Raw genomic sequence first — 112,317 nt, forward strand, 5'->3', positions numbered from 1 at the left:
GACCGCAGGTGTGGTATTCCGTCCGACCTTCGTGCCGGGCCTGACGATCACTGCCGACTGGTATAGCATCCGTCTGAAGCAGGCGATCAACTACTCGACGGCTCAGGACGTCGTTGACCTGTGCTACGATCAGCCGGATCTCGACAACATCTATTGTGACGTGATCGCCCGCAGGGCGTCCGGCGCGGGCCAGGGCTATATCAGCACCTTCACAGTCATCCCGGAGAACGTCGCGTCTTATGAGACGTCCGGTCTGGACTTCGTTGTGGACTATCGGTTCGTTCCTGAAGGTGACGTTGGCACTTTCAACTTCCGTGTTACGGGCAATGTTCTGAACAAGCTTCAGTTCGTGCCCAGCGCGGGCGCGGACCTGGAGAACGAGCTGCATAATTGGGAATATCCTGCTCCCAAGTATACCGCGAACTTCGATCTGACCTGGCAAAAGGGCCCGTTCACGCTGAACTATGGTCTTGAGTGGTGGTCGAAGACGCGCCGGGTGACGCTCAAGCAAGAGCAGGCCAATCCCGATTACGCACCTGCCGAGTACATCTGGTACAACCGCAAGTGGGAGCACAACATCTACGCCAGCTACAATGTAGACGATCGGTTCGACATTTATGGTGGCATCAACAATCTTGGCGATCGCAAGCCGGATGATGGTGGTGTTGCGTACCCGATCAGCGCCGTTGGCCGGTCGTTCTATGTCGGTGTGAAGGCGAAGCTTTTCTAAGCGACGTCGGAACCCAGAAAAAGGCCGGGAGGAGTGATCCTCCCGGCCTTTTCTTTTGCCTTTCAAGTTCGGCCTTGCCTCACCCCACCGTCAACACCAGCGCGCCATCGCCCTCATCGACGCGCACTGTCGCGCCGTCGGGCACTTCGCCGCGCAGGATGAGGTCGGCGAGCGGGTCTTGCAGATATTTCTGTACCGCGCGCTTCAAGGGGCGGGCGCCGTAGACCGGATCGTAGCCCACCCGGCCGAGCCAGGCGCGGGCGCCGTCGGTGAGGTCGAGCGTCACCTTGCGGTCCTTGAGCAGCTTGCCGACGCGGGCGACCTGGATGTCGACGATCGGCCCCATATGCTCCGCGCCCAGTCGGTGGAACAGGATGATCTCGTCCAGCCGGTTGAGGAACTCGGGGCGGAAGTGCGCACGCACCACGTCCATCACCTGATCCTCGACCTTCTCCACCGGCTCATCATCGCCAAGGCTGGTGAGGAACTGGCTGCCGAGGTTGCTGGTCAGCACGATGATCGTGTTGGTGAAGTCCACGGTGCGGCCCTGACCATCGGTCAGGCGGCCATCGTCGAGCACCTGGAGGAGCACGTTGAACACGTCGCCATGCGCCTTCTCCACCTCGTCAAACAGCACGACCTGATAGGGCCGGCGGCGGACGGCTTCGGTCAGCACGCCGCCTTCTTCATAGCCGACATAGCCCGGCGGCGCGCCGATCAGCCGGGCGACGCTGTGCTTCTCCATGAACTCGCTCATGTCGATGCGCACCATCGCATTGCTGTCGTCGAACAGGAATTCGGCGAGCGCCTTGGTCAGCTCCGTCTTGCCGACGCCCGTCGGGCCGAGGAACAGGAAGCTGCCGAGCGGCCGGTTGGGGTCCTGCAGACCGGCGCGTGAGCGGCGCACGGCGGTGGAGACGGCCTTCACCGCGTCGGCCTGGCCGATCACCCGGCGACCCAGCTCCTCCTCCATGGCCAGCAGCTTCTCGCGCTCGCCTTCCAGCATCTTGTCGACCGGAATGCCGGTCCAGCGCGAGACGACGCTGGCGATGTCCTCGCTGGTCACTTCCTCGCGCAGCATCGCGCCCTTGGAGGCGGACTGCGCCTCTTCGAGCTGCTTCTCCAGCGTGGGGATGGTGCCATATTGCAGCTCGCCGGCCTTGGCATATTCGCCGGTGCGCTGCGCCTGCTCCAGCTGGATGCGCGCGGCATCGAGCTGCTCTTTGAGCTTGGCCTCGCCCGCGATCTTGTCCTTCTCGGCCTGCCAGCGGCCCGTGAGTTCGGCCGACTGCTGCTCCAGATTGGCGAGGTCGCCTTCCAGTGCTGCCAGCCGGTCCTTGCTGGCCTGATCACTCTCCTTCTTCAGCGCCTCGCGCTCGATCTGGAGTTGCATAATCCGCCGGTCGAGATTCTCGATCTCCTCGGGCTTGGATTCCACTTCCATGCGGATGCGGCTCGCGGCCTCGTCCATCAGGTCGATGGCCTTGTCCGGCAGGAAGCGGTCCGTGATGTAGCGGTTGGAGAGCGTCGCGGCGGAGACGATGGCCCCGTCCGCGATCCGCACGCCATGGTGCGTCTCGTACTTGTCCTTGATGCCGCGCAGGATGGAGATGGTGTCCTCCACTGTCGGCTCGCCAACGAACACGGGCTGGAACCGCCGCTGGAGAGCGGGGTCCTTCTCGACATATTTGCGATACTCATCGAGCGTGGTCGCGCCGATGCAGTGCAACTCGCCGCGCGCCAGAGCCGGCTTCAAGAGGTTGGAAGCATCCATCGCGCCTTCGGATTTGCCCGCGCCGATCAGTGTGTGCATTTCATCGACGAAGAGGATGATCTGGCCGTCCGCGCCCTTCACTTCGTCGAGCACGCCCTTGAGGCGCTCCTCGAACTCGCCGCGATACTTCGCGCCGGCGATGAGGCTGCCCATGTCGAGCGCCATCAGCGTGCGGTCCTTGAGGGTGTCGGGCACGTCGCCATTGGCGATGCGCAGGGCCAGGCCCTCCGCGATGGCGGTCTTGCCGACGCCGGGCTCACCGATCAGCACCGGGTTGTTCTTGGTGCGCCGGGCGAGGATCTGGATGGTGCGGCGGATTTCCTCGTCGCGGCCGATCACCGGATCGAGCTTGCCGTCGCGGGCGGCCTCGGTGAGATCGCGGGCGAATTTCTTGAGCGCGTCGTAGCGGTCCTCGGCAGAGGCCGTGTCCGCTGTCCGCCCGCCGCGCAAGGCATTGATCGCGCCATTGAGCGCCTCGGCCTTCACGCCGGCGGTGGCCAGCGCCTTGCCGGCGGCGGTCGTCGTGGCCAGTGCCAGGGCAAGCAGCAGCCGCTCGACGGTGACATAGCTGTCGCCGGCTTTCTGCGCGACCTGCTCGGCAGAATCGAGCACGCGCACCGCGTCATTGTCGAGGCCCGGGGTCTGCTGCGCGCCCGATCCGCTGACGGCAGGCACCTTGGCGAGCGCCGTGTCGGTCTCGCGCAGCGCCGTTGCGGCATCACCGCCCGCCGCCTTGATGAGGCCGCTGGCCATGCCCTGCTCATCCTCGAGCAGCGCTTTGAGCAGATGCTCCGGGCTGATGCGCTGGTGGTTCATGCGGATCGCGACGGTCTGTGCGCTCTGCAGGAAGCCCTTGGCCCGGTCTGTGAACTTTTCGAGATTCATACTATCTCCCTTCGCCTGCCACAGATGGTGTTGCCATTTCGCAACACAAGAGGGCCAGTGCGTTTTTCTCCGACGCGATCCGGGCAGCATGATCGACCGCTGCCAATATGCCATGCCGGCTTCGTTGGGATCAACGCTCAAGCTCGCTGGCGGGTCCTCAATCCGGGGCCGGTTCGATCCGGCGCTAGGCTTGGCCGCCGCCTGCCGCTATGGTCTGGCCATGGTTTCAGGCCGTCGCTGCTACGGGTGGCGACCTGTTGATATTCGTCGGAGATTCTATGCGTCTGACTGTTCGTCGTTCGACTGCCCTCATGTATCTGGGCGTTTGCAGCCTTGCCCTTACGGCATCCGTGCCGGCCTGGTCGCAAGCGCAGCCTGCCCCCCGTCCGGCAGCCGCCGCGACGGCCAGCGCAGCCGTCAAGCCCGCGCCGCTCGCCGATCTCATCAAGCGAGTCGACATTCCCTATGAGACGTTCACGCTGCCCAATGGCCTGCGCGTAATCGTGCATACCGATCGCAAGGCGCCGGTCGTCGGCGTCACCGTCTACTACCGTATCGGCTCCAAGCATGAGCCGGAAGGCAAGACCGGCTTTGCGCATCTCTTCGAACATTTGATGTTCGGCGGGTCGGAGAATGTGCCCAATTTCGATGAGCCTTTGGTTTCGGCCGGTTCCACACCCACCAATGGATCGACCTGGTTCGACCGCACCAATTATGTCGAGACGGTGCCGACGGGCACGCTCGATCGTGCGCTGTTCATGGAGGCGGATCGCATGGGACGCCTGCTCGGCGCGGTGACGCAAGGCAAGCTCGATGCCCAGCGCGCCGTGGTACAGAACGAGAAGCGGCAGGGCGACAATCAGCCCTATGGCCTGGTGGAATATGTGCAGCTTGAGACGCTGCTGCCCAAGGGCCATCCCTATGGCCACTCGACCATCGGCTCGATGGCGGATCTCGACTCTGCCTCGCTGGAGGATGTGAAGGGTTGGTTCCGCGATCACTACGGGCCAAACAACGCGATCCTTGTGCTCGCCGGTGATATCGACGCCGCCACGGCCAAGGCGAAGGTCGAGAAATATTTCGGCGGCATCGCGGCGGGGCCGGCAGTCAAGCCGGTTGCCGCGCCCATCCCGACGCTGCCCGCGCGGATCGACAAGGTGATGAAGGATCGCGTGGCGACCACGCGCATCTACCGCATGTGGGTGACGCCGGGCCGCAATGACAAGGATGCGCCGTTGCTCTCGGTAGGCGGCGCGGTGCTCGGCGGCCTCGCCAGCTCGCGGCTGGACAATATCCTCGTCCGCGACGAACAGATCGCGGTGAGCGTGACGGCGGGCGTGCAGCAGTTCGAGCAGCTCGGTTTCTTCATGGCGACGGCGGATGTGAAGCCCGGCACCGATCCGGCGCTGGTCTCCCGCCGGCTCGATGAGATCATGGGCGATTTCATCAAGACTGGCCCGACCGCTGATGAAGTCACCCGCGTGGCCACGCGGCAGGTCGCCGGCGAGATTGCCGCGCTTGAAGTGGTCGGCGGATTCAGCGGCAAGGCGTCCACCCTCGCTGAGGGACTGTTATATTCGGGCGATCCTGCCCAGTACAAGAAGGACCTGGCGGCCATCGCCGCCGCGACGCCCACGGCCGTGACGGCGGCGATGCAGCGCTGGCTCACCCGCCCCGTGTTTGCACTGACGGTCGAGCCCGGTGAGCGGGAGGCCTATGAGGATGCTGCGGTGGCGGCGCCGGGCGAGAATGCGGCGGCGGACGTCGCGGCGCCCAAGCCGACGCTGGCGATTCCGGACGTGACGCAGAACCCGGACCTCGATTTTCCCACGGTAGAGACGGCGACGCTCGGCAATGGCATCAAGCTGCACGTCGCGACGCGCTCGACCGTGCCGACGGTCAGCATCGCGGTCAATTTCGACGCTGGGCTTGCCAGTGACCGGCGGGACCGGATGGGGCTGGGCACGCTGATGCTTGACCTACTGGAGGCCGGCACCACCAGTCGTTCGACCATCCAGATCGCCGAGGAGCAGGAGCGGCTCGGCGCCAGCATCTCGACCGGGCAGAGCATGGACCGCACGTCCATCTCCCTGTTCGCGCTCAAGCCCAATCTGGCGCCTTCGCTCGACCTGCTGCAGGATGTGATCCGCAACCCCGCCTTCGCGCCGAGCGAGATCGAGCGGCTGCGGACCATCCAGCTTGCCGGCATCGCGGCGGAAAAGACGCAGCCCAGCGGCCTTGCCAACCGGGCAATCTCGCCGCTGCTCTATGGCCCGCAGCATCCTTATGGCGTGGTCAGCGCGCGGGGTGAGGAGACCACGGTGAAGGCGATCACGCGCGACGACCTCATGCATTACCATGGCGGCTGGATCGTCCCCAGCAAGGCAGAGATCTTCGTCGCCGGCGACATCACCATGGCCGAGATCAAGCCCCTGCTGGAGGCGCGTTTCGGCAATTGGCCGCAGAACCGCATGGCCTCGCCCGTCAAGGATTTCTCGGTGGCGGTGCCGACGCCCAAGCCGGGTATCTACCTGATCGACCGGCCGCAGTCGCCGCAGTCCGTCATTCTGGGCGGGGTGGTCACCAAGGCGACCGGGCGCGATGACCTGGTCGCGTTCAACATGGCGAACACCGTGCTGGGCGATGATTTCCTCTCGCGGCTGAACGCGGACATTCGGGAGGCCAAGGGCTGGTCCTATGGCGTGCGCGGTGCGCTCAGCCGGCGGCTGGAGCGCAGCCCCTATCTGGTCAGCGCGCCGGTACAGGCGGACAAGACGGGCCCCGCCATCGCGGCGATGCGGGACCAGATCGTCAGCTTCCTTGGGCAAAAGGGCGTGACGCCGCAGGAATTCGCGCGCGTCGTCAATGGCGAGATCGCCGGCTTGCCGGGGCAGTTCGAGACGACCGGCGCGGTGCTCGGGCAGATGCAGGCGGATGCGCTGTTCGGCCGGCCGTTCGATTATGTCGAAACGCTGCGGGCGCGCTATCAGGCGCTCACCCCGGCCCAGCTCGACGCGGCGGCGAAGCAGCTGATCGATCCCGCACAGCTGAGCTGGGTGGTGGTTGGCGACAAGAGCCAGATTGCGGACCAGCTCAAGCCGCTGGGGTTGCCCGTGACGGAGATCACCCCCGGCGCAGCCCCCGCTCGCTGAAGAACGTTCATTCCGGAAGGAGAGATGAAATGGCCAAAGTTGACGGCGCTTATGATTGCACCACCAAAACCCCGATGGGGGATCAGGCGAGCGTATTTACCGTCGTGACGGACGGAGACACGTTCAACGGTACCAATGCGGGGCCGCTCGGCTCGCTCGATGTGAAGAACGGCAAGGTGGATGGCAACCGGCTGACCTGGACCATGGAGATGACCATGCCCATGCCGATGACGCTCACCTGCGAGGCGATCGTGACCGACGGCAAGATCAGCGGCACCATCGATGCCGGCGCGTTTGGCACCATGGCGATGACGGGTACGCGCCGCGGCTGACGGCCCGTCCGCCAGCAGGGCAGATCGTAGAAAAGGGCAGCCTCCCGCTTGGAAGGCTGCCCTTTCTTTTTGGCGTGTGGCGCGTGTCAGTCGACCGTGACGGTGACTGCGCGACGGTTCTGGGCCCAGCTGGCTTCATCCGAACCGAGCGCGACCGGGCGCTCCTTGCCGTAGCTGATCGTGTTGATGCGGCCGGCATCGATGCCGAGCGACGCCAGATAGTTCTTGGCGGCATTGGCACGGCGCTCACCCAGCGCGAGGTTATATTCGCGGGTGCCGCGCTCGTCGGCATGGCCTTCGACGGTCACGCGCTTCTGCGGGTAGCGCATCAGCCACTCGGCCTGGCTGCGCAGCACGTTGCGATCCTCATCGTCGATGTCGCTCTCATCCGTATTGAAGAAGATACGGTCCGAGGTCACGCTTGCGACGAAGTCTGCCTGGCTGCCCGGGGTCGGGCCGCTCGGCGTGGGCGTCGGCGTGGTGGCCGGCGGCGGAGCCGTGTCAGCCGGTGCGGGGGGGAGGGTCTCCGGCGCCTTTTTGGCACAGGCCGAAAGGGCGAGCGCGGCACTGGAAACCAGCAGCAACAGGGGTGTGGTACGCATGGGGGCTTCTCCTACTGTCCTGAACACAAACCGGTTCGTCGTATGGTTGGGGCGTTTTGCCGACAAGTCAACCTGAAGATATGAAAACAAAGATGAATTTTTGGTTCCCCGTCACTGAAGCAGCGGTCCCCAGGCGGGGTCGGAGCCGTCCACCGGCGTGACGATCTTGCGTTCGTTCACGCCCGTCAGGTCCACTTGCCAGATCGAGGAATTGCCCGATCGGCCGGCTGCGGTGCGGAAGAATTGCAACACACGGCCATTGGGCGACCAGGTCGGCGCTTCATCCTGCCAGCCATTGGTCAGCAGACGCTCGTTGCTGCCGTTCACATCCATCACGCCGACGCGGAAGTTTCCGGCGATCTTGGTGAAGGCGATGAGGTCGCCGCGTGGGCTCCACTCCGGCGTGGCATAGCGCCCGCCACCGAAGCTGATGCGGCGCTGGCCCGAGCCATCCGCATTCATCACATAGATCTGCTGCCCGCCCGAGCGATCGCTCTCGAACACGACGCGCGTGCCATCCGGCGAGAAGGAGCCGCCGACATTGATGCCCGGCGTGTTGGTCAGCCGTGTCGGGCGACCACCTGCGACGGGGATCTTGTAGATGTCCGTATTGGCGCCGCTCGCCATCGAATAGAGCAGCGTGCGCCCATCGGGCGACCAGCGCGGGGCGAAGATGGCGCCGCTGCCTTCCAGCAGCACGCGTTGGCGGCCCTGATCGACATCATAGATGTAGATACGCACATTGCGGCCGACATAGCTCACATAGGCGATGGAGCGATAATCCGGCGACCAGCGCGGGGTGAGTGCCAGGCTCTGGCCGTTGGTGATGAAGCGATGGTTGGCGCCGTCGCTATCCATGATGGCGAGGCGCTTGACGCGATTGTCCTTGGGGCCGGTCTCGGCGATGTAGGCAATGCGGCTGTCGAAGAACGGGCTTTCGCCAGTCAGGCGTGAGTAGACAAGGTCGGCGCAGCGGTGGGCGGCGCGGCGCCAGTCGCGGGGCGCGACGACATAGCCCTGTCGGGCGAGCTCGGTGCCGAGCGACACGTCATAGAGATAGCAGCCGACCGTGATCTGCGAATCGCCGCCCGCCGAGCGGACGAAGCCCTGCACCAGCGCCTCGGCATTCATCGCGGACCAGCGCGCGAAGACGGGGCTGGTGACTTCCGCCATGGAGGGTGCCTGCACGCCATTGGGGCCGAGCGGCGTGAACAGCCCGGAGCCGCGCAGATCGTTGGCGATCACCTCGGCGATACGCTGGCCAAGCGACTGGGTGGAGCCAGCCGGCGTTTCGACATTTTGCTGGGTCGGCATAGCCGGAACGGCGATCCGCAGATCGCTCTCGACCGGATTGGTGACGTCCACGCTGAGCTGCGCCGTGGCGGGCATCGCGATGAGCAGGGCCAGCAGGGCGCTGGCACCGCGCAGGGTTTTGCGTCGAAGGCTGAGCATCATCATGGTCACAGACTCGCATAGATGCGGAGCGGCCGGAGCCACTTCCACTGTTCATAAAATTCGGCGGGCAGATTCTTGAACGGTGCGGCGCGCATCACGGCCTGCACGGCCCGCTCGGCATGGAGATCGGCCTGGGCGCGGTTGCTGGCGGTCACGCCCTCCTGCCCGACGACCTCGACCCGGCCATCGATGCGCCCGTCCGGTGTCAGGTGGACACTGAGCAGCGTCACCAGCTTTTCGGCATCGGCGCCCGAGGGTGGGCGCCAGTGCGGCTTGATCTGGCGGGTGATCTCCGCATTGAGCGCACGGGCCGCGACCGGGCTGAGCTTGGCGTTGGAGCCGCTGGTGTTGGGCGTCGCGCGGCTGGAGGCCGTCTCGGCGTCGATGCCCTTGAGGAAATCGTCACCCAGTCGCGAGGCGCGCTGACGCGGCGCTTCCTGGCGTGCGGGGCGGGAGGGCGCGGGCTTGGCGGCCGGCGTCTCGCGCGTGCTGGCCCGCTGTTCGCGCGGCTTGGGCGCGGGCGGCGGGGGTGGCGCCGGCTTGGGCGTCGGTGCCTGCGCGCGGGGCGGGGGGGGCGGTGCAACCGGATCGGGCTGCGCTGGCGTGGGCGCTGCGGCGGCGGGCGGCGGCGGCGCGGCATCCGGCTCGACCTCACCGATTTCCGGCGCGGTGGCGGTCTGCGGCACGTCCGGCGCATGTTCGCGGGTGAGGCTTTCGAGCGCGACAGCATCCGCAAAGGTCACGTCGATCGTCGACGGCGGTTTTAAATCGGCGCTCTTCTGGAACAGGCCGAGCGACAGCGCGCCGAGCAGAAGCACATGGCCCGCCGTGGAAATTCCCAGTCCTAGACGCTCGCGCTGGTCCATTCCCCGCCCTTATTCGCCCGTCACTGAACGCACGGTGGACGGATCCGATCCGCCCATGCCGATCCCGGTGGTGACGAGCGCCACCCGGTCCAGCCCGGCGCGATTGAGCTCGCCCATCACGCGCATGACACGGCCATAATCGAGTGCGGCGTCTGCGCGCAGGAACACCTGCTCGTCCGGGCCAAGGCCGGCGCGCAGGGCATTGAGCCGGTCCGGCAGCGCATCATCGCTCACCGGATCGTCATTGATGAAGACCGCGCCCTCCGGATCGACCGAGACGATGGCGGGCTTCTTGTCCTGGTCCAGCGCGCTCGCGCGGCTCTCCGGCAGGCGCACGGGCACACCGGTCACCAGCAAGGGGGCGGTCACCATGAAGATGATGAGCAGCACCAGCATCACGTCGACCAGCGGCGTGACGTTGATGTCCGCCATGGGCGCGCGTCGCCCGCCCCGCCGGTTGGAAGGCAGGTTCATGCCCATCAGGATTCAAGCTCGCGGCTGAAAGTGGTATAGAGTCCGTCCGAAAAGCGCTGGACCCGCGCTTCCAGCCGGTTCACCCCGTGGCTCAGGCGATTGTAGCCGATCACCGCCGGAATAGCCGCGAACAGGCCGATCGCGGTCGCGAACAGCGCCTCGGCAATGCCGGGCGCCACGACCGCGAGGCTGGTGTTCTGCTCGCCGGCAATGGCGATGAAGGCGCGCATGATGCCCCACACGGTGCCGAACAGGCCGACGAACGGCGCCACCGATCCCACGGTCGCGAGGATGTTCAGCCGGTCGGAAATCTTGTCGATGGTGCCGGCAAGAGCAGAGCCCATGGCCGTGGCGAGCCGGTCGCGCGTGCCATCCGGGTTCATGCCGCGCTGGGCGGTGGAGCGGCGCCATTCGGCGATGCCGGCATTGAGCACCTGCGCGCTCGGCAGGTCTTCACGGCCGCGCTCCTTGGCGAAGGCGTCCATGTCCTTGGCCTGCCAGAAGGCGCGCTCGAACTCGTCGCATCCCTTGCGCATCCGCCGGAGCCGTCCGGCGAAGCTGAAGATGATGCCCCAGGTCCAGACGCTGGCCAGCAGCAGGCCGACCATCACCGCCTTCACGACGAGATCCGCCTGGAGGAACATGTCCACCGGCGACAAAGTGAGCGCATTGTCCGGCGCTGCGGCAGCAAGCATGAGGGTGAGAGTCATGGGCGGGGGTGTTTCTCCGGTCAGGAAGGAAGCGGCGCGAGCCGGCTGAAGCGATCGATCCAGTCAGCCGGCTGACGGCGCGGGCGACCGGTGCTGTCGAGGAAGGCCACGCTGACGCTGCCTCGGGTCAGTTCCGTGTCCTCGCGCCAGACCGACTGGGTTATAACGCAGCGCGCCGCGCCGAGTTGCGTCAGCTGGCTGCGCACAGTGAGATCATCGTCCAGACGGGCTGGCGCGCGGTAGCGCAGCGCAATGTCCGTCACCGCATACACGCCCTCGCCGGCTTCCTGCGCCGCGCGCTGATCGATGCCGAGCTGGCGCAGCATATCCGAGCGGGCGCGCTCCATATAGCGCAGATAATTGGCGTGGTAGACGACGCCGGAAAGGTCCGTGTCCTCGAAATAGACGCGCACGGGGAAGCGATGTTCTCCGTTCTCAAACTGTCCCGAAGCGGGATGAAGGGCGCGTTGCGAAGGCATGGGCGACCAGTCCTAACCGACGCGACTCGCGGCGGGAAGCCTTTTCAAGCGTCAGAACGCAGCAGATCTTCGTTCTATCGCATGGGACCGGGAAGGATCGCTTGCCGCTCGTCGCGTCAGTCGAACAAACCGTCCTGGCTGCCCTCTGGCGGATTGAGGCCGAGATGCTTCCAGCCCGGCGCATTCAGGATGCGGCCACGGGCGGTCCGCGCGATGATGCCGAGCTGGAGCAGATACGGCTCGATGACATCCTCGATGGTGTCGCGCGGCTCGGAGAGGCCGGCAGCCAGCGTCTCGGCGCCGACCGGGCCGCCTTTATAGATGTCGGCGATCATCCGCAGGTAGCGGCGATCCATCAGGTCGAGGCCGAGCTGGTCGACCTCCAGCCGGGTCAGCGCGGCATCGGCGGCGGCGGCATCGACGACATCATGGCCGGCGGCATGGGCGAAATCCCGCACCCGCCGCAGCAGCCGCCCGGCGATGCGCGGTGTGCCACGGGCGCGGCGCGCGATTTCGCTCGCGCCATCGGGGGCGATCGGCAGGTCGAGCAGCCGCGCGGCGCGGGTGATGACATGCTCCAGCTCATCCACGGTATAGAAGTTGAGCCGCACGGGGATGCCGAACCGGTCACGCAACGGCGTGGCCAGCATGCCCTGCCGCGTCGTCGCGCCGACCAGCGTGAAAGAGGGCAGATCGATCCGCACCGAGCGGGCCGAGGGGCCTTCCCCGATCATGATGTCGAGCGCGCGGTCCTCCATGGCGGGGTAGAGGATTTCCTCCACCGCCGGATTGAGCCGGTGAATCTCGTCGATGAACAGCACGTCGCCTTCATCGAGATTGGTAAGCAGCGCGGCGAGATCGCCCGCCTTGGCGATGACCGGACCGGATGTGGCGCGGAATCCCACGCCCATCTCCCGCGCGACGATCTGCGCCAGCGTCGTCTTGCCCAGGCCCGGCGGGCCGAAGAACAGCACATGATCGAGCGCTTCGCCGCGTGCGCGGGCGGCATTGATGAAGATCCGCAGATTTTCACGTGCGCCCTTCTGTCCGACGAAATCGTCCAGCGTCTTGGGCCGCAGCGCAGCATCCATATCTTCAGGCGTGCGGCCGGCGGTGAGGAGGGGGGAGCTTGCCATCAGCCCGGCACCCTAGCGCGCGTTGACCGGCCCGTCACTTGGCAGCCTTTCGCAGCGCGAGGCGGACCAGAGCATCCAGAGAGGCGCTGTCGCCCAGCTCGTCCAGCGCGGCGCTGACGGCGATGCTCGCTTCGCCCGGCTTGAAGCCCAGCGAGGCGAGGGCGGAGAGAGCATCGGCCTGCACGCCCGTCGCGGCGGGGATCGCCGCGCCGCTCGCATCCAGCCCGATGGCGAAGGATCCGGTGGCGATGGCGCCCACCTTGTCTTTCAGTTCGCGCACGATCCGTTCGGCGAGCTTGGGGCCGACGCCATTGGCGCGGGCGACCATCGCCTTGTCCTGCGCGGCGATGGCGCGGTGCAGGTCGCTCGGCTCCAGCGCGGAGAGAATGGCCAGCGCCACGCGGGCGCCCACGCCCTGCACGCCGGTGAGCAGGCGGAACCAGTCGCGCTCCGCCTCGCTCGCGAAGCCGACCAGCCGGATGAACTCCTCGCCCACCAGCATCTCGGTATGCACGGTGACCGCTCCGCCGACGCTGCCGAGCGCGGAAAGGCTGCGTGAGGACATGCCGACGAGATAGCCCACGCCACCGACATCAATGACGGCACTATCCAGTCCGGTGGAGACGAGCAGGCCTTTCAAATGCGCGATCATGAGGCGGGTGTAGCGATGTTCCCGCTTCGTTTCCACCGTTTCTGAATGAGGCGCGCGTGGCTATTCATTCCCTTGCAGGTAGCCGCGCGGCCCGCCTAAGAGAGCAGCGCAGGGCGGCGTCCTTTTCCGTGCCGCTGATTGACAAATAAGCCCGCTTTGCCTATCCGCGCGCCTTCGGACAGACGGCCGCTCCTCCCGGATCGGGGCGAGGCGGCCATTTTTGTCGAGTCTGCAGAACCTGATTCGATTTTGAGGAATGAACGATGAAGCGCACCTTTCAGCCGAGCAACCTTGTTCGCAAGCGCCGCCACGGTTTCCGCCTGCGCATGGCGACGGCAGCCGGCCGCAAGCTGCTGAACGCGCGCCGCGCCCGCGGCCGCAAGAAGCTGACCGCCTGATCGAGCCCGGCGCGGACGGCGCGCTGCGGCGCGTCGTGGGTCGCATGACCCGCCGCGCCGACTATCTGGCCGCCAATCGCGGCCAGCGCGCACCGATGCCAGGCTTCGTGCTGCTGGTGCGCGATCGGGCCGATGGCGATCCCACGGCCCGCCTCGGCATTACCGTCACCAAGAAGATCGGCGGCGCTGTCATCCGGAACCGGATGAAGCGCCGTTTTCGTGCGCTTGCGCGCGAGATCCTCCCCGTTCACGCCATTGCCGGCGCCGATCATGTGCTGATCGGCCGCGAGGGCGGTGTCGAGCGCGATTATGCCTTGCTCGCGGCAGAGCTTGAGAAGGCGCTGCGGCGCGTCGCCAGCGGCAAGGGTGCCCCGCCGCGCGAAGGCGGACGGGGTCGGGGTGGTCGCGGGTCCGGTGGGAGCAAGAGGGTGACGCCCCCGGCGCCTCACAATGGCCCTGCGCCGCGCAATGAGCCGCCCGCATGATGTCGATCAGGGATTGTCGCTCTTGCCCCGCACAACCCGTGCTCCTGCGAAGGCAGGAGTCCAGGGCAGCAAGGGCAGTCGGTTGGGCCCTGGGCTCCTGCCTTCGCAGGAGCACGGTGGTCCAGTCTGGAAGACCATGGCGTCGCCGCATACTCGACCACTCCGCCCCATGATCGCGCGCCTTCTCATCCTCGTGGCGCGCTTCTGGCAGATCGGGCCGAGCCGGATTCTGCCGCCCTCCTGCCGCTATTCGCCGAGCTGCTCCCAATATGCCATCGAGGCCCTGCGGAAATATGGGGCGATAAGGGGTGGCTGGCTGGCGTTGAAGCGGCTATTGCGCTGCCACCCATGGGGCGGCTGCGGCCATGATCCGGTGCCCTGACGCCGAATCCCCTGACATGAGCTGACAAAGAGACGGAAGCCAAAGAGACGTGGACGACAAGCGCAACATCCTTCTCGCCGTGGTGCTGACCATTGCTATTCTCTTTGGCTGGCCGGTCATCAGCAATTATTTCTTCCCGCCATCGGCCCAGCCGATCGAGCGGGCCGAGCAGCAGGCGAAGCAGCAGGGCGCAGCGCCCAATGTGCGCGGCGGACCGCTGGCCGAAGGCGCGCAGGCGATTCGCCCGATCGAGGCCGTGCTGGGCGAAAGCCAGCGCGTCGCCATCGAGACGCCCAAGCTGCGCGGCTCCATCAACCTGCGCGGCGCCCGCATCGATGATGTCGTGCTGCCGACGCATCGGCAGACCGTGGATGAAAAATCGCCGCCGGTCCGCCTGCTCGCGCCGAGCGGCACGGCGGACGCCTATTTCGCGAGCTTCGGCTGGAGCGGCGAAGGCGTGCGCGTGCCGGATGCCAACACGGTGTGGACGGCGGACGGCACCAAGCTGACCCCGCAGACGCCGGTGACGCTGCGCTGGAGCAACGGCGCGGGCCAGACCTTCCTCATCCGCCTGTCGATCGACGAGGATTATCTGCTCACCGTCGCGCAGACGGTCGAGAATGCGGGCGGCAATGCCATCGCCGTCCGCAACTATGGCCTGCTCTCGCGCACTGGCCACAGCAAGGACAAGTCGACCTGGACGATCCACACCGGCCCGATGGGCGTGTTCAACGGATCGGCCAATTATGACATCGGCTTCGACAAGCTGGACAAGGATGGCGACAAGCGCTTCTCCACCACCGGCGGCTGGCTGGGCTTTACCGATCTCTATTGGCATGCCGCGCTCATCCCGGCGCAGACGCTGCCGGTCGATGCGCAGTTCCGCAAGGGCGCGAGCGACCGCTATCAGGCCGACCTGACCTATGCGCCCGCCGTCGTCCAGCCCGGCACTTCGCTCAGCACGACGAGCCGGCTGTTCGTCGGCGCCAAGGAAACCCCGGTGCTCGACCGCTATATGGACCAGCAGGGCATCGCGCTGTTCGACCGCGCGATCGACTGGGGCTGGTTCCGCTGGTTCGAGAAGCCGATCTTCTATCTGCTCGACTGGCTGTTCCGCCACATCGGCAATTTCGGCGTGGCGATCATTTGCCTCACCTTCATCGTGCGTGGCCTGATGTTCCCGGTCGCTCAGCGGCAGTTCGCCAGCATGGCGGCGATGCGCGCCATCCAGCCGAAGATGAAGGCGCTGCAGGAGCGCTACAAGAACGACAAGCCCAAGATGCAGCAGGAGATCATGGCGCTGTACAAGACGGAGAAGGTCAATCCGCTCGCGGGCTGCCTGCCGATCTTCCTGCAGATCCCCATCTTCTTCGCGCTCTACAAGGTGCTGATGCTGACGGTGGATATGCGCCACCAGCCCTTCTATCTGTGGATCAAGGATCTGTCCGCGCCCGATCCGGCGCACATCCTCAACCTGTTCGGCCTGCTGCCGTTCACGCCGCCCTCGTTCCTCGGCATTGGCGTGCTGGCGGTGATCCTCGGCATCACCATGTGGCTGCAGTTCAAGCTGAACCCGGCGCCGATGGACGATGTGCAGAAGCAGATCTTCTCGCTGATGCCCTGGATGATGATGTTCATCATGGCGCCTTTCGCGGCCGGCCTGCTGATCTACTGGTGCACATCCAACATCCTCACCATCGCGCAGCAATGGTGGCTGTATCGCCAGCATCCCGTGCTGGGGCAGCCGGCAGCGGATACGGCGAAGGGTTGAGGCGAGGGGAAGATCGAGCAGCGGGACCCCGGGTCAAGCCCGGGGTGACGGTGGGGAGCAAGCGCCCTATCCCACTTGCGCTTCCAGGGATGATCTCATTCCAACTTCGTCACCCCGGGCTTGACCCGGGGTCCCGCTGATCTTCGGGATCGACCGCACCCCGCTTTCCCGCTCCTTGCCCTTTCAGGTGACGGGCGCCGCGTCTGGCGCTAGGGGGATGGCATGAACCAGACCGACACAGATCAAGCCCAGAGCGATCAGGACACCGCCGCCCGCATCGAGGAGGCCCGCCGGATCTTTTCCGGGCCGATCAGCTTCCTCAAATCCGCGCCGGGGCTGAACTTCCTGCCGCCAGCGGATGTGCCGGAGGTCGCCTTTGCCGGGCGTTCCAATGTCGGCAAGTCCTCGCTCATCAATGCGCTGACCAACCGCAATGGCCTTGCGCGCACATCCAACACGCCGGGGCGCACGCAGGAACTGAACTTCTTCGACGTGGGCGAGCCGCTGCGCTTCCGCCTCGTGGACATGCCCGGCTATGGCTATGCCAAGGCGCCCAAGGATGTGGTGAAGCAATGGCGCTTCCTCGTGAACGATTTCCTGCGGGGGCGAGCGGTGCTCAAGCGCGCGCTGGTGCTGGTCGATGCCCGCCACGGCCTCAAGGATGTCGACCGCACGCTGCTCGACATGCTGGATGAAGCAGCGGTGAGCTACCGCATGGTGCTGACCAAGGCCGATAAGGTTAAGGCGACCGACCTCGCTATCGTCACCGAGCAAACCGCTGCAGAAGTGCGCAAGCGCCCGGCGGCCCATCCCCAGATCATCCCGACCTCGAGCGAGAAGGGCGTGGGCCTGCCGGAGTTGCGCGCGGCGGTGATTGAGGCGCTCGACTGAGGGCTGGCTGCGGGGCTGGGCGCGGCATCTCAGGGGTGCCGTTCGCGCTATTGGCCCCCTCCTGCCGTAACATGGCTCATGTCGGGCGTCTCCATCGCGCCGAGCGCGTTCGAGCATTGCAGGCGATAGCGCTGACAGCTCTCAGCCAAATACCAGCCTATCGCCCTGCAAATCCAAAAGACCTGGCCGCTGACGGTCAAAGCCGACAGTCCCGCCGTTTCACCTCTGGCAGCCGCTTCAAATGTCGTCGCCCATATCGTCCGCGTCGAGACTCGGGGGGCGGGTCAGACATTTCGAGTCGTCAGATCACTTGGAAAACTCTCGCTTGCGGTCGACGGGCGTGACCGGGCCGCGCCGCCATTTCTGAACCAGGGCATCGGCACGCGTCTCATAATAATCGGCCGGGCCGCCCCCGCGTGACACCGGCACGGCATGGGTGGTCTGATAGATGCCGTCAAGGATACAATCCTGATTGATGTGCACATGCACGACCTGGCCGAACACCACCCGGAAGTCGCTGGGGACGCCATCCAGATCCTTGAGGTGGACGATTTCCGTCACCTTGCATTCGAACTGGGCAGGACTCGCCGCCACGCGCGGCGGCGCGACATCGATCGAGGCGATCTTCTCGATCCCCGCCATCTCGAACTCGTCGACCTCCGGGCCCACCTCGTCCCCCGTGAGGATCATCACGTCGGTGACATCGCGGCCAACCAAGTTCCACACGAATTCACCGGTTTCCCGCGCATTGCGGACGCTGTCCTTCTCCCCGCCGGACGAGAAGCCGATGATCAGCGGGCGATAGCTGGCGATGTTGAACAGGCTGAACGGAGCGAGATTCGCGACCCCCTCGGCGCTGACCGTACTGATCCAACCGATCGGGCGGGGCGCGACGATCGCGTTGGCCGGCTGGTGCTTCAGACGATGGCCCTCGGCCGGGCGATAGGAGTGAAATTCTCTCATGATGGCGCAGGTCCCTTGGCAAGCTTCACTATGCCGGAATTATTTCCGGTTTCTGACTCGCTAGGCCTATAAGACGTGTCTGCGCTTCCGTCTAAGATATTTTGGGGGGTGTGATTGAAGACCGCATTCACGACATTTCGGCCGCCAAGCGGTTTTGCGAGGCGGGCCGATAGCGGCGACGATGCAGGACGGCCCTAAGCCAACCGGTCTAATCCCCCTGCATCGCCCGCCCCATGCGGGCGAAGGCGGCGTTCATTTTCTCGGCCAGCGCTTCCTCTACGCCGATGTCGATCAGCGCCTGCGCCATCGCTTGCGTCCATTGCCGGGTTTCCACATCGCCAAAGCCGATCTGGCGATGCGCGGACATGATGCAGGCGCCGGGCTTTTGCGTGAACCAGTCACGTGGGCCGCCGAGCCAGGCGGTGAGGAATCCGGTCAGCGACTCCCGCATCGGCGCCAGATCGGGCGCATGTATCGCCCGCAATTCGGCAAAGCGCAGGTCCTGCTCCATGAGATCGTAGAAGCGCTCGACCAGCCCGCGGACGGCCGGCGTGCCGCCGATCTCGTCATAGGGCAGCGGGGCCGGATCGGGCGGGGGTGCTTCGGCGGCGGTGGACTGGGTCATTCGGCGTGGCTCATGGCGCAGGGCTCCTCATCATGAGGCTTGCATGTCAGGGCCGGCGCCGCGTCGCCTTGCGCTGGATCAAGCCGGGGAGGGATCGCCTGATGTGCAACCCGGTGCCCAGCCAGGCGGCGCGAGCGTGAAACCGGCAAAGTCGAAACCCGGGGTGACGATGCACGAGACAAGCGTCCAGCCTCCGTCGGCCTCGGCGGCCTGCCAGTGGTGCGGGGCGATGACATGCTGGGGGATCTCGCCCGCCAGCACATCGCCGCCGAGGCGCAGGGCTGTGACCGGGCCTTCGTCGCCCGGCGCGGTGGAGAGGCTGAGCGCGTGGCCGGCGTGCCAGAGCCAGGTCTCGCTCGCATCCACCTTGTGCCAATGGGAGCGCTGCCCGGGCTCGAGCAGAAACAGAATCGCCGTCGCCCTGGCGCGTTCGCCGGGCGCGGCCTCCGCCCGCCAGGTTTCGCGATACCATCCGCCCTCGGGATGCGGCTGGAGAGCGAGGCGGTCGATTAGGGCGCGGGCTGTCGGGTCGGTCATGCGGTCTTTGTCGCCCGATCACGATGCACCGCGCAAGAGCTTGACCGCGCGGTCCCGCGCCAGGAAGGGTGGGGCGCGACCATGACGTCCCTCTATCGCCTCGATGCCAGTGCCGCGCAGATCGGCGCGGCGCTCCATGCGGATGCCGGTGAGGACCCGTGGCCGGGCGGCTACATGACGCCGGGGCGCTATGGGCCGGTGATCGTGCGCGGGCGCGATGGCGTGCGCCGGCTGGTGCCGCGGTTATGGGGCGTGCCGCCCCCGCCGGCCGCCGCGCTGACGGGCGGCGCGCCGGTCGCGCATGTGCGCAATGTCGAAAGCCCGTTCTGGGTCGGGACGCTGCGGTATACGGAGTTCCGCTGCCTGGTGCCGGTTACCAGCTTCCAGCTCTGGTCGCAGGCGCCTGATCCACGCACCGGCAAGCGCGTCGCGCATCGTTTCTCGCTGCCGGATGCGGCGATCTTCGCGTTCGCGGGCATCTGGCGGGACAGCGAGGTGGCGAGTTTTGCGCTGCTGACCTGCGAGCCGAACCGGCTGGTCGCCTCGGTCAACCCGCGCACCATGCCGGTCATCCTGCATGCCGAAGACCACGGCCGATGGCTGCGGGCGGACTGGAAGGAAGCGCAGCGGCTGGTTGCGCCTTACCCCTCGCAGGCGATGACGATGGATGAGGCGAGGCCACGCTAGGTCGTCCCCTTCGTCATTCCCACAAGCGCGGGAATGACGAGATGAAGGAGGTCGGGCACTCGCCAATGCCGCCCTTCGGCCACTTCGTTTGTGTTGCGTACAAATAGGGTGCAACCTACACTCCGCGCCACCGGCGACGAGTCCGTGCTTGCGCCGCAGAGACAAGAGGAGAGGCCCATGGCCAGGATCATCGGCGGTTTCGCCGTTTCGCACACGCCGACCATCGCGTTCGCCAAGGATGCGAACAAGCAGACCGATCCCGTCTGGGCGCCGATCTTCGAGGGGTTCGAGCCGGTCAAGCAATGGCTGGCAGACGAGAAGCCCGATGTGATCCTGTATGTCTACAACGACCACATGACCTCCTTCTTCACCCATTACTCGCATTTCGCGCTGGGCATTGGCGAGGCGTATGAGCCGGCGGACGAAGGCGGCGGCAAGCGCGACCTGCCCGCAATCAAGGGCGATCCCGCGCTCGCCAAGCACATTGCCGAGTGCATGGTCGCCGACGAGTTCGACCTGGCCTACTGGCAGGGCATGGGGCTGGACCATGGCGCCTTCTCGCCGCTTTCGGTCCTGCTGCCTCACGAGAATGGCTGGCCCTGCCGCCTTGTGCCGCTGCAGTGTGGCGTGCTTCAGCATCCGATCCCCAAGGCGCGTCGCTTCTGGAAGTTCGGCCGCTCGCTGCGTCGCGCGATCCAGAGCTATCCCAAGGACATCAAGGTCGCGATTGCGGGTACCGGTGGCCTTTCCCATCAGGTCCATGGCGAGCGGTGCGGGTTCAACAATACCGCCTGGGACATGGAGTTCATGGAGAAGCTCACCAATGATCCGGAATCACTGCTCGACGCGACGGTGACGGACCTCGCCAAGCTCGGCGGCTGGGAAGGGGCCGAGGTGGTGATGTGGCTGCTGATGCGCGGTGCGCTCTCCGAACAGGTCGAGAAGCTGCACCAGAGCTACTTCCTGCCATCGATGACGGCCATCGCGACGATGATCTTCAAGGATCTGGGCGATCCGGTGCCGCCGGCCGAGACCGACGAGCAACTGCGTGCCCGCGCGTCCCGCGAGCTGGCGGGCGTCGAGGCGATTGAGGGCACCTATCCCTTCACCATCGACCGGGCGGTCAAGGGCTTCCGCATCAACCACTTCCTCCACCGCCTGATCGAGCCGGATTTCCGCAAGCGGTTTGTCGAGGATCAGGAAGGGCTGTTTGCCGAGTCGGATTTGAGCGAGGAAGAGAAGGAGCTGATCCGCAGCCGCAACTGGATCGGCATGATCCATTATGGCGTCATCTTCTTCATGCTGGAGAAGATGGCCGCGGTGCTCGGCATCGGCAATATTGACGTTTATGCCGCCTTCAAGGGCCTGAGCGTTCCCGATTTCCAGAAGACCCGCAATGCCGCGATCACCTATTCGGTGGCCGGCAAGCAATAAGCCGCGCGGCTCGGATTGCACGTGAGAGGGCGGCGGACCTTGGTTTACCGCCTTTCTCATGGGGCATCCCGCGACAGCCTGCCGCATTTGCGCCACACCATATCGACCTTCGCGCGGACGCCGACAAAGTAGATTGCAAACTAACAGAATCTGATGAATAGATAGCTCCCTAACAACGATAATTGTCTGGGAGACTTTGCAATGAAGAGACCTGCGCGCGTGCTGCGTCAGCACGCCTGTTTCGCGGCCCTCGCCACCGTCCTCGCTTTCCCTGCTTTCGCGCAGGACAGCGCCCCCCAAAGCGATAGAGCAGATGCAAGCGATGAGGCCATCGTGGTCACCGGATCGCGCATCGCCTCCGGTTTCGACCGGCCGACCCCCGTGGCGGTTCTGGGCGCGGAGCGACTGGAAACACGCGGCATCACCAATCTCGGCGATGCGCTGAACGAACTGCCTGCCTTCCGCGCGACCAACTCACCGGCCTCGACCGGTCTGGGCGCGGCGGGCGGCTATGTCGGCGGTCGCATCCTCGATCTTCGCGGTCTGGGCGCGGTGCGCACGCTGACCCTCGTCGACGGCAAGCGCTTCGTGCCGTCCACCACGCAGGCGACGGTCGATACCAACATGATCCCCTCGATCATGCTCCAGCGTGCCGAAGTCGTCACGGGCGGCGCCTCGGCCGTCTATGGTTCGGACGCCGTGTCGGGCGTCGTCAACCTGCTCATCGACAAGGCGTTCACGGGCTACAAGGCCAATGCCCAGGTCGGTTTCTCGCAATATGGCGATAATTTCACCACCCAGTTCGGCGCGGCCGGCGGTTGGCAGATCGGCGAGACGCTGCATCTGCTCGTGGGCGGCGAATATGAAAAGGCGGAGGGTGTGGAAAGCTGCCCGTCGCGCGACTGGTGCGCCAACGGCTTCATCAACATCAGCCGCAATCCCGGCGTGACGAGCCTGCCCGCCAACAACATCCTGGCGGGCGTCTACCCCTGGACGGCGCCCTATAACGGCATCACCACGCCGCCGAGCTCGGCTTATGCCGGCCGCCTCGTCCCGGCTCTCCGCGCGATCGACGGCATCGGCTTCCGCGCCGACGGCACTCCGTTCCGCACGACCCAGGGCACGCTGGCCAACAACCTCTATCAGCTTGGCGGCACCAATGACGGGCCGGGTGAGAACATCTATTTCGACTTCCCGATTGTCTCGCCGACCAAGCGCTACAACGCCATGGCGTTCGCCACGTGGGAAGCCACGCCGGCCCTGACGATGGAGTTCGGCTTCAACTACGGTCATGGCGAAGGTCGCCACCGCGCCGTGCCGTATCGTAATACGGCCATCACCATCCAGCGCGACAACCCGTTCATTCCGACCTCCAGCGATCCCGCGCTGGACCTGCGCACCATCATGGATGCCAATGGCCTCACCAGCTTCACGCTGGGCAAGGGCTTCAAGGATATTGGCCCGGGCCAGCTGGTCGTGAAGAATGACGTCTATCGCGCCGTCGCGTCCGCCAAATATGAGATTTCGCCCAACTGGTCGGCGGACATCTATTATCAGTTCGGCCGCAACGAGTTCCGCAGCGATATCACGGGCGGCACGATCACCTCGCGCATCCTCAAGGCGCTCGACGCGGTGGCCGGGCCCGGCGGTGCGCCGGTGTGCCGGGTGAATGCCGACGCCAGCACAACCAATAACGACCCTGCGTGCGTCGCCCTCAATCCCTTCGGCTCCGGCCAAGGCGCCACCTTCGCGGCGGCCAAGGCCTATGTTACGGCCGATGCCTTCCAGACCAACATCACCACCCAGCATGTTGTCGCCGCCAACGTCACCGGCTCGCTGTTCGATCTGCCCGCCGGGCCGCTCGGCGTCGCCGTGGGCGCGGAATATCGCAGCGACAGCGTCAGTGGCGATGCAGACGCCAATTCCAAGGCGCTGGCCTTCTTCACCGGCAACGGATCGGTCATCTCGGGCAAGATTCAGGTGGTTGAGGCTTATGGTGAGGCCGAAGTGCCGATCCTGCGCGACACGACGTTCTTCCGCGAACTGAGCTTGAACGGCGCCGTCCGCCGGACCCACTACAAGCGGTCCAGCGACTTCTTCCCGAGCAGCACGGTCAATGTGACCACCTGGAAGGTCGGCGGCGTCTGGGCGCCGGTCGATGCGGTCCGCTTCCGCGTGACCAAGTCGCGCGACATCCGCGCGCCCAACGTCTCGGAACTGTTCGGGCCGATCACCAGCGCGTCCGGCATTCTCAACGATCCGGCGCGTGGCGGTCAGCAGACGGTCGTGCCGATCACGCTGGGCTCCAACCCCAATCTGCGGCCGGAAAAGGCGGACACGTTCACCGCCGGCATCGTCTTGCAGCCAAGCGGTGGGATGCTCGGGCGGTTCCGGGCGTCGGTCGATTATTATGACATCAAGATCAAGGATGCGATCAGCACGCTCGGCCAGCAGAACATCGTGACGCGCTGCTCGCAGGGCGATACGCTGAGCTGCTCGCTGGTCACGCGCGATGGTGGTGCGGCCAATGGCGTCATCACCAATGTTCGTGACGTTGTGCAGAATGTGAACCAGCTCAACGCCCGCGGCATCGACATGGAGCTGAACTATCGCCAGCCGGTCGGCGCGGCCAGCGCGGTGAACCTGTCCGTCATGGCCAGCCATGTCATCGATCTGGTGACCGTGGACGCGGTTGGTCCGGTCGAACGGGCCGGCCAGACGGGTCTGCGCGGCGGTACGCCTCCGGGCATCCCCGATTGGACAGTTGACGCAACCGTGGGCCTCGACCTGGGTGAGCTGTTCTCGATCTCCACCCATGTTCGCTGGATCAACAAGGGCTTCTACAACGCGGCGTTCATCGGCGCTGAGCAGCCCGGCTATGTGATCACGGCCTCCAGCAGCTCCAGCACCAACGTCATGCCCTCGCGCACCTATGTCGACATGATGGGCACGGTGAAGGTGCCGGTCGGTGGCGATAACAAGCTGAGCGTCTATTTCGGCGTGGACAATGTGTTCAATGTCGATCCGCCGAACTTCCCCGGTGCGAACGGCAGCGGCAACAACGTGCTCTTCAACCCGGTTGGGCGCATGTACAAGGCCGGCATCCGCACGTCCTTCTGATCCCCCCGCCGTGCCGGGCGCGCTTCGTCCGGCACGGCACCCTTTGGCGCACAGGCCGGCCGACGGATCGCTCTTGACGGAGCGGGTGCAGGTGCGGGAGGTCTGCTGGAACGGCACGTAAGGGAGAATGATGGTCGACAAGGCTCCGTCCGCACAGGGTTCCACCAGCGAGGAGGACGCGGCGACATCCCGCAGCCTGCCGCGATTTGGCGGTTTTCCCATTGAGGATGCCACGCGACATCTCTCCAATTTCTACGCCGGGGCAAAGCCCGACGAGCGGACCGTCACCTTTTTCCGGACCACGCGCGCGCTGGTCGTCGCCGCAAGGCGCTGGCGCAAGCTTGCCAATGACAAGGTCCGCAGCGTTGGGCAAAGCATGGCGCGGTGGGAAACGATGTATTTGCTCGCCTGCGCCCGCGACGACCTCTCCCAGCGCGAACTGGCCGAGCTGATCGGCGTCGAAGGGCCGACCATGGCCCATATGCTCAACACGCTGGAACGCGACGGACTGATCGAGCGGGCGCAGAGCCAGGTCGACCGGCGGGTGGTTCATAACCGGATCACCGAAAAAGGGCTGGCCGCCACGCGGGATATCATGGCGATCACAAATGATCTTCGCGCGGACATCCTGCGGGACATTCCACCTGAGAAGCTGGCCATTGCGCTTGAGGTGCTGGAACAGGTCCACGCCCGACTGGACGATTACTGCTGAGGCGCGGTCATGCGGCCGGTTACGGCCGTCCCGTTGCGGTCTCTTCCTTCAGCGAGAACAGCACCGGCCATTCCCAGGCGCCTCGGCAGACCGGCATGGAGCGGGCTTCCGTCAGCCGGAAGCGGGTGCCATCCCAGCGGTAGGTTTCCGCCGTGCCGCAGTCGCCAAGGCCGCGTCCCTTGGCGAAGCTGGAAAGCTCACCGCGCGAAGGATTCCAGCGGGCATTCATGATCAGCGGCGGGGCGCTGGCATCGCCGGTGAAGCCGGGGAGATGATCAAACGGGGCGAAGGCGATTGTCCGGTTGCCGGGCTCGCCGCTTGCGATCAGCGGGACGGCGCTCACATTATATGCGCCCGCATCGCAGGGCAGCAGCAGCAGGACATGCCCCGCATCGAGCGTATGGAGATCGGGCTGGCGACTGCTCTCCAGCCCACTCTCGCACTGCGCCAGGCGCTGGGCCGTGGCTTGCTCTTGCGGCGTGAGCGCAGGCGTCGCGGTTTCGGCGAGGAGCGGGATTATCTTGGGCAGCACGGGATCGGCCGGCAGGGCGCGCGCCATGTCGGCCGGGCCATCACCGATGGCGGCCAGCGCGCCACGGCTGCCGATGCGGCCCTGCTGCTCATCCATATAGCGCAGTGCCGCTGCGACGCCCTGCAGCGACGGGGCGCCGATGACCGTCCGGTTGCGATCGTACAGCTCGAACACATAGCTGGAGCCCATGGACCGCACGACCTCCAACGCGGTCTGGCCATCCAGCGCAATCGTGTCGCCATCGACTTTCTGCCGCACACGGCGCGTGCCATCGATCATGAAATCGACCCGGTCGCGCAGCCGGTCGGCCAGCAGCACGCGCAGGCTGGTGGCACCTGCGGGTCCGCCGTCGCGATGGATGAGGACCAGCAGCCGGTTGGGCGTATCCACCCCTTCCGGGTTCAGCGATACCGCACTGCAGGAGAGGCGATTGTCGCAGCCCACGGCCCAGTTGTCGAAAACACGCAGACGACCCAGCACCGGTTCTGCCACAACGGGCGCGGTCGAAAGGACAGACCCCGACGTCTGGTCGCCGCGCTGCGGGGCGGCGGGCGCGACCGTGGCCAGGCCCGCGAGAGCCAGCGCGCTGATGCGCAGAAGCCGTGAAATCCTTGTCATTCCGCCAGTCATAATGCAGTTGAAGCCAATGGTGTAGCGCCAAGCTGCATGTGTTGCGACAGCCCGTGGTCAGCAAGCCGGGCCAAGTGGATCGAAAGGACACAGATATGCGCAGAATCGCTGTGATCGGCGCCGGCCAGATGGGCGCGGGCATTGCGCAGGTAAGCGCTCAGGCCGGCATGGATGTGCTGCTGCGTGATATCGATCTCGCGCGTGCGGACAAGGGCAAGGCCGGGATCGAGAAGCGACTCGCGCGCGCCGTGGAGAATGGCAAGCTGGAGCAGGCGGATGCGCAGGCGGCGCTGGCACGGATCACGCCCGTGGTGGCGCTCGATGAGGTCGCCCGGTGCGATCTGGTGATCGAGGCCGCGACCGAGCGGGAGGACATCAAGCGCGCCATCTTCGCGGAGGTGGGCGCGGTCCTGGCGCCGGATGCGATCCTTGCAACCAACACCTCGTCCATTCCGATCACGCGGCTCGCGCAGGCGGCGCCCGATCCGGCGCGGTTCATCGGCGTGCATTTCTTCAATCCCGTGCCGGTGATGGCGCTGGTGGAGGTCATTCGCGGCCTCGCCACCTCGCCGGAGACGGTGCAGGCGGTGGAGGCCTATGCGCAGGCGCTGGGCAAGGAGGTCGTCCATGCGTTCGACGCGCCGGGGTTTATCGTTAACCGCATCCTGCTGCCGATGCTCAACGAGGCGATCTTCGCGCTCGGCGAGGGCGTTGCCAGCGTGAGAGACATCGATAGCGCGATCAAATTGGGCCTCAACCACCCCATGGGTCCGCTGACTTTGGCCGATTTCGTGGGCCTCGATACCTGTCTGGAGATCTGCAAGGTGCTGCAGGACACGACGGGCGATCCCAAATTCCGGCCCGCGCCGCTGCTCGTCAAATATGTCGAAGCCGGCTGGCTGGGGCGCAAGACGGGCAGGGGCTTCTACGATTATGCCGGCGACGAGCCCGTGCCGACGCGGTGAAAGGCCTTTCGGGGCGCGCGCTGGCCGCACAGCAAGGAGCCCCGTGTCCGCAGACACGAGGCTCCCGCTCCCACATCGTAAAGGCTGTGCTTAGCTGAAGCTGATCGCCATGTTGGGGCGGCGTGCGCGCAGCGTGCGGCCGATCGCAGCGAAACCGATGATCATCATTGCCCAGGTGGCCGGCTCCGGCACGGCGGGCTTGACGGTGTAGAACAGCAGGTCCTGCTTGCTGCTGTTGGTCGCGACCCAGAAATCCAGATTGCTGTTAATCGTGCCCTTGTTGGCAAGGTAGGAATTGGCGGTGTTGATCAGCGTGGACTCGCCTTGGCTCGCCCATTCGAGCTCGAAGTAACCGGCGCCCAGGTTCTTCGAGTTGCTCGTTTCGTAACGAGTCTCCCAGAGCGCCAGTTGCAGGGCAGCGGACTGAGTCTTGTCGCCACCGGCATAATTGCTCACCAGCGCGGCGACATCGTTGTAAAGGGAGCCGCCCAGATAATCGCTCAGCGACACGACATTGAACGTGCCGGTGCTCGAGTCCTGGGTGACTTCGAGACAGTAAGCCAGGAAGCTGACCGCCTTGCCGTCCCACGTGCCGGAGATATTCTGGGGCGAGAACGAGCCGCTGTAGGAGGTGGTGTTCCACCACGACGAACCAATGCTCACCTCGCCGCTCGGGCTGCTATACTGCGTCGAGAGGTTGTTGATGACGAAGGTGCTCGCGTTCGCGGCAGTTGCGGAGGCGATAGCGGCTGCACCGGCAGCGAGAGCGATAAGCGTTTTCTTCACGGCGATGTTCCCTTCAAAAGTCCTGAAGCCGGTGTGAAGGAATACATCTCGATACAAAATGGTATTAACTACGATTGGACGCTCGTTAACTTCGATTATCGCAAAATAATCAGGGAATTCTGAGGTGAAATTTTAAGAGAATTAGTTAATGATCCAAATAGGGGCATTAACTATGATGAGCGTTTATACGACGCTACATTTGCGAGTGGCGTGAGGCTGCGAATCGGGAAACAACGCATGGCAGGGACCGCCGTGATAGAGCATTCAAGCTGCGGATGCCTCGACGCCTCCCCTCCTCTTCAGAGGAGGGGCCGGGGGTGGTGGCGATGCGTCAGCATCGCGGGGTGAGTGAATGACCGCGCGGTTGTTGCACCACCCCAACCCCTCCTCTGAAGAGGAGGGGCTTACGCAGTGGCATGACCTTCTCGGCGCACCACCCTTGTTGAGCCACGCGAGGGAGATACCCGCGCCTTACCGTTCCTCATCGCCTTCATCACCGGCATCCTCGGCCTGCGCCGCTGCGAGGTCCTGCAGCAGGGCGTCCACATCGAGCGGCTGGCTGCGGTCATGCGCCTCGATGCGATCGCGCAGGCCCTGTGCCCACGTCGCGCTGGGGCCGCCATGCGGATCGAACGCCAGCGGGCCGAGGTTGATCAGCGCGTCATCATAGCGCTGGTCCCGCAGCAGCTGCATCACCAGCATCGTACGGAGATTTTGGTCGAACGGCGCCAGCACCACAGCGCGCTCCAGCCCGGCTATCGCATTCTCCGTCGGGCGCCGGCCCTGCTCGAGGAAGCTGCGGTAGAAATATTGCAGGGGCAGGGGATGATTATTCTCGAACCTGTTGAGCTCGATGAATGGGCGGCGCGCTTCGGCATAGGCAGCGCTGGCGTCCGGGGCGGATTCCGCCTTGCGGAACAGCGCCTTTCCTTTCGCCAGATAGGCGCTCACCTGCCGGTCATCGAGCGCGAGCGCGGTGTTGGCAGCGGCGAGGGCGGCATCCTCGTGACCCGCTTCCAGCTCGGCTTCGGCCAGCGTGGCGTGCAGCGCCGCATCGTTGGGATAGCGCGGCGCAAGAGCGCGCAAGTCCGCCACCAGCGTCTCCAGCTCCTCGGGCGAGGGACGGTTCTTGAGCTCGATCCGCAGCGGCATGGCCGCCGCTTCGCCCTCACTCAGCGCGCGGACCGAGACGGGGCCGGGCTTGAGTGTGGCAGCAGGGAGCTCCAGATAGGTCATGCGGCTCTGTCCCAGATATTTGTCCAGATCCCGCTGCAGGGCATTGAGATCGCCAAAGGCGCCTGTCGCCGCGTCCGTAAGGCTTTTGCCACTGCGCAGCAGGCGCAGATAGATTGCCAGTTGCCCGGGACGCTCCTTGCTGAACGTGAGGTAATGATAAAGCAGCCAGCTGCGCCCATAGAAAGCCGCCCCCTGGGAGGCGGATTTCGGATAATGGCCCGAATTGAGGATTTGCGCGACCGGGATGACATCGCCGTACATCAGGTCGCCCGCGCGATGCCTGGCGGGCATCCCCAGGCCGACATTGCCGTTCTTGCGAAACTGGGCAGAGGCGAAGAACTCGGCGGCGCCTTCCGAGAACCAGAGCGGCATGCCGTAGCTGCTGGTCGAGATCAGATAATGATGCGCATATTCGTGCAGCAGCGCGAGCATCGGCATATCGAGCGTGGTGTTGCTGGTCTTCACCCGGGGAACGATGGCGAAGGCATCCCCCGCGCGCGGCACATAGAACGCATAGGTATATTTGCTGTCGCCGCCCTGTAGCCTGCGCACGTCCTTGTCGCTGCGCACGACATAGACGGTCACGCGGTTGGACGGGCTGGGCGGCTCCATCTCAACCGAGAGCACATAGCCCATGGCATGGTGGAAGCGTTCGAGCTGGTCGGAGAATTGCTTGATCTCCTCCGGCTTCTGGTCGGCATAGATGACGAAGTTTTCGCTGGAGGCTTCCAGCCAGACCGCCTGCGCAGGCGATGCCATGGTCGCAAAGAACAGTGCGGCCCATGCTAACAGTTTGATCGGCATTGCTATTCATCTCCCCCGCGGCCGGACGCTAGGCAGGCGCGCAAGGGACGACAAGGGTGAAATGAGCCGGTCCGCGATGCGCGATGTCTTTTTTAGAGCAACCCCCGCCACCAATATGCCGCCCGCACGTTGCGCGGGGATGAAACTGCGTATCCATGCCGCGATCGATTATGCGCTGCCCCAGCCGACCGATCTCATCCTCCATATCGAAGCGGCGCATCTGCCCGAACAGACGGTGTCCGATGCCCGGCTGGACCTGAGCGTGCTCGATCATTTCGCGCGTGTCGCCGCGCACGACCATATCGGCGAGCGTGTGCTGATGCGCGCACAGGGGCAGCTGAAGGCGGATTATCATGCGACGGTGGAAATCCACCGCCTGCTGGCCGATGTGAGCGGGCTGGAAGCGCTGCCGCCGCACATGCTGCCGGGCGAGGCCGTGCAGTATCTGCTCAATTCCCATTATTGCCCAGGCAGCCAGTTCATCAGCTTTGTCGGCGAGACGTTTGGCGATCTGCAGGGCGGACAGCGCATCGCGGCGATCCGGGATTATGTCAGCGGGCATTTCCATTATCTGCCCGGCGTGAGCACGCCGGAGACGACGGCGCTGCAGACCTTCGTGCGCCGGCAGGGCGTGTGTCGCGATTTCGCGCATATGGTGATCGCGCTCGCCCGCGCCTCCTGCATCCCCGCCCGCTTCGCCAGCGTTTATGCGCCCAATGTCACCCCGCAGGATTTCCACGCGGTCGCCGAGGTCTTCCTGGATGGCAGCTGGCATCTGGTCGATGCGACCGGCATGGCCACGGAAGGGGAGATGGCCAAGATCGGCATCGGCCGGGATGCGGCCGACGTGGCCTTCCTGACTTCCTTCGGCCCGGTCATCATGAACAGTCAGACGGTCGAGGTTGAGGTGGTCGAGCAATAAAGCCGGCGTCCCGGCTCAGGGCGCCGCATCGGCCTTGAAGGGATGCGCATCGGACCAGGCGCAGCCCGAGCGCAGTGCATCGCCGATCTGGAGCGTGGCCACGAACGGGTAGGTGCGGTCGGACATGCCGTCCGAACAATCGCCCGGCGTCAGCGTCATAGTGAAGGGCGCCGCGTTCAGCGTGCCGCTCCACGAGAGGCCGCCGCGCCCATCGAACCGCTCCACCGCGACCCGCTCGCCCTTGGGCGTCTCGGGCGTTTCATAGACCAGCGTCTTGCCGACGACCTGACCACCCCAGAACGGCTCAGTGCCGGTGAAGCGCACGGTCTCGTTCGCCGCAATCTCCGAATAAGGGCGGTTGTCGTCGCGATTCCCCGGCACATTGGGCTCATCGCCATGCGACTGGCAACCGGCGAGCAGCAGCGCGAGGGGCAGCGCCCGGACGATGTTGAGGGTGACGGCGTCGATCATGCCTTCCCTCTGCGCCCGCTATGCTTTGCGGGCAAGCGCTTTGCGATGCTGGCGGAGGGGGGAGCGCCATGCGCGTTCAAACACCCATTAACTTCATGCTGTTAGTGACAGGTCGAGTCGGAAGCGACTTGCGCTGACCGCACTTGCCGGGTGATGCTGATGCCACAGGAAATTCTCGCACTGATCGACAAGCCGTGGCTGCTCTTCATGCTGCTGCTTGCCGGCGCGCTGTTCGGCATGGTGATCGAGCGGTCTCTCGAGAAAGCGAGCCGTGCCAAGCGCCGCGCATGGTGGGAAAAGCGCAATGCGCGGCGGGCCTATCATGCCGGCGTGGGGGTGCAGGATAGTCCCCGGGCGGGCCTGCGTGATGGACCGGACGCGGCCGACCAGCTCCGCACGGTGATGAACGCATCCTTCTTCCCCCGCGCCCTCCTCAACAAGCCGGAGCGCCGACTGCTCGCTCATATCGACCGGGCGCTGGCCGAGGATGCGCCGGGCTGGCGCGCGATGGGGCAGGTGTCGCTGGGCGAGATTCTGGGCAGCCGGGATCATGAGGCGTTCCGCGCCATCAATGCCAAGCGGGTCGATCTGCTGATTGTCGACCGGGATTGCCGGCCCCTTCACGCAGTGGAATTTCAGGGCACGGGCCACCATCAGGGCGCGGCTGCTGCGCGCGACGCGGTGAAAAAGGAAGCCCTGCGCCGCGCGGGCATCGGTTATGTGGAGGTGACGAGCGGGGACAGTCCTGCCGATGTGCGGGCGATCATCCGCAAGCTCTATGCGCGGGACGGTCAAAAGCCGCGGAAGGCCGCGGTGCCTGCGAATGGCCCGCAGCCCGATTCCGGTAGGACGTCGCCCACCGCCGCTGCTCAGACCCAGGAAGCCGATACGGTGCGGGTGATATTCGGGAGGAAAGGGGTGGAGCGCACGCCCGATCCATCACTGTAAGCGGACCAATCGATTGGAATTTGCGAACGGTTCTCAATAAATGATCAGACACCCCGCTGCCGTGCCCGGCGCGCGGAATGAGATTGAGGACTGCCATGCCCCGTGACCTGACCAAGACGCTGACCTATCTGGCCGTTCACCTGACCGTGGGGTTCACGGTGGCATATCTGCTCACCGGATCGCTGGCGATGGCTGGCGGCATCGCGCTCATCGAGCCAGCGGTGAACGCGGTGGCGTTCTTCTTCCATGAGAAGGCCTGGAAAGCGGCCGATGCCCGTGCGACGGCGGCTCCAGCAGCGGTTCCGGGCGCGGCGTTCGATACGCGCATGGCGGCGGTGCGCTGGGGGTGATCGTCCGACGGACAGGCGATCCGCGAATAAACGCGCTTTTGCAGGGCGACAGGCGTAGGATGCGCGCTGCGGGCTGATGCGCTCGTGACCCCGAGAGGAACGCCAATGGCCAAGGGCCAGAAAAAGTCGAACAAGGAAGTCCGCAAGCCGAAGGCGGAAAAGCCGCCCAAGCAAAATGCGTCCCAGCCCAGCCAGAAGACCGGCGTGGTCAAGGGGCTGGAGAATATGCGGAACAGCTAAGGTCAGGCGCGCGATGCCCACCTCCTGGCGACGACGCGCCGCCCGGTGGGTGCTGGCGGCGGCCTATCTGGTCGCCGGCCTGGCACATCTGCGCACGCCCGCCGGCTTCATCGCCATCACGCCGGACTGGGTGCCCTGGCCGGCGCAGGTGGTGATGCTGACGGGCCTTGCCGAGATCGCCGGGGCGCTTGGGCTGATGATCCCGCCGCTGCGCCGCGCGGCGGGCATCGGCCTCGCGCTCTATGCGCTGTGCGTCTGGCCGGCGAACCTCAACCATGCGCTGGGTGACATCGCCATCGGCGGCACGCATCTGGGCTGGTGGTATCATGCGCCCCGGCTGGCGCTGCAGCCGGTGATCATCTGGTGGGCGCTGTGGGCGAGCGGCGTGACCGACTGGCCCTGGCGGACCGGCGCCGCGCGCAAGCCCTAGCGCGCGCTGCCCGCGCCGCCCTTCTTCGCGCCGGCAGATTTGGCGGGCGCCTTGGCACCGGCTGGATTCCCGCCGGCTGGCTTCCCATTAGCCTGCTTGGCCTTGTGCGCGGCAATGTCCGCATCGATTGCCGCGATCCGCTCCCGCTCGGGCGTGTCGCGCGGCAGGCCTTTCAAGCGGCAGGTCGCCCACAGGGCCTTGCGCTCGGATTCCAGCGCCTTGAGATACAGATCGGCCATGCCGGCTCCTATGGGTTGCGTGGGAAAGGGGTGCCATCCCCTAGCGCATGGCAGGCGAGGAGGACAGAGCCGTGCGCGGCGCACGGGCGGCTCAGGCGAGCGTGACGAAAATCTCCGCCTCGATCACCCATTGCCCGGCCACCTCGCGCCACTTGGCGGTGTAGACGCCCGAGGCCGCCAGCGCGCCACTCTCCCGCGCGACGCCGCGCCATTCGCCCTGCTCCAGTGCGATCGGCTCGACCGGCGAGACGGTGATGGCGGCGGGGATGCGCTCATAGACGAGCCGGCTGGGCGAGGCGAACTCGCGCTGCCACACCCTCAGCTGAGCGGCCCGCCCGGCGATGACCGCGCTATCCGTGCCGGTGATCATCACGCAGTCCTTGCCCAGGATCGCGCCGATGGCCTGCGCGTCGCCATCGGCAATGGCGCAATTGAAGGCGGCCCGGCGGGCGCGGATGGGGAGGTCGGTGGGGGTGGAGGTCATGACTTGGTCATTCCCCTGATTGAGCTGGATTGAAATCAAGGTTGCGCTATACACGTATAGCACGGAGGTCCACAATGTTGGCTTTACGAATTGACGCCGAGACCGAGCAGCGGCTCGACGCGCTGGCCGCCCGGACGGGCCGCACCAAAAGCTTCTATGCGCGCGAGGCAATCGTGGCACATCTGGACGACCTTGAGGACTTTTATCTCGCGGAAGAGCGGATGAAAGATTTCCGGGCCGAACAGGCGATCCCGCTTGCAGCGCTGAAGGCCGAGCTTGGCCTGGACGATTGAGTTCGTCCCGGAGGCGGCGAAGGAGCTAAGAAAGCTCGGGAAGAGCGAGGCGGCGCGGATAATCCGCACGCTGGAAGAGCGCATTGCCATCCTCGATGACCCGCGCTCCCTCGGCGCACCGCTGGCTGGCGAACATGCCGGCTACTGGCGCTGGCGGATCGGCGACTATCGCGTGGTGGCAAAGATCGAGGATGCGCGGGTGCTGATCCTTGTGGTGCGGGTGGGGCACCGGCGGGAGGTTTATCGGTGAGGTGGCGGCATTGCAGGTGTTGAATTGCCGCGCTCATTATTGAGCGGAGTTTAGCGAAAGGCTATCAGATATAAATGCATCTGCTGTTCGTTGATGAAAGTGGCACTCCCCCGAAGCCAACCAGTGGCATTCAGGGTTATTTTGTCATTGCTGGGTTGGTGATCCCGGAAGATCGTTGGCTGGGAATGAACGACAAACTTAGTGGTCTGAAGCTTCGGGAGGGCTACCGAGGCGAAGTGAAGTGGCGATTTTTCGCTCCCAATAATCATGATACTGACAATCCCATGCGCGAATGGCCGCAAGATCGTCGCAATCGTTTTCGGGATGATATTTTTTCAATTATTATTGATACAAAGTCCTGTCGTGTCATTGCCTGCGCCAGCGAATCATTAACTGCTTACAATCTCGGAAACGTGAACACTCAGGATGACCTGTATTTCCGAACGTATAAGCCCGTGACAGAGCGTTTCCAGTACCTCCTTCAAGATATTACGCGAGCGAGCGGTCGGGACACGTTCGGCATGATAGTTGCTGATCATCGAGGTAAAGGTGATGATGATAGTATGCGCCATCGTCACGAACGCTTAATAAGAGAATCAGGGCAATATACTTCTCAGTACAAGAATTTTATCGAAGGATTGTTCTTTGCTCCGTCTCATTTGAGCGTCGGCATTCAACTCGTTGATATGATCGCTGGTGCAATTTGGCGCGCGCAAGCTCATAATGATCGAACTTGGTACGATAGACTGCGACCATCGTTCCGCGCTTCGCCGACCGGAAGGATCGATGGCTACGGCCTCGTAAGGTTTCCCAAAGCGGGATGGCAAGGTCCAGTATTAGATTGACGCCGGGTGAGGCCATAGCCTCAACGTGCTAAATGACGCACTCCCGGCTCGATCAATCTAGCTGTGAACTCCGTCCGTTTCAACCTCTTTGCCGAGGGAACTAAACACTTCGACCTGCGACAAAGGCGACCTCAGGCCGGTTTCTTCGCGTGAGATAGCTTGAGTTGTTCCCTCAATCCCGCTCCCGTCCCCCAGCCCCCATATACAGTTCGCTCCCCGTCTCGCGGAACACCTTGCTCATCTCTTCCATCCCCTTGAGCGCCGCGGCCTTGCTCGCGGCTGCCGTCTCCGCGCCGCTCGGGCCGGTGGCGATGAAGCCTTCCACGCCCTGATTTTGCTTGCCCGCGAAGTCGCGCACCTCCTGCGTGATCTTCATAGAGCAGAATTTCGGGCCGCACATGGAGCAGAAGTGCGCGGTCTTGGCGCCTTCTGCGGGCAAGGTCTGGTCGTGATATTGCTCGGCGGTTTCGGGATCGAGGCTGAGGTTGAACTGGTCGCGCCAGCGGAACTCGAAGCGGGCGCGGCTCAGCGCATCGTCGCGGACCTTGGCGGCCGGGTGGCCCTTGGCGAGATCGGCGGCGTGAGCGGCGAGCTTGTAGGTCACCACGCCCACTTTCACATCGTCGCGGTCGGGCAGGCCGAGATGCTCTTTGGGCGTGACGTAGCAGAGCATCGCCGTGCCATACCAGCCTATCTGCGCCGCGCCGATGCCGCTGGTGATGTGGTCATAGCCCGGCGCGATGTCCGTGGTGAGGGGGCCGAGGGTATAGAAGGGCGCCTCGCCGCAGACCTGCAGCTGCTTTTCCATATTCTCCTTGATCTTGTGCATGGGCACATGGCCCGGCCCTTCGATCATCACCTGCACATCCTGCTTCCAGGCGCGATGCGTCAGCTCGCCCAGCGTGTAGAGCTCGGAGAACTGCGCTTCGTCATTGGCATCGGCAATGGAGCCGGGGCGCAGGCCATCGCCAAGGCTGTAGGCGATGTCATAGGCCTTCATGATCTCCGTGATCTCGTCGAAATGCTCGTAGAGGAAGCTCTCCTTGTGGTGCGCGAGGCACCATTTCGCCATGATTGATCCGCCGCGCGAGACGATGCCGGTGACGCGCTTGGCGGTCATCGGAATATAGGCAAGGCGCACGCCGGCATGGATGGTGAAGTAATCCACGCCCTGCTCGGCCTGCTCGATCAGCGTATCGCGGAAAATCTCCCAGGTCAGATCCTCGGCGATGCCGCCGACCTTCTCCAGCGCCTGATAGATGGGCACGGTGCCGATGGGGACGGGCGAGTTGCGGATGATCCACTCGCGCGTGTCATGGATGTTGCGTCCGGTGGAGAGGTCCATCACCGTGTCCGCGCCCCAGCGGATCGACCAGACCATCTTGTCGACCTCGCTCGCCACGTCGCTGGCGACGGCGCTGTTGCCGATGTTCGCGTTGATCTTCACCAGGAAGTTGCGACCGATCGCCATCGGCTCGCTCTCGGGGTGGTTGATGTTGTTGGGGATGATGGCGCGGCCGCGCGCCACCTCATCGCGCACGAACTCGGGCGTCACATAATCGGGGATGCTGGCGCCGAAGCTCTCGCCATCGCGGACATATTCGGCGAGGCGGGCGCGGCCGAGATTTTCGCGCTGGGCAACATATTCCATCTCGGGCGTGATGATTCCGCGCCGGGCATAATGCATCTGGGAGACATTGGCGCCAGCCTTGGCGCGCAGCGGGCGCTTGACGACATTGGGGAAGGGGCGGACACCGCCGGAGCGATCCGGGCCGAGCTGGCCGTTGTCTTCCGGCTTCACCGCGCGGCCATCATAGGCCTCGACATCGCCGCGCCCGAGAATCCAGTCGCGGCGCAGGGCGGGAAGGCCGGCCATGATGTCGATCCGCGCGTCCGGGTCCGTATAGGGGCCGGAGGTGTCATACACGCGCACCGGCGGCTCGCCGGAGCTGGGCTCGAGGTGAATCTCGCGCATCGCCACGCGGTGCGGGCCGACATGAATCTTGCGGCTGCCACGAATGGGTCCGGTGGTGACGCCGATCTCGGCCTTTGCGGGGATGTCAGCCATAGGGATGAGCCTTTCTGTGAACGGAGGAATCAGAGGAAACCGGCACGGCCGGTGAGCCCGGCAACGCCGAGCAGAAGACCAAGGATGATCGCGGCGATCGCCCAGATGCGAGTGGCGGTCGCGGAGGAGACCGCGCGGCCGATGCGCAGCACTGGCCCCGGCACGGCGATCAGCAGCGCGCCCTTGATGAGCGCACCCCAGCCAAACAGCGTGACGAGGGTCGCGAGCGGATCGGTGAGACTGCTGTGGGCGAGCACAAGGGCCGCGCCGATGGCGAAGGTCACCACGCCGGCGAGCAGCACCAGCCCCGGCGCGCGGTCGAAATCATCCAGCAGCGCCCGCCAGCGTTGCGGCGCGGAGAGGCCGGCAAGTCCGATGAGAATGAGATAAAGCCCCAGCACCTGCGCCAGTTGCAGGGTGAGCACGCTGCCCGTCATCATCGCCGCCACCCTCCTCTCAAGGGCCGGCGCGCCTGTGGCTAAGGGAATGAGGGTGGCAAGACTGACCACGCTCCGCTCCCTCCGCCGGTACGAGCCGGTTCAGGTTCAACGGGTCGGATGGCGCTACCCATCCCTCTCAGCCAGTCAGCAGGCTCCCCGGGGAAGGCTGGAGGATAGGCCCTCTGGAGCGAGAGTGCAATGGTGCCGTCAGCCGAAGAGGACTCGCCGCGCGGGCGCCGTAGGCAAGGCCCGCGCGGCGGTGGATCAGAAGGTGTAGGCCAGTCCCGCGCCGAACATCCACTGGTTGCGCGATCCGGCGAGGCGGACCACCGGGCTGTCGGCAATGTCGCCGAGCAGGCGGGTATAGGCGACGCCACCCACCAGCGAGAGGCCACCCGAGAGGTCACCTGTAAGGGCGATGTTGCCGGCGGCGGCGAGCGTCCAGTCCTTCCAGCCGCTGCCGGCGGTGTAGACGGGCAGGGTGCTTGCGGCGCTCTGCGCGGGGGTGATCGAGAAATAAGTGCCGGCATAATCGCCATCGACATGATTGGCGCTAAAGGACACGACCGCGAGGCTCTTGGTGCTCAGCGGTGTCATGTAGCTGACCGAGGGGGTGATGATCGTGCCGCCATGGGCGCCCGCGACGTCCTTGCGCGCGGTGACCGTCGCGGAGAGGCGGTCATAATTGCTGGTAATGAGGCCCCAGCGGGCAATGCCGGCATAGCCGCCGAGCTCGACCGAGGTGCCGACCTTGCCGAGCGCGCGGATGCGCTCGTCGTCGATCTTGTCGACATTGGTGCGGTTGAGGCCGATGGTGGCGACCGGACCGAGCTGGAAATCCCAGCGCGAGCCGCCATCGTTGATCAGATCGATGCTGGCGCGATTGCCGACATACAGGAAGTTGAGACCGCCCAGCTTGCCGACGGCACCGGGCACCGGCGTGATGCTGGTGCCGTTGGCGCCCTCATATTCCCGGATCACTGCGGCGCCCAGGCCGATGGTCAGCCGGTCCCCCGCGCGGGCGCGTGCGGCTTCACGCTGCTCGGCAGCTTCGCTGGCCGCCGTTGTGGTCTGGCCGAGGGCGGGTGCCGACAAAGCGGGTGCGACGGCCAGAATGGCGAGAAGACAAGGGGATAGGGAGGGGAAGGGGCGCAAGTTGAAACTCCGACAAGAGGCTGATCCGTGCAACGCCGCAGGAGGCAGAAGGCTCCCGCCGCGCCGATCACGCCCGTCTCACCGTCGACAATCCTGTTCGCCTGCGTCCTTCCGGCATCATGCAGGATGCCGTGTGCGGTCAGTTGAGCCGCATCAGTCCCGCCACGGTGAGCGCCAGCCCGCAGACCAGCGTCAGCGCCACCCAGATGCGCTGCATGTTCGCCAGATTGCGCAGCCAGAAATGAAAGTAGAGATCCGAGAAGGCGAGCACGACCAGCGCCTCGATCATCATGATGCCGCCAATGGCCTTCATGATGCAGGTGAGGATATCCGCCGGAATCCATGGATTGGCGAGATAGACCGCGGCGCCGAGGATCAGCTCCACCAGCCCGCAGAGCAATTGCAGGGCAGGCGACTGCTCGATCTCCTTGACCATCGTCTGCCACAGGCCGGGCTTGCGCAGCGCGCCGATGGCGGCGGCCAGCGTGAAGGCCCCGAGCAGCATGGCCGCCCAGGCCGTTGCATCAATCATGTCGAACTCTGCCACTGATCTCTCCCGATGATGTCCACCCCCGGGCAGCATGGGGCAGGCGATTGGCCCGGGGCCTTGTGGGCTCCTCGGCTGGCGCGGACTTTAGCGCGGGTGCGCGGGCGGTCCAGATGGAATTTTGCGGGATTATCTAACGGCGGTGAAGGAAGGTTGCCGGTGGGCTTCATGCCCTCTCCCCTTGAGGGAGAGGGATGCGCAGACTTGGCAGCTTGCTGCCTTAGTCGAAGCTGGGAGAGGGGTGAGCGATCCCCAGGATCGCGCGGATCAGAGATCCGCCACCCCTCATCCAACTCCGCCTAGCCGCCAGAAGGCGGCAAGGCCGCGTATCCTTCTCCCTCAAGGGGAGAAGGGTGAAGGGTGTTCGTTATATCCTCTTGGCTTGACACACGTCGCCCGCCGGGGGGTGTCAATGCGGCCGTGGCGCGCTATGGCGCGGGGCATGAGCGACAGCGCCCCGCATACTCCCCCGCCCTTCCGCGTGCCCGCCGATCCGCAGTCGGCGCGGTTCGCCTTCAGCATCGCCGCCACGGACGGCAAGGCCCGCACCGGCGAGATCGTCATGAAGCGCGGCGTGATCCGCACGCCGGCCTTCATGCCGGTCGGCACGGCGGCGACCGTCAAGGCGATGCGTCCGGCGGAAGTGCGCGCGGCGGGCGCGGATATCATCCTGGGCAATACCTATCACCTGATGCTGCGACCCGGTGCGGAGCGGGTGGCGGCGCTGGGCGGGCTGCATGCGCTCTCCGGCTGGGAGCGGCCGATCCTCACCGATAGCGGCGGCTATCAGGTGATGAGCCTGTCTGCGCTCACCAAGGTCACCGAGCAGGGCGTCGCCTTTGCCAGCCATATCGATGGCTCGCGCCATATGCTCAGCCCCGAGCGATCGATGGAAATCCAGCGGCTGCTCGGCAGCGATATCGTGATGTGCTTTGACGAGCTGGTTCCGACCACCACCAGCCGCGATGCGCAGGCGCAGGCCATGGAGCGCTCGATGCGCTGGGCGGCGCGCTCGCGCGCGGGCTTCGATGCGGGCGGAGACCATGCCGCGCGGGCGGCGCTGTTCGGAATCCAGCAGGGCGCGCTCGATGAGGAGCTGCGCAAGCAGTCTGCGCAGGCGCTCGTTGAGATCGGCTTTGATGGCTATGCCGTCGGTGGCCTTGCCGTGGGCGAGGGGCAGGAGGCGATGTTCGCCTGCCTCGACCATTGCGTGGGCCATCTGCCGGTGGAGAAGCCGCGCTATCTGATGGGCGTGGGTAAGCCAGACGACATTGTCGGCGCGGTCGAGCGCGGCATCGATATGTTCGATTGCGTGCTGCCGACCCGCTCCGGGCGGAACGGGCAGGCCTTCACCTGGGCCGGGCCGCTCAACATCCGCAATGCGCGCTTTGCCGAGGATCCGACACCGCTCGATGCGCGCTGCACCTGCCCGGTCTGCGGCAGCGTCAGCCGTGCCTATCTGCATCATCTGGTCAAGGCCGGGGAGATGCTGGGCGCGATGCTGATGACGCAGCACAATCTCCATTTTTATCAGGCGCTGATGGCGGGACTGAGGGATGCGATCGGCGCCGGGCGGCTTACCGAGTTCGCCGGCCGCTTCCGCGCCGATTATGCGAGCAAGGCGTTTTGAGCGCGGCGATGCGTCTCGCCGATTTCGACATCGACCTGTTCCTGCGGGAGTATTGGCAGCGCAAGCCGCTGCTCATCCGCAATCCGTGGGCCGAGTGGGTTAATCCGCTGGAGCCCGATGATCTCGCCGGCCTGGCCTGCGAGGATGAGGTGGAATCGCGGTTGATCACCCAGGCCGGCACGGACTGGGCGGTGGAGCATGGCCCGCTGGACGAGACGCGCTTTGGCGACCTCGGCGAGGCGCCGTGGACCCTGCTGGTGCAGGCGGTCGATCATTATGTCGAAGAGGTGGCCACGCTGATGGCGCCCTTCCGCTTCATCCCCAATTGGCGGATGGACGATGTGATGGTGAGCTATGCCACGGACGGCGGGGGCGTCGGGCCGCATTTCGACCAGTATGACGTGTTCCTCATCCAGGGCGCGGGCAAAAGGCGCTGGCAGATCGGCGGGCTGTGCGACGAGTCGACCCCACTGCGCCCCCATGACGACCTGCGGTTGCTTGCGGACTTCGTGCCCACGCAGGAGTGGCTGCTGGAGCCGGGCGACATCCTGTATCTGCCGCCGGGTGTCTCTCATGATGGCGTGGCGGTCGGGCCGGATTGCATGACTTATTCCATCGGCTTTCGCGCGCCTTCGCAGCGCGACCTGATCGAGGACTGGAGCGCGCATGTCGCCGACGGGCTGGCCGAGGATGATCGCTATGCCGACCCCGGCCTGCCGCTACAGACCAATCCCGGCGAGATCACGCCGGATGCGCTGGCGCGACTGCATGATCTGGCGACGCAGGCGCTGGCGGATCGCGCCGGATTCGCGCGCTGGTTCGGGCAAGCGAGCAGCACGCCCAAATATCCGCAGGCAGACTGGCGGCCTGAAGCGCCGGTGCTGGCGGAGGATGTGCAAGAGGCGCTGAACGACGGCTTGCCGGTGCGCCGCAATCCGGCGAGCCGCTTCGTGTTCGTCCGTGACGGGGCGGACGCGTTGACGCTGTTCGTGGACGGCGAGGCGTTTGCCTGCACGGGGGAGGCGGCGCGCTTCGCCGAGCGGCTCTGCGCAGGGGACGACGCGCCGGTGGAGACGCCGGATGCGGCGGTGCTGGCGCTGATCGCGGCGCTGGCCAGTCAGGGCAGCGTCACCCTCGATCCGGAGGATTAAGCGGACGATGGCGCGGCTCATCCTCTTCAATAAGCCCTATGGCGTGTTGCCGCAGTTCACCGATGCGCGCTCGCCCTCGCCACGCCCGACTCTCTCGGCCTATATCGATGTGCCAGGCGTCTATCCTGCCGGTCGGCTGGACCGGGACAGCGAGGGGTTGCTGCTGCTCACCGATGATGGCCGCTTGCAGGCGCGCATCTCCGATCCCCGCTACAAGACGCCCAAAACCTATCTGGTGCAGGTGGAAGGGGAGCCGGACGAGCCGGCGCTCGAGCGCTTGCGGCGCGGCGTCATGCTCAACGACGGCATGACCCGCCCCGCGCAGGCCGACCGCGTCGCCCCGCCGGACCTCTGGGAGCGCGATCCCCCGATCCGCGTGCGCAAGAGCGTGCCCGATTGCTGGCTGCGCCTCACCATCAGCGAAGGCCGCAACCGCCAGGTGCGCCGCATGACCGCAGCGGTCGGCCACCCCACCTTGCGGCTGGTGCGCTGGCAAGTGGCGGACTGGACGCTGGACGGACTGGCACCGAGAGCATGGCGCGAGGTGGCGGTTTAGCCCTCCCAATCCTCACCGCGGGATTGAAATGCGCATATGATAGGATTAAATCCTACTGGTTCGTCCCGCAGGAGCTTACCATGCGATCTACGCAGCAACTGAGCGTGACATTGCCCATCGATATGGCGGCGCAGGTCAAGGCGAGGGTCGCGTCGGGGGAATATGCCAGCGAAAGTGAAGTGATCCGGGATGGGCTGCGAGCTCTTCAGGCGCGAGAGCAGGCTGTGGAGGCCTGGCTGCGTGAAGACGTCGCGCGGACCTATGATGCGATCCAGGCTGACCCGCGCCGCGCGCGGTCTCCGGCGGACGTGAAGGCCGCGCTGGCCGCAGAACGCGCCGCCACGTCCTGATCGAATGCAAAGCGTGGTCAGTTTTGCGCCGGAAGCCGAAGCGCAACTGATCTCCTTGTTCCGCTATATCGCTCGCGAAGCGTCCGCCGATATCGCCAGTCGCTACGTCGGAGCCATTGTCGAGCATTGCGAGAAGCTCGCCGATTTCCCCCACCGCGGGACACCGCGCGACGACCTTCGCCCTGGTCTGCGCACGATCGCTTTCCGGAGGCGGGTGACGATTGCTTATTCGGCCATCGGCGTGAGCGTCACCATTCTCGGTATTTTCTATGGCGGGCAGGATTTCGCGGCCTTGCTTGCCGATGACGCTTGAGGTGCGCTCGCGTCACGCGCACTCACTCTTTCCGCCCAACCCTCCTGCCGCTAAGAGGCGGCAATGGAGAGCCTGGCCACCACCCCTATTACCGATGCCCTTGACCGCGCGCTGGCGCATTCGCCGTTTCTGGCGCGGCAGATCGATGTCTATCCCGAGCTGGTCGCGCTGCTGCTTCAGGGGCAGGCGGAGGCCGCATGGGCGGCCGGGCGGGCGCTGGAGCCCGATGCTGCGGTGGATCGGCGTCTGCGGGTGCGGCGCAGTGCGCTGGCTCTGGTGGCGGCGATTGCCGATCTGGCGGGGCTCTGGGACATGGATATCGTCACCCGGCGGCTCTCCGACTTTGCCGACGAAGCCATCGAAACGGCGCTGAACGCGGCCTTCGCCGAGCGCTACCCGGATGAGGCGCCGCGCGGCATCGCGGTGATCGCGCTGGGCAAGCATGGCAGCCGGGAGCTCAATTACAGCTCGGACATCGACCCGATCCTGATCTTCGACCCTGAAACGATCCCGACGCGCGGCAAGGAAGAGCCGCAGGAAGCAGCGCTACGGTTGGCGCGGCGGATGGTGGCGCTGCTCACTGAGCGGACCGGGGACGGGTACGTCTTCCGGGTCGACTTGCGACTGCGCCCGTCGCCCGAGGTTTCGCCGATCATCCTGCCGGTCGAAGCGGCGATCAGCTACTATGAGAGCGCCGCGGTCGGTTGGGAGCAGGCCGCTTTCGTGCGCGCCCGCGCGGCGGCCGGCGACATCGCGCTGGGCGAGGAATTCCTCAGCACGATCCGGCCGTTCGTCTGGCGGCGCAGTCTGGATTTCGGTGCGATCCGGGCGATCAGCGATGTTTCGCGGCGTATCCGCGCGCACTACGCCAGTGGTCAGCGCTTCGGCCCCGGCTTCGACTTGAAGCGCGGGCGCGGCGGCATCCGCGAGGTGGAGTTCTTCGCGCAGGCGCACCAGCTCATTCAGGGCGGGCGCAATCCCGCGCTGCGGGCACCGGCCACGCGCGCGGCGCTGCGCGTGCTGGGCGAGGCGGGGTTGATCAAGCCTGACGAGCGCGCGCGGCTCGATGCGGCCTATGTGATGCTCCGCACGATCGAGCATCGTCTGCAGATGGTCGATGACCGGCAGACGCACATGCTCCCGGAAAGCCCGGCTGCGCTCGAGAATGTCGCGCAGCTGGCCGGCTATGCCGACGGCGCGGCGCTGCTCGCGGCATTGCGGCCGCATGTCGAGGCGACCGGCCTCACTTTCGATGGGCTGGTCGGCGAGGATGAGGAAGGCGATGATCGCCTGCCCGATGAGCCGCGCGCACTGGCGCAGCGGCTGGAAGACATCGGCATTGAAGAGACCGAGCCCTTCGTCGCGCGCATCACCCGCTGGCGGGACGGCAGCCTGCGTCCGCTGCGCAGCGCCCCGGCGCGCGAGGCACTGGAGGAGCTGCTGCCCGGCCTGATGCGCCAGATCGCCCGTGCGCCGGCGCCGCTTACCGCGCTCAACAAGCTGGATCAGGTGATCGAAGGCCTGCCGACGGCGGTCAATCTGCTGCGCCTGCTGGTCGCGCGCCCGGCGCTGGCCGAGACGCTGGTGACGATCCTCTCGCACGCGCCCACGCTGGCCGATGCGCTGGGGCGGCGCGCGGCACTGTTCGACGGGCTGATCGACCAGAGCGCGCTCGATCTGCCGCCCGATGTGCCGACGCTCATCGAGACGATGCGTACGCATGATGCTGGCGATGACTTCCAGCACCGGCTCGACCATGTCCGCCATGTCGTGGGCGAGCGGCGCTTTGCGCTCGGCGTGCAGATCGTCAGCCGCGAGGTCGATCCGCTCGAGGTCGGGCGGGGCTATGCGCGGGTGGCGGAGGCGGCGGTGGACGTGCTCGCCGCAGCCGCCGTGGCGGAGTTCGAGCAGACCCACGGCCGCGTGCCGGGTAGCGAGCTGGCCATCCTGGCGCTCGGGCGCTTTGGTGGCGGATTGCTCACCCATGCCTCCGACCTCGATCTGATCTTCCTGTTCAGCGGCGATTTCAACGCGGAATCGGACGGGCGCCGGCCCTTGGGCGCGACGCTCTATTACAACCGCTTGTCCCAGCGAGTGATCAACGCGCTCTCCGTGCCCACCGCCGCCGGCGCGCTCTATGAGGTCGACACGCGGCTGCGCCCCTCGGGCAATCAGGGGCCGCTGGCGATCAGCTTCGAGAGCTTTGCGCGCTATCAGGCCGAGGCGGCGTGGACCTGGGAGCATCTGGCACTCACCCGTGCCCGCCCGGTGTTCGGATCGTCCAGCGCCCGCGCCGCGCTGGACGAGATCGTCCGGCAGACGCTGATGGTCGAACGCGACCCCGCGCAATTGCTCGCACAGGCCGTGAAGATGCGGCGCGACATCGCCACTCACAAGCCGCCGGCCGGGCCGCTCGACGTGAAGCTGATGCCGGGCGGGCTCGTCGATCTGGAATTCCTCATCCATGTGACGCAGCTCACCCATCGCACCGGCTTCTCGCCCAGCCTCAACATCGCGCTGGAGAGACTGATCGCCGCGGGGCTGCTCGACAGCGCGCTGCGTGAGGCAGCGGACCTGCTGACCCGCTATCTGGTGGTTGCCCGCCTCGTTGCGCCGCAATCGAGCGAGCCGGTGGAGGAAAGCCGCTGGCTGGTCGCACGGGCCTGCGGGGCCCGCGACTGGGGCGAGCTGCTTGCCCGAATCGATGCCGCGCGGCAGATCATCGCCACGAGCTGGAACGCGCTGGCCGGCCAGGCTACGCCATCGGAAGGAACGACATGATGCTGAGCCAAGGCGATACCCTGCCCGACGTCACTCTCACCGGTGCGGATGACGCGCCCATCCGGCTCGCGGATTTTCGTGGCAAGCCGCTGGTCGTCTATTTCTACCCCAAGGCCGATACGCCCGGCTGCACCACCGAAGCGATCGACTTCACCGGGCTGATCGATGATTTCGGCGCGCTGGGCGTGCCGGTGATCGCGGTCTCCAAGGATGCGCCGGCCAAGCTCAAGCGCTTCGCCGGCAAGCACAGCCTCGCCGTCACGCTGGCATCCGATGGCGATGGCAGCGTGTGCGAGGCCTTCGGCACCTGGGTTGAGAAGAGCCTTTATGGCCGCAAATATATGGGCATCGAGCGCGCGACCTTCCTGGCCGATGCGGAAGGCAAGATCGTGCGCGTGTGGCCCAAGGTGAAGGTGAAGGGCCATGCCGCCGAGGTTCTGGAGGCGGTGAAGGCGTTGGGGTGAGGGTTTGTGCCACGGATTGCGCGGCAGATCGATCTCTCTTCTCTCGTCACCCCGGGCTCGACCCGGGGTCCCGCTTCTTCAAACCAGCAGATCGAACCTGTCCTTCCAGTCGGGATTATTACGTTCGATCAGCGCGAACTTCCATTCGCGCCGCCAGCGCTTGAGCCGTTTTTCGTGAGCGATGCATTGGGCGATGTCCTCGCCCGGCTCCGCCCACACCATTCGGGCTAATCCATAACGGGCGCAGAAGTCCGATCCTGTTCCGCTGCGATGCTGAAGAACGCGCGCGCCGAGATGAGCGGTCACGCCGACATACATCGTGCCGCGATAGCGATCTGCCATGATGTAGACCCAGCCACCCTGTCGCTCCCGATCCATGGACTTATGCGCTGAGAAGCGAGACCCCGGGTCAAGCCCGGGGTGACGGAGTTGAGGTGGCCACTTCCAAAATCCATCCCCATTGTTATCCCCAGGTTCCACAGGGCGCGTTTCCTCGGCTCTTGCGCCGCACCTCGGAAGAGAGGACAATGCGTCCCCCATGTCAGAAAACACGATCCGTCTTGCCCCGGTGCCCGATGTGCCCGGCTCTGAACCCCGTATGCCGCGCAATGTGGAGGCGGAGGCTGCGCTGATCGGCGCGTTGATGATCGACAACCGGATCGTCGAGGACGTGCAGATGGAGCTGCGCGCCGAGCATTTCTTCGAGCCGCTGCACGGGCGCATCTATGAGGCGATCCTCAAGCTGGTCGATCGCAACATGGTCGCCAATCCGGTCACGCTGAAGCCGCTGCTGGAAAGCGATCCGGCGCTCAAGGAACTGGGTGGCCCGGCCTATCTGGCGCAGCTCACCGGCAGCGGCGCGGCGGTGATCGGCGCGCGCGATTTTGCCCGGCAGGTCTATGATCTGGCGCTGCTGCGCGAGCTGGTCGGCGTCGGGCGGGAGCTGGTCGACAAGGCGCTCGATACCTCCGATGCCATCGACCCCAAGGGCCAGATCGAGCAGGCGGAACTGGCGCTCTATGCGGTGGCCGAGCAGGGCGGCGACACCGGCAGCATGAAGACCTTCGCGCAGGCGACGCGGCTTGCGGTCGGCATGGCGGAGAAGGCGCTCAATTCCGGCGGCCATGTCTCGGGCATCACCTCGGGCCTGGATGGCCTGAACAACCGCACCGGTGGCCTTCATCCGTCGGACCTCATCATCGTTGCCGGGCGCCCCGGCATGGGCAAGAGCTCGCTGGCGACCAACATTGCTTACAATGCCGCCAGCCGCTGGATGCGCGACATGGCCGACGGCATCCCGCCGGAAAAGTCGATCGGCGCGCCGGTTGCCATCTTCAACCTGGAAATGTCCGCCGATCAGCTGGCCACGCGTATTTTGGCCGAGCAGTCGGGCATCAGCGGCGAGAAGCTGCGCATGGGGCGGATCAATCATAGCGAGTTCCAGAACCTCGTCCGCGCCTCGCGCGAGTTGCAGGATCTACCGCTGTTCATCGACGATACCGCTGGCCTCACCATCGCGGCGATGCGCACCCGTGCCCGCCGCCTCAAGCGCCGGCACAATATCGGCATGATCGTGGTCGACTATCTCCAGCTGCTGCAAGGCTCGGGCAAGACCGGCGACAGCCGCGTCAACGAGATTTCCGAGATCAGCCGTGGCTTGAAGACCCTCGCCAAGGAGCTGATGGTGCCGGTGATCGCGCTCTCCCAGCTCAGCCGCGCGGTGGAAAGCCGCGAGGATAAGCGCCCGCAACTCTCGGACCTGCGCGAATCCGGCTCGATCGAGCAGGACGCCGACATGGTGTGGTTCCTCTACCGCGAGGACTATTATGAGATGAGCAAGGAGCCCAAGATCGAGGACGAGGGCGCTTATGCCGCCTGGCGCGAGAAGATGGACCGGATCACCGGCCATTCCGAGCTGATCGTGGCCAAGCAGCGCCACGGCGCCACGGGCAAGGTGCGGCTCTACTTCGATTCCAAGATCACGCGGTTCACCGATCTGGCGGACGATAGCTATGCCGGGGCGGATGATGGTTATGAGTGAGGTGCGGGGCTAGCCCCGAACCTTCAGGTGCCGCTCGTGTCGAGCGAAGTCGAGACACGGAGAGCGCTGTCCTTGGGTGTCTCGACTCCGCTCGACACGAACGGGGATGAGCAGCGGTTGTAGCTGATCTCGTGTTCCTGCGAAGGCAGGAACCCAGGGCGCAATTGATCGGCTTCTCCGCCCTGGGCTCCTGCCTTCGCAGGAACGCTTACGTGCGTTGATAGCTGCTGAGCTAGACGGCTTGCCCGGCCGCATTGGCGCTGGCCCAGGCCCACTGAAAATTATAGCCGCCCAGCCACCCGGTGACATCCACCGCCTCACCAATCACATACAGGCCCGGAACCGCCTTGGCCTCCATCGTCTGCGAGGATAGGCCGGCGGTATCGACGCCGCCCGCTGTCACCTCCGCCTTGGCATAGCCGTCGCTGCCATTGGGCATGAACGTCCAGTCCGCCAACCGCGCCTGCGCGGCGGCCAGGGCGCGGTCGGGCAGATTGCCGAGCTCCGCCTCCAGCGCAAGATCGGCCGCCAGCCGGTCCGCCAGACGCTCGGCCAGCGCGGCGCGGAGCAGGCGGCGCAGGGTCATGCGCGGGGCCTCGCGCTTGGCGGCAAGCAGCCAGTCGCGCGGATGATCGGGCAGAAAATCGATGCCAACGCCCTCGCCATGGCGCCAGTAGGAGGAGATTTGCAGGATCGCCGGGCCGGAAAGCCCGCGATGCGTGAACAGTGCCGCCTCGCGAAAGCGCGTCTTGCCGGTGCGGGCAACGACATCGGCCGAGACGCCAGAGAGCTCGCGGAACAGGGCATCTTCGCCGCTGAGGGTCAGCGGCACCAGCGCTGGGCGCGGCTGCACGACCTTGAGGCCGAACTGGCGGGCGAGATCATAGGCAAAGCCGGTCGCGCCCATCTTGGGAATGGACGGCCCGCCGGTGGCGATGACCAGCACCGGCGCGGTCGCGATGCCACGCGGCGTGTCGACGTGGTACTGGCCTTCGGCATGGGTGACCTCCCGGATCGGGCAGGCGCAGGCGATGTCGACAGCGCCCTTCGCGCACTCCTCCAGGAGCATGGCGACGATCTGCCGCGCGCTGCCGTCACAGAAGAGTTGCCCCAACGTCTTCTCGTGCCAGGCGATGCCATAACGCTCGACCAGCGCGAGGAAATCCTGCGCGGTGTAGCGGCTGAGCGCCGATTTGGCGAAATGGCGATTGCTGGAGAGGTAGCGATCCGGCGCGGTGTGGAGATTGGTGAAGTTGCACCGCCCGCCACCGGAAATGAGGATTTTCTTGCCCGGCTCATCGGCATGATCGAGCAGCAGCACCTTGCGCCCCCGCTGCCCGGCCACCGCCGCGCACATCAGCCCCGCTGCGCCGGCGCCCAGGATGATGGCGTCATAGGGGGTGGGGGAGGTGGGCATGGGGGCTTTCGGCTGGGGGTGAGGCGCAATGCCTACGCCGTGACGACCAGGTTTGGAAGCGCTTGACCAGCAAGTTACTCTCTCCCCTTGAGGGGAGAGATACGCAGGCTTGCCGATCTATCGGCTAGCCGGAGTAGAGAGGGGCGAGTTGCTGCGCGGAGGTTGCCCTCTCCCAACCCTCTCCCCTCAAGGGGAGAGGGCTATTCAGTTAGCTGGACCCCCGGGTCAAGCCCGGGGTGACGATAGATGAAGCGGTAATCCCGGACAGGCCCCAAGGCTTTCGACGCCGAGCTTCCCCTCAAAACGCCGGCTGGTTGGCCGGGTCTTCCGGGTCCGCCGGCGGCGTCGAGCTGGTGTGGATGCCGCATTCCACCTTGTCCCAGCCGCGCCAGCGGCCGGCACGTGGGTCTTCGCCCGGCATCACCTTGCTGGTGCAGGGTTCGCAGCCGATCGAGAGATAGCCCTGTGCTTCCAGCGGATGGCGGGGCAGGTCGTGCGCGGTGAAATAGGCTTCCAGCGCCGCCTTGTCCCAATCACCCAGCGGATTGATCTTCAGGCGCCCGTCCTCGATCTCGAAGCGCGGCAGGTTCTGGCGCGTCACGGATTGGAAGGCCTTGCGCCCGCTAATCCACGCATCGAGGCCTTGCTTGGCGCGCGCCAGCGGCTCGACCTTGCGGATCTCGCAGCAGCCATCGGGGTCGTAGGACCAGCGCAGGCCCTTGTCGTCCTTCGCCGCGAGCACATCGGCCTTCGGCTCGACCACGCGGCTGTCGATAAAACCGAGCGTACGGATCAGCGTATCGCGATAGTCCAGCGTTTCCGGGAACATCTTGAGGGTGTCGACGAAGATCACCGGCACGCTCTTGTCCGCCTGCGCGATGAGGTGGAGCAGCACCGCGCTTTCCGTGCCGAAGGAGGAGACGACGGCGACCGTGCCGAGCGCATCCTCGGCGAACAGCGTCTTGAGCATCGTGCCCGCATCCACGCCCGCAAAGCGCGCGTTGAGCGCGTCCGCATCCGCCTGCGTCCAGCGCGGGGCGGCGTCGATCCGGTCGATCTGGCGAGCGGCTTCAGCCATTGCTTGCTCCGTGGCGCTGCGCCCAGATCGGCGCGCGCGGATCGACGGTCTTCTGATAGACGCCGGGGAAGCGGGTCAGCGCCGCCTCGACCAGCGCAGGGTCGAGCGGCTTGTCCGGCCGGAAGCTGTCAAACCCGCAGCGAACCATGTGGCTGATCTGGTCGACCGCGACATCGCCCACCGCGCGCAACTCGCCGGCATAGCCAGCCTCACGCAGGATGCGTGCCGCCGAATAGCCGCGTCCGTCGCCGAATACGGGGAAGTTCACCTCCACCAGCGCCACGCGGTCCAGATGCGGCAGCAACTCGCGGGCGTCCTCGCCCGGCTCGATGCGCACCGCGGCCGAATTGCTCTGGCCGGAAAAGGCCTCCAGCGTCACGGCGGGCAGTTCGGCTGCCTCGCCGCCTTCACGCAGGGACAGATATTCAAGCATAAAGTGCCTCCTTGAACGGGGCCATGCCGATCCGGCGGAAGGTGTCGACGAAGCGCTCGCCCTCCTGACGGTTTGCGAGATAGACGTTGGTGGCCTTCTCGACCGCATCGACAATGCCGTTCTCGTCGAAACCCGGGCCGGTGATCTGGCCAAGGCTGACATCATCCGCGCCCGATCCGCCGAGCAGGAGCTGGTAATTCTCCACACCCTTCCGGTCGACGCCGAGAATGCCGATATTGCCGGCATGGTGGTGGCCGCAGGCATTGATGCAGCCGCTGATCTTCAGCTTCAGCTCGCCGAGCTCCTTCTGCCGATCGAGATCGGAGAAGCGCTGCGCGATCTTCTGCGCGACCGGGATCGAGCGCGCATTGGCAAGGCTGCAATAATCCAGACCCGGGCAGGCGATGATGTCGCTGATGAGATCGAGATTGGCGGTGCCGAGATCGGCTTCTTCCAGCGCCTTCCACAGCGCATAGAGATCCGCCTTCTTCACATGCGCCAGCACGATGTTCTGGGCGTGGGTAACGCGCAGCTCATCGAAGCTGTACTTTTCGGCCAGGTCGGCCATCAGGTCGATCTGCGCGGAGGAGGCATCGCCCGGAATGCCGCCAATGGGCTTCAGGCTGATGTTGACGATGGCATAGCCCGGCACCTTGTGCGGCTTCACCTGCGTGCTCACCCAGGCCGCGAAATCCCGGTCGGAGAGGTCGATCTCGTCTGAAAGACCGGTCTCATAGGCCGGCGGCGCGAAGTAATCGGCAATGCGCGCCAGCTCGGCGAGCGGCGGATCGAGCCCGAGCGTCTTCATATGCGCGAACTCTTCCTCGACCTGGCGGGTATATTCCTCCCGGCCCATTTCGTGGACGAGGATCTTGATCCGCGCCTTGTACTTGTTGTCGCGCCGGCCGTGGCGATTGTAGACCCGCAGGCACGCCTCCAGATAGGAGACGATCTCCGCGAAGGGCACGAAGTCGCGGATTTCCGGCGCAACCATCGGTGTGCGGCCCATGCCGCCGCCGACGAACACGCGGGCGCCGATCTCGTCATCCTTCTTCACCAGCTCGATGCCGATATCGTGCAGGCGCATAGCCGCGCGATCCTCTGCGCTCGCGATCACCGCGATCTTGAACTTGCGCGGCAGATAGGTGAACTCCGGGTGGAAGCTCGACCATTGGCGCAGCAGCTCCGCGAGCGGGCGCGGATCGGCGACCTCATCGGCCGAGACGCCGGCATATTGGTCGGACGAGATATTGCGGATGCAGTTGCCGCTGGTCTGGATGGCGTGCATCTCCACCGATGCGAGATCGGCGAGAATGTCCGGCGCGTCCGCGAGCTTGATCCAGTTATACTGGATGTTCTGGCGGGTGGTGAAATGGCCGTAATCGCGGTCATATTTCCGCGCGATGTGGGCGAGCATGTGCATCTGCTTGCCCGACAGCGTGCCATAGGGAATGGCGACGCGCAGCATATAGGCGTGCAGCTGGAGATACAGGCCGTTCATCAGGCGGAGCGGGCGGAACTGCGCCTCGCTCAGCTGCCCGTCGAGGCGACGCTGGGTTTGGTCGCGGAATTCGGCAACGCGGGCATCCACCATCGCCTGATCGTAAGTGTCGTACTGATACATGGTCTTACTTTCCGTTCGCTTCGAGCGAAGTCGAGAAGAGTTGGGTGCGGCGTGTCTCGACTTCGCTCGACACGAACGGCAGGGTGGTTTGGCGCGCCATCAGATCACCCAGTTGCCGGCATTGGGGTCGGCGGGTTTGAGGCTCAGGTCGAGGCGCACGGTCGGGCCGAGCGCGCGGATGCGCTCCTTGATGTGGGCGGGGCGGATATTGCCTTCGCCGTCCTGCTCGCCGTCGATCACATAGGCTTCGTTCACGCGGCGCGCGGCGGCTTCGGCCTGGGCGATTTCCGCGCCCTTCTCGCCGACGTCCACGGCGTCGTTCACATGGATGGACCAGCCTTGGCCAGTCCACCAGATGACGTCGCCGTTGGCGAGATCATTGCCGGTCAGGATATTCATGTCGTCAGTGGCTCCCCGCACCTGTGCTGTGCTCAATGTGAAATGATCCAAGCGGCAGGCAATCGAGCGCATCGGCATGCCGCACGACCTCCCCCACCACGATCAGCGCCGGACTCGCGACCGCCTCGCGCGCCACGAGATCGCCAAGATCGGCGAGCAGGCTGCGCAACACGCGCTGATCCGGGCGCGTGGCTTTCTCAATCACCGCGACCGGCGTCGAGGGCGAGAGCCCGTCGCGCATCAGCTTCTCGGCAATATCCTGGCTGGTCGCGAGGCCCATATAGATGACGAGCGTGCGTCCGGGCCCGGCCAGGCCGACCCAATTCTGCTCGGAAAGACCCTTGCACTGCCCCGCGACGAAGCTGACGATGCTGGCATCCTCGCGATGCGTGAGTGGCAGGCCGGCACTGGCGCCGCCGCCGACCGCCGCGCTGATGCCGGGCACGACCTCGCAGCGCACACCAGCCTCGCGGCAGGCCTCCAGCTCTTCGCCGCCACGGCCGAAAATGAAGGGATCGCCGCCCTTGAGGCGCACGACGTCACGGCCCGAAAGCGCCTCGCCGACGAGCAGCGAATTGATCGCCTCCTGCTTCATCGAATGGCGCGAGCGTTGCTTGGCGACTGAGATCAGCTCCGCCTCCGGCGAAGCCAGAGCGAGGATGGCGGCATCGACCAGACCGTCATGCACGATCAGGCTCGCCCGGCCGATCAAACGGGCAGCACGCACCGTCAGCAGATCAGGATCGCCCGGACCTGCGCCAACGAGATAGACCGTGCCGGCCGTAAAGGACTCAGAGTGCGCCATGGGTGGTAGATGCGTTCGAGTACCCAAGCCCGCAACCGACGCTTGCTTTAGCAGGCCGAAGCGAAACTATTGTGGGGCTCCGGGTGGTGGCAGAGGTCGTGCCAATAGCGGGTCAGGAGAGCGCTTCGGTGGCGATCTGACTGCTGCGCGGCAGCAAAGCGTCTAAGCGAACAGGACGACATTGTTGCCAAGTCTTCAACCTTCTCCCCTTGAGGGAGAAGGATACGCAGCCTTGTCGCCAGTAGGCGGCTAGGCGCAGTTGGATGAGGGGTGGCGGATCGTTGATCCGCGTGATCCAGCGGATCGCATACCCCTCTCCCAGCTTCGACTAGGCAGCACACTGCCAAGTCTGCGCATCCCTCTCCCTCAGGGGGAGAGGGTAGAATACGCCCGCCCTCGATAACATAACTGGCTTCGGCGGCCGGTTGGGTGGCGGACGTACGGACCTAGGCACCAACCACCAAGCTTGCCCCGCCGCTTCCTGCCATTGCGAATTCGCCGCCACGCCCTAGATCGGCATCATGCCGCTTCATATGACCAAGATCGCCTTCCAGTCGGAGAGCGCCGCCACCTTGCGGGAGTGGCTGGAAAGCCATGCACAGGCCGGAGAGGGTGGCGAGGCGCGGTTGACGACGCGCTATCTGCCCAAGCGGCATGAGGAGATGGCGGGCGGGTCGCTTTATTGGGTACTGGCGCATCAGATCGTCGGGCGCAGTCCCCTGCTCGGGTTTGAGGCGCGGCCGGACGGGCGGCAGTGGATCCGCCTCGCCCCGCGGCTCATCCCGGTGGTGCCACGGCCCAAGCGCGCCCATCAGGGTTGGCGCTATCTGGCTCACGAGGATGCGCCGCCGGATATGGGAGACGGCGAGGGCGGCGACATGCTGCCCGACCAACTGGCGGCCGATCTCGGCCGGCTCGGGCTGATCTAGGCGCGCCGCTGCCCGCCCTCAGGGGAGCAGCAGGCTCGCATCGCCATAGCTGTAGAAGCGATAGCCCTGCGCGATCGCGTGAGCATAGGCTGCCTGCATCCGCTCACGCCCCATCAGCGCGCTGACCAGCATGAACAAGGTCGAGCGGGGCAGGTGGAAATTGGTCATCAACCCGTCAATGGCGCGGAAGCGATAGCCCGGGGTAATGAAGATGCGCGTTTCATCCGCGAACGGCCGGATGATGCCATCTTCCCCGGTTGCGCTTTCGAGGAGGCGCAGGCTGGTCGTGCCCACCGCGATCAGGCGCCCGCCATTGGCGCGGACCGCATTCAGCCGGTCCGCCGTCGCCCGATCGATCCGCCCCCATTCGGCATGCATGCGGTGTGCGTCGGTATCGTCGGCCTTGACCGGCAGGAAGGTGCCGGCGCCGACATGCAAAGTAAGCGTCGCCTGGCCGATACCGGCCTCAGCGAGCGCTGCGACGAGGCCGGGCGTGAAGTGCAGGGCTGCTGTGGGCGCCGCGACGGCACCGGGTTCCTGCGCGAACATGGTCTGATAATCCTCGCGGTCCTGCTGGTCGGTGGGCCGCTTGCTGGCAATATAGGGGGGCAGGGGCATCTGGCCGGCGCGTTCGAGCAGCAGCTCAACCGGCTCGTCACCCAGGAAGCTGAGCGTCATGCCGCCATCCGCGTCCCGCTCGCCGGCCTGTGCCTGCACGCCTTGCGCAAAGGCGATGATGTCGCCGGGCCGCACCCGCTTGGCGTTGCGTACGAAGACCTGCCAGTCGCGCGGGCCGAGGCGCTTGTGCAGCGTCACCCCGACCTTCGCCTCGCCGCGTTGCCCCTCCAGCTGGGCGGGGATGACCCGCGTGTCGTTGAAGACGAGGCAGTCGCCGGCACGGAGCACGGTTGGCAGATCGCGCACGCCCATGTCAAGCAGGCCCCCGTCCTGGCCTTCGAGCACCAGCATCCGGGCCGCATCGCGCGGCGAGGCGGGACGCAGGGCAATCCGCTCGGGCGGCAGGTCGAAATCGAAAAGGTCAACGCGCATGGCTGGCGCCCTTAGCGCCTGCGCCGGACATTGAACAGGTGCCGGTCAGCGAGGTCCTGCTGGCCGGTAATCCCACGCGCGTATCGGCGCGCTCAGCCTGCCGTGTTGCTGCCGGCGGGTGCTGCGGCCTGCTGATCGCTCTGGATATAGGCGCGCACGATGGTCGTCGGCTGGGCCGGCGGCTCGCCCTTGGCGATCTGGTCGACACCGGCCATGCCATCGATCACCCGGCCCACAACCGTATATTTGTGGTCGAGCTGCATGCGCGGCATCAGCATGATGAAGAACTGGCTGTTGGCGCTGTCATCGCTCTGCGCGCGGGCCATGGAGACGGTCCCCCGCATGTGCGGCAGCCAACTGAACTCCTGCTTGAGGTCCGGCAACGGCGATCCGCCGGTGCCATCGCCCTTGGGGTCGCCGCCCTGGGCCATGAAGCCATCGATCACGCGGTGGAACTTGAGGCCGTTGTAGAAGCCTTCCCGCGTTAGCGTCTTGATCCGCTCGACATGGCCGGGGGCAACGTCCGGGCGGAGCAGGATGCGCACGGTGGCACCGTCCGAGAGGGTCAGCACCCAGGTGTTTTCGGGCGTGACCGGCGTCATCGCGACGAGCGGCTTGTCCGTGGACTTCTCCGCGTCCTCGCGCAGGGCGTCGGCATCCTTCTGCGCGCGGGCCGCCATTTCGGCCTTCGCCAAAGCATCCTGCGCACCGCCGCCCGGCTGGGCCTGCGCGGAATTGGCGCTGGCCAGCATGAGGCCGCAGGCGGCGGCAAGCGCGATGCCGGAGCCAAACAGTCGGGTAACACGCATGTCGTCCATCCTCATTTCACGGTCGAACCGGGCCCGGCCGCCAACTAGCGTCGCATGGCTGAACCAATGATGACCCGTCAAGTCTCGTCTGCCCTGCCGGCGTCGACGCTCATGCCGAGCCGGGCCATCACATCGGTGCGAACACCCGGCGAAACGAACTTGCCGATGTCGCCGCCCAGCCCCGCAATTTCCTTCACCAGGCGCGAGGCAATGGGCTGCAGCGCAACGTCGGCCATCAGGAACACCGTCTCGATGCTGGCATCGAGATACTGGTTCATGCCGGCCATCTGATACTCATACTCAAAGTCCGCCACCGCGCGCAGGCCGCGCAGGATCAGCGAGGCGCCGACCGAGCGGGCATAATCGATCAGCAGCGAATCGAAGGGCCGCACGTCGATATCGGCATCGATGTCCGCGCATTCCCGCCGGATCATCGCCAGCCGCTCGTCCAGCGTGAACAGCGGTGATTTACTCGGATTGGTGGTCACGCCGATCACCAGCCGATCGACCAGCTTCGATCCGCGCCGGATGATGTCCATATGGCCCAGCGTGATAGGGTCGAAGGTTCCCGGATAAAGGCCGATGCGGTGAACCATGAGCGAGTCCTTAGTAACTGCGGCTGATCGCGAAATCGGCAATGTCGCGCAGCAGATCGGCTTCCGCGCCAAAATCGCGCAGATGATCCTTGGCCTGCGCCACCAGCAGGGATGCCTGCTGCCGGGCCTTCTCTACGCCCATCAGCGATGCGAAGGTCGCCTTGCCGGCAGCGGCGTCCTTGCCTACGGCCTTGCCGGTGACGGCAGCGTCCCCCTCAATGTCCAGCAGATCGTCGGCGATCTGGAAGGCGAGGCCGACATCATGCGCATAGCCGCGCAGGCTCGTGCGTCGCTCCTCTGGGATCCGCGCGAAAATGGCGCCGGCTTCCAGACAGAAGACGATGAGCGCGCCGGTCTTGAGCAATTGCAGTCGCGTGATCGCCGGCAGATCGAACGGCGTCGTTTCAGCGACAAGGTCCATCATCTGCCCGCCGGCCATGCCTGCCGGACCGCTGGCCAAGGCCAGGCTGGCGATCAGCTCGCAGCGCACGGTCGCATCGGCATGGGTGCGCTCGTCCGCAAGCACGGCGAAGGCGAGATCGTGCAGGCAGTCGCCGGCGAGGATCGCCGTCGCCTCATCGAAGGCGCGATGGGCCGTCGGCTTGCCGCGCCGCATATCGTCATTGTCCATCGCGGGCAGATCGTCGTGGATCAGCGAATAGACGTGGATGCACTCGACGGCGAGGCCGGCGCGTACCGCGCTTTCCCAGCCAATGTTGAAGAGGTCGCAGCTTGCCTTCACCAACAGCGGGCGCAGGCGCTTGCCCCCGCCGATCGCGCTATAGCGCATCGCCTCGTAAAGCCGCGCGCGCTGGTCCTCCGGCACCGGCAGCAGCCGGTCGAACTGCACGTCGATTGCCTCGGCAATCTCCGTCAGGGCGGTTTCGAGCCGGGTGCCGGCATCCTCGCGCATCAGCGGATCATTCACTGGGATAAGGGGTCGTCCGGGCGGCGGACCCATCGGCGCTCGCCGTGATCTGCTCGATCCGGGCCTGCGCGGCATCGAGCCGCTTCTGGCATTGCAGCCGCAGATCCTCGCCCTCGCGATAAAGGGTGATGGACTGGTCCAGCGGCACGTCGCCGCGCTCCAGTTGCTGGACAATCGCCTCCAGGCGCTTGAGCGCGTCCTCGAAGCTGAGGGTGCCGCTATCGGTCTCGTCTGCCATGCCCATGCATTGACCCGGCTCCCCCACAGGGTCAAGCGTGCTCTCTACGCTCCCCCGAAAAATGGCGTATTGTCACGCAAATCAAGTTGACCTCGCGGGAGCGAATCGCAATAGCCGCGGGGCTATGAAAACCCTCACATACCCCTCAATCGCGCTTTGCGCGGCCGCGCTCGCCTTGTCTGCGTGCAAGTCCGAGCCTGAAACCTTCAACACTGGCACGAATGACCCAATGGCTGCGGAACTGGCAAATGCCGGTAACGTCGCCCTGCCCCCCATGCTCCGTGCCAGCACCACCTATCGCTGCAAGGACAACAGCCTGATCTTCGTCGACTTCATGACGGACGATGTGACGGCGAACCTGCGTACCGAACGTGGCGGCCCGATCACCGGTCTCAAGGCACCGGAAGCCGGCCAGCCCTTCGTTTCCGCCGATGGCGCGACGAAGCTGGAAGGCGCCGGCGAGACGGTCACGTATAACGGCCAGGCCTGCAAGGCGGGCTGATCGGCTGATCTTGGTTCAACCGCACGGTCCGCTCTGGCGGGCCGATGCTCAAAGAATGGCCGACCCGCGAGGGTCGGCCTTTTTCGTTACAAGGGCCGATCGGGCGGTTGTGCCCGCCCGCTGGCGGCGATAAAGGCCGCTCATGTCGACCAGCACCACCCCAAGCGCCTCAGGCATCACCCCCGAAATCGTCGCCGAACACGGTTTCACCCCCGAGGAATATGAGCGCGTTGTGAACGCCATCGGCCGCGAGCCGAATATCACGGAGCTTGGCATCTTCTCGGTGATGTGGAGCGAGCACTGCTCGTACAAGTCCAGCCGCATCCACCTCAAGAAGCTGCCGACCGAGGCACCCTGGGTGATCTGCGGCCCTGGCGAGAATGCCGGTGTCATCGACATTGGGGACGGCCAGGCGGCGATCTTCAAGATGGAGAGCCACAACCACCCGAGCTACATCGAGCCCTATCAGGGCGCGGCGACGGGTGTCGGCGGCATCCTGCGCGACGTGTTCACCATGGGCGCGCGTCCCATCGCGAACATGAACGCGCTGCGCTTCGGGCGGCCCGATCATCCGCGCATGAAGCACCTCATCTCCGGCGTGGTGCGGGGCATTGGCGGTTACGGCAATTGCGTGGGCGTGCCGACGGTGGGCGGCGAGACCAATTTCCATGCCGCTTATGATGGCAACATCCTCGTCAATGCGATGACGGTGGGCGTCGCGGAGACGGACAAGATCTTCTATTCGGCCGCTTCGGGCGTCGGCAATCCGATCGTCTATGTCGGCTCCAAGACCGGGCGCGACGGCATCCATGGCGCGACCATGGCCTCGGCCGATTTCGGCGAGGACTCCGAAGAGAAGCGCCCCACCGTTCAGGTCGGCGATCCGTTCACCGAAAAGCTGCTGATCGAGGCCTGCCTCGAACTCATGGCCTCGGATGCCATCGTCGCGATTCAGGACATGGGTGCGGCAGGCTTGACCAGTTCGTCGGTGGAAATGGCGTCCAAGGGTGGCGTTGGCATCCGGCTGGACATGGACAAGGTGCCGCAGCGCGAAACCGGCATGACCGCCTATGAGATGATGCTCTCGGAGAGCCAGGAGCGGATGCTCATGGTGCTCAAGCCCGGCAAGGAGGCCTTTGCCGAGGCGATCTTCCACAAATGGGAGCTGGATTTCGCGGTCATCGGCGAAGTGACCGATACGGGCCGGATGGTGCTGGTCCACCATGGCGAGACGGTGTGCGACATTCCGCTCGGCCCGCTGGCCGACGACGCCCCGCTCTACGATCGCCCGCATGTGCCGACTCCGCCGCTCGCACCGCTCGCCAGCGCGCCCGATAGCAAGGACCCGGCCGCCGATCTGCTCGCGCTGATGGGTTCGCCTGATCTCGCATCGCGCCGCTGGATCTGGGAGCAATATGACCACATGGTCGGCGCCGACACCGCGCAGGCGCCCGGTGGTGACGCTGCCGTCGTGCGCGTGCATGGCACCAAGAAGGCGCTGGCGATGAGCACCGACTGCACGCCGCGCTATTGCTACGCCGATCCGGTGCAGGGCGGTCGCCAGGCGGTGGTCGAGACGTGGCGGAACATCACGGCAGTGGGCGGCCAGCCGCTCGCCATCACCAACTGCCTCAACTTCGCCAATCCGCAGCGGCCGGAGATCATGGGCCAGATCGTTGGCTGTCTCGAGGGCATGAGCGAGGCCTGCCGGGCGCTCGATTATCCCATCGTGTCGGGCAACGTCTCGCTCTACAATGAGTCGAAGGCGACGGGCGGCGGCAGCGCGATCCTGCCCACGCCGGCGATCGGCGGGGTCGGCCTGCTCCCGGATGTCGAGCGGATGTGCACCATCGCGTTCAAGGACGTGGGCGACATCATCTTCCTCGTCGGTGAGCGCACCGGATCGCTCGGCCAGTCACTCTGGCTGCGGCAGGTCCATGGGCTGGAAGGCCGTGATGCGGGGCCGCCGCCGCCGGTCGATCTCGCCACCGAGCGCCGGACCGGCGATTTCGTGCGCGAGGCCATTCGCTGCGGCGCCATCACGGCCTGTCACGACGTGTCGGATGGCGGCGTCGCCGTCGCGGTGACGGAGATGGCGCTTGCCGGCGGCATCGGCGCGATCCTCGATCAGCCGCTGGCCGGCACGACGGCGGAAACCTATTTCGCCGAGGATCAGGGCCTGTATGTCGTGACTGTGCGCGATGCGGCGCTGGTCGAGATGCTCAGCCATGCCGAGGCGCGCGGCGTCACGGTCGCGCGGCTGGGTCGCACCATTGCCAATCGCATCATCTTCGAGCTGCCGGAGAGCGATCACTCGGTCGCGCTGGCCGATCTGCGCACCGCGCATGAAGGCTTCTTCCCGGCCCTGATGGACGCCTGACCGGCGCCCGTCGGTGCCGGCTCAGGGCACCATGCGGCCGGGTCAGGGCACCATGCGGAAAGTGTATTCGTAGCCGCTCTGCGGGGCGCCGGTGATGCCTACAATCTTGACGGTGTAGGTCGTGTTGGCCTGCAGGCCCGTCACGCGCCACTCGATGTTGTTCGGCACCCCATATCCGTCATTGTCATACTTCACGTTGGTGACAGGCAGGCTCGTGCCACCGCTGCTAACCGTGATGATGGCGCCGCTAAAGCCGACGTTTCCGTTGGCGCCATAGGCCCCGGTCTTGTTGGCGAGCACGGTGAACGAGAGAATGTCGCTCGCGCCGAAGTAACGCTGCGGATAGTTGCCCTGCGGATAGGCGATGAAATCGGGCAGGCTGCTCGGGGCGGGTGCCGCGACGCTGGTGCTGAAACCAAAGACCTTCATCGTCGCGCCATCTGCGCGTTCGCCCGAAGGCAGCTGATACACGGACCGCCCATAAGCAATCTGACCGAGGAACGGGTTCAGGATCCAGCGACGGTGGCCGATCGAGAGGCTATTGCGCTCCGTCATCCACCCCGCCAACAGATCGTCTTCGGTCCGCCATGGCAATGACCCCCATCCGCCGATGAGATTGCCCGAGGCAGCGGCGTCGCGACCTGCGGTCGTGTAGCATGTCCATGTGGGTGGAGGATTGTGGTCCAGCGTCCTGTTCGCGGCCATCATGAGCGAGGAATCGTCGACGCCCTGATTGGCAGACGCCGCGTAAACGACGGCGGGAAGCCCATGCAGCGCGCGCACCGCGTTCACCTTGGCCAGCATGTCCATCCGCACGCTGGTCTTGAGCACGCCGGTGTTGCACGAGGCGACATTCGGTTGCGTATCGTAGAGCGCGGCCGCCGCCGCCGTCCAACTTGTCGGCGTTGGGGTGGGGGTCGGCGTCGGCGTAGGACTTGGCGTGGGTGTGGGCGCCGGGGTTGGCGCTGGCGTGGGGGTTGGTGTCGGCGCGACCGTGATCGGCGTCGATCCGCTGCCGCCACCGCCACTGTCACTGCCACCGCAGCCGGCCAGCGAAAGGGCCAGCAGGCTTGAGGCGAGGCCTATCCATATCCGCTGTCCACGCGGCACGTCCGACCTGTTGAGGATTTCTGCAGCCCGCATCTTGTCCGTCCGTTCCCAGCTTTGCCACGGCTTTTGGCACCGTGTCGTTCTGGCGCAGGCTAGGCGCCGAACTATGGCAAAACTCTAAACGGGGCTGCGGTTCGTCGGGCGGCAGAAACGCTGCATCGCTTTCAGTCGCGGCGCAGAATATATTCCTCGTCGCGGTGGTCACCGACATGGAACAGATAATCGCCGACCTTGTGGAAGCCGGCGGCCGCGTAGACTGCCTGCGCCCGGCCATTGCCGGACCAGACGCCCAGCCAGCTTGGCCCCGGATAGCGCTCTGCAAGCCAATCCAGCGCGCTTTTCAGCAAGGCGCCTCCCAACCCGTACCCTTGATGGCCGCGACGGACGTAGAGTTGATAGAGTTCGCCGGAGTGCGCGCTGACCTCCGGGTGCGGCAGCTTACTCGGCCCGGCATGGGCGTAGGCGACCAGCTCTCCGGCAACCGTAGAGCACACCCAGCTGGCGTGGGTCGGGTCTGCCAGTTCGCGGGCGACGGCCTGCGCGCCATAGGCCTCGATTTCGAACCGGGCGAGGTCGTCGGGCGGATAGGGGACCGCGAAGTCCTCCAGAAAGGTCTCGCGAAAGCAGGTAAGCTTCAGCCTCGCCAGGGCTTTGGCATCCTCGGCTACTGCCCTGCGCAGGGTCGGTCGATCAGTCATGCCACAGCCTGCCATAGATGATGTGGTAGTTTGAAGCCCCGCCATCCGCATCGAACCGCGCCATCACGCGGCGGAGCGAAGTGGGCGCGAGGCGGCGATAGCCGGGCTGGGGCACCCGCGCGCCGATGGCGTGGAAATGCCGGGCCAGCGCCAGCCCGCCGGGCACGGGCAGCGGGACCAGCTCCTCGGCAAGATCGCACCGGCCCAAAGCCTGCGCCATCGGGGCCACCTCATCGCGGCTGGGATAGTCGCGCAGACCGCAGACCAGCCCTTCGCGCGCATGGGCTGCGCGCCAGTCACTGAAGCTCTCGGCGCCCATCGTGGCGAAGCAGAGGCTGCCGCCCGGCACCAAAAGGCCGTGCAGGCGGGCGAGGGCTGCCGGCAAATCCTCGAACCACTGGAAGGCGAGGCTGGAGAGAATGAGGTCGAAGCGCTGGGTGCCCAGATCCGGGCGTTCTCCGTCCATCACCAGTAGCCGCACAGGGCTGCCGGCCTCACGCATCGCCGCGATCATGCCGGGCGCGATGTCGGTGGCGGTGATCTTCGCATCCGGCCAGCGCTCCACAATCAGCCGCGTCAGCAGGCCGGTGCCGCAGCCGATCTCCAGCACGGTTGCCGGATCGCGCGCACCGGTATCGGTGCCGCCCGTCGCAAAATCGAGCAGGCGCATGGCGACATGGCGGTGCACGCCGGCATCGCCCTCATAGCGGGGCGCCGCCGCGCCGAATGCGGCGCCGATGCGTGTCTTGCAGTCGCTGACCATCGCCGCGCGAATGCACCAGCTTGGGGTGGACGTCACGCCAAAAGGCGATAGAGCAACGACCAATCGAACAAGGCGCCGGCCCGCTCAAGCGCCCGGCCCGCAACCAGGACAGCATAGCGCATGGCCGATGAGGGCTTTCGGATCGAGGGACTGGATTTTCTGAGGGGGTGCGCCGTGATGGGCATCCTGCTCGGCAATATCGTGACCTTCGGGCTGCCCTCTGCAGCGGGGTTCAACCCGTTCACGGTGGGGACGCAAGGGCCAGCGGATCTGGCGACCTGGTTCGCGACCTTCCTGCTGGTCGATGGCAAGATGCGTGCGATTTTCGCGATGCTGCTGGGTGCGTCCATCCTGCTGGTGATCGAATCGGCAGAGATGAGCGGGCGGGACGGGCTGCAGGCGCATCGCCGGCGGATGCTGTGGCTGCTGCCCATTGGTCTTGCGCATTATCTGCTGCTCTGGTCGGGCGATATCCTCGTCCAGCTGGCCCTGTGCGGCCTGATCGCCACCCTGTTCATCCGGTTCGAGACGCTCGGCCTGATCAAGCTCGCGCTGGCGCTGCTGCTGTTCCAGTGGGTGATCAATCTGGTGGCGGTATGGCCCGCCTTCTCGCTCCGCGCGGCAGCGCTGGCACCGGGAGCCGCACCGACCATCGTCGAACATTGGCAGGCCTATGCGGACTCGGCCGGCATGGGCGCGAGCCGGGCGGTTGCCAATGAGATCGCGCTCTATACTGGTGGCTATGCTGGCATTTTTGCCGAGCGGATCGGCGCCGCGCCGCGGGCGGCGCTGAATCAGATCCTCTATTCCTGGCCTGAATGTCTGGCCTTCATCGCGCTTGGCATGGCGATGCTCAAGGGCGGCTTCATGGCGGGCCAGTGGCCGGTCCCCCAATATCGCGCGACATGGCACCGGGCGATGCTGGTCGGCCTGGTGCCGATGGCGGGCCTTGGCATCTGGGTGCTGCTGTCGGGCGATCCGCTCGCGGCGCAGGCGGCCCTGTTCGGCTGGTCGGTGCCGCTGCGTCTGCCCCTGGCCGTCGCTCTGGCCTCGATGGCGATGGGGTTGGCGGCGCAACATCCGCAAGCGCCGCTGGTTCGGGCCATTGCAACGATTGGCCGGCTGGCGCTCTCCAATTATCTGCTCACCAGCCTTCTGATGACTGGCCTGTTCTACGGTTATGGCGGAGGGCTGTTCGGGGCGCTGACGCGGACGCAGCTTTTGCTGGTGGTATTGGCAATGTGGGCTGTGATGCTCGTCTGGTCGGTCCTCTGGCGGCGATCGATGGGGCAGGGGCCTGTCGAACGGCTCTGGCGTCTGGCGTCGCGTCGCGGATAGCGTTGAGATAACAAAGGCTCAAAACGCTCTGGCGTCGGCTGAACGCTTGCGGCATAGTTGTGCAATGCAGCATAAACTTGGGTCCCGTTAACATCGATGCGCAGGCTTCCCCCTCTCACCGCCCTCGAGGCTTTTGTGCAGGTCGCCCGCACCGGCTCGGTAAAGGCCGCGGCCGAGGAACTGGCCCTGTCCGCCCCCGCGCTCAGCCGCCGTATCCAGGCGCTCGAGCGATTTCTCGGCTACAACCTCTTCGAGCGCAAACACCAGCAGCTGGAACTCAATCAGAACGGCCATGCCCTGATCAAGGAAATCGCGCCCGCGCTCGATGCGCTGGGCGCGGCTATCGAGAGTGCTACCGGCGGCGCGCGGACGATGCGGGTTCGACTGGGCATGTTGCCATTGTTCGCCAGCCAACGCCTGTTCCCGCGGCTGGGCGAGCTGCACAAGCAGCATCCCGATCTCCATCTGGACGTGGACACCAGCCCCAATGCCATCGCGCGCCTGGGAGAAGGGCTGGACGCGGCCATCGTGCTGGCGCGGGATGTCGATCCCTCGTTGTACGGGCGCGAGCTGGATCGCGATCTTGTCTATCTCATCGGGTCGAAAACCTTGCTGGAAGGCCCCCGGCCGGTCACGCGCCCTGAGGACATCGCTCGCCAGACCCTGCTGGTTCACCGCGACATGTCGGCGACGTTCGATGTCTGGAAGGAAGCAGTCGGCCTGCCGAATCTAACGCCGGCGTCGATCGACTATTATGATTCGGGCGCGCTGATGCTGGAGGCTGCGGCGCAGGGACTCGGCATCGCCGCGATGCATGGGCGCCATTTCAAGGAAGCGCATGACCCCCGGATCGTGCGGCTGTTCGATTATCATGTCGAAAGCCCCTATCGCTATTTCTTCGTCTGCCGCCCGAAAGCCATGGAAAAGCGCGCGGTGCGCATGTTCCACGACTGGGTGATCAACGCCGAGATCTGACCGGGCCGAGCCGTCACCGGTCTGCGCTGTCGACGATTTGTAAACGCTGCCACCCTTATGGCGTGCCTTCGCTCGAACGGGCAGAAGGTCGCACACGCACATGCCGAAGGTTCTGACAGTCGATGACAGCCGCAGCATGCGGGCGTTGCTGCGCATGACGCTGACCGGCGGCGGCTATGAGGTGGTCGAGGCCGAGGACGGCCAGGCCGCGCTCGACTGGCTGGAGGCCAATGAGGCCGATCTGGTCATCACGGACATCAACATGCCACGGCTCGATGGCTTCGGCTTCATCGAGACGTTGCGGGCGCAGGGCAGGCGCCATGTCGACCGGCCGGTGCTGGTGCTGACCACTGAATATAGCGAGGAAAAGCGCGCCCGCGCCCGGGAAGTCGGCGCGACGGGCTGGCTGGTCAAGCCGTTCGATCCGGAGCGTCTCCTCGCGGCCGTGCGGCATGTGACGCACTGACCAGCCGGTCCCTGTGCTTTTCAGGACGAGCGGCGCACAAAGCCGATCGATCACCCCCATCTTGCCTCTTCCCAGCGCCCCCACGGCGCACTAGTGAGACGGTTCCGTGACAAGCGAGCGAGGGGCGATGGCGAGCAAGAGTTCCGCACTGACCGATCGTCGGTCAAGCGCCGGGGATTATCTGAAATTCCTTCACGCCTGGCTGCGCAAACCGCGCCAGACGGCCTCCATCGTGCCGAGCAGCCCGCATCTTGGCCGGCTGATGGCCTCGCAGATCGACCCTCAAGGCGGTCTCGTCATGGAGTTCGGCGGCGGCACGGGTGCGCTCACCCGTCAGATTTTGGCGACCGGCCTGCCGCGCACGCATCTGGAAGTGGTCGAGATCAACCCCGGTTTTGCGCGCAACCTGCGGCGCGATTTTGCGAGCGTTTCGATCATCGAGGCGCCGGCTCAGGCCGTGCTCGGCCAATGCACGGGCGGCGAGGGTGCCTATCAGTGCGTGATCAGCGGCCTGCCGCTGCTGGCGATGAGCAAGACCCTGCAAAGCGCGATTGTCAGCGAGGCCTTCCGGCTGCTGCGCCCGGGCGGCGCATTCATCCAGTTCACTTATTCGCCGCGCCCGCCGCTGGCCGATTCGGTCGCCGATGCGCTCGATCTGGGCGTGGAGCGGATCGGCACCATCGTGCGCAACGTGCCGCCGGCGACGGTGTTCCGTTACCGCCGCGCCGCGGACATTGCGGCCATGGACAGCGCGCAACTCGCCTTCTGATGTGAGCGGAGACCAGCCCGGTCTTGGTAGGCGCGGGCTTTTCTCCAATGGGCAGTCGCCTTCGCCCTCCGGCCTCGCTAGAATGGACTGATGCAACGCTATGATGTCATCATTCTGGGCGGCGGTCTTGTTGGGCTGACGCTGGCCGTCGCACTCGAACGCCATGGCGTGCGCAGCGCCATTGTCGATCCGGCGGCGCCCGCGCGCGTACCGGCGCAGAGCTTCGATGGACGTACCTCCGCGATTTCCTCGGCAAGCTGGCGCCAGTTCGAGGCCATCGGCATCGCGCCGCGCCTTGCCCGCAAGACCTGCCCCATCGACCGGATCTGGGTGAGCGAAGGGCTGACCGGCGGCGCGCTCGATTTCGCGCCCGATCCCGATGATGGCGCCATGGGCTTCATGGTCGAGAATCGCGAGCTGCGGGCCGCGATCGAGGCCACGGCGGACGCGGCCAACATCGTGCGTTTCCAGCCCGACCGGGCGGTGGAGACGGTGCGGGATGCGCATGGCGTGCGCGTGCGGCTGGAAAGCGGCGCCGAGATCGGCGCCAGCCTGCTCGTCGGCGCGGAAGGCCGGGGCAGCCCGACGCGTGCGGCTGCCGGCATCACAGTGGCGAAATGGGATTATCCCCACACCGCGCTGGTCACGGCCATCGAGCATGACGATCCGCACGGCAACACCGCCTATGAAATCTTCTATCCCGGCGGGCCGTTTGCGCTGCTGCCGATGCTGCCGGGCAATCGCTCGGCCATCGTCTGGACGGTGCCGACCAAGCACGCGGCCGCCTATCTCAAGCTCGGCGAGCACGCCTGGCTGGCGGAGGCGGAAAAGCGGATGGGGAATTTCCTCGGCCGCATTCGCCTTGCCGCACCGATGCAGAGCTACCCGCTCGGCTATCACCGCGCCGCCCGGATCATCGATGAGCGGCTGGCTTTGGTTGGCGATGCTGCCCACGGCATCCATCCGATCGCCGGCCAAGGGGTCAACCTTGGCTATCGTGACGTCGCGGCGCTCACGCAGGTGATCGTGGAAGGCATGCGCACCGGCATGGAGCCGGGCGATGCACAACTGCTCGCCCGCTACCAGCGCTGGCGGGCGCTGGATGCGCTGAGCGTAACGATCATGATGGATGGCCTCGTCCGCCTGTTCGATGTGCCGGGCCGGCCGGTCTCGGCAATCCGTCGGCTGGGCTTGTCCGCCGTGCAGAAGCTCGGACCCCTCAAGGATCGGTTCATGGCGGAAGCGCGCGGCGAAAGCGGCAGCCGGCCCAAATTGCTGCTGGGCGATCTGGTCTGACCGCCTGACAGCTTTTTGCATTTCAGTCGCAATTCAGCCCGTCACCTTCAAAGCTTTGTTTACCACAGCCGGCTAGAAGGGCCGCGTTGGAGGAGATCAGGCATGTCTGCCGCGCAAGTGCCGTCTGAGAGTTTTGGTGGGAAGCTGGCCCGGTTGGGCCGCATTCTGGGTATCACGGAAGGTGCGTCCGAAAACGCGCACGTCGTCGAAGGGGCTCGGCGCGAGGAGGGCAATGCGCATCTTCGTCGCGAGAGCGAGCGGCGCAAGATGATCTACGAAGAGGTCGGCAGCTTTCTCTTCGCCCATGATCTTGATCTGACGCCGCTCAACTTCGGGCTGGCGCTGGATTATATCACCGGCAACGACATCGCCGTGGAAAAGGCGGTCCGCGCGATCCTGATGGAGCGGGGGAAGCTCACCAACGGCGCGGTCGAGCAGATCATCGTCGACCAGCGGGCCGAGGAACTGACCCCTGATACGCTGGCCGACATGCTCAAGAAGGTCGAGGCCAATCTCGATCAGATCACCGGCATTGTCGATCAGTCCAGCACGTCCGCCAAGGATTTCGGCGTCGCCTTGCAGAAGCAGGCTGCCTCGCTGGAGGAGTCGGATGCCGGGGAGGCGCTGGGCAATCTCATTTTGCTCACCCGCAGCATGATCGAGAAGACGCGCGAAGTCGAAAGCAAGATGCGTGAGGGGCAGACGCAGACGCGGCTGCTGCAGAAGAACCTGGAGAGCGCCCGCAAGGCGGCCGAGCAGGATCATCTGACCGGCCTGCCGAACCGCCGCGCATTCGAAAACACGCTGCGCGAGGAAGCCGTCAAGGCGCGCGAAGATGGCGAATCCCTGTGTGTCGCCTTCTGCGATATCGATCATTTCAAGGTCATCAACGACACGCATGGCCATGATGCCGGCGACCGCGTGCTGAAATTCGTCGCCGGCCTGCTCGCGAAGATTTCCGGCGATAAATGCCATGTTGCGCGCCACGGCGGCGAGGAATTCGTCATGCTCTTCCGGGGGTTGACCGTCGCGGAGGCCGCCAAGGTGGTGGACGATGCACGCATCGACATGGCGCAGCGCAATCTCGTCGACCGCAAGACCGGCGAACGCATGGACCGCGTGACCTTCTCAGGGGGCGTGGCGGATGTCTTTGGCTACACCGAGCCGCGCGATGCGCTCAAGGCGGCCGACCGCGCGCTGTATCTGGCCAAGGAACATGGCCGCAACCGCGTCTATATCGCGGCTGAAACCGAGCACTGAGCGCGCTCAGAAATCCGGCTGATCGTAATATTTAGGCGGCGTCACGATCTCCATCCGCTCCGCCAGCAGCGGGCGGAAGGACGGGCGTGACTTGATGCCGGCGTACCAGCGCTTGGTCTGGCCATGGCCTTCCCAGTCGATGCCGCCGAGATAGTCCGCGACGGAGATATGCGCGGCGGCGGCGATGTCTGCCAGACTCATCGTTCCGCCGGCCAGCCAGCTGCGATGGTCGAGCAGATAATCGAGATAATCCATATGCGTGTTGGCCCGCCGCATCGCCTCGCGCAGCGCCCCGGCATCGGGTGAGGTGCGGGAGACGACCCGCTTGATCATCCGCTCATTGAGCAGTGGCGCCACGACATCGCGATAGACGATCTGGTCCAGCCAGGCGACCAGGCGGCGCACTTCCGCGCGATCCAGCGCCGAGCCCGCGATCAGCGGGAACTTGTCCACCGTCTCTTCGAAATATTCGCAGATCGCCTGACTGTCCGCCAGCGTCGCATGGCCGTCATCAGCTACGATCACCGGGGTGGTGCCTGCAGGGTTCAGATCGAGGAATTCATCCCGACCTTCCCAGGGCGATTCGCGCACCGTCTCGTACACGATGCCCTTTTCCGCCATGAGAAAGCGGACCTTGCGCGAGAAGGGACAGAGCGGAAACTGATAGAGATGCCACATGCGCGGCTCTTAAATCGCCAGCGAGGCCGATCATAGCTGAAACTTGCGCCGCTGGAACCAATGGCGGCGAGGGGACTTGTTCCAGAGACAGCATCCCCGAAGCCGGAGTGCCCGAGAAGGCGAGATCTGATAGGGACAGGACCATGAACACCAGCGCACGCACATGGGGGTTTATCGGCGCCGTCTTGTTGGCGGGCGGAACTGGCGGCGTGGTGCTCGGCAATTTCGTCACGGCAAATGGGGCGGGCCGCCCTACCGGTGCCGACGAACTGGCCGCTTATTGGAGCGAGGCCGGCGCCGAGGAAACGTCCTCGTCCTTCGAGGATCGCGCCTATGCAAGCGCAGCGATGCGTGACGGCCCGTCCAGCTACCATTGTGAAGGATGCGATGCGGGCCTGAACCGCCACCGGGATTATCTGGAGCCGATGCCGGCGGACTATGCGCCGCTTCCGCCTTATGAGGCGGTCGACTTGCAGGAGCCGACGCGACCAGCCCCGGCGGACCGCGTTTCTGTCTCGCCGCCCTCAGCGCCCTTGCGCGTGCAGGAGCCGGCTCCGGCGAAGGTCGCCGCGCGTCTCGCTGCCGCGCCTGTCATCGCCGCACCGCTTCTGCGGGAATGATCAGAACCCAACGCTAGGCGCGTCGCCGCACGTCTCACTCGCCATCGCCCAAGAAAAACCCCCGGCGTCACCACCGGGGGTCTTGTCTTCATTCCGCCGCGACAACCTCTTGCTTGTCGGACAGCGGCTGCTTGAGGCGGCTGAGCATTTCCTTCGGGCAGACCTGCCAGAAGTGATCGCGGTTGCGCTCCCAGCTGTGCAGGATGGACTTGGCCCAGTCGCTGTCCGTGCGCGCGACATGCTCCTCGACCAGATCCTTGAGCACGCCTTCCCAATGGGCGCTGTCCAGCCGCTGCCAGACGATGCTCTCGGCATTGGCATGGGCCGGGAAGGTGCGGCTTTCATCATAGATGAAGGCCATGCCGCCTGTCATGCCTGCGCCGAAATTGGCGCCGACCTTGCCGAGGATGATCGCTGTACCGCCGGTCATATACTCGCAGCCATTGGCACCGCAGCCCTCGACGACGACCTGCGCGCCGGAGTTGCGGACGGCAAATCGCTCACCAGCCTGACCGGCCGCGAACAGCTTGCCCGCCGTGGCGCCGTAAAGCACCGTGTTGCCGATGATCGTGTTCTCCTGGCTCGCCAGCGGGCTGGAGACCATCGGTCGCACGGCGATGATGCCGCCCGAGAGGCCCTTGCCGACATAGTCATTGGCATCGCCGAATACTTCCAGCGTGATGCCCTTGCACAGGAAGGCGCCCAGCGACTGGCCGGCCGTGCCGCGCAGACGGACATGGACGTGCCCATCCTGCAGGGTGGACATGCCGAACTTCTTGGTGATCAGCGCCGAGAAACGCGTGCCCACGGCGCGGTGCGTGTTGCGCACCGTGTAGGTGAGCTGCATCTTCTCGCCACGCTCGAACACCGCCTGCGCGTCCGCGATCATCTGCGCATCCAGGCTGTCCGGCACTTCGTTGCGCCACGTCGGCAGGTTGAAGCGGCGCTTGTCGTCGTCCGCATCCACCTTCGCGAGGATCGGGTTGAGGTCCAGATCGTCCAGATGCTCGGCGCCACGGCTGACCTGCTTGAGCAGTTCGGTACGGCCGATCACCTCATCCAGACTGCGATAGCCCAGACGTGCGAGAATCTCGCGCACTTCCTCGGCGATGAAGGTCATCAGGTTGATGACCTTCTCCGGCGTGCCGGTGAACTTGGCGCGCAGGCGCTCGTCCTGCACGCACACGCCCACCGGGCAGGTGTTCGAGTGGCATTGGCGGACCATGATGCAGCCCATGGCGACGAGGCTCAGCGTCCCGATGCCGAATTCCTCGGCGCCCAGGATCGCGGCGATCACGATGTCGCGGCCGGTCTTGAGGCCGCCGTCCGTGCGCAGCTTCACCTTGTGGCGCAGGCCGTTCAGCGTGAGCACCTGATTGGTCTCAGCCAGGCCCATTTCCCACGGCAGGCCGGCGAACTTGATGCTGGTCTGCGGGGAGGCGCCGGTGCCGCCGACATTGCCGGAGACGAGGATGACGTCGGCATGCGCCTTGGCGACACCCGCCGCGACCGTGCCGATACCCGCCTGGCTCACCAGCTTCACGCAGACCCGCGCGCGCGGGTTGATCTGCTTGAGGTCGTAGATGAGCTGGGCCAGATCCTCGATCGAGTAGATGTCGTGATGCGGCGGCGGCGAGATCAGCGTCACGCCGGGCGTCGAGTGGCGCAGCTTGGCGATGAACTCGGTCACCTTGAAGCCGGGCAACTGGCCGCCCTCGCCGGGCTTGGCGCCCTGCGCGACCTTGATCTCGATCTCCTCGCAAGCGCCCAGATATTCGGCGTGAACGCCAAAGCGGCCCGAGGCGATCTGCTTGATGCTCGAATTGGCGTTGTCGCCATTCTCATAGGGCTGGAAGCGCGAGCGATCCTCGCCGCCCTCACCGGAGACGGCCTTGGCGCCGATCCGGTTCATGGCGATGGCCAACGTCTCGTGCGCCTCGGGTGAGAGCGCGCCCAGCGACATGCCGGGCGTGACGAAGCGCTTGCGGATCTCGGTGATCGCTTCGACCTCGTCGATCGGCACGGCCTGATCGGGATAGTTGAACTCCAGCAGATCGCGCAGATAAACCGGCGGCAGCTCCGAGACGCCCCGCGAGAATTGCAGGTAGGTCGAGTAGCTGTCCGTGTTCACCGAGGTTTGCAGCAGGTGCATGAGCTGCGCCGAATAGGCATGGGCATCGCCGCCCGCGCGGTGACGGTAGAAACCGCCGATAGGCAGCGTGGCGACGGCCTTGCTGAACGCCGCCTCATGCCGGACGAGCGCGTTATACTGCAGCGAGGCATAGCCTTCGCCGGAGATCTTCGAAGGCATGTTCGGGAACAGATCGTTCACGATCGCCCGCGAAAGACCCACCGCCTCGAAATTATAACCGCCGCGATAGCTGGAGATCACCGCGATGCCCATCTTGCTCATGATCTTGAGCAGGCCCTCGTTGATCGCTGTGCGGAAGTTCTCGAGGCACGCCTCCAGGCTGCGGTCGCCCAGCAGGCCGCGCGCATGGCGGTCGGCGATGCAGGCTTCGGCAAGATAGGCGTTCACCGCCGTGGCGCCCACGCCGATCAGAACCGCGAAATAATGCGTGTCCAGACATTCGGCGGTGCGCACGTTGATCGACGCATAGGAACGAAGGCCCTTGCGGACGAGATGGGTGTGAACCGCCGCCGCCGCGAGGATCATGGCGATGCCGACGCGATCCGGCCCGATGGCTTCATCGGAGAGGAACAGTTCGGTCTGGCCGGCGCGTACGGCGATTTCCGCCTCGTCGCGAATGCGGTTGATGGCGGCGCGCAGGGCATCCGGCGGACCATCGGCGGGAAAGGTGCAGTCGATCTCCGCCACCGTCTTGCCGAAATAGCGCTTCAGCCGCGACCAGTCGTCGCACAGCAGCACCGGCGATTCCAGGATCATCACCTCGCTGTTCTGGCGGTCTTCCTCCAGAATGTTGGCGAGGTTCGAATAGCGCGTCTTCAGGCTCATCACGTGCCGCTCACGCAGCGAGTCGATGGGCGGGTTGGTGACCTGGCTGAAGTTCTGGCGGAAGAAGTGGCTGATCGTGCGCGGCTTCTCGGTGATCACCGCGAGCGGCGCATCATCGCCCATCGAGCCGACCGCTTCCTTGCCATCCTCGGCCATGGGGCTGAGGATCAGCTCCATGTCCTCCATGGTGAGGTTGGCGGCGACCTGACGGCGCGCCAGCTCGGCGCGGTCCCACTGCGGGCGCGCGTCGTTAGCAGCGGCGGGGAGGTCGTCCGCCGTGCGGAAGCCCTTCACATAATCCGCATAGGGACGCTCGCCGGCAATCCGGTCCTTGATGGCGCGGTCGTCATAGACCTGGCCGGCATCGAGATCGACGGCGATCATCTGGCCGGGGCCGAGGCGACCCTTCTTGACCACGGTGGTCTCCGGCACCACGACCATGCCCGTCTCCGAGCCGACGATCAGCAGATTGTCGGAGGTGAGCGTGTAGCGCAGCGGACGCAGGGCGTTGCGGTCCATGCCGGCCACGGCCCAGCGGCCATCGGTCATGGCGAGCGCGGCCGGGCCATCCCACGGCTCCATCACGGAGGCGAGATAGTTGTACATGTTCTGGTGGGCCTGCGGCACATCGTCATTGTGCTGCCAGGCCTCGGGCACGAGCATGATCTTCGCGGTCGGCGCATCGCGGCCGGCGCGGCACAGCGTCTCGAACACGGCGTCGAGCGCGGCCGTGTCGGACGCACCCGCCGGGATCACCGGCTTGATGTCGCCGGACTGCTCGCCAAAGGCGAGCGCCGCCATCTTGATCTCGTGGCTCTTCATCCAGTTCTTGTTGCCGCGGATCGTGTTGATCTCGCCATTATGGGCCAGCGAGCGGAAGGGCTGGGCAAGCCACCACTGCGGGAAGGTGTTGGTGGAGTAACGCTGGTGGAAGATCGCCACGCGGCTCTCGAAGCGCTCGTCGGTCAGGTCCGGATAGAAGACCGAGAGCGATTCCGCGAGGAACAGGCCCTTGTAGATGATCGACTGGCAGGAGAGTGAGCAGACGTAGAAATCGTTGATCTGCGCCTCGATCACCTTCTTCTCGATGCGGCGACGCACGAGATAGAGATCGCGCTCGAACTCGGCGACGTCCTGCTCCTCGGGCATCGGGCCGGAGATGAGGATCTGCTCGATCTCGGGGCGGGTGCGCTGGGCCTTCTCACCGATGACGGAGACATCGACCGGCACCTGCCGCCAGCCGTAGATGCGGTAGCCCGCCTGGATGATCTCGGCCTCGACCAGCGTGCGGCAGGTCTCCTGCGCCCCCAGGTCCGTGCGCGGCAGGAAGATCATGCCGACGGCAAGGCGGTTGGGCAGCGGCTTGTGGCCGGAGGCGGAAATGGCATCGTCGAAGAAGCGCACCGGCAGATCGACATGGATGCCGGCACCGTCGCCAGTCTTGCCATCGGCATCGACAGCACCGCGGTGCCACACGGCCTTGAGTGCATCGATGGCGCTCTCGACCACGCGGCGCGAGGCCTTGCCATCCGTCGCCGCGACGAGGCCGACACCACAGGCGTCCCCCTCGAATTCGGGGCGATACATGCCCTCACGGGCGATCCGGTCGCGTTCGGTTTCAGGAACCATGGTGGTTGTTCTTTCAACTGCGGAGTTGCGATTGATCTCGGTCATGCGGCGACCGCCTGCTTCTTGGGCGTCCGCGCACGCAGATAGCTGTGCATATGGTCGGCCACGTCGCGGCCATCGCGGATGGCCCAGACGACGAGGCTGGCGCCGCGCACGATGTCGCCGGCGGCGAACACGCCATCGACGCTGGTCATCATGTTGCGATGGTCGACGCGCAGCGTGCCCCAGCGGGTGACGGCGAGGCCCGGCTCGCCGAACAGCACCGGCAGATCCTCGGGATCATAGCCCAGCGCCTTGATGACGAGATCGGCGGGGATGCTGGTCTCGCTGCCCGGCTCCGGCTCCGGTGCGCGGCGGCCGGAAGCGTCCGGCTGGCCGAGGCGCATGCGCGTCATCTTCACGCCGGTGACCTTCTCCGTGCCCTCGAAGGCGACGGGGGCGGAGAGCCAGACGAACTCGACGCCTTCCTCCTCGGCGTTCTGAACCTCGCGCTGCGAGCCGGGCATGTTCTCCCGGTCGCGGCGGTAGAGGCAGCGGACCGACTTGGCGCCCTGGCGGATGGAGGTGCGCACGCAGTCCATGGCGGTATCGCCGCCGCCGATCACCACGACATCCTTGCCGGTGGCGAGCAGCGAGCCATCCTCATGCGCGGGGACATGATCGCCAAAGCCGGCCTTGTTAGAGGCGGTGAGGAAATCGAGCGCCTTGACCACGCCGGTGGTGCCGACGCCGGGGGCCTTGATGTCGCGCGCCTTGTAGACGCCGGTTGCGATCAGGAGCGCGTCATGCCGCTCGCGCAGTTCGGCCAGCGAGGCATCCTTGCCGACCTCGAAGCCCATGTGGAAGTGGATGCCGGCATCTGCGAGCCGCTTGACGCGGCGCATGACGACCTCTTTCTCCAGCTTGAAGCCGGGGATGCCATAGGTTAGCAGGCCGCCGGCGCGATCGTGCCGATCGTAGACATGCACCTCATGCCCTGCCGCGCGCAGATATTCCGCCGTGGTGAGGCCACCGGGGCCAGCGCCGACGATGCCGACCGAGAAGCCGGTCGCCTTGCCGACCTGCACCGGCTCGACCCAGCCTTCTTCCCAAGCGGTATCGGTGATGAACTTTTCGACCGAGCCGATGGTGACGGCGCCATGGCCGGAAAATTCGATGACGCAATTGCCCTCGCACAGCCGGTCTTGCGGGCAGATGCGGCCGCAGATCTCCGGCATGGTGGAGGTCATGTTGGAAAGCTCATACGCCTCGCGCAGCCGGCCTTCCGCGGTCAGGCGCAGCCAGTCCGGGATGTGGTTGTGCAGCGGGCAGTGGACCGAGCAATAGGGCACGCCGCACTGCGAGCAGCGCGCGGCCTGATCCTCGGCCTTGGGCGTTTCGAACCCGTCCGAAATTTCTTGGAAATCATGCGCGCGCTCGTTGGCCGACCGCTTCTCCGGGTAGGATTGCGGGCGAATGACGAATTTGAGCATTGGATTCTCGGCCATGGGCGGTGCTTCCTTTCGGCGCCGCACATAGGGCCGACAATCGCGGAAGTCACGCGTTTCTCCACATTAAAGACAGTGTTATTGACCTATAATGTGGCACACGGCCATTTTTTTGGGTTTGGACAGGTTATCTAAACCCCTTATAGGTCCGATCCGGTCCTACTTCATCAAAAGGGCGATCAGCGCAATCGACCCGGCTATGATTCGGTACCAGGCAAAAGGCTTGAAACCGTATCGGGTCACGACGGCCACAAAGCCCTTCACGACAAAGAGCGCAGTGAGGAACGCCATGCCGAAACCGATGGCGATCATCCCGAAATCGTCGGCGTTGAGCAGCGCGCGATCTTTCCAAAGCGCGTAGACCGTCGCCGCCAGCATGGTTGGCACGGCGAGGAAGAAACTGTATTCCGCCGCCGTCTTGCGGTCGACGCCCATGGTCAGCGCACCCAGGATTGTGGCGCCGGACCGGCTGACGCCCGGAATCATCGCGATGCACTGCACCAGGCCGATGCCCAGCGCGGTAGTGGCCGGCATCGTCTCCACCGATTTGACCCGCACCGTCTTCACCATCCTTTCCAGCACCAGCATCAGGATGCCGCCGATAATAAGCGCAACCGCGACGATCATCGGCGTCTGGATGGCGGCGCGCACAGCCTCATAGGCCAGCACGCCGATGACGAGCGCCGGCGCGAAGCCGAGGAACACGTTGCGGGTGAAGGCAATGTCATCCGCCCGGCCCTTGAGCAGGCCCATGCCCACGCCCCAGAAGCGCTGCCAGTAGACCGCGATCACGGCCAGAATCGCGCCGAACTGGATGGCGATCTTGAAGGTCACCGACGATTCGCCGGTGAAGCCGAGCAACTCGCTGGCCAGAATGAGGTGGCCGGTCGACGAGACGGGCAGGAACTCGGTCAGCCCTTCCAATATGCCCAGCAGAATGGCGGTGAAGACGTTGCTATCCATGCGGGGGCAATCCTTGAGTCGAGAGCGATGGCCGAGGCGGTTGGGAAGGGCCAGGCGGCGGACGAAGATGCCCGCCGCGCAGGGTTCAGGCCGGCGCCGTGACGCCGAAACGCCCTTGCTTGCGATATTGCTCCAGCCACGCCGGCGCGATCGCGGCCATGGGCGCCGGGGTGATGCCGAACCGCTCGAAGCCCGCAGCGCCCGGCGCAACGACATTGTCGCTCAGCAGCATCTCGAACTGGTCGCGCGTGATCGGCGCGCCCGGTGCCCAGCCGGTCAGCATGGCCAGCGCCTTGGCGACACCGTCGGGGATGGGCAGGAAGCTGCACGGGCGACCGATCTCGGCGGCGATCCAGTTGTTGATCTGGCGCAGGGAGAGCGTGTCCGGGCCGCCCAGCTCATAGGTCTGACCAGCATGATCCTCGGGCTGCGTCACGGCCTGCGCGATGGCGCGGGCGACATCGACCACATGCACCGGCTGAAAGCGCGTCTCGCCGCGGATCACCGGGACGATCTGGCCGGGCAGGGTCGATCCCGAGGCGATCAGGCGGGCAAAGCGGTTGGTGAACTGGTCGTCCTGCCCGAACAGGATCGAGGGCCGCACGATGGTCGCGCGCGGGAAGGCGCTGCGGACTGCCGCCTCACCCTCGGCCTTGGTCCGCCCATAGGCAGATGCACTGGCAGCGTTCGCGCCGATGGCGGAGACGTGAACCAGCGCCTCAAGGCGCGCCGCCGCCGCAGCCTCGGATATGGTCTGCGCGCCCACCACATGCGCGGCGTGCATGTCGCCGGTCAGCAGGCCGACGAAGTTGATCGCCGCGGATGCGCCCGTGAGGGCTGCGGCGACCTGATCGGCGCGGGTGATGTCCACGGCCGCAAACTGGATCTGACCCATGCCGCCCAGCGTGCGCAGCGCGAAGGCCTGACGAGGATCGCGCTGGGCGATGCGCAGGCGATAGCCCTTCGCCAGCAGCTCCTGGGCCACGTGGCGGCCGACGAAACCACCACCCCCAAACAACACAATCGGCTTGTCCGTCGCTATCATGACTCTGTTCCGTCGTCCTTGCCCCAAGGGCCTGTCTGTCCGCGTTTGCGGTTCTCCTCTCCCTTGCATCAGGCCGCCATCCAAAACAACCGGGTGGATGCGCGACTCGACAAACGGCGGCGCAAATCGCGAGCGATGAGCGCATGAACCGGCCGCACGACGCCCTGCGGGGTGGAATATGGCGGGGGCGACGAAAATAATTTCGCCGGCTTATTTCGCCCATGCAGCGTAAGAATAAGTTGCACATAAATGCACAACGCGCCGGTGATCTCGGCTGTGCGCTGTCTAGTCTAGGCTGAGATCGTTGAGACTGCCGGTGGGCACAGCTAGGGTCAAGGCGCCGCGGCCGACTTTGCAGGGTGATCCAAGTATCGGTCGATTGCGGGCGTAAACTTTTGAACGTAAGCCACAATATGCCGAAATTTGACTTGATGGCGGATGATCGCCCCGTCCGAGGGTGCGACGCGGCCGCGATTTTGCGCAATCCATCGAACAACGCCGCTGGCGCGACTTCCGCGAGCTGAGCGCCACGCGAAAACTTGTCTCCTGGCGTACTGCGACATTGCAAGGGGCGCATGGCTTTCCTGCCATGCAACATCAAAAAATGGCTGATTTCTGCGGCGCAGCGACGATTTTGCCTTGTCCGGGAACGCCCGCAGACCTATCTGGACGGCAAGCGCACTCAAGAACGCTGGACAGGTTCAGGAACGCTCCTTGTGAGCGTCACGAGCCTGACTTCATCAAGAGTTACCGAAAAGAAAAATTGAGTTTGCAGGAGTAACAGACATGAAAATCGTTGCCGCCGCCCTCGTCGCGGCTGGTCTGCTCGTCGGTTCGAGCGCCGGATTCGCCAAGCCCCGTGAAAATGTCGAAGTGCGCGTCTCCACGGACGGTGTGAACTTCGCCGACGCCGAGAGCGTCGACCAGTTCCGCGGTCGCGTCGCTCGTGAAATCGCTGCTGCCTGCAACCCGGGCAACCGCGTGAACGCCGATCTGGCGCCGGACTTCAAGTGCCGCAAGTCGATGAAGCAGGTCAGCGAGACCCGCATCGCGCAGCTGTCCAACAGCAATGCGCGCATGGCGACCATGGACTGATCCATCACGATCTCTTCGTCGTTGAGCGGCGCGCCCTCGGTCATCGAGTGGCGCGCCGTTTGCGTTTGGGGTGCGCAGATCGCTGGTGTGGCCGACTAGCGGGGCCCGATCATTCGGCCGGCTGGGCCGTTCCATCGGGCTTCCCGTTCTTGCCCATCAGCGCACGCAGGCGGCGGGTGACGGTCTGGGGCGAGGATGTGCCCCGCGCAAAGCGGCTGTAGAGCAAAGGCACTACGAACAGGGTGATGGCCGTCGCGATGCTGACGCCGAACACGATCACCCAGCCGATGGACGAGCGGGCATGCGCGCCGGCACCCCCGCCGATTGCCAGCGGAATGGCGCCTGCGACCGTGGCGATGGAGGTCATCAGGATCGGGCGGAGGCGGCGGACGGACGCGTCGCTGATCGCCACCAGAAAATCCCGGCCTTCGTCGCGCAACTGGTTGGCATATTCGACGATCAGAATGCCGTTCTTCACCGCGAGGCCGACCAGCATGATCATGCCGATCTGGCTAAACAGGTTGATGCTGGTCCCCGTCACCGCCAAGCCAATAATGCCGCCCGCGGCGCCCAGCGGCACAGCGGAAATGATCACCAGCGGGTGGACGAAGCTTTCGAACTGGGCGGAGAGCAGCAGGTAGATCACCACCACGGTAAAGCCGAACGCGATCCAGATCGAGGTGCCGGTCTGCATGAAGCTGCGGCTCTCGCCTTTATAACCCACCGCCGTCACTTCCGGCGACTGGCGCGCCTGCTCATTGAGGAAGTCGAGTGCGCGCCCCAGAGAATAGCCTTCGGCCAGACCGCCGCTTAGCGTAATGGCGCGCATCTTGTTGAAGCGGCCCAGCTCGCGCGCGGTGGCGGCCTGCTTGACGATCAGCAGGTTGGAGAGCGGCACCAGCGCCCCGCCGGCGGCGCGGACATAGACCTTCGCCAGCGATGCCTCATCGTCGCGATTAAAGGATTCCGCCTGCAGGACGACATAATATTCCTCGCCGTCGCGCACATAGGTCGACGTGCGGCGCGATCCCATCATCGTCTGCAGCGCCTGGCTGATGTCATTGACGGAAATGCCGAGGTCCCCAGCCCGCTGATGATCGATCTCGATCAGCAGTTGCGGCTTGTTCTCGACATAATCGGCGTCGAGATTGACGATGCCGGGGTTGTCGCGCGCCGCATCCAATATGCGGTCGCGGGCGACGGCCAGATCCTCATAGCTGGTGCCGGCGATCACGAAGCTGATCGGCTGGCCGCCGCGCGATAGGCGGTTGGTGACGGTGGCGTTGCCGCGCACGGATGGCAGGCCGGCCAGCCGCTTGTTGACCTCCTGCGCGACGCTCTGCGAGCTTTCCTTGCGCTCGTCCCAATGCTTCATGAACACCGAGAGGCTGCTGCTGTTGAAATCGTCGGTGCCGCCGCCGAAACCGCCGATGCGCGCATTCATCCCGCGCACCGGGCCATCCTCGGCGACCATGGGCAGGACCAGCGTTTCGGCCTGGTGCAGATATTTGTCGGCCTGCGCGAAGCCCGTCCCTTCCGGGCTGTTGAGGCGAACCTGGATCACGCCGGTGTCCTCCGCCGGGGCGAGTTCGGAATCCAGGCTGCGAAACAGCACCGCGCTGCCGGCAATCAGCAGCACGGACGCGACGATCACCGGCAGGGGGCGGCGGAGCACCGAGCCGAGCGCGTTGCGATAGCCGTTTTCCGTCCGCTCCATCAACCGGTCGATCTTCGCGGTCAGGCGGCCGCGCGCGCTGCCCTTGAGCAGCTTAGAGCACATCATCGGCGTCAGCGTGAGAGCGAGGAAGCCCGAGACGCCGACCGCCGCGATCATCGCCACCGCCAGTTCGCGGAACAGCGAGCCGGCCTGGCCGGAGAGGAACATCACCGGCACGAACACGGCGCACACCGCCATGGTGGAGGCGACCACGGCAAAGCCGACCTGCCGCGCACCGTAAAAGGCGGCGAAGAGCGGGTCTTCACCTTCCTCGATGCGGTGATAGACATTCTCGAGGACGACGATGGCATCGTCGACCACAAGGCCGATGGCCAGCACCAGCGCCAGCAAGGTGAGCAGGTTGATCGAATAGCCGGCCAGCCACAGCACGCCGAAGGTCGTCAGCAGGCAGATCGGCACGGTGATCATCGGCACCAACGTCGCGCGCAGACTGCCGAGGAAGAAGAACACGACGATGGTGACGAGTAACGCCGCCTCGAAGATGGTGTGCCACACGCCGCGAATGGCCTCGTCGATGAACATGGTGCTGTCGCCGCCCATGCGAATTTCGACGCCCTCAGGCAGGTTCTTGCTCAGCTCTGCGACCGCAGCCTTGGCGGCCTGCGCCACCGCCAGCGTATTGGCGCCTGACTGGCGAACGATGCCCAGGCCCACCCCGGTTTCGCCATTATAGCGAAAGATGGAATAGGGATTTTCCGGCCCTTCCTCGATGCGCGCGACATCGCCCAGGCGCACCTGATAGCCATCGCTGCCACGGCCGATGACAAGCTGGGCAAAGTCCTGCGGGGTCGTGAAGTCGCGCTGGACGCGGAGCGAGAGGTTCTGCGCCTCCGCCTCGATCCGCCCGGCGGGCAGCTCGACATTCTGTCGGCGCAGCGCGGCCTCGACATCGCCCGGCGTCAGCCGAAAGGCCGCCAGCCGATCGGCATTGAGCCACACGCGCATGGCGGGCTTGGCCATGCCAAGTTCGACGATCTGCGCCACGCCATCGATGGTCGAGAGTCGGTCAACCACGACGCGCGAGACGAAATCGCCAAGCTTGGTGCGGTCCCAGCCCGGCGCCATCACGGCAAAGAAGATGATCGGCTGGGAATCGGAATCGACCTTGCGCACTTCCGGCGGCAGGGCGTCGTCTGGCCGGTCGGCCGCGCCGCCAGCGACACGATCGCGCACATCGTTTGCGGCTGCGTCGACATCGCGCCCGGCGCGGAACTCGATCACGATGCTGGAAGTGCCGTCGCGCGAGGTCGAGCTGATCGTCTCGATCCCCTCGATGCCGGCAAGCCGCTGCTCCAGCGGCTGGGTGATGCGGTTCTCGATCACGCTGGCATTGGCGCCGGTGTAGCGCGTTTCGACCGAGACGATGGGCGGGTCGGTGTCCGGATATTCGCGCACGGACAGGTTCATGAAGCCGACGAAGCCGATGATCGCGAGCAGCAGGGACATCACGGCGGCGACCACTGGTCGCCGCACCGAAATATCCGAAAGGATCATGGCCGCGCTTCCGGCGTGGCGGCGCCCTTGGGCGCGATCTCTTCAGTCTGCGCGCTATTGCTGCTCTCGACCTCGGCCAGACGCACGGGCCGGCCTTCCGCCACCTTCACCACGCCTTCGGAGACGACCAGCGCATCCTGCGGCAGGCCGCTCACTTCCATCAGGCCATTGTCCCGCAGCCCGGTGCGCACGTCCATCCGCTTGGCCTTGCGGTCCTTGTCGAGCGTGTAGACATAGCGCCGGTCGCCCTGGCTCAGCACTGCAGTCTCCGGCACGGCGAGCGCGGTGCGCTGCCCGGTCTCGATGCGGACGGTCAGCAACATGCCGGGCTTGATCCGCGCGCCCGGATTGGGGAGCGTCGCCCGGACCATGACGGCGCGGCTGGCGGGATCGATCACCGGATCGATGGTGCTGATCGTGCCCTGCAGCACGTCATCGGGATAGGCCGAGGAGGAGGCCCGGATCGGCTGGCCGATGCGCAAGGCACCGAGCTGCGTTTCCGGCACGGTGAAATCCAGCTTGATGCGTGACAGGTCGCTGATCGTCACCAAAGGCGTGCCGCTGTTGACGATGGCGCCCTCGGAGATGGTGCGGAGCGAGAGATAGCCGGAGAAGGGCGCGCGGATCAGGCGGTCGCCAAGCTGGGCCTTGATGCCATCCTGGCTGGCGCGGGCCTCGCTCAGGGCGGCGCGCTGCTGATCGAGCAGCGCGCGCGTGGCGAAGCCCTGCTCATACAGGCTGTTGACGCGGTCGAGCTGCGAGGCGGCCTCGGTGGCGCTTGCCCGTGCGCCGGCCAATGCTGCCTGCTCCTGCGCGTTGGAAAGCACCGCCAGCAACTGGCCGGACCGGACGAACATGCCGTCATCGAACATCAGCCGCTCGATCCGCTCGGTCACATTGGCGGCAAGCGTCACCTGCTCATTGGCGCGCGCGGTGCCGACAGCCTGGATCTCGTCCCGGAAGACGTGGGTGGCAGGTTTTGTCGCCGATACCAGGGGCGGCTGCCGCTTCTGCTCGGTCTCGCCCTTGCCGCATGCCGCGAGAAGCGCGAGCCCGATCAGCAGGGTGCCCTGCCGCCACGAGGAGAGAGGATGCCCGGCGGCGCCCGGCAGCCGGTTTAGAAGGTCCACGGCGTCATCCATATCGATAGTAGATTTTGTCTACTTTGCCCCAGTTTCGATCAGCCAGCCACTGCTTTTTTGTGCAGTCGCTCAATGGCGTCCAGCGAGGAGAGCAGAGCGCCCTCCATCCAGCAGCCATAATAAGACGCATGCTCGCCCGCGAGGACGATGCGGCCATCCATGGCGACCAGATTCTGGTAGTGCTGCGCGCGGGCCGCCTCCGACCAGGTGGCGCAGCATCCCATGATCCACGGCGTGCGGCTCCAGGCGAAGGAGACGCCGTTCATGAACTGCTTGCGATAGTCTTCGGGGTGGAACACCGATCCTTGCGCCAGCGCGGTTTCGATGCGCTGCTGTGGCGTCATGCCGGCCAGCGCATAGCCGCCGGCGCCGCCTGCAAAGGCCCCGAGCAGCACTGCCGGCTTGTCCGCGAAGAAATCGAAGTTCGGGTAAGAGATCAGCGAAATCTGCTGGTCGGTAAAGCTGTGGCCACCATAGATCGCGTCCTTCTCCTCCCAGAAGCGGCTGTGCATCTCCAGGCCCATTTTCACCGAGTTAGAATAGGGCACGGCGGCGATGGCGGCCTTGAGCGGCGCGCTCGCCTGCAGCTCGAGCTGATTGAGCACACCTAGCGGAATTGTGCAGACGCAATAATCCGCTTTGGCCTCGTGCATGGCACTGGAGGTCAGGTCCTGCCAGGAGACGGTGACGCCTTTCTCGCCCTGCGCGATCTTCGTCACCTTGGCATTGTAGGTGATCAGGTCGCCGACCTGCTTGGCAAAGCCCTTGCCGATCATGTCCATGCCGCCCTTGGGCTGGAACATCGTCGTCTGCATCACATTGGTGAAGAAGAAGCTCATCTGCTGCCACACGCCGGAATCCAGCACATCGCCCAGATCGTTGATCTTGGAAGGCGTCGGCGCGCCGTTGACGCCGCCGCCGGGCGCGCGATCATAGCCGCGCTGGCCGGAGGCACGCAGGCCGCTGATGTAATTCAGATCGCCATCGAGCAGGCCCCATTCGCGCAAGGCCTCGACCAGCTTCTCCTTGTCCTCCTTGGTAACCTTCTGATCGAGCGCGCCGGCATTCAGCGCCTTGCCGAGCAGCTCGGAGACATGGCCCTTATAATCGACGGCCAGCTCCTTGTAGCGCTGGGGCTTGCCGCCGAACGCCTTGCTGTTGTGGACCCAGGCATTGTGATTGAGCTGGATGAACGGCTCCAGCTCGACACCAAAGGCCTTGGTGTAGTGCAGCAGGGTGCGGTGATGGTGCGGGATGCGCCACGGGCCGGGGTTCAGATAATTGCCCGGCTGGAATTCGCAGGTCTGCGTCGCGCCGCCGACCTCGACCACCTTGTCGCCACCGCGGATCGAGTAGTTCCGCCCGCCCGGGCGGTTCTGATATTCGAGGATCTGCACGGCATAGCCGGCCTTGCGCAGCTCATAGGCCGCGAGCATGCCGGCAAGGCCTGCGCCGAGCACCAGCACCTTGGCTCCCTTGGGCGCGCCGGAGAGCTTGGGCGGGCCGGTGAACTGGGTTTCGGCGGCATGGCCAAAGGCGGTCATGGCCTGATACATGGCCATGGCGCCGCCCGCCTTGCCAATCATCGCCAGCAGGTCACGCCGTGTCGGAGCCGTAAATTCGGTCATGCTCATGTCCCCCAAAAGTGCCGGGCCGTCCCCACGGCTCAGCACGTGCTGCAATCGCGCGTCGACGATCCGTTCGCGGCGATGACGCGCTTGACGTCGGCGGCCGTGACGGGATCGGGATAATTGTTGAAATGGCTGCGCGCGTAGGTCGCGACGGCGGCCATCTGCTCGGGCGTCAGCATGTCCGTGAACCAGGGCATGCCGCCGCGCCCCTTGACCAGGATCGTGGCGATGAAGTCCTTGTCCGCCAGGTTGGCGTTGCCCGCGATGGCCGGGATTGCCGCGCCCGCGCCGGCGCCGCCCTTGCCATCCGCCATATGGCAGGCCTGGCAGATCATCTCATAGACTTCCTTGCCCTCATTGGAGATGTCCACGCTGCTCGGCCCGCCGCCTGGCGCATCCTGCGCGCGGACAGCCACCGTGGCGGCGAGGAGAGCGCCCGCCAGAGCGAGCGCGGCGGCGGTTTTGAGGGTCATGGCGTCAGGCTCCGGTGGCGCGCTGGTGGATGCGGGTGATGGCGTCGAGCGCGGAGAGGAGCGAACCCTCCATCCAGCCGCCGTAATAAGAGGCATGTTCGCCCGCGAGGACGATGCGGCCATCCATCGCGACGAGGTTCTGGTAATGCGCGGCGCGGGCGTCGTCCGACCAGCGCGAGGTGCAGCCCAGAATCCAGGGCAGTCGGCTCCAGGCGACGGAGGTGCCGTTCATGAACTCCTTGCGATAGGCGGCCGGGTGGAACACCGAGCCCTGCGCCAGCGCCATTTCGATGCGCTGGGCGGGCGTCATGCCGGCAAGCTGGAACCCGCCAGCATCGCGGGCAAAGGCGCCGAGCAGCACGGCCGGGCCGTTGCCAAACATCCTGTCATTGGGGTAGGAGATCAGCCCGATGGTCTGATCGGTGAAGCTGTGGCCGCCATAGATGGCGTCATCTTCCTCCCAGAAACGGCGGCGCATCTCCAGGCCGATCTTCACCTGCCCGCTATAGGGCACGGCGCGCATCGCGGCCTTGAGTGGCGCACCCACCTGCATGTCGAGCTGGCTGAGCACGGGCAGCGGAATGGTGTTCACGCACCAGTCGGCGCTGCTCTGGCCGGTCTTGCCGCTGGGAATATCCTGCCAATAAGCGGTGACGCCCTTGTCGTCCTGCGTGATGCGGGTGACCTTGGTGTTGAGCTGGACCACCGGGCCGACAGCGCGGGCGAAGGCCTTGCCGATCATGTCCATGCCGCCCTTGGGCTGGAACATGGTGGTCTGCATCACATTGTTGAAGAAGAAGCTCATATGCGCCCAGATGTCGGACGAGAGTACGTCGGACAGGCTGTTGATCTTCGAGGGTGTGGGTGCGCCGTTGACGCCGCCGCCGGGCGCGCGATCATAGCCGCGCTGTCCGGAGACGCGCAGGCTGCTGGTGAAATTGAGGTCGCCATCGAGCAGGCCAAAGCCGCGCAGGGATTCGAGCAGCTTTTCCTGATCTTCCTTGGTCACCGTGTCATTCAGCGCGCCCGCGTTGAGTGACTTGCCGAGCAGGTCCGAGACATGGCCTTTGAAATCGACCGCCAACTCCTTGTAGCGCTGCGGCTTCCCGCCGAACGCCTTGCTGTTGTGGACGAACGCATTGTGATCGAGCTGGATGAACGGCTCCATCGCCACGCCCAGCGTCTTGCAATAGTGCAGGAGCGAGCGGTGATGGTGCGGAATGCGCCACGGGCCGGGATTGAGGTAATTGCCGGGCTGGAAGGCGCAGGTCTGCGAGACGCCGCCGACTTCCACGACCTTGTCGCCACCACGCACCGAGTAATTCCGGCCGCCGGGGCGATCCTGATATTCGAGTATTTCGACGGCATAGCCCGCGCGCTGCAACTCATAGGCAGCGACCAGACCCGCAAGGCCGGCGCCGAGGATCAGCACCTTCTTGCCCTTGGGCGCGCCGGTGAGCTGGGGCGGGCCGGTGAATTGCGATTCCGCCGCATGGCCCAGCGCTGTCATCGCCTGATAGAGCGCGACCGTGCCGCCGACCTTGCCGATCATCGCCAGCATATCCCGCCGGGTCGGCCGCAGTGATGTCGTCATCCTTGCTTGTCCTTTGATGCCGGTGCCCGGTGGAAAAGGGAGGCGCGATCCCCCGATGCGCCTCCCTCGACCCTCACGGCATTTTCGCCGCGATGGCCTCGATCTCCACATACATGGTCGGGCGGCCCAGCGCGGCGACCTGGATGGTCGAGCGGGTGGGCTTGTTGGGCTGTTCCGCCGTGCCGAAGAAGGTGCGGAACACCTCATTCATCCCGGCTGAATCCATGCGGCCGCCCGTCTCCGGGGTGCCGACGAGGAAGACCGTCATCTTGACGATGTCGCCCATGGAAAAGCCCTTGGCTTCCAGCGAGGCCTTCATCTTGGTGAGGATGCTGAGCGTCTGCGCTTTGGTATCGCCCAGTTCTTCCGGCTTGGCCGGATCGACCGGCGAGGGTGTGGTGCCGGAAACGAACATGATGTTCGCGCCCGCCGGCACGAAGGCCAGCGAGGCGATGGGGGAGTTCGGCGCGCCATAGGTGCGCTCGACGGTCTGCGCGCCGGCGGCCGAGGGGAGCGCTGCAAGCAGCGCTCCTGACAACATGGCGGCGGTGATGCCGGTCTTCTTCAATGTCATTCTCCTCGTCCAGATACTGTTGATGTAAAGTTGCTCGTCTTGTTCGATCAGAACTTGAGCGTCAGGCGGGCGTAGTAATATCCGCCGTTCGAACCGTAAGGGCCGAAGGTATAGGGCGCGTTGAACGTGCCGCCGTTGTTGATGTAGGGCGAGACACCGGTCGTCGGCCACGTCGCGGGATCGTAGTTTCCAACGAGCGCCGGTACTTCCGGCATCTTGTCGAACAGGTTGTTCGCGCCGATCGCGAGGTTGGCGAACTTGGTGATCTCGTAGCTGAACTCCAGATCGACGATCGCGGCCGGCGCCACCTCGGCATTGTAGTAACGCTGGTTGTTCGACAGCAAGATCGGCGCGGGCAGGGCAGCGATGCCACGGCTCGCATTGCCGTTGGCCGATGTGCTGTTGGGCTGCACGAACTGATTGGTCTTGCTGTAGTAATTCACGCGGGCATTGGCGGTGAACTTGCCGCTGGTGAACAGGGCGCTGAAGTTGCCCTTGAAGGCCGGGCTGGCCTTCTCGATGATCTGCTCGGAGGTTGGGCCGAACAGGGTGCCCAGCTTGTTCTTCGTGACCTTGGTGAGGTTGTAGTTGCCGCCGATCGAGAAATCGATGTTACCGAAGGGCAGATCGACCGGATAACGCGCGGCGAGTTCCAGGCCCATCGTCCGGGTATCGATGCCGTTGGTGAAGGTCTGGATCGCGAGCGAACCGTTCGTCCGCACGGTCGGGTCGAGCTGCTTGCCGCTGGCATTGATGGCGTTGATAACGAGGTCATAGGGCGTCAGGCCATTGATCAGCGCGGCCGGCGTGTCGATACCGACACGTTGCGGCGGCGACGTCAGGTTGACGAACTGCTGGCCGGTGATGCTGCCCGAGGACACGATGCGGTCCTTGATCTTGATGAGATAGCCATCCAGCGTGATCGTCAAGCGCGAGATCGGGCGGAGCACGATACCGGCAGAGAAGTTGACCGACTTTTCCGGACTGAGCGCGCCGAACCCGGCGCTGGCCGATCCCGGCGAACTGGGCGCAAGTTGCAGCGTGGCAGAGGTCGGCCCGACGTTCGTGGCCGAGTAGCCGGATTCCTGCAGCGAAGGTGCGCGGAAGCCCGTGCTGGCCGTCCCGCGGATCGCGAAGGCCGGCGAGAAGTCGTAGCGCGTCGTGATCTTGCCGATCGTCGTGTCGCCGAAGTCGCTGTAATGCTCGTAGCGGCCGGCGACATCCACGGTCCAGTCGGGCACCGGGTTGACGGCGACGTCGATATAGGCCGCCTTGGCGTTGCGCGAGAGTGTGCCGGCATCGCTGAGAGCATAGCCGGGGAAGGACTGGCCGCCCTCGACATAGCGCGACAGCGCGTCGCCGGCGCCAATGGCGTAGGTTTCCTTGCGATATTCCGCACCGATGGCGAAATTCAGCGGGTCCTCGAAGCCAACGTCAAACTCCTTGCGAAGATCGAGGGTGCCGACGAACTGGGTGAACTTGAAGCTGCCGTCATAGAAGTCGGACGGCGACTGGCCGGTCGCGACAAACAGCGACGCGTTGGCCGAATTGGTGGTGTAGACCTTTGCGACGTCTTCCGAATAGCTGCCGGCCAGATCCCAGTCCCAGCCGCTGATCTCGCCGCGCAGGCCGGTGGTGAACTGGAATTCGTCCTGCTTCACCTCGATATGCGGCACGAGGCCGGTCTGGGCGCTGGTGCCGAAGCAGTTGGTCGGGTCCGTGGTCGTCGCGGCGCCGGCGGTGGTGCGGCACAGGCGGGTGGGATGGCGATAGCCCTGCAGGGCGTCACCATGACGATAGGAGATGTTGCCGAACGAGTAGAGCTCGACGCCACCGAAATCATAGCCGAAGTTATAGAAGCCAAGGGTCAACTGCGACGCCGGCTGGCCACCGTTGATCCCCGCGGTGCAGTTTTTGGCATTGCAGGCGTCGAGCAGGGGCTTGAAGGCTGCTGACACGTTGGTGACGGTGGTGCCGTCATAGTTCCGCACCGAGAACTGACCGTCGCCGACCGTTGTCCAGTCGTTGCGGCGATGGAAGAGCGACAGGTCAAGGAAGCCGCTCTCGCCGATCGGCATGCCGAAATTGCCGCTCGCGCTGTAGGTCGTACCTTCGCCGTCATAATATTGGCCGGCGTTGAACTTCACCGCGCCGCCATAAGTGTCCGACTTGAGGATGATGTTGATGACGCCGGCAATGGCGTCCGAACCATATTGCGCGGCGGCGCCGTCCTGCAGCACCTCGATGCGCTGAACGATGTCCGGCGGAATCAGGTCGATGCTCGGCGCGGCGGAACCGCCGAATGCGCCGTTGATGACCTGCAGGATGGAGTTGCCGTGGCGGCGCTTGCCGTTGACTAGCACCAGCGTGTGGTTGGGGCTGAGGCCGCGCAGGCGGGCCGAGAGCGAGAAGCTCGCCATATCGGTGCCCTGCGTCTGCGCCTGGAAGCTCGGCACGAGCTGGGTGAGGGCCTGGTTGAGGTTGGGCTGGCCCACCTTTTCCAGTGCGGAGGAGCTCAGCAACTGGATCGGCGCGGCGCTCTCTGCGGCCATCATGCCGGTGGAACGGGTGCCGGTGACGATGATCTCGCCGCCATCGGCCGGCGGCTCCTGCGGCGTTTCGGCCGTTTGCGCCACGGCTGCGGCGGGAATGGCTGCGCTCGTAAGGAGCAATAGGGCAGCAATATTTCTGCGCGTGATCATGAAGACGTCCCCCTTGTTCTCGTGGTGCGCTCTCCTTTTTGTCTGTCTTTTCGGCGGGTTATGGTTGTTGCGCCGAGCGTCCCGCGTCGCCCTGTGATATGCTCTTTTGCGCCTGGCTAGCTGATCGGACTGGTCGGGATTCGGACATACGCATTTTGTCGTATGGTGGCGGAGGGGGGGTATTCGTAGCTAACATCACTATGATTAGACGCGCTTATTCGGCTCGCCGCGACCTGGGTCGCATGTCTCTCAAGGCCATGTTGGCCAAGACCGTTCTGGCAGGTGCCGCCGCGCTGCTGCTGACTGCGGCACCCGCTCAGGCAGAGGTCACGCGGATCAAGGGCAATCCCAACGCAATCATTCTGGATGGCGTACGCGTCGGCGAAGGCATGGAGACGTTCTACCTCTCCGGCCAACTGCCGTCCCCGGTCGATCCCGCCAAGCCGATGAGCGAGGTCAAGACGCTGGAGGAGATGGGCGACACCAAGGCCCAGACGATCAGCACCCTCAACAAGATCAAGAGCCTGCTCGAGGCGCAGGGCTATAAGATGTCCGATCTGGTGAAGCTGTCGCTGTTCGTCGCGGCGGACCCGCGTACCGGCAAGATGGACTTCGCCGGCGTCAACGAGGGGTTCCGTCAGTTCTTCGGCACGCAGGCTAATCCCAATACCGTTGCGCGCTCCACTTTCCAGGTCGCCGCGCTTGTCGGCCCGCTCTACCTGATCGAGATCGAGGCCATCGCGGTGCGCAAGTCCAGCGGCGCGTCGCCGGAGGCCTCGTACATGCGGCCGCCGCGCCTTCCCCCCGCCCTGCGCAAGAAGTCGCTACTGGCCCAGCATGCGGATCGCGACAGCCGCCGCGGCTGAGCGGGTCTCCACCCCCAGCTTGTCGAAGATCCGCTCCAGATGCTTGGTGACGGTACGCGGGCTGATCTCCAGCACATCGCTGATCACGCGATTGGGTTTGCCATAGCTCACCCATAGCAGCACCTCGGCCTCGCGCCGGGTGAGCGGCAGGCGCTCCTGCAGGCGGTCGAGATCCTGCTCGGGATTGAGCTCATTAAGGCGGATCAGCACTTCATCCTCCCGATAATGGGCAATGACCTGCATCTCCAGCTCGCCCTGGCCCTTGGTCTGCCGAACGCGCACGGCATTGCCGGCGACGCCCTCGTCCTTGGTCAGCAGCTTCTCGATTTGGTTGCGGATTTCTTCCGGCAGCGCGGATTCACTGCGCAGCCAGCCGGGCGAGACGCGCGAGATGGCCTGTTCCGCACGCGGGGTGCACCACAAAAGGCTGCCGCGCGCATCGGTGGCCAGGATCAGCCGGTCGGTCGCATCGAGACTGGCGACGCTGGCATGGACGGCACGCCCCTGGGCCATATGCACGCGCACGCGGGCCAGCAGCTCCTGCAGGTCCACCGGCTTGCGGACATAATCCACCCCGCCCACCTCGAAGGCTTCGACCACATGCTCGCTCTCCGTCAGGCCGGTCATGAAGATGATCGGGATGCTGGCGAGCTGGGGATTGGCCTTGATCTTCTGCGTGGTCTCGAACCCGTCCATGCCGGGCATCACCGCATCCATCAGGATGAGGTCGGGCATGATGTTGCCCAGCTGAGCCAGCGCCACATGGCCGGAGGTCGCGACCAGTACGGAAATCTCGGCTGTCTCCAGCGCAGCAGTGAGCATCCGCAGCGTGTCCGGCTCGTCATCGACGATCAGGACGGTGTCCGAATGTCCGGGAATGCCAATCATGTCAGTAATCCTGTAAGAGGCGCGCCATGGCGGTCAGGTCGTATCGGTCGAGGTGCTGGTAAAGCTGGCGAACGAGCGGCTCGGCGGCGGGTGAGGCGCGCTCCAGCTGCTTGATCTCCGTTTCGATGCCGCGGATGTGCCCGATCCGCAGGCATTCCTGCATCCGGGCGATATGCTTGCGGGCGGTGTCGTCGAGCACAACCGGCGCTGGCTGCATGGCGGGCGGGGTATCCGGCCCGGCGCTGCCGACATCCGGCGCATCGTCCTGCCAGCGCCACGTCAGTTGCAGCAAATCGCCAATCGCGCCGACGAGCGATTCAAATTCCACCGGCTTGACGAGAAAGCGGTCGTGCTGCGGACTGTCATGCTCCGGCCGGTGCAGTTCCTCGCTATTGGCCGAGAGCATGAGGATTTGCAGCCGGTCGCCGAACATCGCGCGCAGTTCGCAGCCGATCTCCCAGCCGGATAGCCCCGGCAGGCTGATGTCCAGAATGGCGAGGTCCGGCGGCGTCTCGCGCGCGGCAAGCAGCGCCTGTTCGCCATCGGGCCGCGCCTCGACCTGAAAGCCGAGCCCGCGCAGCAATTGCTCGAGGAAGTGGCGTTGGTCGGCATCGTCCTCGACCAGCAGAACATGGCGGGGCTTGCCCTCATAGCCGGTGAGCTTGCGCATGGGCGCGGAGGAGAGGGCCTTGCCCGTCACCTCGCTCAGCATCATCACGATGCGGAAGCAACTGCCGCCTTCTGGCGTGCTGACCAGATCGAGCTGGCCGCCGAGAATCTCGACCAGCGTGCGCGAGATGGCGAGGCCGAGCCCGGCGCCGGACTCCCGCCCCTCGCCGCGCTCGAATGGCTCGAAGATGCGCTGCCGGTCTTCCGGCGCGATGCCCGGGCCGGTGTCCTTCACCTCAAAGGTGGCGATCTGCCCGGCATAACCCACTTTGAGCGTCACGCTGCCTTGCTGGGTGAACTTGATCGCATTGGAGAGCAGGTTGATCAGCACCTGGCGCAGCCGGTTCTGGTCGAAGCGGGCGATCTCCGGCAGGCGGCCGGTCTTTTCCAGCGTGAAGGTGAGGCCCTTGGCATGAGCGGCGGGGCGCATCATCGAGACGATATGGTCGAGGAAGCTGTTGAGGCGCACCTCTTCGGTGCGCACGCGCAGCATCCCGAATTCGAGCTGGGAGATATCCAGCAGGCCCTCGACCAGATTGGTCAGATGCTCCGAGCAGCGCAGGATGACCCGCGCTGCCTCCTGCGCGTTGACGCCATCGCCCCGCTCGAACAGCTGCGCATAGCCATAGATGGCATTGAGCGGCGAGCGGATCTCGTGGCTGACGCTGGCAAGGTAGCGGCTTTTGGCGAGGTTCGCGCTGATCGCACTCTGCCGTGCCGTCTCCAGTTCGCTGACCAGATGCTGGGCGCGGATCGTGTAGGCCGCCGCTTCCCGCCAGCGGCGAATGCCGAGCAGCAGCAGGAAGCTGAGCGCCAGAAGATCGAGGATGGTGAGCGTTTCCAGCAGCAGCCGATCTTGATTGTCGGACACCATGTGCAGGCCGACGAAAATCCCCCCAAAGGCCAGCCCGAGAAGCCCGAGCTTGACGAGGTGGGCGAGCCGGGGCGGTTGCGTCTCCAGCACGCCGGCGGCATCGATCTTCTCGATGGGAGCGGTGTCCCTGCGATGAAGATCCTGCCGCGTCATGGTCAGCCGATCTGCCGGTGACGCGGGCGGTGGCGACGCAGCGTCCTGAAGCCGGGAGAGTCCGACTCCATCGGCGATTGACCTTGGTTGACGCGCGCACGGTTCATTTGATGAATGGTGCATTGCAAAAAGGACAAACTCAAAGCCTCGCACGCGTGCAAGGCATTTTCCCGGAATCTGTGGCAAATTTGCTGCAGTGCGTCATAAGGAAAAAGGGCTGTGCCTATTGTGTTCTGGGCACAGCCCTGGCGGTGAGCTCGAGATCTGCGGGCTGGACGGTGATCCGCGCGAGAGCGCCGGTCTCGCTGGGCAACGCAGCGCTTCCGGCTGGCAGACCATTGGCCTGCAGCAGGAAGGCGATGATGGTCGTCGTGTCGTCCGGCGTCAGCGAGCCGGGCGCGAATTGCGGCATGGCCCGGCCGACATAATCATGCAGACTGGAGAGCGGGGCATTGCTCCAATGGGCCATGAAACGATCGCCAAGGCCGGGAATCTCGAACGTGCCTTCCAGCGCCCCGCCGTGGCACATGGCGCAACGCGTGGCGTAAAGGCGGGCGCCAGCCTCGGCCTGTGCAGCCGTATAGACGCCGTCTCGCGTGCTGGCTGTAGGTGGCGTGGCGGCGATCGCGGCGAGGGCGGTCAGGGCAGCGGCCAGGAGCGGAGCGGTGCGCAGCAGCATCGGTCAGCCCTGTGCCTGGAAGCCGGGCGCGAAGGCGGGCGCCATGATTTCCAGACCTTTCTCGATATCGGCGACATTGGGCAGTTCCATGCTGTCGCCCACGCCCAGCATCTCGCCCACATCTGGGTTATTGTTCATCACGACGATCCCGTCGCGCTTGGAGGTGAGCGAAACATTGCGATAGCGCACGCTGTAGAAGGCGTCGGGCTGCGGCACGAGCCAGCCGGTCTGGCCACGCACGGGGATGATGGTCTTGTCCTGCCACAGGTCCCGGGCCGCATAACCCGTGCAGTTGATCACGACCTTCTGCGGGAGCGCGGCATAGTCCGCCGGGCGAGCGAAGTCGCGCATCACGAACTGCCCGCCGCGCTCGAAAAACTCGCCGAGCATGACGTGGGCATAGCTGGCGAAGTTGAAGATCATCTGCGAGCTGCGCCGCACATGGGGTTGCGGGAAGGGGTTCTCCTCGGCGCTCAGCGGCTGGGCCTGCGGCACGATGTCCCGAATGCGCTCGCTATAATGGCCGAACTCGGAATTCTGCTGTGGCCGCCCACTCGTCGCGAAGTTCTGCGTGATTGCAGGGTCGGCTGGCCACTCCCGCCGAGTGATCGGCGTATCCGAAAGCTGGTAGGAATCGCCGAACTCCACCGGATGGCCCGGCAGACCGAGATAGGTGCGAAAGGCCTTCCACGAGAAGCGGGCCATGCGTTCCCACAGCTCGCCAAAGGCGGGGCCGGCGGGCTCGGCCAAGGCGATGCGGCTATCGGGCGTGAACGATCCGCTGGCGCGGAACGAGCGGGTCTGCTGGATGGACTCGCGTGCATAGAGCGTGACCTTGAGGCCGGCGCGCTGCGCCATCACCGCCGTCGTCAGGCCGATAATCCCGGATCCCACCACGGCAATCTCGCGCGGCAGCACGGAGAGCGCCTTGCCGACCGCGATGTCGGCGGAGCCCCAGGAGAGCGACCAGCCGCTGCCGCCATGGCCATAATTATGGATGACGAGGGCATCGCCCACCGTCTCCACGTCCAGATTCGGCCCGGCAGCGCGCAGCGGGCGGATGCAGCATTTTACGTCGATCAATTGGTCGCGGCTGATGCGGATGGGAACGAGTGCCGTCCGGCGGCTCGGCGCTCGCAGGGTCGCGGGACGGGAACCGGAGGCCGGGGCGCAGGCCTGCAGCCCGATTATGGCTGCGGCGCCGATCGTTCCTGTGAGCATGGCCCGGCGCTCGACGCCCAGCTGCCCCTCTTGCCGAAATTCTGCCATGCGACCCCCATTTGAGACGCAGACTGTAGGGCGCGAGGGGAGGGCAGCAATTGCCCAGAATACGTATTGAGTGCGCTGGAAAGGCTCAGTCCGCGCCGAGGCCGAGCGCGGCCCAGTCGAGCAGCTCTGTTTCTTCCCCAGCGCGCGCGGCTGGCGCGCCTTCCGGCCGGACGATCAGCGCATTGGCCTGGGCAGCGGCGTGCATCGCACCGCTATCCTGGAAAGCCAGCGGCGTGGCGATTCCTGCACCGTCGACAACCGCGCGCATGAACAGCCTGCGCTTGCCGCCCGGGGGGAGGTCAGCGCCGAGCCGAACCGTGCGGCTCTTGGGCAGCACATCCGTTCCGCCGGCAAGACGCCGAATGAGCGGCAGCAGGAACAGCGCGCCGGTGACCATTGCCGAGACCGGATTGCCGGGCAGGCCGAGCATGATCTGCCGCCCGATGCGTGCCACGATCAGCGGCTTGCCGGGCTGCATGGCGATCCGCCAGAAATCGATGCTGCCGCCTGCCGCCTCCAGCGCCGGGCGCACCAGATCGTGATCGCCCACGGACGCTCCGCCGGAGGTGACGATGACATCGGCGGTAGCCGCATCGCGCAGCGCGGCGGTCAGCGCATTCAGATCGTCCCGCACGATCCCCTCGCTGGTGACCACGCCGCCCGCGCCGCAAACCATGGCGCGCAACATCGCGCCGTTGGACGCCGGGAGCTTGCCGGGCGGGCAGGGCGCGCCGGGCGGGTTCAGCTCGTCGCCGGTAGAGAGGATCGCGACGCGCGGCTGGCGATGCACCGTCAGCGTTTCGTGGCCCGCGAGCGCCGCCAGGCCGATTTGCGCGGGACCGATGCGCAGGCTGGCGGGCAGCAACGTATCGCCCTGCGCAAAATCGCTGGCACGCGGGCGGACATGCCGCCCCGCACCGCCCGGTCCGTCGCCGGTCAGGCGAATGGACAGGCCATCGGCAGCGATATCTTCCTGCACCACCACGGTATCCGCGCCGGGGGGCAGCGGTGCGCCGGTGAAGATCCGCATTGCTTCGCCCGCGCCGATGGCCTGAGCCGGAGGAACGCTGCCCGCCGCGCTTTCGCCCACCAGGCGCCAGGGACCGGGAAGATCGGCATGACGGATCGCGTAGCCATCCATGGCGGAGAGGGCCGTCCAGGGCTGGTCGCGGACTGCGGTCAGCGGTGCGGCCAGCCATCGGCCGTTCGCCTCAGCCAATGAAACCGCCTCGGGCGCCAGCGGGGTGGCGAGGGCGAGCAGCCGCTGCTGTGCGTCGTCAACGGAGATCATGGCTGCACCGCCATGATTTCAGGCGGTCCAGTCGCCGGACTTGCCGCCCGCCTTGGCCGTCACGTGAATGTCGCGAATGACCATGTGCTTATCCACGGCCTTGAGCATGTCGTAGAGCGTCAGCAGGGCGGCGGAGACGGCGGTCAGCGCTTCCATCTCCACACCGGTCTTGCCGGATGTGCGCACGGTCGCGGTTGCGGTGGCGCCGCCGGCATCCAGCGCGAGGTCCAGTGTCAGGCCGGTGAGCGGCAGGGGATGACAGAGCGGAATGATGTCGCTGGTGCGCTTGGCGGCCATGATGCCGGCGATGCGCGCGGCGGCGAACACATCGCCCTTGGCGGCAGTGCCGTCCGCAATCGCGGCGCGGGCGGCCTCGTTCATGTCGATGCGGCCCGTGGCGCTCGCCGTGCGGCTGGTGTCGGCCTTGGCCGTCACATCCACCATGCGCGCGGCGCCGGCCTCGTCGGTATGGCTGAGCCCGCTCATGCGCCGATCAGCGCGCGGGTCGCCGCCTCGACATCATCCTGCCGCATGAGCGATTCGCCGACCAGGAAGCAGCACACGCCATGCTCCGCCATGGCATCGAGGTCCGCCTTCGAGCCAAGACCGGACTCCGCGACGAAGGTGCAGCCCTCCGGCGCGCTGCCGACCAGCTCATAGGTGCGGGCGAAATCGACCGAGAAATCCTTGAGGTTGCGGTTGTTCACGCCAATCAGCCGCGAGCGCAGCGTCAGCGCCCGCTCCAGCTCGGCGGCATCATGCACCTCCACCAGCGCATCCATGCCGAGGCCAAGCGCGGCATCCTCGATCTCCTGCATCTGCGCATCGGAGAGGGCCGCGACAATGATCAGCACGGCATCGGCGCCGATCGCCCGGCTCTCCAGCACCTGCCAGGGATCGACCATGAAGTCCTTGCGGATTACCGGCAGCGAGACGGCGGCGCGCGCCGCGATGAGATAATCCTCATGGCCCTGGAAATAGGGCGCGTCGGTCAGCACCGAAAGGCATGCCGCGCCGCCCGCCTGATAGGCGCGGGCATGGGCCGGCGGATCGAAGTCGGCGCGGATCAGCCCCTTGGAGGGCGAGGCCTTCTTCACCTCAGCGATGAGGCCATAGCCGCCCGCCGCCACCTTGGCGTCGAGCGCGCGACGGAAGCCGCGCGGCGGGGTCTGGGAGGCAGCCATCGCCTGCAGGTCAGCGAGTGACGTCGCCTGCTTGCGGGCAGCGACCTCGTCCCGCTTGGTGGCGCAGATTTCATCGAGCTTGTTCATGCGTAGGCGATCCAGCAGTCGAGCAGGGTGTTGGCAAGGCCGCGGTCGAGGGCTTCGGTGGCTTCCTCGACACCCTCGGCCAGTGTTTCGGCCTTGCCGGCGACGATCAGCGCCGCAGCGGCATTGAAGAGCACGGCATCGCGATAAGGGCCGGCCTCGCCCAGCAGCAGCGCCCGCAGTTTCGCGGCATTATAGGCCGGGTCGCCGCCCTTTATCGCGTCGATAGGGTGTGACGGCAGCCCGGCATCGGAAGCGCTGATCCGCCGCATTGCAACGATGCCGTCGCTTGTCACATCCGCCACGTCATTGCCGCCGGCGAGCGAGAGTTCGTCCAGCCCCTCATCGCCGGAGATGACCATCGCGCGTTCGGTGCCCAGCTCGGCCAGCGCCTGCGCATAGATCGGCACATAGGCCGGGCGCGCGATGCCGATGAGTTGGCGGGTCACGCCGGCCGGATTGGCGAGCGGCCCCATCAGGTTGAAGATGGTCCGACGGCCCAGCGCCTTGCGGATCGGCGCGATCCGCGCGAGCGAGGGATGATGCTTTTGCGCAAAGAGGAAGCAGATTCCGAGATCCGCCAGCGTGCGCTCGGCGGTGTCTGCCGCGCGGTCGAGGTCGAGCCCCAGCGCCTCGAGCGTGTCGGCGGCGCCGGCCTTGGAGGACGCAGCACGATTGCCATGCTTGGCCACCGGCGCGCCACAGGCGGCAACGACGAGGCTGACGGCGGTCGAGATGTTGAGTGTGTGATGGCCATCGCCACCGGTGCCGCACACGTCGATGGCCCCCGCCGGCGCCTGCACGGGAATGAGGCGCGCACGCATCTCCTGCGCGGCGGCGGCAATCTCGGTGGCCGTCTCGCCGCGCTCGGCCAGTGTGATCAGAAAGGCGGCGATTGCTTCGTCCTCCACCGTGCCATCCAGAATGGCTGCGAAGGCGCGGGCGGCGTCCTCCGGCGAGAGAGGGCTGGCAGGATCGGGCAAGCTGTTCATTGCCGATCCTTTGCAATCTGCGGCGCGCAAAGTCGAGCGTCGATCAATGCTCTGCCGTCAAAGGATCGCGATGCGAAGCTGTTGACGCTGCCGTGCCTGTCGTGGCAATGGCTCCAGCGCATCGCCACTGAGCGGTCGTCCCGGCCGAGTGCTGGTGAGGGTCGGCGAACGGTCGATGAGCGGGTATAGCTCAATGGTAGAGCACTAGCCTTCCAAGCTTGTGATGCGGGTTCGATCCCCGCTACCCGCTCCAGCCTTTTTTCCGCCATTTTTACGCTTCGTCACGGGATTGTTTTGCTCCGTGTTTTGCTCGCATCCTCTCGGCGAGCGAAATCACAACCGCTGCGCTGTCCACATAGGTGCTGCGAATCTTACCGACGCGGGCGGGCGACCACCCCATAATCCAGGCGGCATCTTCGTCGGCCAGTTCGCATTCCGTCAGTAGATAGGTGCAGAAGGTGCCGCGCACGTCATGGAGATGCTTCGGCCGTTTTACGGGCTCCCCGTCATCCCCTTCCTCGACATGCACGATGTTGGCCTTGTCGCGGACCAAGCCGAAACTCATGCTGCCGCCGAAGCCAGCTCCCGTCCACGGCTTACCGCGTTCATTGACCAGCACCGTGTTGACGCCTTCCTTGCCTTTGCGCGTCCGTAGTTCCGCCAGGAGCTCTTCCAGTGCTTCGGTCATCGGCACGACGACCTTGCGACGCTTTGCGCGGCTCTTCTTCAAGGCGGTCTTGATGTCGCCACTTCGCCGAGATGATCCCAGGTAAGTGACACAAGATCGGCGCGGCGTAATCCGGTCAGCGCGGCAAGGCGCAACCCGTCATAGAGAAGGGGCTTCTTCAATTCGAGGGCCGCTCGTTTGAACGCTTCCATATCATCGGCAGTCCAGATGATATCGGCGCGATTGCCGCCTTTGTAGAGATGCGGGATGCTCTCCGCGACATTGATACGCGCGCGCCCGTGCAGGCGACCGAACTTCAACAATTCGCGAAGCACTGTCACGCCCACGTCGGCAGCGCGCGGCGTGGACGCTCGCTCATCCCGCCACTTCATAACCTTGGCGACCATGCGGAAATCGTCCCAAACGGCAATCGGCTTGTCGCCCCACCTTTTCTCGATCAGGTCTGGTTTTAGGAGGCAGCTGTTTGCGCAGAAATCTGCGCTAGCAAGACGCTTGACGATCGCCCCATATTCTAATTGACGTGGGCGGAAGTGTTCGGATCCTTTGACGCCCTTGAGCAAACATTGAGAGACGAAGGAAGCTCAATACAAGGAGCAGATTGCGTTCGCGCTGACGTGCTCCCCAAAGCTCCTCCACTCATAAATTGAGTCCGGGGTTGTCATGGTGCTAATCTGGGCGGGGGTTGCACAAGCCGCTTGGCAGCATCGGCGGGTGTCAGCCCACCTATCCCGCCATTCTTGGCCGGTAGCGGAATAGCGAGTCACCGTTGCTGAAAGCGAAATTGCTGCTGCTCCTGAAGCGCCTCCAATCGGCAACGGACTCCCCGCTTTGCTGGTACCTGTGTCAATGATCTAGGCGCGAACTAAAGCCGCAGGGGAAGTGTGCGCAATCCGATCCGGTTAGCTGATTGGAACAATAGGCTTCGGCGGCATTCTTTAATGATTTGGCGATACAGCAGCCTAATGCGAGAATTGAGTTTATCGTCTCGCCTTGCGAGTGCGACCGCAGAAGGACGATCATGATCACACCTGCTCCGCTGATCGCAGCGGCATCGCGCCGCCTGCATCATCGTACTTTCCGTGACTCTGACGGAATTCGAATGGTGAGTCAGGATGGCAAGCGGGCGTTCTGGCTCAGGCCCGATCAGTATCGTGATCTTCTTTCTGATTATGTCCAGAAGTTTCGACCGATCAGTAAGCGCACCAATTGGGGTTTCACTCTATCCATACCAGTCACGATTTTGAGTCTCGGACTGACTCATGTCTGGGGGCTGGATGTCTTGCTCGATAGGCCCGGAATGGCCGGGTTTTCTTTCATTTGGGCTCTTATCGTCCTGACGTGGTGGCCAATGCTTATGGTCTTTTATCACTGGACGGCGATGAGGCGCATCTCATCGAACTTGGAAAAGAGGTTGCATGCCTTTCCAACAGCGCCGATGCCACCAGCTCGACCCGTGGCCTTCCAGACCCTGGAAATCGTAGCCCTGTTCTTGCTTGGACCAGGTCTCATAATCAATATCATCGGAAGCTTGTTCCCGCACCTCTTTGACCAGACTCCTTGGATGGGCCAAAGCGTAGGGCTGGAGTCAATCATCGGTTTGATCATATTGGCGATTCTGATCGGACGACGACTGACCAAACGCCGTCTGGCTCGAGCGCCTGCGTCAGCGCCTGCAGGCTCTGCGCCAACGGAGTTTAGCTCTCCGTCAGGTCAAGCCGCACCTACTAGCCGAGTGGCGAAGATTGCCGCAAGGGCGCGCGACCAACAAGTGACGGATTAGTCGGCGTGTCCGGAATGGCAGCTTCTGATGCTCAAATCGGATTTCCGACCCCACCGCAGTAAGGGCCGGAACGCCGCTACATGTCGGTCCGCTCGGACAAAGTGAGTGCATCGTCAACGTCTACACCTAAATATCTGACCGTGTTCTCGATGTTAGTGTGGCCAAGCAAGATCTGCACGGCCCGCAGGTTACCCGTTGCCTTATAGATGAGTGATGCCTTTGTCCGCCTCATCGAATGCGTGCCATACTCGCGGCAATCGAGCCCAATAGTTGTGACCCATTCGTCAACCAGCCGCGCGTATTGCCGAGTGCTGAGATGTCCCACGTAATCGATCCGACTTGGGAAAGCGAAATCGAGAATTGTCCCTCCACGGCGCTGCAACCACGCTTCCGAGGTCCTTTGTGCTTCGGTCATGATCTCAAATTGAACCGGTCGACCGTCTTCTGTGGGATTACCGTCGCGTGGTTGCGAATATGGCCGCCACTTACGAGGTCGCCAATCCTGATCTTGACGAGATCACAGCCCCGCAATTTGCTGTCGATTGCCAGATCGAACACCGCTCGGTCACGCAGGCGCCTATGTTGAGATAAAAGCGAATGGCCCAAATGTCTCGTGGCTGAGCGGGCGTTTAGGCCCGGCATTTTGTTCTAAGTTCCAAGGGCGCCTTTCGTGAACAGCCGGATCAAGGTCTGAATGTCCCATGACACATCTCCATTTGGCCGGAATGGTCTTTGGAGAATACCGCTGCTAGTTGGGCGAGTGATTGCACCAACATAGCAGACGTTTAGCAAATGCTGGAGTTCAGAAGCGGCCGTTCATTAATAACCCAAATGTCGTTTCGCCGAATTGTAGCGTCCCCAATACCGGATGGTCGGCTATTGATGGGCATTGCCGGCATGAAATCCTCAAATTTCAGATATGTACCAAATCGGGGCAGTCTCAATCCCGCGATAGCGGAGCCAAATCAGCCCCCCACGCATTGTGGTTAACGCGCATGCCATACAATGGTGGGCTGAGGGGGAGGAATGGTCACAATATCGAAGACCGAGGTGGCCGCAGACCACATATTTGCAGAACCGGACGGTGGGCGCCCGATCGATCAGGACGGACAATCTGACCGGGTTGCAGACGATCTGGACTGGATTTTGAGCAAGTTCGCCGGTCGCGTCTTTGCGGACGAGGCGGTTCTTTCCCTTCATCGCGACGACAACAGCCCAGAGCTGCTTGCGCGAGTGAGCCCCAATCGCGCCCTGCTCTCCGATCCGCACTTGGCGGTGGCGATCGCCTGCCAAGATACCGACGCGCTTCATTACACCGGCCAAGGTGCGCGTGTTGCTTGGCACGAACTGACGCAGGTCGAGGAAGCGAAGCGTGCGATGACCTTGGCCGTGGCAGAACATGGCGGGCTGCGCCTGATCCTCACGGCGCTTTACCGCCATGCCAACATGGTCCAGCGGCTCGCCGCCGAACAGATGGCCAAGAAGCTGCAGCCCGTGCTTGCGGGCTATTTTCGTCTCTGGCTGCATGCGCGAAGCCAGCAGCGCGCCTTGATCGCCTATAAGTCGGCGCTCGACCTGAGCGACGTGGCGATTATCATTCTTGACGGCCATGGCGCGGTGATCGGCGAGAATGCCGTCGCCACGCTGATGTTCCAGAAGCGGGATGTGGTGCACAAGTCGCGCTATTCGCTTGTTGCCGTCAATCGCGGCGAGACCACCAAGCTGCACGCGGCCATGGACCATGCGTCGCACGATGGCGAAGCGGTGCTGATCAGCCTGAGCCGGAAGAATTATCGCCGGCCTCTCATGGCCCTTTTATCGCCGACATTCACGCGCCCGGAAATTTCCGCGGATCCTTCTTTCGTCCTGTGCATTTATGATTCGGACACGGACGTAACCCTGGCGCTCCAGCGCTGTTGCGACGCCTATCGGCTCACCAAGACCGAGGGTCAGCTGGTCCACCATCTGGTTTGCGGCCTCGCACTGAATGATGCTGCCGCCCGGATGAAAATCGCGGAGGCCACCGCGCGAAGTTATTTGAAACAAATCTTCGGAAAAACGGCCACCCATCGGCAATCTGATCTTATCAGGGTGATGTTATCGAGCATTGCTCGAACATCATTGGGTCATTTTTCCGCCCTCTGATTCAGAAGCCCGATTCCCTCTTATTATTCTGAGACTTTCGTTCGTCTTCACAATTATCACACTCACCCCCAAATGAGGGTTACTCATACAGCGCTATGAGGGGGGAAGAGATAGTTCGGTGGGGGTGAAGGTTAATTCGCCGTTAACCTATTCAGGGTGGGTCTCCGCGGAGGCGGAGTCGATGCGTCGATCGGGGAAAGCCCCGAGGGCGGCGTGGGAACCCTGAAAGGACGACAATCGATGAAAACTCTACTGATCACGGCCTCGGCCGCCGCGCTTATCGCGGCATCGCCCGCGCTGGCGCAGGACGGCAACACCGTCAGCGATAGCGGCAACAACAGCTGGATGGCCGAATCCACCACCACCACCACCACCAGCGACAGCGGCAACAGCGCCTGGACCGCAAACACGTCCACGAACGTGGCCACCAACACGGATAACAGCGTTGCCGACAGTGGTAACGATATGTCGAACAACTCGGTCAACACCGCCGACAGCGGCAACACGATGACGTCCGACAGCGGCAATTCTGCCTGGACGGCCAACACCACCACGAACACGGACAACAGCGTGGCGGACAGCGGCAATAGCGCCACCACAACCACCACCAGCGACAGCGGCAATTCGGCTTGGACCTCCAATGCCACCACCAACACCGACAACAGCGTCGATGTGGCGGACAGCGGCAACGACATGTCGAATAACTCGGTGAACACCGCTGACAGTGGTAACACCACAACCACGACGAGCGACAGCGGCAACTCGGCCTGGACGTCCAACGCCACGACCAACACCGACAATAGCGTCGATATTGCCGACAGTGGCAATGACATGTCCGACAACAGCCTCACTGTCTCCGACAGCGGCAATGATATGTCGAACAACTCGGTGAACACCGCCGACAGCGGTAACACCAGCACGAGCGACAGCGGCAACAGCGCCTGGACGTCGAACACCACCACGAACACGTCCACGGACAACAGCGTCGCCGATAGCGGCAACGACATGTCCAATAATTCGGTGAACACGGCCGACAGCGGCAATGACTCGTCCACGCACGACATGTCGGACAACAGCTCCGCTTCGGGCGCGCAGGTTGCGGCCAACAATGGCGGCACGGCAACCGACAGCCGCGACATGTCCTCTCAGGATGACAGCTCGACCAACACCGTGGCCAGCAACAACAGCTGGGAAGACAATTCGGACAATTCCGATCACAGCTGGGCCTTCAGCGGCGGTGATACCGCAGCCGGTTCCGCCAAGTCGGATTCCGTCTTCGGTGACAGCGCCCTGGTCGCCAGCGCCAACCTCTCAAGCTATGTCACGGGCGTGAGCGTCAGCTTCGACGGTCGTGGCGGCGAGTCCCCGGTGGCTGATAACAGCATCCGCACGGGTGGCAGCGCATTCCAGAACTTTGCTGGCATGCAGGCGGTCAACCAGAACACCGGCGTTGGCGCATCGCAGAACGCGTCGGTGAGCGTGGCGGTCTCCGCGGGCGACATCACGCTTCGCTAAGCCTCTCCAACTGGCCGGCGATCTCCACCGCCGGCCAGTCTTTTCACATCATAAAGGGAGAGGATGCATGAACCGATTTCTATTCCGCCGGGCATGGCTTGTGACCTTGCCGTGCAGTTTTGCCTCGGCTGCCCTTGCGCAACCGCCATTTGAGGGCGCGGCGCCGCCCGTCGACGTCGCCACGCTCGAGCAGGTGACAGGCCGCGCGGATCTCAACCAGATCGCCCAGTCCGAGCATGTTGCCGCCGTATCGGACAGCAGCGTGAGCGGCAATTCCGTGACCGGGGCGGTGGCCATCGATGGGAACGCATTCCAGAACCTTTCCGGCCTCGCGATCATCAATGCCAATTCCGGCAACAACGTCGCGATCAATTCTTCGATGAACGTCAACATCGCCCTGCTGCCCGCACAATAATGGCGCGCATGCTCCTTGCCGCACTCATGCTGCTCTCCGGCTGCAGTGCGCAGGTGAGCGGAGGGCCGACGTTCCAGCTCGGAGCGGCGGGTCTCGGCGATGTCACGCCGCCTGTCACGTCGTTCGAGGACCGGCGATTTTTAACGGTCGTTCGGCAGCAATATGATTTCAGTTGCGGTTCGGCTGCCCTCGCCACGTTGCTGACTTATCATTATCGCCGGAGCAGGGCGGAAGCCGACGTGTTCAACGGCATGTGGCGCGTGGGAGACCGTGCGCAGATTACCCGGCTCGGCTTTTCGTTGCTCGACATGAAGCGCTACCTTGCCAATGCCGGCCTCAGCGCGGACGGATACAAGGTCTCGCTCGACCAAGTCGCTGCGGCAGGCGTGCCCGGCATCGCGTTGATCGAGGCGAACGGCTATCGCCATTTCGTCGTGGTCAAAGGCATCAGCGCGGAGGAGCTGCTGATCGGAGATCCGGCGCTCGGTCTGCGCACCATGTCGCGACCCGCGTTCCAGCGCGCTTGGAACGGCATTTATTTCGTGATCGGCGAGGATACTGCGGTGGGGCGCAGCGCCTTTAATGGGGATCGGCAGTGGGCGGCCTTCTCCCGCGCACCGGTCGGCGCCGCATTCGTTCAGCCGCTCAGCCAGCAAGCACTGGCTTTGACTGCGCCCTTCATGAGGGACTTCTAGCCATGAACCGCCATCTCATCTCGGCCGTTGCAGCAGTTGTCCTCTGCAACCCCGTCTTCGCGCAACCGCCGGTCGAGGGACACGAGCCGGTGCCGGAGGATGTTCTGGCCGAAAGCCGCGGCAAATTCCTCCTCCCCAACGGTGTGGAAGTCGCCATGGCCGTACAGACCGATACGAGCGTCGACGGGCAATTGCTCCTGCGCAGTGTCTTCACCGTCGACCAGGGCGCGCCGCGCCTTGCCATCTACGCGCCACAGTCGACAAGGCAGCCCGACGCGCCAGGCACCAGCGGCCCCTCGCAACACGCGGGCAACCCGGGTGATGTCTGGGTCAGTTTCGACCGCGAGAGCGGTGTCTCGCTCGTCGAGCGGAGCTATCGTCCGAGCGTCGGCGCCGTCACCGTGAGTACGGGCGAGCAGGCGGAGATCGGCCTCAGCCCTGATGGGGCGGCGCCACTCCCGCTGGGGCCGGGCGATCGCGCGCAAACCCAGAACGGCACGGTCGGGCTCGATCGGCTAGGCAGCGGTTTCAAGGTGACCTTGTCGCAGCAGGATCTGGAGGTCAGCCACGTGTTTGGGCAGGCCTTGGGCAGTGTGCTCCTCAACAGCGGTAACAACCGTGCGATCGAGACCAGCACGACGATCAACCTCGATCTGATGAACGCCACGCCCGCGATCGTCGGCTCGGCCATGCCGAGGATCGACAGCATGGCGCTTGACGCGACGCGGGATCTTATTCGTTGAAGGAAGGACACAAATGACCAGAATAGGTCGGCTCCTGGGGGGAGTGGCAATGCTTGGCGGCGCACTGGCTGCATCACCGGCATGGGCCCAGCCAACGGGCACCGCGCTGCCACAGTCGAGCAAAGCCAGCCCCGAACTGAAGCAGGCGCTCAGCCTCATCGCCCGGCAGCAACAGCAGTTGGAAGCGCAGGAGGCGCGCATTCGTGCGCTGGAGCAGCGCCTTGCCATGGATGCGCAACCAAGTGGCGCAACGGCGGCGCCATCGGCAGCAAATCCGCCGCAAACTGTTCAGTCCGCCAGCAACGCTGTCCCGCCGCCGCGCGCGCCCAATGGTGCGCCCCAGGCCCCGGCTGGCCCCGTGGGGGAAGCGCCACCGGATATCGATCGCCCCCCCGAGGTCGCGGTGCTGGGAGAGCAAGGCAGCGTCGTGACCCGGCGCGGTCAGCTCACCGCCGAGCTTCAGCTCGATTATGCGCGGGCCGACCGCAACCGTGCGCTTTTCCGCGGCATCGAAGTGGTGGAGTCCGTGCTCGTTGGCGTGTTCGACATCAACGAGAGCCGGCAGGACGTGCTCACGGCATCCGCCGGCCTGCGTTATGGGCTCCTCGGCAATGTCGAGATCGGCGCCCGTCTTCCGTTCGTCTATCGCAATGACAAGTCGGTGCTGGCCCCGATTCAGGGCACGACGGGCGATCCCGATGCGGCGACCATCGATAGCAGTACCAGCGGCCGGGGGATTGGCGACCTTGAGCTGTCGGCGCGCTATCAGCTGAGCTCTGCGCGTGGCGGCTGGCCGTTCCTGATCGGCAATTTGCAGGTTGTGGTGCCCACCGGCACCGACCCGTTCGACATCTCTCGGGATACGCTGGGCCGCGCGACCCGTGCGGCCACGGGGTCCGGCTTCTGGGGTGTGACGCCGAGCCTGACCGCAATTCTGCCCAGTGACCCCGCCGTCCTGTTCGGCTCCATTGGCTACACCCGCAATTTCGGTCACGGGGTCGATACGGTCATCCCGCCGGTGCGTATCACCTATGTGAAGCCGGGAGACGCGATATCCGTCAGCATGGGGATCGGCGTATCATTGAACCAACGCACCTCGTTCAACCTGGGTTATGCGCACAGCTGGTCCTTCGGCACGCGCACCACGCAGCGTCTGCTGATGCCCACGATGGACTGGGGCGACCCGCAGGTGCAGACGGCGCGCGATCTCCAGATCGGCCGCCTGCTGTTCGGCGTAAGCTACCGCGCGACGGACCGCACGACGCTGAACTGGTCCGTCGAGATAGGGGCGACCGAAGATGCCACCGATCTGCGCACGGTGCTGCGCATCCCGTTCGTGTTGTCGAGGGGCAGGTGACGCCGCGGAACGTAGTCGTTCCAGCGCGCCTGGCCTGTTTTCTGCTGCCTTACAATGGCCCGCGTTCGGATCTGCCCGCCGCTGACTGGGTCGCCAAATCTTCATTTGCACCTGGTCACGGCCCCGCCGTTTGCTGTTCGATCGCTAGATCGACAACGTTCGATCTCATAAATGGCGTCGCTGATCGAGGTAGAAGTGAATCTCCCAAATTTGTTTCGGCTTCACAGCACGCTTTCACGCCGACTGTCCTTCGTGCATTCCAGGTCCGATGCTTGGTGTTGGGTTCTGTTTCAGGCATCTCCATGATCATTCTCCAGTGGCCGGAATGGCCATTGGAGAATGCTCGATCTATTGAGGGGATGAATTCAGCGGCGCACCTGGCGACCAGTGTCGGTCGTTCCCATCAGCCAGGATGAGTGACCGGTCGCGGCAAAACATGACGTTAGTGTGATTCTCAGCGGCCAAGCAAGATTCGCCCTCAAAACCGTCGTTTGATTGAGCAGGCGACCAAGCTAGAAGCTGCCGTTCGTTAATTTGCTGCGCACATCGGAATTAGCCCATTTGCATGTTGAGCTCGTGGTTGATCTTCAGCCCCTCTTTGAAGGCTTGAGCTGCGACAGTGAGGTCTGGGAAAATACGAGTTTCACTCATCCCAAACAGCTGTAGCGCAATTCTGATCTGCGCCTTTTTCTGGTGAGGAACGGAAAAGACAGGTGCTACATCCACGGGCTCTTCTGCTTCACAATGAAGAGTCATTAGGCTGTCCTGCGCAAGTGTCCGCGCGTTCATGAAAGCAGTGTCTAGCAGAAGGGGGCGCGGGCGAGATTCTTTGTAGAGCGCGACGGATTCCGGCTTCGAAATCGGATGGAATCCCGCTGTGTTCAACTGGATCACCTCTCCATCTGCCGCGATCTCATTACCTTCCCCATCCTGAGCTGGGAGACAGGCGAAATACAAGGCAACCAATGGATTGGTCGTCCAATCGAGCAGCAACGTCGGAATGCCGTAATGTTGCGCCAGCACGAGAAATTCGACATCGCTAAGCGGTTGGTGCTGAACAAAGCGCCTCGCCATTCGCTTCCAGACTTCGAACTCTGTCTTGCTGGTAAGCCCTGCTTCACCTGGCCGCAACGCAACGGGTAGAGGTTTCCA

At 65.0% G+C, this 112,317-nt stretch carries 109 protein-coding genes, 1 tRNA gene, 1 pseudogene and 1 riboswitch (2 of these 112 only partly in view); of the genes and pseudogenes, 50 read left to right on the plus strand and 61 right to left on the minus strand.

Annotation, left to right across the window (positions count from 1 at the left end; all coding sequences use genetic code 11):
* Window positions 1-730, plus strand: the 3' portion of a protein-coding gene (locus M2337_RS05535; RefSeq protein ID WP_264571996.1) for a TonB-dependent receptor plug domain-containing protein. It extends 2,249 nt beyond the left edge of the window; 730 of the gene's 2,979 nt are visible here — the last part of the coding sequence; its start codon lies off the left edge, out of view; it ends in the stop codon at window positions 728-730.
* Window positions 731-809: 79 nt separating this feature from the next.
* Here the strand turns inward: M2337_RS05535 and clpB are convergent, their stop codons facing one another.
* Window positions 810-3,389 (minus strand): ATP-dependent chaperone ClpB, encoded by a 2,580-nt coding sequence (clpB, locus tag M2337_RS05540; protein ID WP_264571997.1) that lies wholly within the window; start codon window positions 3,387-3,389, stop codon window positions 810-812.
* 278 nt (window positions 3,390-3,667) lie between these two features.
* Between clpB and M2337_RS05545 the strand changes: the two genes are divergently transcribed.
* Together M2337_RS05545 and M2337_RS05550 are read left to right on the plus strand one after the other, a co-directional pair.
* Window positions 3,668-6,541: a M16 family metallopeptidase gene (locus tag M2337_RS05545; RefSeq protein ID WP_264571998.1), complete on the plus strand. Its 2,874-nt coding sequence runs from the start codon at window positions 3,668-3,670 to the stop codon at window positions 6,539-6,541.
* Window positions 6,542-6,570: 29 nt separating this feature from the next.
* The gene (locus M2337_RS05550) at window positions 6,571-6,873 is read left to right on the plus strand and encodes a hypothetical protein (RefSeq protein ID WP_181558682.1); all 303 of its coding nucleotides are present in this window, start codon (window positions 6,571-6,573) and stop codon (window positions 6,871-6,873) included.
* Window positions 6,874-6,959: 86 nt separating this feature from the next.
* On the opposite strand, the gene pal is transcribed toward M2337_RS05550, so the two are convergent.
* The 8 genes from pal to ruvA all read right to left on the minus strand — a co-directional run bounded on the left by pal (window position 6,960) and on the right by ruvA (window position 13,247).
* The gene (pal, locus tag M2337_RS05555) at window positions 6,960-7,475 is read right to left on the minus strand and encodes a peptidoglycan-associated lipoprotein Pal (protein ID WP_264571999.1); all 516 of its coding nucleotides are present in this window, start codon (window positions 7,473-7,475) and stop codon (window positions 6,960-6,962) included.
* Between the two features lie 111 nt (window positions 7,476-7,586).
* Window positions 7,587-8,930: a Tol-Pal system beta propeller repeat protein TolB gene (tolB, locus tag M2337_RS05560; protein ID WP_264572362.1), complete on the minus strand. Its 1,344-nt coding sequence runs from the start codon at window positions 8,928-8,930 to the stop codon at window positions 7,587-7,589.
* A gap of 5 nt (window positions 8,931-8,935) precedes the next feature.
* Window positions 8,936-9,796 (minus strand): TonB C-terminal domain-containing protein, encoded by an 861-nt coding sequence (locus tag M2337_RS05565; RefSeq protein ID WP_264572000.1) that lies wholly within the window; start codon window positions 9,794-9,796, stop codon window positions 8,936-8,938.
* 9 nt (window positions 9,797-9,805) lie between these two features.
* Entirely contained in the window at window positions 9,806-10,276 is a 471-nt protein-coding gene (locus M2337_RS05570) for an ExbD/TolR family protein (RefSeq protein WP_181558685.1), read from the minus strand.
* Window positions 10,276-10,980, minus strand: coding sequence for a protein TolQ (gene tolQ, locus M2337_RS05575; RefSeq protein WP_181558686.1), 705 nt, complete (start codon window positions 10,978-10,980; stop codon window positions 10,276-10,278). The genes M2337_RS05570 and tolQ overlap by 1 nt, the downstream gene beginning before the upstream one ends.
* Before the next feature lie 20 nt (window positions 10,981-11,000).
* Complete coding sequence (ybgC, locus tag M2337_RS05580) at window positions 11,001-11,459, minus strand: tol-pal system-associated acyl-CoA thioesterase (RefSeq protein ID WP_264572001.1); 459 nt, start codon at window positions 11,457-11,459, stop codon at window positions 11,001-11,003.
* 116 nt (window positions 11,460-11,575) lie between these two features.
* Window positions 11,576-12,595: a Holliday junction branch migration DNA helicase RuvB gene (gene ruvB, locus M2337_RS05585; RefSeq protein WP_264572002.1), complete on the minus strand. Its 1,020-nt coding sequence runs from the start codon at window positions 12,593-12,595 to the stop codon at window positions 11,576-11,578.
* 34 nt (window positions 12,596-12,629) lie between these two features.
* A complete protein-coding gene (gene ruvA / locus M2337_RS05590; protein ID WP_264572363.1) occupies window positions 12,630-13,247 on the minus strand; it encodes a Holliday junction branch migration protein RuvA in 618 nt (205 codons plus the stop codon).
* Window positions 13,248-13,510: 263 nt separating this feature from the next.
* Between ruvA and rpmH the strand changes: the two genes are divergently transcribed.
* The 5 genes from rpmH to yihA all read left to right on the plus strand — a co-directional run bounded on the left by rpmH (window position 13,511) and on the right by yihA (window position 17,174).
* A complete protein-coding gene (rpmH, locus tag M2337_RS05595; RefSeq protein WP_014074358.1) occupies window positions 13,511-13,645 on the plus strand; it encodes a 50S ribosomal protein L34 in 135 nt (44 codons plus the stop codon).
* A 44-nt stretch (window positions 13,646-13,689) separates the two neighbouring features.
* Window positions 13,690-14,130, plus strand: a complete 441-nt coding sequence (gene rnpA, locus M2337_RS05600; RefSeq protein WP_264572003.1) for a ribonuclease P protein component — start codon at window positions 13,690-13,692, stop codon at window positions 14,128-14,130.
* Between the two features lie 169 nt (window positions 14,131-14,299).
* Window positions 14,300-14,512, plus strand: coding sequence for a membrane protein insertion efficiency factor YidD (yidD, locus tag M2337_RS05605; protein WP_181558690.1), 213 nt, complete (start codon window positions 14,300-14,302; stop codon window positions 14,510-14,512).
* 49 nt (window positions 14,513-14,561) lie between these two features.
* Window positions 14,562-16,283, plus strand: a complete 1,722-nt coding sequence (gene yidC / locus M2337_RS05610) for a membrane protein insertase YidC (protein WP_181558691.1) — start codon at window positions 14,562-14,564, stop codon at window positions 16,281-16,283.
* 222 nt (window positions 16,284-16,505) lie between these two features.
* On the plus strand, window positions 16,506-17,174 hold the full coding sequence (gene yihA / locus M2337_RS05615) for a ribosome biogenesis GTP-binding protein YihA/YsxC (RefSeq protein ID WP_264572004.1): 669 nt from the start codon (window positions 16,506-16,508) through the stop codon (window positions 17,172-17,174).
* Between the two features lie 306 nt (window positions 17,175-17,480).
* Here the strand turns inward: yihA and M2337_RS05620 are convergent, their stop codons facing one another.
* The 3 genes from M2337_RS05620 to M2337_RS05630 all read right to left on the minus strand — a co-directional run bounded on the left by M2337_RS05620 (window position 17,481) and on the right by M2337_RS05630 (window position 19,299).
* On the minus strand, window positions 17,481-18,137 hold the full coding sequence (locus M2337_RS05620) for a flavin reductase family protein (RefSeq protein ID WP_264572005.1): 657 nt from the start codon (window positions 18,135-18,137) through the stop codon (window positions 17,481-17,483).
* 208 nt (window positions 18,138-18,345) lie between these two features.
* Window positions 18,346-18,762, minus strand: a complete 417-nt coding sequence (locus M2337_RS05625; RefSeq protein ID WP_264572006.1) for a group II truncated hemoglobin — start codon at window positions 18,760-18,762, stop codon at window positions 18,346-18,348.
* A 78-nt stretch (window positions 18,763-18,840) separates the two neighbouring features.
* On the minus strand, window positions 18,841-19,299 hold the full coding sequence (locus M2337_RS05630; RefSeq protein ID WP_264572007.1) for a cupin domain-containing protein: 459 nt from the start codon (window positions 19,297-19,299) through the stop codon (window positions 18,841-18,843).
* An 81-nt stretch (window positions 19,300-19,380) separates the two neighbouring features.
* Here M2337_RS05630 and M2337_RS05635 point away from each other — a divergent pair, with 81 nt between their 5' ends.
* From M2337_RS05635 to M2337_RS05650, 4 genes are all read left to right on the plus strand, one after another.
* Window positions 19,381-19,986, plus strand: a complete 606-nt coding sequence (locus M2337_RS05635) for an SOS response-associated peptidase (protein WP_264572008.1) — start codon at window positions 19,381-19,383, stop codon at window positions 19,984-19,986.
* Window positions 19,987-20,163: 177 nt separating this feature from the next.
* The gene (locus M2337_RS05640; RefSeq protein ID WP_264572009.1) at window positions 20,164-21,420 is read left to right on the plus strand and encodes a gallate dioxygenase; all 1,257 of its coding nucleotides are present in this window, start codon (window positions 20,164-20,166) and stop codon (window positions 21,418-21,420) included.
* Window positions 21,421-21,621: 201 nt separating this feature from the next.
* Complete coding sequence (locus M2337_RS05645; protein ID WP_264572010.1) at window positions 21,622-24,540, plus strand: TonB-dependent receptor domain-containing protein; 2,919 nt, start codon at window positions 21,622-21,624, stop codon at window positions 24,538-24,540.
* A 130-nt stretch (window positions 24,541-24,670) separates the two neighbouring features.
* A complete protein-coding gene (locus M2337_RS05650; protein ID WP_264572011.1) occupies window positions 24,671-25,252 on the plus strand; it encodes a MarR family winged helix-turn-helix transcriptional regulator in 582 nt (193 codons plus the stop codon).
* Window positions 25,253-25,271: 19 nt separating this feature from the next.
* On the opposite strand, the gene M2337_RS05655 is transcribed toward M2337_RS05650, so the two are convergent.
* A complete protein-coding gene (locus tag M2337_RS05655) occupies window positions 25,272-26,402 on the minus strand; it encodes a DUF1176 domain-containing protein (protein ID WP_264572012.1) in 1,131 nt (376 codons plus the stop codon).
* 107 nt (window positions 26,403-26,509) lie between these two features.
* Here M2337_RS05655 and M2337_RS05660 point away from each other — a divergent pair, with 107 nt between their 5' ends.
* Entirely contained in the window at window positions 26,510-27,379 is an 870-nt protein-coding gene (locus M2337_RS05660; protein ID WP_264572013.1) for a 3-hydroxybutyryl-CoA dehydrogenase, read from the plus strand.
* Between the two features lie 90 nt (window positions 27,380-27,469).
* Here the strand turns inward: M2337_RS05660 and M2337_RS05665 are convergent, their stop codons facing one another.
* Complete coding sequence (locus tag M2337_RS05665) at window positions 27,470-28,165, minus strand: PEPxxWA-CTERM sorting domain-containing protein (RefSeq protein WP_264572014.1); 696 nt, start codon at window positions 28,163-28,165, stop codon at window positions 27,470-27,472.
* A 471-nt stretch (window positions 28,166-28,636) separates the two neighbouring features.
* On the minus strand, window positions 28,637-30,205 hold the full coding sequence (locus tag M2337_RS05670; protein ID WP_264572015.1) for a hypothetical protein: 1,569 nt from the start codon (window positions 30,203-30,205) through the stop codon (window positions 28,637-28,639).
* Between the two features lie 139 nt (window positions 30,206-30,344).
* Between M2337_RS05670 and M2337_RS05675 the strand changes: the two genes are divergently transcribed.
* Complete coding sequence (locus M2337_RS05675) at window positions 30,345-31,127, plus strand: transglutaminase-like domain-containing protein (RefSeq protein ID WP_264572016.1); 783 nt, start codon at window positions 30,345-30,347, stop codon at window positions 31,125-31,127.
* A 15-nt stretch (window positions 31,128-31,142) separates the two neighbouring features.
* On the opposite strand, the gene M2337_RS05680 is transcribed toward M2337_RS05675, so the two are convergent.
* Window positions 31,143-31,598, minus strand: coding sequence for a COG3650 family protein (locus M2337_RS05680; RefSeq protein ID WP_264572017.1), 456 nt, complete (start codon window positions 31,596-31,598; stop codon window positions 31,143-31,145).
* 159 nt (window positions 31,599-31,757) lie between these two features.
* On the opposite strand from M2337_RS05680, the gene M2337_RS05685 reads away from it, so the two are divergent.
* From M2337_RS05685 to M2337_RS05700, 4 genes are all read left to right on the plus strand, one after another.
* Entirely contained in the window at window positions 31,758-32,546 is a 789-nt protein-coding gene (locus tag M2337_RS05685; protein ID WP_264572018.1) for a DUF2726 domain-containing protein, read from the plus strand.
* Window positions 32,547-32,641: 95 nt separating this feature from the next.
* Window positions 32,642-32,896, plus strand: coding sequence for a DUF2061 domain-containing protein (locus M2337_RS05690; RefSeq protein ID WP_264572019.1), 255 nt, complete (start codon window positions 32,642-32,644; stop codon window positions 32,894-32,896).
* 105 nt (window positions 32,897-33,001) lie between these two features.
* A complete protein-coding gene (locus M2337_RS05695) occupies window positions 33,002-33,136 on the plus strand; it encodes a hypothetical protein (protein ID WP_264572020.1) in 135 nt (44 codons plus the stop codon).
* Window positions 33,137-33,149: 13 nt separating this feature from the next.
* The gene (locus M2337_RS05700) at window positions 33,150-33,566 is read left to right on the plus strand and encodes a DoxX family protein (protein WP_264572021.1); all 417 of its coding nucleotides are present in this window, start codon (window positions 33,150-33,152) and stop codon (window positions 33,564-33,566) included.
* Here the strand turns inward: M2337_RS05700 and M2337_RS05705 are convergent.
* Window positions 33,563-33,805 carry a hypothetical protein gene (locus M2337_RS05705; protein WP_264572022.1) on the minus strand — a complete coding sequence of 81 codons (243 nt, stop codon included), beginning with the start codon at window positions 33,803-33,805 and terminating at the stop codon, window positions 33,563-33,565. The two genes, M2337_RS05700 and M2337_RS05705, sit on opposite strands and share 4 nt — an antisense overlap.
* Before the next feature lie 91 nt (window positions 33,806-33,896).
* Window positions 33,897-34,289 carry a nuclear transport factor 2 family protein gene (locus tag M2337_RS05710; RefSeq protein WP_264572023.1) on the minus strand — a complete coding sequence of 131 codons (393 nt, stop codon included), beginning with the start codon at window positions 34,287-34,289 and terminating at the stop codon, window positions 33,897-33,899.
* A gap of 74 nt (window positions 34,290-34,363) precedes the next feature.
* Between M2337_RS05710 and M2337_RS05715 the strand changes: the two genes are divergently transcribed.
* The 3 genes from M2337_RS05715 to M2337_RS05725 all read left to right on the plus strand — a co-directional run bounded on the left by M2337_RS05715 (window position 34,364) and on the right by M2337_RS05725 (window position 35,677).
* On the plus strand, window positions 34,364-34,582 hold the full coding sequence (locus M2337_RS05715) for a TraY domain-containing protein (RefSeq protein ID WP_264572024.1): 219 nt from the start codon (window positions 34,364-34,366) through the stop codon (window positions 34,580-34,582).
* Window positions 34,566-34,832 (plus strand): type II toxin-antitoxin system RelE family toxin, encoded by a 267-nt coding sequence (locus M2337_RS05720; RefSeq protein WP_264572025.1) that lies wholly within the window; start codon window positions 34,566-34,568, stop codon window positions 34,830-34,832. Before M2337_RS05715 ends, M2337_RS05720 begins: the two co-directional genes overlap by 17 nt.
* 74 nt (window positions 34,833-34,906) lie before the next feature.
* Complete coding sequence (locus M2337_RS05725) at window positions 34,907-35,677, plus strand: DUF3800 domain-containing protein (protein ID WP_264572026.1); 771 nt, start codon at window positions 34,907-34,909, stop codon at window positions 35,675-35,677.
* A 172-nt stretch (window positions 35,678-35,849) separates the two neighbouring features.
* Here M2337_RS05725 and thiC read toward each other — a convergent pair whose 3' ends face one another.
* The 4 genes from thiC to M2337_RS05745 all read right to left on the minus strand — a co-directional run bounded on the left by thiC (window position 35,850) and on the right by M2337_RS05745 (window position 39,872).
* Window positions 35,850-37,745, minus strand: coding sequence for a phosphomethylpyrimidine synthase ThiC (gene thiC / locus M2337_RS05730; RefSeq protein ID WP_264572027.1), 1,896 nt, complete (start codon window positions 37,743-37,745; stop codon window positions 35,850-35,852).
* Window positions 37,746-37,774: 29 nt separating this feature from the next.
* Window positions 37,775-38,185 carry a DUF2065 domain-containing protein gene (locus M2337_RS05735; protein WP_264572028.1) on the minus strand — a complete coding sequence of 137 codons (411 nt, stop codon included), beginning with the start codon at window positions 38,183-38,185 and terminating at the stop codon, window positions 37,775-37,777.
* A 58-nt stretch (window positions 38,186-38,243) separates the two neighbouring features.
* Window positions 38,244-38,354, minus strand: a riboswitch (TPP riboswitch).
* A 95-nt stretch (window positions 38,355-38,449) separates the two neighbouring features.
* Complete coding sequence (locus M2337_RS05740) at window positions 38,450-39,280, minus strand: MipA/OmpV family protein (RefSeq protein WP_264572029.1); 831 nt, start codon at window positions 39,278-39,280, stop codon at window positions 38,450-38,452.
* Window positions 39,281-39,479: 199 nt separating this feature from the next.
* Entirely contained in the window at window positions 39,480-39,872 is a 393-nt protein-coding gene (locus M2337_RS05745) for a hypothetical protein (protein ID WP_264572030.1), read from the minus strand.
* A gap of 457 nt (window positions 39,873-40,329) precedes the next feature.
* Here M2337_RS05745 and tgt point away from each other — a divergent pair, with 457 nt between their 5' ends.
* From tgt to bcp, 7 genes are all read left to right on the plus strand, one after another.
* Complete coding sequence (gene tgt, locus M2337_RS05750; RefSeq protein WP_264572031.1) at window positions 40,330-41,517, plus strand: tRNA guanosine(34) transglycosylase Tgt; 1,188 nt, start codon at window positions 40,330-40,332, stop codon at window positions 41,515-41,517.
* A gap of 8 nt (window positions 41,518-41,525) precedes the next feature.
* The gene (locus M2337_RS05755; RefSeq protein ID WP_264572032.1) at window positions 41,526-42,668 is read left to right on the plus strand and encodes a cupin domain-containing protein; all 1,143 of its coding nucleotides are present in this window, start codon (window positions 41,526-41,528) and stop codon (window positions 42,666-42,668) included.
* Window positions 42,669-42,675: 7 nt separating this feature from the next.
* Entirely contained in the window at window positions 42,676-43,224 is a 549-nt protein-coding gene (locus M2337_RS05760; protein WP_264572033.1) for a pseudouridine synthase, read from the plus strand.
* Window positions 43,225-43,304: 80 nt separating this feature from the next.
* Window positions 43,305-43,574: a type II toxin-antitoxin system ParD family antitoxin gene (locus M2337_RS05765; protein ID WP_264572034.1), complete on the plus strand. Its 270-nt coding sequence runs from the start codon at window positions 43,305-43,307 to the stop codon at window positions 43,572-43,574.
* 4 nt (window positions 43,575-43,578) lie between these two features.
* A complete protein-coding gene (locus M2337_RS05770) occupies window positions 43,579-43,887 on the plus strand; it encodes a type II toxin-antitoxin system RelE/ParE family toxin (RefSeq protein ID WP_264572035.1) in 309 nt (102 codons plus the stop codon).
* Window positions 43,888-43,950: 63 nt separating this feature from the next.
* Entirely contained in the window at window positions 43,951-46,668 is a 2,718-nt protein-coding gene (locus tag M2337_RS05775) for a bifunctional [glutamine synthetase] adenylyltransferase/[glutamine synthetase]-adenylyl-L-tyrosine phosphorylase (protein WP_264572036.1), read from the plus strand.
* Entirely contained in the window at window positions 46,668-47,132 is a 465-nt protein-coding gene (gene bcp / locus M2337_RS05780; RefSeq protein WP_264572364.1) for a thioredoxin-dependent thiol peroxidase, read from the plus strand. Before M2337_RS05775 ends, bcp begins: the two co-directional genes overlap by 1 nt.
* A 78-nt stretch (window positions 47,133-47,210) precedes the next feature.
* On the opposite strand, the gene M2337_RS05785 is transcribed toward bcp, so the two are convergent.
* A complete protein-coding gene (locus M2337_RS05785; protein ID WP_264572037.1) occupies window positions 47,211-47,510 on the minus strand; it encodes a GIY-YIG nuclease family protein in 300 nt (99 codons plus the stop codon).
* Window positions 47,511-47,670: 160 nt separating this feature from the next.
* Between M2337_RS05785 and M2337_RS05790 the strand changes: the two genes are divergently transcribed.
* Window positions 47,671-49,173, plus strand: coding sequence for a replicative DNA helicase (locus tag M2337_RS05790; protein ID WP_264572038.1), 1,503 nt, complete (start codon window positions 47,671-47,673; stop codon window positions 49,171-49,173).
* Between the two features lie 232 nt (window positions 49,174-49,405).
* Here the strand turns inward: M2337_RS05790 and M2337_RS05795 are convergent, their stop codons facing one another.
* From M2337_RS05795 to cobA, 6 genes are all read right to left on the minus strand, one after another.
* Window positions 49,406-50,590 (minus strand): NAD(P)/FAD-dependent oxidoreductase, encoded by a 1,185-nt coding sequence (locus M2337_RS05795; RefSeq protein ID WP_264572039.1) that lies wholly within the window; start codon window positions 50,588-50,590, stop codon window positions 49,406-49,408.
* Between the two features lie 298 nt (window positions 50,591-50,888).
* Window positions 50,889-51,668, minus strand: coding sequence for a phosphoadenylyl-sulfate reductase (locus tag M2337_RS05800; protein WP_264572040.1), 780 nt, complete (start codon window positions 51,666-51,668; stop codon window positions 50,889-50,891).
* Window positions 51,661-52,101: a DUF934 domain-containing protein gene (locus tag M2337_RS05805; protein ID WP_264572041.1), complete on the minus strand. Its 441-nt coding sequence runs from the start codon at window positions 52,099-52,101 to the stop codon at window positions 51,661-51,663. The genes M2337_RS05800 and M2337_RS05805 overlap by 8 nt, the downstream gene beginning before the upstream one ends.
* Window positions 52,094-53,725, minus strand: a complete 1,632-nt coding sequence (locus M2337_RS05810; protein ID WP_264572042.1) for a nitrite/sulfite reductase — start codon at window positions 53,723-53,725, stop codon at window positions 52,094-52,096. Before M2337_RS05810 ends, M2337_RS05805 begins: the two co-directional genes overlap by 8 nt.
* Before the next feature lie 99 nt (window positions 53,726-53,824).
* The gene (locus M2337_RS05815) at window positions 53,825-54,124 is read right to left on the minus strand and encodes a DUF2849 domain-containing protein (protein WP_264572043.1); all 300 of its coding nucleotides are present in this window, start codon (window positions 54,122-54,124) and stop codon (window positions 53,825-53,827) included.
* Window positions 54,125-54,128: 4 nt separating this feature from the next.
* Window positions 54,129-54,929: a uroporphyrinogen-III C-methyltransferase gene (gene cobA, locus M2337_RS05820; protein WP_264572044.1), complete on the minus strand. Its 801-nt coding sequence runs from the start codon at window positions 54,927-54,929 to the stop codon at window positions 54,129-54,131.
* Window positions 54,930-55,450: 521 nt separating this feature from the next.
* On the opposite strand from cobA, the gene M2337_RS05825 reads away from it, so the two are divergent.
* Window positions 55,451-55,858 (plus strand): DUF1489 family protein, encoded by a 408-nt coding sequence (locus tag M2337_RS05825; RefSeq protein ID WP_264572045.1) that lies wholly within the window; start codon window positions 55,451-55,453, stop codon window positions 55,856-55,858.
* An 18-nt stretch (window positions 55,859-55,876) separates the two neighbouring features.
* Here the strand turns inward: M2337_RS05825 and queA are convergent, their stop codons facing one another.
* From queA to M2337_RS05850, 5 genes are all read right to left on the minus strand, one after another.
* On the minus strand, window positions 55,877-56,908 hold the full coding sequence (queA, locus tag M2337_RS05830) for a tRNA preQ1(34) S-adenosylmethionine ribosyltransferase-isomerase QueA (RefSeq protein WP_264572046.1): 1,032 nt from the start codon (window positions 56,906-56,908) through the stop codon (window positions 55,877-55,879).
* Between the two features lie 92 nt (window positions 56,909-57,000).
* Window positions 57,001-57,717 carry a peptidylprolyl isomerase gene (locus M2337_RS05835; RefSeq protein WP_264572047.1) on the minus strand — a complete coding sequence of 239 codons (717 nt, stop codon included), beginning with the start codon at window positions 57,715-57,717 and terminating at the stop codon, window positions 57,001-57,003.
* A gap of 77 nt (window positions 57,718-57,794) precedes the next feature.
* The gene (gene coaD / locus M2337_RS05840) at window positions 57,795-58,313 is read right to left on the minus strand and encodes a pantetheine-phosphate adenylyltransferase (RefSeq protein ID WP_264572048.1); all 519 of its coding nucleotides are present in this window, start codon (window positions 58,311-58,313) and stop codon (window positions 57,795-57,797) included.
* A 10-nt stretch (window positions 58,314-58,323) separates the two neighbouring features.
* Window positions 58,324-59,226 carry a polyprenyl synthetase family protein gene (locus M2337_RS05845; RefSeq protein WP_264572049.1) on the minus strand — a complete coding sequence of 301 codons (903 nt, stop codon included), beginning with the start codon at window positions 59,224-59,226 and terminating at the stop codon, window positions 58,324-58,326.
* Window positions 59,227-59,233: 7 nt separating this feature from the next.
* Window positions 59,234-59,479, minus strand: coding sequence for an exodeoxyribonuclease VII small subunit (locus M2337_RS05850; RefSeq protein WP_264572050.1), 246 nt, complete (start codon window positions 59,477-59,479; stop codon window positions 59,234-59,236).
* 124 nt (window positions 59,480-59,603) lie between these two features.
* Here M2337_RS05850 and M2337_RS05855 point away from each other — a divergent pair, with 124 nt between their 5' ends.
* On the plus strand, window positions 59,604-59,981 hold the full coding sequence (locus M2337_RS05855) for a hypothetical protein (protein WP_181558733.1): 378 nt from the start codon (window positions 59,604-59,606) through the stop codon (window positions 59,979-59,981).
* Between the two features lie 142 nt (window positions 59,982-60,123).
* Window positions 60,124-62,361, plus strand: coding sequence for a phosphoribosylformylglycinamidine synthase subunit PurL (gene purL / locus M2337_RS05860; protein WP_264572051.1), 2,238 nt, complete (start codon window positions 60,124-60,126; stop codon window positions 62,359-62,361).
* Between the two features lie 42 nt (window positions 62,362-62,403).
* Here the strand turns inward: purL and M2337_RS05865 are convergent, their stop codons facing one another.
* From M2337_RS05865 to M2337_RS05875, 3 genes are all read right to left on the minus strand, one after another.
* Complete coding sequence (locus M2337_RS05865) at window positions 62,404-63,504, minus strand: CAP domain-containing protein (protein WP_264572052.1); 1,101 nt, start codon at window positions 63,502-63,504, stop codon at window positions 62,404-62,406.
* A 131-nt stretch (window positions 63,505-63,635) separates the two neighbouring features.
* Window positions 63,636-64,169, minus strand: coding sequence for a GNAT family N-acetyltransferase (locus M2337_RS05870; RefSeq protein WP_264572053.1), 534 nt, complete (start codon window positions 64,167-64,169; stop codon window positions 63,636-63,638).
* Window positions 64,162-64,968 carry a methyltransferase domain-containing protein gene (locus tag M2337_RS05875; protein WP_264572054.1) on the minus strand — a complete coding sequence of 269 codons (807 nt, stop codon included), beginning with the start codon at window positions 64,966-64,968 and terminating at the stop codon, window positions 64,162-64,164. The genes M2337_RS05870 and M2337_RS05875 overlap by 8 nt, the downstream gene beginning before the upstream one ends.
* 84 nt (window positions 64,969-65,052) lie before the next feature.
* Here M2337_RS05875 and M2337_RS05880 point away from each other — a divergent pair, with 84 nt between their 5' ends.
* From M2337_RS05880 to M2337_RS05905, 6 genes are all read left to right on the plus strand, one after another.
* Window positions 65,053-66,270, plus strand: a complete 1,218-nt coding sequence (locus tag M2337_RS05880; RefSeq protein WP_264572055.1) for a DUF418 domain-containing protein — start codon at window positions 65,053-65,055, stop codon at window positions 66,268-66,270.
* A 96-nt stretch (window positions 66,271-66,366) separates the two neighbouring features.
* Entirely contained in the window at window positions 66,367-67,245 is an 879-nt protein-coding gene (locus M2337_RS05885) for a LysR substrate-binding domain-containing protein (protein ID WP_181558738.1), read from the plus strand.
* Between the two features lie 100 nt (window positions 67,246-67,345).
* Entirely contained in the window at window positions 67,346-67,711 is a 366-nt protein-coding gene (locus M2337_RS05890; RefSeq protein ID WP_264572056.1) for a response regulator, read from the plus strand.
* 127 nt (window positions 67,712-67,838) lie between these two features.
* Window positions 67,839-68,480, plus strand: a complete 642-nt coding sequence (locus tag M2337_RS05895; protein ID WP_264572057.1) for a class I SAM-dependent methyltransferase — start codon at window positions 67,839-67,841, stop codon at window positions 68,478-68,480.
* Window positions 68,481-68,570: 90 nt separating this feature from the next.
* Entirely contained in the window at window positions 68,571-69,776 is a 1,206-nt protein-coding gene (locus tag M2337_RS05900) for an FAD-dependent monooxygenase (RefSeq protein ID WP_264572058.1), read from the plus strand.
* Window positions 69,777-69,878: 102 nt separating this feature from the next.
* On the plus strand, window positions 69,879-71,036 hold the full coding sequence (locus M2337_RS05905) for a sensor domain-containing diguanylate cyclase (RefSeq protein WP_264572059.1): 1,158 nt from the start codon (window positions 69,879-69,881) through the stop codon (window positions 71,034-71,036).
* 6 nt (window positions 71,037-71,042) lie between these two features.
* On the opposite strand, the gene M2337_RS05910 is transcribed toward M2337_RS05905, so the two are convergent.
* The gene (locus M2337_RS05910; protein ID WP_181558743.1) at window positions 71,043-71,714 is read right to left on the minus strand and encodes a glutathione S-transferase family protein; all 672 of its coding nucleotides are present in this window, start codon (window positions 71,712-71,714) and stop codon (window positions 71,043-71,045) included.
* A gap of 143 nt (window positions 71,715-71,857) precedes the next feature.
* On the opposite strand from M2337_RS05910, the gene M2337_RS05915 reads away from it, so the two are divergent.
* Window positions 71,858-72,334 (plus strand): hypothetical protein, encoded by a 477-nt coding sequence (locus M2337_RS05915; RefSeq protein ID WP_264572060.1) that lies wholly within the window; start codon window positions 71,858-71,860, stop codon window positions 72,332-72,334.
* Window positions 72,335-72,422: 88 nt separating this feature from the next.
* Here the strand turns inward: M2337_RS05915 and gltB are convergent, their stop codons facing one another.
* From gltB to M2337_RS05935, 4 genes are all read right to left on the minus strand, one after another.
* Window positions 72,423-76,940 carry a glutamate synthase large subunit gene (gltB, locus tag M2337_RS05920; RefSeq protein ID WP_264572061.1) on the minus strand — a complete coding sequence of 1,506 codons (4,518 nt, stop codon included), beginning with the start codon at window positions 76,938-76,940 and terminating at the stop codon, window positions 72,423-72,425.
* A 41-nt stretch (window positions 76,941-76,981) separates the two neighbouring features.
* Window positions 76,982-78,427, minus strand: a complete 1,446-nt coding sequence (locus M2337_RS05925) for an NAD(P)-dependent oxidoreductase (RefSeq protein ID WP_264572062.1) — start codon at window positions 78,425-78,427, stop codon at window positions 76,982-76,984.
* A 159-nt stretch (window positions 78,428-78,586) separates the two neighbouring features.
* Window positions 78,587-79,390 carry an undecaprenyl-diphosphate phosphatase gene (locus M2337_RS05930; RefSeq protein ID WP_264572063.1) on the minus strand — a complete coding sequence of 268 codons (804 nt, stop codon included), beginning with the start codon at window positions 79,388-79,390 and terminating at the stop codon, window positions 78,587-78,589.
* 85 nt (window positions 79,391-79,475) lie between these two features.
* Window positions 79,476-80,435, minus strand: a complete 960-nt coding sequence (locus M2337_RS05935) for a complex I NDUFA9 subunit family protein (protein ID WP_264572064.1) — start codon at window positions 80,433-80,435, stop codon at window positions 79,476-79,478.
* Window positions 80,436-81,010: 575 nt separating this feature from the next.
* Between M2337_RS05935 and M2337_RS05940 the strand changes: the two genes are divergently transcribed.
* Together M2337_RS05940 and M2337_RS05945 are read left to right on the plus strand one after the other, a co-directional pair.
* The gene (locus M2337_RS05940; RefSeq protein WP_264572065.1) at window positions 81,011-81,202 is read left to right on the plus strand and encodes a hypothetical protein; all 192 of its coding nucleotides are present in this window, start codon (window positions 81,011-81,013) and stop codon (window positions 81,200-81,202) included.
* A gap of 19 nt (window positions 81,203-81,221) precedes the next feature.
* The gene (locus M2337_RS05945; protein WP_264572066.1) at window positions 81,222-81,530 is read left to right on the plus strand and encodes a UrcA family protein; all 309 of its coding nucleotides are present in this window, start codon (window positions 81,222-81,224) and stop codon (window positions 81,528-81,530) included.
* Between the two features lie 109 nt (window positions 81,531-81,639).
* On the opposite strand, the gene M2337_RS05950 is transcribed toward M2337_RS05945, so the two are convergent.
* The 7 genes from M2337_RS05950 to M2337_RS05980 all read right to left on the minus strand — a co-directional run bounded on the left by M2337_RS05950 (window position 81,640) and on the right by M2337_RS05980 (window position 92,878).
* A complete protein-coding gene (locus M2337_RS05950; RefSeq protein WP_264572067.1) occupies window positions 81,640-84,762 on the minus strand; it encodes an efflux RND transporter permease subunit in 3,123 nt (1,040 codons plus the stop codon).
* Window positions 84,759-85,826, minus strand: coding sequence for an efflux RND transporter periplasmic adaptor subunit (locus M2337_RS05955; protein ID WP_264572365.1), 1,068 nt, complete (start codon window positions 85,824-85,826; stop codon window positions 84,759-84,761). The genes M2337_RS05950 and M2337_RS05955 overlap by 4 nt, the downstream gene beginning before the upstream one ends.
* Window positions 85,827-85,942: 116 nt before the next feature.
* A complete protein-coding gene (locus M2337_RS05960; protein ID WP_264572068.1) occupies window positions 85,943-87,532 on the minus strand; it encodes a flavin monoamine oxidase family protein in 1,590 nt (529 codons plus the stop codon).
* 38 nt (window positions 87,533-87,570) lie between these two features.
* Window positions 87,571-88,008 carry a c-type cytochrome gene (locus M2337_RS05965; RefSeq protein WP_264572069.1) on the minus strand — a complete coding sequence of 146 codons (438 nt, stop codon included), beginning with the start codon at window positions 88,006-88,008 and terminating at the stop codon, window positions 87,571-87,573.
* Window positions 88,009-88,012: 4 nt separating this feature from the next.
* A complete protein-coding gene (locus tag M2337_RS05970; RefSeq protein ID WP_264572070.1) occupies window positions 88,013-89,602 on the minus strand; it encodes a flavin monoamine oxidase family protein in 1,590 nt (529 codons plus the stop codon).
* Window positions 89,603-89,675: 73 nt separating this feature from the next.
* On the minus strand, window positions 89,676-90,176 hold the full coding sequence (locus M2337_RS05975) for a Rid family hydrolase (RefSeq protein WP_181558756.1): 501 nt from the start codon (window positions 90,174-90,176) through the stop codon (window positions 89,676-89,678).
* A 47-nt stretch (window positions 90,177-90,223) separates the two neighbouring features.
* Complete coding sequence (locus M2337_RS05980) at window positions 90,224-92,878, minus strand: TonB-dependent receptor plug domain-containing protein (protein ID WP_181558757.1); 2,655 nt, start codon at window positions 92,876-92,878, stop codon at window positions 90,224-90,226.
* A gap of 242 nt (window positions 92,879-93,120) precedes the next feature.
* On the opposite strand from M2337_RS05980, the gene M2337_RS05985 reads away from it, so the two are divergent.
* Complete coding sequence (locus tag M2337_RS05985; protein ID WP_264572071.1) at window positions 93,121-93,744, plus strand: RidA family protein; 624 nt, start codon at window positions 93,121-93,123, stop codon at window positions 93,742-93,744.
* On the opposite strand, the gene M2337_RS05990 is transcribed toward M2337_RS05985, so the two are convergent.
* The 8 genes from M2337_RS05990 to trpD form a co-directional block, all read right to left on the minus strand.
* A complete protein-coding gene (locus tag M2337_RS05990) occupies window positions 93,703-94,632 on the minus strand; it encodes a DNA-binding response regulator (RefSeq protein ID WP_181558759.1) in 930 nt (309 codons plus the stop codon). The genes M2337_RS05985 and M2337_RS05990 overlap by 42 nt on opposite strands.
* Before the next feature lies 1 nt (window position 94,633).
* The gene (locus M2337_RS05995; RefSeq protein WP_264572072.1) at window positions 94,634-96,328 is read right to left on the minus strand and encodes a hybrid sensor histidine kinase/response regulator; all 1,695 of its coding nucleotides are present in this window, start codon (window positions 96,326-96,328) and stop codon (window positions 94,634-94,636) included.
* Window positions 96,329-96,551: 223 nt separating this feature from the next.
* Window positions 96,552-97,007, minus strand: a complete 456-nt coding sequence (locus M2337_RS06000) for a c-type cytochrome (protein WP_264572073.1) — start codon at window positions 97,005-97,007, stop codon at window positions 96,552-96,554.
* A gap of 3 nt (window positions 97,008-97,010) precedes the next feature.
* On the minus strand, window positions 97,011-98,276 hold the full coding sequence (locus M2337_RS06005) for an FAD-dependent oxidoreductase (protein WP_264572074.1): 1,266 nt from the start codon (window positions 98,274-98,276) through the stop codon (window positions 97,011-97,013).
* An 85-nt stretch (window positions 98,277-98,361) separates the two neighbouring features.
* Window positions 98,362-99,567: a gephyrin-like molybdotransferase Glp gene (gene glp, locus M2337_RS06010; RefSeq protein WP_264572075.1), complete on the minus strand. Its 1,206-nt coding sequence runs from the start codon at window positions 99,565-99,567 to the stop codon at window positions 98,362-98,364.
* A gap of 18 nt (window positions 99,568-99,585) precedes the next feature.
* The gene (moaC, locus tag M2337_RS06015; protein ID WP_264572076.1) at window positions 99,586-100,053 is read right to left on the minus strand and encodes a cyclic pyranopterin monophosphate synthase MoaC; all 468 of its coding nucleotides are present in this window, start codon (window positions 100,051-100,053) and stop codon (window positions 99,586-99,588) included.
* Window positions 100,050-100,838, minus strand: coding sequence for an indole-3-glycerol phosphate synthase TrpC (trpC, locus tag M2337_RS06020; RefSeq protein ID WP_264572077.1), 789 nt, complete (start codon window positions 100,836-100,838; stop codon window positions 100,050-100,052). Before trpC ends, moaC begins: the two co-directional genes overlap by 4 nt.
* Window positions 100,835-101,827: an anthranilate phosphoribosyltransferase gene (gene trpD / locus M2337_RS06025; RefSeq protein ID WP_264572078.1), complete on the minus strand. Its 993-nt coding sequence runs from the start codon at window positions 101,825-101,827 to the stop codon at window positions 100,835-100,837. Before trpD ends, trpC begins: the two co-directional genes overlap by 4 nt.
* A 179-nt stretch (window positions 101,828-102,006) precedes the next feature.
* Here trpD and M2337_RS06030 point away from each other — a divergent pair.
* Window positions 102,007-102,080: transfer RNA gene (locus M2337_RS06030), tRNA-Gly, on the plus strand.
* A gap of 18 nt (window positions 102,081-102,098) precedes the next feature.
* On the opposite strand, the gene M2337_RS06035 is transcribed toward M2337_RS06030, so the two are convergent.
* Window positions 102,099-102,557 (minus strand): hypothetical protein, encoded by a 459-nt coding sequence (locus M2337_RS06035; protein WP_264572079.1) that lies wholly within the window; start codon window positions 102,555-102,557, stop codon window positions 102,099-102,101.
* Window positions 102,554-103,075: a hypothetical protein gene (locus M2337_RS06040; RefSeq protein ID WP_264572080.1), complete on the minus strand. Its 522-nt coding sequence runs from the start codon at window positions 103,073-103,075 to the stop codon at window positions 102,554-102,556. The genes M2337_RS06035 and M2337_RS06040 overlap by 4 nt, the downstream gene beginning before the upstream one ends.
* Window positions 103,076-103,533: 458 nt before the next feature.
* Between M2337_RS06040 and M2337_RS06045 the strand changes: the two genes are divergently transcribed.
* Complete coding sequence (locus M2337_RS06045) at window positions 103,534-104,295, plus strand: hypothetical protein (protein WP_264572081.1); 762 nt, start codon at window positions 103,534-103,536, stop codon at window positions 104,293-104,295.
* A 76-nt stretch (window positions 104,296-104,371) separates the two neighbouring features.
* On the opposite strand, the pseudogene M2337_RS06050 reads toward M2337_RS06045, so the two are convergent.
* A pseudogene (locus tag M2337_RS06050) lies at window positions 104,372-104,998 on the minus strand (tyrosine-type recombinase/integrase).
* 323 nt (window positions 104,999-105,321) lie between these two features.
* Here M2337_RS06050 and M2337_RS06055 point away from each other — a divergent pair.
* The 6 genes from M2337_RS06055 (at window position 105,322) to M2337_RS06080 (ending at window position 111,165) form a co-directional block, all read left to right on the plus strand.
* Complete coding sequence (locus tag M2337_RS06055; RefSeq protein WP_181558606.1) at window positions 105,322-106,440, plus strand: helix-turn-helix transcriptional regulator; 1,119 nt, start codon at window positions 105,322-105,324, stop codon at window positions 106,438-106,440.
* A gap of 240 nt (window positions 106,441-106,680) precedes the next feature.
* Window positions 106,681-107,955 carry a hypothetical protein gene (locus M2337_RS06060; protein WP_220128492.1) on the plus strand — a complete coding sequence of 425 codons (1,275 nt, stop codon included), beginning with the start codon at window positions 106,681-106,683 and terminating at the stop codon, window positions 107,953-107,955.
* A gap of 67 nt (window positions 107,956-108,022) precedes the next feature.
* Window positions 108,023-108,370, plus strand: a complete 348-nt coding sequence (locus M2337_RS06065; protein WP_264572082.1) for a hypothetical protein — start codon at window positions 108,023-108,025, stop codon at window positions 108,368-108,370.
* Window positions 108,371-108,378: 8 nt separating this feature from the next.
* Complete coding sequence (locus M2337_RS06070) at window positions 108,379-109,065, plus strand: C39 family peptidase (protein ID WP_264572083.1); 687 nt, start codon at window positions 108,379-108,381, stop codon at window positions 109,063-109,065.
* Between the two features lie 2 nt (window positions 109,066-109,067).
* Window positions 109,068-109,808 (plus strand): hypothetical protein, encoded by a 741-nt coding sequence (locus M2337_RS06075; RefSeq protein WP_264572084.1) that lies wholly within the window; start codon window positions 109,068-109,070, stop codon window positions 109,806-109,808.
* Between the two features lie 13 nt (window positions 109,809-109,821).
* On the plus strand, window positions 109,822-111,165 hold the full coding sequence (locus tag M2337_RS06080; protein ID WP_264572085.1) for a transporter: 1,344 nt from the start codon (window positions 109,822-109,824) through the stop codon (window positions 111,163-111,165).
* A 552-nt stretch (window positions 111,166-111,717) separates the two neighbouring features.
* Here the strand turns inward: M2337_RS06080 and M2337_RS06085 are convergent.
* Window positions 111,718-112,317 carry the 3' portion of an FRG domain-containing protein gene (locus M2337_RS06085; protein WP_264572086.1) on the minus strand. 129 nt of this gene lie beyond the right edge of the window, so 600 of the gene's 729 nt are visible here — the last part of the coding sequence; its start codon lies beyond the right edge, outside the window; the stop codon is at window positions 111,718-111,720.

This window comes from Sphingobium sp. B2D3A, assembly GCF_025961795.1.
GTDB lineage: Bacteria > Pseudomonadota > Alphaproteobacteria > Sphingomonadales > Sphingomonadaceae > Sphingobium.

Coding starts and splice junctions, on each gene's coding strand:
- ybgC (WP_264572001.1), bottom strand. CDS start 11,459: ATGCCTTCGCAACGCGCCCTTCATCCCGCTTCGGGACAGTTTGAGAAC.
- M2337_RS05865 (WP_264572052.1), bottom strand. CDS start 63,504: ATGCGGGCTGCAGAAATCCTCAACAGGTCGGACGTGCCGCGTGGACAG.
- M2337_RS05635 (WP_264572008.1), top strand. CDS start 19,381: ATGACGTCCCTCTATCGCCTCGATGCCAGTGCCGCGCAGATCGGCGCG.
- M2337_RS05975 (WP_181558756.1), bottom strand. CDS start 90,176: ATGACATTGAAGAAGACCGGCATCACCGCCGCCATGTTGTCAGGAGCG.
- M2337_RS05655 (WP_264572012.1), bottom strand. CDS start 26,402: ATGACAAGGATTTCACGGCTTCTGCGCATCAGCGCGCTGGCTCTCGCG.
- M2337_RS05810 (WP_264572042.1), bottom strand. CDS start 53,725: ATGTATCAGTACGACACTTACGATCAGGCGATGGTGGATGCCCGCGTT.
- M2337_RS05625 (WP_264572006.1), bottom strand. CDS start 18,762: ATGACCCAGTCCACCGCCGCCGAAGCACCCCCGCCCGATCCGGCCCCG.
- M2337_RS05700 (WP_264572021.1), top strand. CDS start 33,150: ATGCCCACCTCCTGGCGACGACGCGCCGCCCGGTGGGTGCTGGCGGCG.
- M2337_RS05880 (WP_264572055.1), top strand. CDS start 65,053: ATGGCCGATGAGGGCTTTCGGATCGAGGGACTGGATTTTCTGAGGGGG.
- M2337_RS05645 (WP_264572010.1), top strand. CDS start 21,622: ATGAAGAGACCTGCGCGCGTGCTGCGTCAGCACGCCTGTTTCGCGGCC.
- M2337_RS05565 (WP_264572000.1), bottom strand. CDS start 9,796: ATGGACCAGCGCGAGCGTCTAGGACTGGGAATTTCCACGGCGGGCCAT.
- yidD (WP_181558690.1), top strand. CDS start 14,300: ATGATCGCGCGCCTTCTCATCCTCGTGGCGCGCTTCTGGCAGATCGGG.
- M2337_RS05890 (WP_264572056.1), top strand. CDS start 67,346: ATGCCGAAGGTTCTGACAGTCGATGACAGCCGCAGCATGCGGGCGTTG.
- M2337_RS06065 (WP_264572082.1), top strand. CDS start 108,023: ATGAACCGATTTCTATTCCGCCGGGCATGGCTTGTGACCTTGCCGTGC.
- M2337_RS05785 (WP_264572037.1), bottom strand. CDS start 47,510: ATGGATCGGGAGCGACAGGGTGGCTGGGTCTACATCATGGCAGATCGC.
- M2337_RS05800 (WP_264572040.1), bottom strand. CDS start 51,668: ATGGCTGAAGCCGCTCGCCAGATCGACCGGATCGACGCCGCCCCGCGC.
- M2337_RS05855 (WP_181558733.1), top strand. CDS start 59,604: ATGAAAACCCTCACATACCCCTCAATCGCGCTTTGCGCGGCCGCGCTC.
- M2337_RS05980 (WP_181558757.1), bottom strand. CDS start 92,878: ATGATCACGCGCAGAAATATTGCTGCCCTATTGCTCCTTACGAGCGCA.
- M2337_RS05985 (WP_264572071.1), top strand. CDS start 93,121: ATGTCTCTCAAGGCCATGTTGGCCAAGACCGTTCTGGCAGGTGCCGCC.
- queA (WP_264572046.1), bottom strand. CDS start 56,908: ATGCGCGTTGACCTTTTCGATTTCGACCTGCCGCCCGAGCGGATTGCC.
- M2337_RS05895 (WP_264572057.1), top strand. CDS start 67,839: ATGGCGAGCAAGAGTTCCGCACTGACCGATCGTCGGTCAAGCGCCGGG.
- tolB (WP_264572362.1), bottom strand. CDS start 8,930: ATGATGCTCAGCCTTCGACGCAAAACCCTGCGCGGTGCCAGCGCCCTG.
- M2337_RS05930 (WP_264572063.1), bottom strand. CDS start 79,390: ATGGATAGCAACGTCTTCACCGCCATTCTGCTGGGCATATTGGAAGGG.
- M2337_RS05825 (WP_264572045.1), top strand. CDS start 55,451: ATGCCGCTTCATATGACCAAGATCGCCTTCCAGTCGGAGAGCGCCGCC.
- M2337_RS05965 (WP_264572069.1), bottom strand. CDS start 88,008: ATGACCCTCAAAACCGCCGCCGCGCTCGCTCTGGCGGGCGCTCTCCTC.
- M2337_RS05905 (WP_264572059.1), top strand. CDS start 69,879: ATGTCTGCCGCGCAAGTGCCGTCTGAGAGTTTTGGTGGGAAGCTGGCC.
- trpC (WP_264572077.1), bottom strand. CDS start 100,838: ATGAACAAGCTCGATGAAATCTGCGCCACCAAGCGGGACGAGGTCGCT.
- ruvB (WP_264572002.1), bottom strand. CDS start 12,595: ATGGCAAGCTCCCCCCTCCTCACCGCCGGCCGCACGCCTGAAGATATG.
- M2337_RS06055 (WP_181558606.1), top strand. CDS start 105,322: ATGGTCACAATATCGAAGACCGAGGTGGCCGCAGACCACATATTTGCA.
- M2337_RS05570 (WP_181558685.1), bottom strand. CDS start 10,276: ATGGGCATGAACCTGCCTTCCAACCGGCGGGGCGGGCGACGCGCGCCC.
- M2337_RS05690 (WP_264572019.1), top strand. CDS start 32,642: ATGCCCCGTGACCTGACCAAGACGCTGACCTATCTGGCCGTTCACCTG.
- cobA (WP_264572044.1), bottom strand. CDS start 54,929: ATGGCGCACTCTGAGTCCTTTACGGCCGGCACGGTCTATCTCGTTGGC.
- tgt (WP_264572031.1), top strand. CDS start 40,330: ATGAGCGACAGCGCCCCGCATACTCCCCCGCCCTTCCGCGTGCCCGCC.
- M2337_RS05950 (WP_264572067.1), bottom strand. CDS start 84,762: ATGATCCTTTCGGATATTTCGGTGCGGCGACCAGTGGTCGCCGCCGTG.
- M2337_RS05815 (WP_264572043.1), bottom strand. CDS start 54,124: ATGAATATCCTGACCGGCAATGATCTCGCCAACGGCGACGTCATCTGG.
- M2337_RS05670 (WP_264572015.1), bottom strand. CDS start 30,205: ATGCCGATCAAACTGTTAGCATGGGCCGCACTGTTCTTTGCGACCATG.
- M2337_RS05725 (WP_264572026.1), top strand. CDS start 34,907: ATGCATCTGCTGTTCGTTGATGAAAGTGGCACTCCCCCGAAGCCAACC.
- M2337_RS06080 (WP_264572085.1), top strand. CDS start 109,822: ATGACCAGAATAGGTCGGCTCCTGGGGGGAGTGGCAATGCTTGGCGGC.
- M2337_RS05760 (WP_264572033.1), top strand. CDS start 42,676: ATGGCGCGGCTCATCCTCTTCAATAAGCCCTATGGCGTGTTGCCGCAG.
- M2337_RS06000 (WP_264572073.1), bottom strand. CDS start 97,007: ATGCTGCTGCGCACCGCTCCGCTCCTGGCCGCTGCCCTGACCGCCCTC.
- coaD (WP_264572048.1), bottom strand. CDS start 58,313: ATGGTTCACCGCATCGGCCTTTATCCGGGAACCTTCGACCCTATCACG.
- M2337_RS05845 (WP_264572049.1), bottom strand. CDS start 59,226: ATGCGCGAGGATGCCGGCACCCGGCTCGAAACCGCCCTGACGGAGATT.
- M2337_RS05715 (WP_264572024.1), top strand. CDS start 34,364: ATGTTGGCTTTACGAATTGACGCCGAGACCGAGCAGCGGCTCGACGCG.
- M2337_RS06060 (WP_220128492.1), top strand. CDS start 106,681: ATGAAAACTCTACTGATCACGGCCTCGGCCGCCGCGCTTATCGCGGCA.
- M2337_RS05940 (WP_264572065.1), top strand. CDS start 81,011: ATGGCTTTCCTGCCATGCAACATCAAAAAATGGCTGATTTCTGCGGCG.
- M2337_RS06075 (WP_264572084.1), top strand. CDS start 109,068: ATGAACCGCCATCTCATCTCGGCCGTTGCAGCAGTTGTCCTCTGCAAC.
- yihA (WP_264572004.1), top strand. CDS start 16,506: ATGAACCAGACCGACACAGATCAAGCCCAGAGCGATCAGGACACCGCC.
- M2337_RS05915 (WP_264572060.1), top strand. CDS start 71,858: ATGAACACCAGCGCACGCACATGGGGGTTTATCGGCGCCGTCTTGTTG.
- rpmH (WP_014074358.1), top strand. CDS start 13,511: ATGAAGCGCACCTTTCAGCCGAGCAACCTTGTTCGCAAGCGCCGCCAC.
- M2337_RS05705 (WP_264572022.1), bottom strand. CDS start 33,805: ATGGCCGATCTGTATCTCAAGGCGCTGGAATCCGAGCGCAAGGCCCTG.
- ruvA (WP_264572363.1), bottom strand. CDS start 13,247: ATGATCGCGCATTTGAAAGGCCTGCTCGTCTCCACCGGACTGGATAGT.
- M2337_RS05775 (WP_264572036.1), top strand. CDS start 43,951: ATGGAGAGCCTGGCCACCACCCCTATTACCGATGCCCTTGACCGCGCG.
- M2337_RS05685 (WP_264572018.1), top strand. CDS start 31,758: ATGCCACAGGAAATTCTCGCACTGATCGACAAGCCGTGGCTGCTCTTC.
- M2337_RS05630 (WP_264572007.1), bottom strand. CDS start 19,299: ATGACCGACCCGACAGCCCGCGCCCTAATCGACCGCCTCGCTCTCCAG.
- M2337_RS05885 (WP_181558738.1), top strand. CDS start 66,367: ATGCGCAGGCTTCCCCCTCTCACCGCCCTCGAGGCTTTTGTGCAGGTC.
- M2337_RS05995 (WP_264572072.1), bottom strand. CDS start 96,328: ATGACGCGGCAGGATCTTCATCGCAGGGACACCGCTCCCATCGAGAAG.
- M2337_RS05805 (WP_264572041.1), bottom strand. CDS start 52,101: ATGCTTGAATATCTGTCCCTGCGTGAAGGCGGCGAGGCAGCCGAACTG.
- M2337_RS05755 (WP_264572032.1), top strand. CDS start 41,526: ATGCGTCTCGCCGATTTCGACATCGACCTGTTCCTGCGGGAGTATTGG.
- M2337_RS05935 (WP_264572064.1), bottom strand. CDS start 80,435: ATGATAGCGACGGACAAGCCGATTGTGTTGTTTGGGGGTGGTGGTTTC.
- M2337_RS05640 (WP_264572009.1), top strand. CDS start 20,164: ATGGCCAGGATCATCGGCGGTTTCGCCGTTTCGCACACGCCGACCATC.
- purL (WP_264572051.1), top strand. CDS start 60,124: ATGTCGACCAGCACCACCCCAAGCGCCTCAGGCATCACCCCCGAAATC.
- M2337_RS05770 (WP_264572035.1), top strand. CDS start 43,579: ATGCAAAGCGTGGTCAGTTTTGCGCCGGAAGCCGAAGCGCAACTGATC.
- M2337_RS06070 (WP_264572083.1), top strand. CDS start 108,379: ATGCTCCTTGCCGCACTCATGCTGCTCTCCGGCTGCAGTGCGCAGGTG.
- clpB (WP_264571997.1), bottom strand. CDS start 3,389: ATGAATCTCGAAAAGTTCACAGACCGGGCCAAGGGCTTCCTGCAGAGC.
- M2337_RS05680 (WP_264572017.1), bottom strand. CDS start 31,598: ATGATCGACGCCGTCACCCTCAACATCGTCCGGGCGCTGCCCCTCGCG.
- moaC (WP_264572076.1), bottom strand. CDS start 100,053: ATGAGCGGGCTCAGCCATACCGACGAGGCCGGCGCCGCGCGCATGGTG.
- M2337_RS05795 (WP_264572039.1), bottom strand. CDS start 50,590: ATGCCCACCTCCCCCACCCCCTATGACGCCATCATCCTGGGCGCCGGC.
- glp (WP_264572075.1), bottom strand. CDS start 99,567: ATGATCTCCGTTGACGACGCACAGCAGCGGCTGCTCGCCCTCGCCACC.
- thiC (WP_264572027.1), bottom strand. CDS start 37,745: ATGGCTGACATCCCCGCAAAGGCCGAGATCGGCGTCACCACCGGACCC.
- M2337_RS05765 (WP_264572034.1), top strand. CDS start 43,305: ATGCGATCTACGCAGCAACTGAGCGTGACATTGCCCATCGATATGGCG.
- M2337_RS05945 (WP_264572066.1), top strand. CDS start 81,222: ATGAAAATCGTTGCCGCCGCCCTCGTCGCGGCTGGTCTGCTCGTCGGT.
- M2337_RS06045 (WP_264572081.1), top strand. CDS start 103,534: ATGATCACACCTGCTCCGCTGATCGCAGCGGCATCGCGCCGCCTGCAT.
- M2337_RS05850 (WP_264572050.1), bottom strand. CDS start 59,479: ATGGCAGACGAGACCGATAGCGGCACCCTCAGCTTCGAGGACGCGCTC.
- M2337_RS05695 (WP_264572020.1), top strand. CDS start 33,002: ATGGCCAAGGGCCAGAAAAAGTCGAACAAGGAAGTCCGCAAGCCGAAG.
- M2337_RS05735 (WP_264572028.1), bottom strand. CDS start 38,185: ATGATGACGGGCAGCGTGCTCACCCTGCAACTGGCGCAGGTGCTGGGG.
- gltB (WP_264572061.1), bottom strand. CDS start 76,940: ATGGTTCCTGAAACCGAACGCGACCGGATCGCCCGTGAGGGCATGTAT.
- rnpA (WP_264572003.1), top strand. CDS start 13,690: ATGACCCGCCGCGCCGACTATCTGGCCGCCAATCGCGGCCAGCGCGCA.
- M2337_RS05835 (WP_264572047.1), bottom strand. CDS start 57,717: ATGCGTGTTACCCGACTGTTTGGCTCCGGCATCGCGCTTGCCGCCGCC.
- M2337_RS05710 (WP_264572023.1), bottom strand. CDS start 34,289: ATGACCTCCACCCCCACCGACCTCCCCATCCGCGCCCGCCGGGCCGCC.
- M2337_RS05970 (WP_264572070.1), bottom strand. CDS start 89,602: ATGACGACATCACTGCGGCCGACCCGGCGGGATATGCTGGCGATGATC.
- M2337_RS05650 (WP_264572011.1), top strand. CDS start 24,671: ATGGTCGACAAGGCTCCGTCCGCACAGGGTTCCACCAGCGAGGAGGAC.
- pal (WP_264571999.1), bottom strand. CDS start 7,475: ATGCGTACCACACCCCTGTTGCTGCTGGTTTCCAGTGCCGCGCTCGCC.
- trpD (WP_264572078.1), bottom strand. CDS start 101,827: ATGAACAGCTTGCCCGATCCTGCCAGCCCTCTCTCGCCGGAGGACGCC.
- M2337_RS05545 (WP_264571998.1), top strand. CDS start 3,668: ATGCGTCTGACTGTTCGTCGTTCGACTGCCCTCATGTATCTGGGCGTT.
- M2337_RS05620 (WP_264572005.1), bottom strand. CDS start 18,137: ATGAGAGAATTTCACTCCTATCGCCCGGCCGAGGGCCATCGTCTGAAG.
- M2337_RS05900 (WP_264572058.1), top strand. CDS start 68,571: ATGCAACGCTATGATGTCATCATTCTGGGCGGCGGTCTTGTTGGGCTG.
- tolQ (WP_181558686.1), bottom strand. CDS start 10,980: ATGACTCTCACCCTCATGCTTGCTGCCGCAGCGCCGGACAATGCGCTC.
- M2337_RS06005 (WP_264572074.1), bottom strand. CDS start 98,276: ATGGCAGAATTTCGGCAAGAGGGGCAGCTGGGCGTCGAGCGCCGGGCC.
- bcp (WP_264572364.1), top strand. CDS start 46,668: ATGCTGAGCCAAGGCGATACCCTGCCCGACGTCACTCTCACCGGTGCG.
- M2337_RS05660 (WP_264572013.1), top strand. CDS start 26,510: ATGCGCAGAATCGCTGTGATCGGCGCCGGCCAGATGGGCGCGGGCATT.
- M2337_RS05925 (WP_264572062.1), bottom strand. CDS start 78,427: ATGGCCGAGAATCCAATGCTCAAATTCGTCATTCGCCCGCAATCCTAC.
- M2337_RS05550 (WP_181558682.1), top strand. CDS start 6,571: ATGGCCAAAGTTGACGGCGCTTATGATTGCACCACCAAAACCCCGATG.
- M2337_RS05990 (WP_181558759.1), bottom strand. CDS start 94,632: ATGATTGGCATTCCCGGACATTCGGACACCGTCCTGATCGTCGATGAC.
- M2337_RS05745 (WP_264572030.1), bottom strand. CDS start 39,872: ATGATTGATGCAACGGCCTGGGCGGCCATGCTGCTCGGGGCCTTCACG.
- M2337_RS05870 (WP_264572053.1), bottom strand. CDS start 64,169: ATGACTGATCGACCGACCCTGCGCAGGGCAGTAGCCGAGGATGCCAAA.
- M2337_RS05910 (WP_181558743.1), bottom strand. CDS start 71,714: ATGTGGCATCTCTATCAGTTTCCGCTCTGTCCCTTCTCGCGCAAGGTC.
- M2337_RS05675 (WP_264572016.1), top strand. CDS start 30,345: ATGAAACTGCGTATCCATGCCGCGATCGATTATGCGCTGCCCCAGCCG.
- M2337_RS05790 (WP_264572038.1), top strand. CDS start 47,671: ATGTCAGAAAACACGATCCGTCTTGCCCCGGTGCCCGATGTGCCCGGC.
- M2337_RS05960 (WP_264572068.1), bottom strand. CDS start 87,532: ATGACCGAATTTACGGCTCCGACACGGCGTGACCTGCTGGCGATGATT.